The sequence below is a fragment of the Gemmatimonadota bacterium genome (assembly GCA_026706345.1).
GTDB lineage: Bacteria > JAAXHH01 > JAAXHH01 > JAAXHH01 > JAAXHH01 > JAAXHH01.
The window spans coordinates 1-97,672 of sequence record JAPOYX010000212.1 but is presented as its reverse complement, the minus strand read 5'-3'; the positions used below and the strand labels follow the sequence as shown (position 1 = coordinate 97,672).

Genomic DNA, 97,672 nt, shown 5'->3' with positions numbered 1-97,672 from the left:
GGCGGTTTCTACCTGCCGCCATTAGCCCGCCTTGCCCCGGAGGACCAGGCCTTCGTGCTCTGCTTCCTTAGGACCGGCGGCAATCTCAAGGACATGGCCAAACAGTATGGCGTCTCCTACCCTACGCTGCGGAACCGCCTCGATGCCCTCGTCGAGCGACTGGTTTCGCTGGCAGCGGCGGAGAGCGCGGAGGACGATCTCGGCGAAGCAAGCAGTTTCTGACGTTCGTTCCATGTTTTGGAAGGATGTTTCAATGGACGCTCCCCGCACCCGCACGACATCGGTCTGGCGCACGTGGCTGTTCAATCCCTTCCACTTCCAGGCCGGCGGCCAGGCGCTGGCCTGGGGACTGGCATGCATCGTCGGCGCCGCCTGGCTCGGCGGCGCGTTCGACTATCGTTACACAGGCGTGCTTTCGTTCCAGCTTTCGACGCCGACGCCTATCTGGCTCGCCATTGCGCAGGGTCTTACGGCGTGGGCTGTTCCCAGTGTCCTGCTTTACATGGGCGGCCGCCAGCTGAGCCGCAGCCAGGTGCGCGCCATCGACGTCTTTGGCACCCAGGCCCTGGCCCGGGCGCCCGGACTGCTCATGGCCCTGCTCGTCGTATCGCCACCCTTTCGCGATCTCACGAACTCATTGATTTACCAGGGCACGTCGCAATTCTCGATCGCACAGATTGCCGCGCTCATCGCGGCCGGCACGGTGACGGTACTGCTGCTGGTCTGGATCGTGCTGCTGATGTACCGTGGCTTTGCGGTCTCGTGCAATGTCGCCGGTGGATGGGCGATTGCTGTATTCGTCGTAGCCATCGCCCTGGGCGAGGTCGCCACGGGTGCGGCAGGACAGTTCTTACAGGGCATCTTCGCCTCCCGGACCGTTGCCAGCGTACCCGTCCAGTCCGATCAACGAATCCTGGCCGAGCAACTGGCCACGCGGATCCTCCAGGGTCACGAACAGGGCCGCTTTGAAGCGCTGGCACCCGAGGAGGCTACCGAGGATTTTCGCAGGGGTTTCACCGCGGAGGCACAACGCCAGAGCCACCAGACCATCCGGCAGCTCTTCGGTGTATTCGAGGGCCTGGACTACGTCGAAACCCGGTCCATGGAGGACCAGCCGCACTTGCTGATCCATCGCTTCAAAGGCCGGTACGGGGCCGCGTCCCGACCGCTCGAGGTGCGCGTCGTCCTCGATCGGGAAGGCAAGCTGACGGGCCTGTGGATCAAGCCCTGGGAGGATGAAATGCAATGAGCACCTATCGCCACACCCAGTTCGGCACGGTCAACGTCGTCATCATTATCGCCATCCTGCCGCTGGTCTTCCTTCCCGCGTGGCTGGCGGGAGCGGCACCCCTCGCGTGGATGATCCTGATTTTCCTGCTGGGGATCCTGGTGCTGTTCTACAACCTGACCGTCACGATCGATGCCGAGCACCTCCGGATCAGCTTCGGCATCGGCGTGATCCGCAAGCGCTTCCCCCTGGATCAGATCGACTCCTGCCAACCGGTCAGAAACTCCTGGCTTTATGGATGGGGTATACGGCTTACGCCCCGGGGCTGGCTCTACAACGTTTCGGGACTGAAGGCGGTGGAGCTGAAGATGAAAAGCGGCAAGACCTGCCGCATCGGCACGGACGAGCCCGAGGTCCTGGCCGCCGCGCTCCGGGAGGCGCTGAGCAGGTTGGGCGGCTCGAGTAAAGCGTCGGAGTGAGATGCTGAACGGGCGACCGTTGGTCTCAGGCAGATTAAGACTGTGGCGCCCGTGCGTCACCGGCCCGGACTTGTCATGCGGAAGGGAGAGGGTTTTTCCATGCGTACCAGACTTTATCCTGATATCCGTTCTTTAGTCTGATCTCGACTTCAATACTAAGCACCTCAATCTCTTCGTCGGTAAACAGATCCAGTATCTTGCTTTTCAGTATTTCGGCCTTTCGAGGGTCGATAAGCCGACCTTTCTCATCTACCATAGGAAGATGCCTTTCAACCCCGCCACAGTTGGAATATGATGGTAATCAACCCGCCGATGATTGCAGTCCCCAGTCCATAAACTACCCTCCGCAGGAATCGAAACTCGGCATCAAACTCCGACATCCTCTTGTCCGACATCCCCTTGCAGGGCTAACTCAGGTCAATTTCAAAACGGTCAGCAATACTCCAGCTCCTACCATATAAAGCCCTATAGTCCATCGAAATGTGGAATTGGTGTGAGCGATCAATTCCGTCTTCAATCCCATCATGTTCGCTTCCAAATCCTCCTTTGTAACCACGTTCTCCAGTTTCTCTTCAATCCTGGCCAGGCGAACCTTGATACTGTCAGAACTGAAATACATATCGTCTTCGATCCGCTTTACCGACTCATCGATTACCCGTGGATTCATCCCCGGTTCTTCGGTGGGGTGGCTTCTCTTTGGATCATTCATCTGTTGTGTTCCCTGAGATCGGCGGCACGAAATCCACAGGTTTGATCGCCTTATTAGAGTTCGGTCTTCGTGAGGCGGATTTTCTCGTTTCTTATTTCATTATAAAAAACGGAACAATGCAGGGTAAGCCTCACCAGCTTTTTGTCGAGAAACCTGCACATTTGCCGACTCTTAACCTATAGACTCGTGATCGACTCCATATGGGCGCTTCGTGAACGAAGCGATAAGGATAGCATTGATTCGCGGTCCAGGGAGACCGTTGACGCCAAACTGCGTTGCGTATCGACTAGAAATTGACTATTGCACGTCCGCCCGTTGTATTTGCCCTGAGGAACGACTTCAATGGAACTTGCGCAGCTTCTCATTACGCCTGGCACGCTGCTGACGGCCTTCATCTTCTTCTGGAAACAGGCAAAACTCAGTAGCGATGAGCTGAAGAGGGAGATAAAGGAAGACTTGAAGCAGGCTATGGCGAACAGCGATCAGCGGTATAGTGAGTTGAAAGCGGAGCTGAAACAGGCAGTGGCCAGCAACGACCTGCTTTACAGAGAGTTGAAAGTGGAATTGAAAGAAGAAATCATGTCCGTGCGCCAGGAGGTCTCATCCGTCCGGGTCGAAATGCACGATATGAACGGACGACTCGGCCGCCTCGAAGGCCTGCTAGTGAACCCGGATGGCGGAAGTTCGTAAAGCGCGAGCCGTCTCGTCAGTCGGACTTGGGATCTGCCATTTGCATCTATCCCGTCCCGAGGGGCACCACACCTGAGCCCGTACCAGGGTGTTTCGGGACTCAATCGGCGATCTGGCTGGGATAAGTGAGTTGAATGAGGTGTTGGCGGCGTAAGTCGAGCATTCTGCTACGTTTCTTTACATCTTGATTTTTACTTTATGTAAATTCCTCAGGTATTTTTTCCGTAAGTAAAGCGATTCAGTTGGAACTCTGACAATCGATCTACATCATTGGAGCGTATCGTGCCCAGAGTCAGCGCCAAGCGACAGATAACGCTTCCGGCTGATCAGTGCCGTTTAGTCGGTATCGAGCCGGGCGACGAATGCCAGAGCTTCGTGGCCGACGGGCGCATTACCGTAATCCGCCAGGAGCCCGGCAGCGCCTGGGGATGCCTGGCGCATCTCGAAGGGGATCAGACGGTTTCAGACGAGAAGTCGCGCGAGGACGCCATGGAAGGGAACCGTAACCAAACGTCTTGATTGCAATCGACACCAATGTCCTGCTGCGCTATCTCTTGAGAGACGACGAGGCGCAGGCCGAACGGGCGCGTCGCGTCATTGAAGGCGGCGAGCGCGTGCTAAATACGGACGTGGTTCTGGCGGAAACGGTGTGGACGTTAGCCGGCCGCAGGTATCATGCGACCCGGACCGACCTGATCGATCTGGTCAACAACCTGCTGCAAGATGCCAACGTGCGCTTTGAGGATGACGAGGTGGTCTGGAGCGCCCTCCAGGTATTTCGCAGGACGGAGGCGGACTTCGCCGCTGCCCTGGTCGTGTGCAAGGCCCAAAAGACGGTGTCCGACGGAGACGAGTTGACCTCTGTTTACACCTTCGATGACGTCGCCTTGCAGTTGCCCGGCACCGCAGAGCCGTAGCATGGGTACGGGCATATCGGCGTAAGGGAAGCATGCCGGCATCTTTGCGAGCAGATGGATCGCTTAACTATGGCCGCGGAAGATAGCCATAGATGTCCATGTCCACGCAGGTGGCTTTCACTTGCACGTAGTGACCGTATGAACGTTATTTAATTGGAGACGAACGCCAAACAACGCCAAAGGGGTATCCATGAGCAAAGGACTAGTGAGAACAGTAATCAACCTGGAAGACAAGCAGAAGGCGTGGCTGGACCGAGAGGCTGCACTGCGACGCGTCTCCAGAGCCTCGTTGATTCGTCAGGCAGTCAGAGAATATCAGGCCAAGGAAAGACGAGGCTCGGATGTTTCATTGCATGAGGCACTCGAACAGACGGCAGGCATCTGGCAGTCCGGCGACGGCCTCGAGTACCAGGTGCGAATCCGCAAGGAATGGCATTGAGTCATGGCGAGGTACCTGCTGGACTCGGTTATCGTCATCGACCACTTCAACGGCGTTGATGCAGCGACGGAGTTTCTGACCGCTCACGGTCGAGATTGCGTGATCTCCGTCATTACCCGCGCGGAGACGCTGGCTGGATTCCCTCCAGAATCGGAACCGTTGGCCCGCGAACTTCTTGATCAGTTTGCGGCGTTACCTGTTACCGCCGAAGTCGCCGATGCCGCCGCAAGATTGAGACAACACCACGGCATGAAACTTCCGGATGCGATACAGGCGGCCATAGCTATACAGGAAGGACTGTCCTTGGTCACTCGAAACACCCGAGACTTCAAGGCTGGCGGTCCGGTCGTGGTGACGATCCCCTATCGATTACCTCGATAAATCCACAAAGTAGATTGATTCCACAAGGACGCATACGCCATCGTCTCCGTTGTCTGGGTTTTACGACTGTGCGATGATGTAGAGACCCTTAGTTTTACTCGGCGAGGCTGCCATTCGCGGAGTTATCTTTGAAGTCGCTTTCACTTCTCCTACATATCTCCGAAAACCGCAAGTAAGGGGTTTCGAAGTATCATTTAGCCGTGAAACAGTCATGAGCTTGCCAGCTATTACGGATCACATTCGAAGTTTCCTACGGCGATATTCAGATAATTGCATTTAGACTGGGTAATGATGAAAAACAACGAGACTACATACAAGAAACCGCGGGTAAATGTGCCAAAAAACGAGGGCAAAGCGTGTGATGCCGTAATCAAGACCATGGAAAGACGTACCAGAGAGAAACGATCAGATATCCGTTTACCAGAGAGGGATAGAGTTGGAGTTCCAGTGGAATTACGGCTAAAGTTGGGCGACCAGGAATACGCAATTGAGCACACCATAATCGAGCCCTTCGAGAACAATATCCAAACCGAGCTAACTGTAGATGAGATTAGAAGGTACTTGATTAAATCTCTCGAAGGTCGGTTGCTAAGTCCCATGTACTACGTGCTTCAAGTGCCAATAGATGTTTGTCTACCGAAAAGGAAAAACAAGCGAGTTAGGGCGTTGAAGCACCTTGCCGAATGGGTCCGAAGCAGTGCGCAGATTATGTACGAAAGGATAACCGGACTTTCTTTGCCCATCGACTGTTATAACATCCCGATCAGCCCTTACTGTTTTCCGGAAGATAGCGTCAAAGACGAACTCTCGGATGTAAACTGCACTGTCGAATTGTTGAGGTGGCGGAATGGGCCTGTGGTAGGTCGAAAGTCAGGCTTTGTTCAAACGGTGCTTGATTATCCCGAAGACCTGGAGAATTTTCGAACAGAACGGATACGTCGAGCTCTCTCTACCAAGTTTCCAAAGTTGGCGAAGTGTGGTGCTGAAGGAGCACGAACAGTCCTGATTTTGGAAAGCCAGGACGCGGCTCACACCAGATTCGATCTCATCGGGAATCAGCTGCCAGCACTTCTGTCTGAGCACGCTTGCGTTCCTGATGAGATATTCTTGGTCGAACCATTTAATTCACTCTGGTGGGTGTATCCGATGAAGTACGACAAGGATCATTGGCCCGAAGAGGGGATGCCGCAGTGGAATAAAGGGCCGATTTACCATCCGGATAATCCGCCAACAGCTGGGTTACCCAAATGGTACCGTGATGCATTACAGTTGGACGAATTCGACAAGCCGTACCTGACTCGTGAATGGGTACCTGCCACCTACAAGGCGGAAGAACTGGAAGATCTTACGAATGCAAGTCAATTACACGATTAATGCCGTCGTATCCATGAACCGGGGACTGCGCAAGATCATCAATACTAGAGATGTTACCCAAGTAATTCATTTGCTAGGAAACTGCTCAATCCGTCCCGAAGGTGGACACGACTGTTTACAAACTGGACAACTGCCATCATCCAGTTCGTCATCATGCTCGTAGATAGAATGTCCATCAAATGAAACAGTCAGTTACACAAAATCCGCGACAGATCCCATAGCGATATTATTCCAATTGTCTTCCCTGGGTATATTCCCTTCATAAATGTGTTTTAAAATGGTTTGCCGTACTACTTTTTTAGCTTGATTGTATAGGTCTACACGGTCACGCATTGGTTTTTTTGCAATCCCTACTCTTTTTCTCTCCGTGGACGATACAGGACCTTAGTTTGTAGAATAGTTTGATTTTCTCGCGTATTTGATCCCGTTCTTTGTAGTCATTGCCTAAGTACCATCCTGCTCTTGTTGAAAGTTTGTGTGTTATTTCCCCGCCGTCGAGTCCATAAACAATCTCCAAAGCTATCGCAATATCCAATATGCAATCTTCCTGACGAAATCGACCACTTCGTGATAGAGCGTTGGTGTAACGTGTGATTGCCAATGAAGTTATATCCCTATCCTTGCTGTTTAGTTTGTCTATTACTTTGAAAGTCTGTACATACTCCTGCTTTTCGTTTCCTGTTAATACCTTCTCGATTTGTATATTTAGCTTATGTATCCCAGAAATGTCAAATTTGCATGTTGATACTCCCGGACTAACTAACTCCTCTGTCCATTTTGCAGGTGCCTTCGTCTCGCCGACGATCTGTAGTTCGCAATCCAAGATCATCTGCAATAACTCAATACTGAATCGAAGATCATCTTGATCTTTCGGATTTCCCTCAGACACTAGAGAATCCCATTGCAGATCTTTCATTAAAACAGCTACGGATTTTCTTTCAAAGAAATACCTATTGATTGTAGGTTGACCGGGTTGGTCAAATAAAACAAACTCGACCGAGTGTTTCAAAGACTCACCTAAATAACCCCATGTCTCTTCATATGGGATCACGAACAAGCCTGGGGCGATATTCCAACGATGCTCCAATTTCAGTCCAGCAATAAAACGATCCCATATCCAGGTGGCTTTTCCTCCTCTAAAGCCGACTTAGCGCTGTTGAATACTTCTATTGCTTCAGTTAGACCGGATCGTTTAACGATTGAATCAAAACGACCCCGCAACTCAGGCTTTAAGTGCTCGATTTCATTCAATGGGCCAGTTTCGATGAGTTTATCAAAAGCTCGTTGTGATTCTGATTCTGTAAAAGCCATTTCTACTACAACCTCTTCCTTCTCCGATCATAATCGTTGGGGTCAAGGTCAACACATTTTAAGACCGTATTTAGGCGAACTTTCGCTCACCCAACCCCCACCTCGATCCCGATCGGGCAGTGATCCGAACCCATGACGTCCGGCGCGATCCACGCATTCGAGATGGCGGGCATTAAGTCCTCGGTCACGTAGAAGTAATCGATCCGCCAGCCCACGTTCCGCGCTCTCGCTCCTGACATCAGGTGCCACCAGGTGTAGTTGTCCGGCCCTTCGTCGAATTGCCGGAATGTATCTACGTAGCCCATATCAACGATTTTGTCGATCCATTCGCGCTCCATGGGCAGGAAACCGGAAATCTTCTCGTTGTCCTTGGGGCGGGCCAGGTCGATGGCCTTGTGGGCTGTGTTCACGTCGCCGCAGATGACCAGCTTTTTGCCATCCGCGCGGAGCGATTGCCAGTGTGCAAGGATCGCGTCGTAGAAGTCCATCTTGTACTGCAGCCGCTGCGCGTTCTGCTTGCCGTTCGGGAAATACACGTTGAACAGGGTGAAGTCGGGATATTCCAGCACCAGGGTCCGCCCTTCCGAATCGAAGCGGTCCTCACCGAAACCCTCGGCGACGCTCAGCGGTTCGTGACGGGTGTAGACCCCCACGCCGCTGTAGCCCTTCTTCTCCGCGGACGACCAGTAGCTTTGATATCCCGCAACGTCGGTGATTTTTGCGTCCAGTTGCGACTCCTGGGACTTGGTTTCCTGCAGGCACAGGATGTCAGGGGCTTCCTCCTGAAACCAGTCCAGGAATCCCTTCTTCGCCACCGCCCGGACTCCGTTCACGTTCCAACTCATCAATCTCCATGAAGACATGTATGTCACCTTTCCTGGTTGATGCTGCTATTCAGCAATGGACCGCCGTCTAGTCTGCTTTAAACCTCCCTAACGAGTCAGCGGGTTAAAGGATGGCTAATCAGATTATGGTTAACTAAGAAAAAACCCGACGCTGACAGACACGCCGGGTTTATTTCAATGAGATTTCATCCACTCATTCTAAAGAGAGGTTGTCATTCAATTTGCTGCAATTGAGAAACACTGTCTCCGACTTGACAAATATGTGGCTTTTCGTCATTTACGGCTGTCAGCCGATTTAATGGAACTACCCTGATTGGGCGGCTTGGGCCTTGTCGGCCTATTCGCTACGGGCTTTGGCCGGTATCCCCTCGTCTCAATATCTCTACGATTAGGTCCGCTTTTGGGGGACTTGTTCATACTTGGTCCTCCTCGTCGTTTTAACTTGGCAAGAACTCAACAGAACTTATGTCTCGGCCTGTAAAGTAAACTCCGTGACCATTGGTAACCCAATTGTTTTCTTCATCTATTTCGAATATCTCTTCGATATACATATCTCGTTCATCTGGATCAGAAGAAATAAACGAATCTACTCCAAGGAAACCACCAAACATGGAACCATTGTTCAATTTAACCAGGATATACTGTTCATTCAAGTCTGAAAACGTCCAATCCCAAGCGCTCGGAGTTGGATGAATGGGATCAAGCCTGATTTTCTTTAACGTTTTATACAGTAACGTTCTGTTTGAAACAACTCCAGTAACAGCGCCTACAATGACTGGGATAAATACGAGAAAAACCAACCACTTTAACGTACCCAGGGTTGTCCCCTCCCACCATAAACGATTTACAATCAACACGCCCGCTACTAAGAACAACACGGCCCAGTAAATTGTTGAAACTGTTAAGTACAGCAAAAATCCTGCTGGATATGGAAGAATCCTTCCCGAAACCAGTTGCGACCTGATAAATACGATTATAAACCCTGGCGTGACAGCCAATATAAAAACCAGTGCTGTAGAGTTTACTTTTAGCGAATGCCAACCAGGAAACAACTCACCGATTAGGTTTTCCATTTTTAGTACTGTTCCCCTGATTTTCCGTAGGTTATGGAACGAAATCTGATTTTGTCTTTTAACTACTCATTAGAACGTGAGTTTTACGATTTCATACGACTTGGAATCTGATTCTCCTTTTTGCTTTCGAATGAAACTTCTGACGTATTGGTAGGCTTATTCTGGGTTAGTCTCCGGATCCATGTCGAATCTCGTTTACAAACTCGACTCCCGCGATATCCGTACGCTCGATCCGCTCACCCCTCGCGCGGTGGCTTCGGATGGCGAATTCATCGGCTTTTACGTACTCCCGGGTCTCCTCTCCAGTGCCCGCGTCCATAACTTTCAATACGACCTCCGGGTCGGCCTCCGGCGTGAACGCCAAGAGCGAGGAGTCGCCCGGCACCAGTTCATAGAGCTGGTTGATCCGGCACCGGTCCAGGCGGCAGCGCTTGATGCAAACGAAGCCTTCCAGGTCGCGGTAGGCGACCGTGAACACCCGGCCGGGCTCCTCCATGGCGCAGTACAGGATATCCAGGTCGACGTACATTTTGTCAAGGGTATTGTGGACGCCGGCGACGCCCCCGGCGCGGACGATGACGACCCGGTCGTACAGGGAGACGTTGAAGAGGGGATCGCCGCTTTCGATGGTGTAGCCCATGTACCCCGTTTCCGTGTCGTATCTCAGGACGAGATCCCGGGCCGCGGCGTCGCGTTCGACCACGGGCGTGAAGGGTTTGACTTCCGACCGTCGGGGGTATTCGTCCCGGTAGGTCCGGATGAGCTGCTCCAGGAAATCGATGGCGTAATCGGTCAGGTGGTGGAGGTGGTGCAGCACGTTCCGGAGTTGTCCCTCGATCTCGCGCATCTCCTCCTCGGCCCGGCCGATGCCGTAGCGCGAGATGCGGTGGATCGGGATGTCCAGGAGCTTGTCCATGTCCTCCCGCGTGAGGTTGTCGACGGTGATGATATCCTCCACCGCGGCCATGCGTCGCGGCGCGGTCAGTTCGTGGCGGATGGCGGCCAGCAGCGACCGGACCACCCGCCGGTGGGGCATGGGGCCGTGGCCGACCGCGTCCAGGTTCCGGGCGATCATCGCCCGGCTGGGACCGTAGTGTTCGAAGGCCAGGCTTCGATAAATAGTGGTCAGCAGGCTGTGCGCGGCGTCGCGGATTTCGGGCGCGGCCTGGTTCAGTTCGTTCATTCCCCGGTCCAGGGCGCGGGCCGTGGTCGATACGGGGCTGTACCTCGCAATGGCTTCCCGCACGGCGGCGTACACGCCATCGATGTCCTCGATGTCTTCGATTTCCTTGTACACCCGGTTCTCGATGAAGACCTGCTCAAGTCTTCGGGCCCGCAGGCGGCCGCGCAGTTCCCGCTCTTCGATCTTGAGCTCGGATTCGAGGATTTCCAGCAGGCGGGTCGTGCTGTGGCGGACCATTTCCGTGACGGTCATCTTCCGGGGATGGCCGTCGCTGATGACCAGCAGGTTCGCGTCGATGGCGACCTCGCAGGACGTGAAGGCGTACAGGCCCTTGAGGAAATCCTCCATCGCGCCGCCTTGGTCGGTCCGGATTTCGATCTCCACGTCGTCCGTGGTGTAATCGGTGAGTCCGGCCACCGGGATGCGCTTCGCCCGGGCCGCCTCCTCGACGGATTTCATCAGGCTTTCGGTCGTTTCCCCGTAGGGCAGCGCCCGGACCCGCACCAAACCTTCCTCCCCGGGTTCGAGCAGGGCGCGGGTATACACGCGCCCATTTCCGTCATCGTAGGCGCTGACGTCCATCAGCCCGCCGGTCGGGAAGTCGGGGTACAGATGGTACGGCTCCCCTTTCAGGCAGGACACCTGGGCCTCCATGACCTCGATGGGATTGTGGGGGAGGATGCGGGTGGACATGCCCACGGCGATGCCCTCGGCGCCCAGGATGAGCGCCACCGGGATCTTGGCGGGGAAGACCACGGGCTCGCGGGCGCGTCCGTCGTAGGAATCCACGTACTGCGTGATCTCCGGGCTGAGCAGCACTTCCCGGGCGAGCGGGGTGAGGCGGCATTCGATGTACCGCGCCGCCGAGGCCTGTCCCCCGGTGAGTACTGATCCAAAATTGCCCTGCTTGTCGATGAACAGGTCCTTGTTGGCCAGCGACACCAGGGCGCCGAAGATCGACTGGTCGCCGTGGGGATGGAACTGCATCGTCTGGCCCACGACGTTGGCCACCTTGTGGTACTTGCCGTCGTCTATCTCGAAGAGGGTGTGGAGGATGCGGCGCTGAACGGGCTTAAGGCCGTCGTCGACCTCGGGGATGGCCCGGTTCTTGACGACATAGGAGGCGTATTCGAGGAAGTACCGCTCGTATAGGGTTTCGACGTCGGCCAAGATCGGACCCCGGCAGTGGCAGGAACACGTATCGGTTTCCGTACGAATGCGAACCGGAAAACTGTACGATTGCGAGCCGGTTTCTGTGCGAATTCAGTCCGGTATCTCTACGAATGCATACCGGATTCTGCGTATGCGCGAATCAGATTCCGGGGGAATAAAGCAATCGCTGCATTGAACTTATACGTTTCAGGGGCGGATTACAATACATTTGTACCGGTGTCATGCGGTAAGGGTTGCCCGCGGGCCTGTTCGCATGCATAATATCCTGTTCCGGTCGACGTCCGCAAGATCACCGTTGACGGGCCTGCGTCCGCAAGATCACCGTTGACGGGCCTGCGTCCGCAAGATCACCGTTGACGGGCCTGCGTCCGCAAGATCACCGTTGACGGGCCTGCGTCCGCAAGATCACCGTTGACGGGCCTGCGTCTGCGCAATAACGGTTGGCCGATCTGAGTCCGCAAGATCATAGTTGGCCGGCCTGCGTCCACAAGATCACAAGGAACCAGGCTTGCGTCTGCTAGATCACAAGGAGCCTCCGATCCATGTCTTCCCCCTGGGAACGTATCGAAGAACATATCTACCGGTTTCAGGACAGCTGTCACGTGTACGCCGTCGAAGGGCCGGCGGGCGTCGTGCTCGTCAACGCCGGCACCGGCCTGGCCGCGGACCATCTCGACGAGATCGCGGGCGGCAGGCCAGTGACGGTCCTCCTCACCCACCACTTCCGCGACCACACGGACGGCGCCATCAGGTTGCACGAGAAAGGGGCCCGGATACTCGGCCCGTACTGGGATCAGGAGTATCTCGTCGACCCGGAACAGCACTTCCGGGAACGGCAGCAATGGAACTCCTACGACAACCGGTGGGACCGCTTCTCGCCCATCCGGCCCGTGCCGGTCGACGGCTGGATGATGGATTACGAGACGCGCGAGATCGCGGGGCTGTCCTGGGATGTCGTGCCCACGCCTGGCATGACCAACGGCGCGAGCAGCTACGTCGTGACCGTGGGCGGCCGGCGCATCGGGTTCGTCGGCGAGGTGATCTGCGGGACCGGGAAGACGACCCGCCTGGCGCCCCTGCAGTACAACTACAACGACTACACCGGCGCGTGGAACCTGTACCACGCTGTCAATCGGCTGCTTGCGACCGGGACGGACCGGCTGCTCCCGAGCCTGGGCGACCCGGTGGAGGACCCGGCCGGTGCCATCGCGACGTTCAAGGCGAACCTGAAGCGCCTCAATGAGATCCAGCCGGGCGTCGCCGAACCGTTGGAGGATCCGGACGAGGACGATATCGAAGAGGTCCTGCCCCACCTGTACCGCTCGAAGTACGCCGGGGCGGAGACCCATTTCGTACTCAGCGACTCCGGCAAGGTCATGTCCATCGACTACGGCTACAACCTGAAGTCCGGGTTCCAGCCGGCCAAATCCCACGTGTCCAACCGACGGCCGATCCTGCACGGAATCAGCGGGCTCAGGAAGCGCTTCGGGATCGATCGGATCGACGCGACGCTCGTCTCCCATTTCCACGACGATCACGTCAACGGCATCCCCATGCTCCAGCGTCTCTACGGGACGGAGGTCCTGGCGGGCGAACAGTTCAGCGACCTGCTCGAGAACCCGGTGAAGTACGACCGGCCCTGCCTCTGGCATGAGCCGATCAAGGTGGGCCGGCACATTCCCAACGGGACGACCGTCCACTGGGAGAACATCCCCATCACGCTGTACCCTATGTCGGGGCACACCCGCTTCGCCACGATGATCTGCATGGAGATCGACGGGACCCGCGTGGTCCACACGGGCGACCAGGCCTTCTTCGACACGGAGGGCGGGGTGGGCTACCAGGCCGGCGCGCGCATGTTTACGAATCACGTCTACAAAAACGGGCTCGACCTGGGATGCTACAAACGGTTCCTGGAAGATCTGAAACGCTTCGAGCCCGAACTGGTGATCACGGGCCATACCCGTCCCTACCGCACGTCACCCGAATGGTACGCCGAGATCGACCGGGCCGCGGAGGCCTTCGACGATGTCCACCACACCCTCATGCTGCTGGATGACGACGATGCCCACTTCGGCGCCGAATCCCAGGGCGGCAAGCTGGTGCCCTATCGCGCCCATGCTCCGGAATGCGGATCGATTGAATTCAGCGGATGGGTGCTCAATCCCTTCCCCACGGAGCAGCCGGCCCGCATCCGGCTGGTGGGACCGGAAGGCTGGCAGAGCGAGACGGTGACCCTGTCTCTGGGGCCGCGGGAACAGAAGGAGATCCGCCTGGTACTTCACGTTCCGGATGGCACGCAATGCCGGCGGCAGCCCGTGGCGCTGAACCTGACCGTGGGCGGGCGGCCCTTCGGACAGGTGGCGGAAGCGCTGGTGACGGTGGGGATGCCGAAGTGGTGAATGTAACCGACGATATTACAATATGTTACATCAGTTTCTGAACTATTAGAAAAGGTAAATCATAGAAAGGAAGGATCCATGATCGGTCAGACCAGCCTGGCGTCGCTGCCCTCGCTGCGTGCTTACGAGAGCCGCCGGATTTCCAGCTGGAATATCACGGGCGAGAACGCCGATTTCTGGCGCATTGAAGCCGGGGAGAAACGCGTCATCGGCGAGATCAATGGCCCGGGATGCATCAAGCACCTCTGGATGACGCTGGGACTCCCGTCCGAGGACTACTGTCGGCGCATCGTGTTGCGCATGTACTGGGACGGCTGCGCGGAACCGAGCGTGGAGTGCCCCATCGGCGATTTCTTCGGCCTGGGTCACGGCATACGCAAGGATTTCATCACCGCGCCGCTGCAGATGAGCCCGCAGGACGGCAAGGGATTCAATTCCTGGTGGCCCATGCCCTTCCGGGAAAAGGCCGTGATTGAAGTGGAGAATCAGGGCGCCGAGGGATTCAACCACTACTTCTACATCGACTACGAGACGTATCCCACGGTTGAAGCGGTGGCGGACCAGGCTTACTTTCACGTGCAGTGGCGCCGGGAAGCCAACACCCGGGGCTGGGCCTTCGAAGAAGGGCTGAAACCGGAAGCTTACCGGAATGATCCACGCTGGGAAAACCTGAGCGAGCAGGACAATTACGTCATCTGCGACGTGGAGGGCGACGGCATCTACTGCGGCGCTCACCTCGACATCGACTGCTTTCAGCGCAACCCGAACGACTGGTACGGCGAAGGCGACGACATGATGTTCATCGACGGCGAGGCCTGGCCGCCCTCGCTGCACGGGACCGGCACGGAGGACTGGTACCACTGCGCCTACTGCCCGACGGACGAGTACAACGCGCCTTATCACGGCATCATCCTATACAGCGGCACCGACGAGTGGCGGTGGAAGGGCAAGAACACGGTCTACCGCTACCATATCGAGGATCCGATCCGGTTTCGTAAAAGCTTCCAGATTTCCATCGAGCATGGCCACGCGAACAAGCTGAGCAACGACTACTCGAGCACGGCGTATTACTACCTGTCCGAACCGCGGCGCGGCGGACCGGCCCTGTTGCCGGCCGAAGCGCGGCTTCCGCGTCCGGACGAGCCGAAGTACGGCGGGTGACGGACGATTCGTAGCTATTTTCGGGGCGGAATGAAGCGCGATTCGGCGGATGACGGAACAACGTCGAGGGCGGCGCGTGATCCGCGAAGCACTATACTCACCGTATCTCGAAGTGCACCCGCACCATCCATCAAGAGGGAGGATCCATGATCGGTCAGACCAGCCTGGCGTCCCTGCCCACGCTGCGGTCGTACAGGAGTCTTCGGATTTCCAGCTGGGACGCCACCGGCGCCAACACCGACGCCTGGCGGATCGAAGCCGGTGAGAAACGCGTCATCGGCGAGATCAATGCGCCGGGTTGCATCAAGCACATCTGGATGACGCTCGGGCTCCCGTCCGAGGACTACTGCCGCCGGATCGTGTTGCGCATGTACTGGGACGGCAGTACGGAACCGAGTGTGGAGTGTCCCATCGGCGATTTCTTCGGGCTGGGTCACGGCATGCGCAAGGATTTCATCACCGCGCCACTTCAGATGAGCCCGCAGGACGGCAAGGGGTTCAACTCCTGGTGGCCCATGCCCTTCCGGAAAAAGGCTGTGCTGGAAGTGGAAAACCAGGGTGAGGAAGGCTACTTCCATTACTTTTATATCGACTACGAGACGTATCCCACCGTTGACGCGGTGGCGGATCAAGCGTATTTTCACGTACAGTGGCGCAGGGAAGCCGATACGAAGGGCTGGGCCTTCGAAGAAAGGCTCGATCCCGAAGCCTATCGAAACGACCCGCGCTGGCTGAATACGAGCGATAAGGACAACTATGTCATCTGCGACGTCGAGGGCGATGGTATCTACTGCGGCGCCCACCTGGACATCGACTGCTTTCAAAGGAACCCGAACGACTGGTACGGCGAAGGCGACGACATGATGTTCATCGACGGCGAGGCGTGGCCGCCCTCATTGCACGGCACAGGCACCGAGGACTGGTACCACGGCGCGTACGGTCCCACGACGGAGTTTCAGGCGCCTTATCACGGGATCATTCTCTACAGCGGGAACCCCGGCTGGAGATTCAAGGGCAAGAACACTGTCTACCGGTATCACATCGAAGATCCGATCCGGTTCAGGAAGAGTTTCCGCATGTCCATCGAGCATGGCCATGCAAACAAATTGAGCAACGACTACTCGAGTACCGCCTATTACTACCTGTCCGAGCCACGGCGAGGCGGACCGGTCCTGCCGCCGGTCGAAGCGCGTCTTCCGCGGCCGAACGAGGCGGGGTACAGTTGACGGCAAGTAGTCCCATAATTGGAGGTTTAGATGTTATCCCAGGCGCAGGTTGATTCCTACCACGAAAATGGTTATTTGACCGTCGACAAAGTGCTTTCGGATGCCGAAGTCGCGGATCTGCAGCGGGTGACGGACGAATTCGTCCAGAAAGCCGCCGCCTTTACCGAACACACGGATTTTTACGATCTCGAGCCGGGCCACACGTCGCACGATCCACAGGTGCGCCGCCTTAAGAGCCCGATCGATCACCACGACGTATACATGCGTACCATTAAGCACGACGGCATCCTGGACATCGTGGCGCAGCTGATCGGCGACGGCATCCGGACCAACGGCAACAAGCTCAACATGAAGTCCGCGGACTACGGCAGCCCGGTGGAATGGCACCAGGACTGGTCGTTCTATCCCCATACCAACGACGATATCCTGGCCGTCGGCGTCTGCATCGATGAGATGACCGAAGCCAACGGCGCCCTGCTGGTGGTACCCGGCTCCCACAAAGGGCCGACCTACGACCACCATCAGGACGGCCGGTTCTGCGGCGCGGTGACCGATCCCGACTTTACCCCGGAAAACGTCGTGGCGCTCGAAGTGCCCGCGGGCGGGATATCGATCCACCACGTCCGGACGCTGCACGGTTCGGCGCCGAACTATTCCGGCGCGCCGCGGCGCCTCCTCCTGTTCCAGTACGTCGCCGCCGACGCCTGGCCGTTGACCGGCGCGGGCGAATGGGACGACTTCAACGGAAACCTGCTGCGGGGCGAACCGACCAACGCGCCTCGCATGGCCGACCTGCCCGTCCGCATGCCCTATCCCGGTCCGGTAAGAGGCGGATCGATCTACGAAACCCAGTCGGTCCTTGAGAACAAGACCTGGGCGCGGTGAACGAATCCGCCCATAGCGGATCGGAAAACAGGCAGCCGATTCTGTTTTTCGACGGTGTGTGCGGCCTGTGCAACCGGTTCGTCGACCTGGTGCTGCGGGCAGATAAACAGGATCGATTCCGATACGCTCCGCTACAGGGTGAAACCGCGCATCGCTTGCTGGGGCTGAAGGACGAGGGCGAGGCCCACGAGACGGACGGTACCCCGGCGGGCAATTCCCAGGCCGGCGGTCCCCGATCCTTCGTTTTCCTCGAAACAGACAGGCGTTACGAGCAGTCAAACGCCGTCCTGCTGGCGCTGAGTCGACTGGGCGGTGCATGGCGATTGGTCGCCGTCCTATATGTTTTTCCCCGCCCCCTGCGCGATTTCGTCTACCGCATCGTGGCACGTAACCGGTACCGGTGGTTCGGCAAACGCGATGCGTGTCGCGTGCCCACGCCTGAAGAGCAAGATCGTTTTCTACCGTGAAATCCGCCTGGGGTGCCGTCCTCGTCCGCCAGCGCATAGCGCGATCCCACTATGGCCACCAGATTCACCTCCGATAATCATCCCCTTGTGACACCCGACGCGGTCAACGCGCTGCCGAGCAACCCCGCGGACGTCGTATCGGCCTACGGACCGGCCCCAGCACAGTTCGGCGAACTGAGGCTGCCGACCGGTCGTGGTCCTCATCCCGTTGCCGTGGTCATCCACGGAGGCTGCTGGCTATCGCTCTACGCAGATCTGCACAACGCGAACGCGCTGGCCGACGCCCTGCGGGATGAGGGTATCGCGACCTGGAACGTCGAATACCGGTGCGTGGACCAGGAAGGCGGCGGATGGCCGGGGACGTTTCTCGACGCCGGGAATGCGACGGATCATCTTCGCACGCTGGCCGGAGATCATGATCTCGATCTGGATCGCGTCATCACCATCGGTCACTCGGCAGGAGGCCATCTGGCGCTGTGGACGGCCGCGCGCCACCGGCTGTCCGGGAAAAGCCCGCTGTGGACGGCAGACCCGCTGCGGCTGCGCGGGACAGTCGTACTGGGTGGCCCGGGAGACCTGAAGGCATTCTCGCCCCACGCGGACGCCGAATGCCGCGAGGGGGTCGTGACGGAACTGCTTGGTGGGCCCAGCGTATCACTTGAAAGGATGGAGGAACGGTACCGATGCGGATCGCCTGCCGAATTGCTGCCCCTCGGTCTGCGACAGGTCGTGATTAGCGCGGAACACGACTGGGTCGTACCGCCGGCATTGGGGGAAGCTTACACGGAGGCGGCGCGGAATGCCGGAGATGAGATAGAGCACCTGGTCATTCCAGGCGCCGGGCATCACGAATTCATGGTGCCGGGTTCTGTGACATGGCCGGCCGTAATCACTTCGGTACGTTCGATGCTCAGTTAGAAAAGAGATAGCGCGTGCCTGTGTCTTTCTTTCCTGCACACGCCGTCAAACTGAGACACCGGCCAGGTTTGGTCTCTGGTCAGGCTGATTGGAGGAGCTATAATGACTGCCGGAGGAACTCGTCCCCTCATGCCCGCATTCGTAAAGGCCCTGCTCGCCTTGATGTTCGGCATACTTGCCGGCGGCGCGTTCAACTACGTTCTGGGCGATCAGGGCGCGGACACGCCGGCCTTCGCGATTTACGGAGGCGCGTTGGCGCTTGCCATATTCATTGTGGTGGCAAAGTGCAAGGCGCGGAAGGCCAGGAAGGCTGGCGGTCTTCGATCGGCCGAATAACCGGGTCGTCCGCTCCTTGTAACCGGGTCGTCCGCTCCTCGACATACGCCCCTACTCGTCCAGACTCAGCGTCCAGTTGTTCCACTTTAAGTCAGGATTTCCTCCCAGCCCTCTGTAGAACTTTTCGGCGGCGGCGTTCCCGGTCATGACCGTCCAGATGACTTCAGACGCGCCGATGGACCCGGCGTGTGAAGTCACCGACTCCATCAGGGCCTTCCCCGCTCCCATATTTCGAGCAGCCTCGACGACAAACAGTTCTTTAAGCACGAGCTTTGGCCGCAGAGTATAGGTCCAGTGGATCGGATAGGTAACCGCCATCCCGATCAGATCGTCGTCGTGCTCGGCAACGAACGCGGTGAACAAACGCTTATCGCCAAAACCGTGCTCGAGGATGCTCTCGCGCGTTACGGAGAACTGGTCGATATAGTCTTCATATCTCGCCAGTCCCTGCATGAGTTCGAGCAGGCGATCGGTGTCTTCCGGAACGGCTAATCTGACGTACATTCGGAAACGTCCAACCTCCGACCCTACGCGGCCAGCACTTCCTTCAGTGCGGCGAGAAAGGCGTCGTTCTCTTCCGGCAGGCCGATGGTGACCCGCATGCACCGCTCCAGCAAGGGATAGCGGCTGACGTCGCGGATGAGCACGCCGCGCTCGATCAATCCCTGGAAGATCTCCGATACCGGGCGTTCCGACTCAAAGAGAACGAAGTTGGCGTGCGAGGGAAAGGGCCGGATGCCCGGCAGGTCCCGGAGACCTTCGAAGACCCGTCGCCTTTCCGATCGGATCAACGCCGCCCGTTCCTCGATAAGTGCTTCCTGCCCAATCAGTCTTTTTGCCGCAATCAGGGAGATGGCGTTTACGTTGTAGGGAAGTTTGACCTTCTCGATTTCTCGCGCCAGCGACGGATCGGCGACGAGATAACCCAGCCGAAGTCCGGCCGCGCCGAGGGCCTTGGAAAAGGTCCGCGTGATCACCAGGTTGGGATGTCGGCCAAGCAGCTCAATGCACGACACGCCGCCAAACTCGAAATAGGCCTCGTCCACCACGACCAGTCCCCTGGTCGCTTCGACGATCCGCGCGGTATCCTCCATTGAAATCATCGAACCGGTCGGGTTGTTCGGCGAACACAGCACCACCAGCCTCACGCCGGGATGGGCGCTTTCCTCCACCAGCCGTTCCACGTCGAAAGTCAGATCGCGGTCGAGGTAAACGGTCCGAATCTCGGCGCCCGCGACCCGGCCCATGAGGGCGTACAGCGTGAAGGTCGGCGCGGGCAGAACCACCTGGCCACCCTGAACGACAGTAGCCTGGAAGAGTGCCTGGATCAGTTCGTTCGAGCCATTGCCGATCAGGATGTGTTCGGGACCCAACTCGTGCCGCTTGCCGATGGCCGTCCTGGTCTCCCGGGGAACGAAACCGGGATACCGGCCCCAGTTGTACGCCAGGGCTTCGTCCACGATCTCCCGCTTGAGGTCTTCGGGAACGTCGAAGGGACATTCGTTCTGGTTGAGCTTTACCGGACAGTCCGGCTGGACCAGGGTATATCCGGACATGGCGCGGACTGCCGCCTTTACGGTCCGGGCACTGGAGTCGTTGATGGGCGTACCACCGGAGTCGCCTGGGATGGCATCACCGGGGGCGCTGGCGGTGGAGCCGACTTTGGGCGAATCGCCGGCCGTGGGGTCACCGGTCCTATCGCGCGTCGAGGCAGCCATGCGTTAGTAGATCACCTTGTTCAGCGGGTACTCCACCAGGCCCTGGGCGCCGGCCCGCTTGAGCGCCGGGATCAGCTGCCGAATGGTGTGCTCCTCGATCATCACTTCGATGGCGACCCACTCTTCGTCGGCCAGAGGTGAAACGGTCGGGTTCTGCAGCGCGGGCAGCAGGGCGGTTACGGCAGCCAGGTCCGCGCGTTTTACGTTCATTTTCAGGCCGACCATTTCCTCGGCGAGCATGGCGCCTTTGAGCAGCAGGGCGATATTCTCGATCTTGCGCCGCTTGTCCGGATCTTCCCAGCTCTTCCTGTTCGCGATGAGCCGGTTGGTGGACACCATCAAGGTATCGAGGATGCGCAGTTTGTTTGCTCGGATCGAACCGCCCGTTTCGGTGATTTCCACGATCGCGTCCACCAGGTCGGGGGCCTTGGCCTCCGTGGCGCCCCAGGAGAATTCCACCTTCGCGGTCACGCCGTGCTTTTTCAAATAGCTCTCAGTGATGTTGACGACTTCGGTGGCGATACGCTTCCCTTCCAGGTCCTGGACGCTGCGAATGCCCGAAGCCTCGGGAGCGGCCAGCACCCACCGCAGGGGCCGCCGGGTGTGCTTGGCGTATACCAGTTCCGCCACCTCCACCACGTCCGCCCCGGTCTCCACGATCCAATCCTTGCCCGTAAGCCCCGCGTCGAAGACCTCGTCCTCCACGTAACGGCCGATCTCCTGGGCCCGGATCAGCATGATTTCCAGTTCCTCGTCATCCACCCAGGGGGAATAGGACCGGCTGCTGACCGTGCAATGAAAACCCGCCTTACGCATAAGTTCAAAGGTGGATTCCTGCAGGCTTCCCTTCGGCAGCGCCAGTTTGACTAACATCTCCGTATTCCTCCCTGAGGCGATTCTGTTGATCGTTTCCGTTTATCTTTTAAAAAGACTCCGCAAAATAACACGATTGGCCTGAATTGTCCAATCCTATCGACGACCACGCCTCAACGGTGTCGTCACATCGAAATATAGTTTAAACTGACTGCTGTCTGCGAGACTTGTTACATGCACTACATCAAAATAGAGACCATCGTGGACTTCCAGATCCTTCACGTTGTATACTAGACCGTGCAGCCCCAGAAAAGCCCACCTTTCTTGCAGGCTTGTACAAAAAAACGCTGTCTCCGGCGACCTGCCGTCACCACTTGCCCATATCGACTTGAGCAGGCCATCCAAAACGGATTCGTGGAAATCACCGGCTTCTGTGTCGTTGTTGTTTCTTGAACAAATCATGGCTCCATAGTGTGCATCCAGGCTGATGTAACTGTAGGACAGTATACGTGTCGCAGATTCGAGACATTTACCCCAGTCCTCCTCATTCATACCCTCGTTCATGTTAGCCGATCTTTTCTTTCCGAACTCGCATATGGCGCGTAGTGTTCAGTTTTAACGTATATTCTGCGAAGTTCATCAAAATCCACCGACGTTACGTCTGCTTTCAGTTTCTCCACGAGTTCTGCGTATCGGTCGTTTGCTGCCAGGAATTCGTTCTTATCTGTTTCCTGTTGATTGGCCTGGCTTGTACTGTTCATTAATACCAGCAGAGCTATAAAGACTGCAGACATCAATTTCCCCTTCCATAAATCGGCATGTGAGCGCTCGTATTGAATCAAGACTAATAACAGGACATACCACCGCTAAAGTTACTCCTGACATCACCTATTTGAAAGACCATTCATTATTGAAATGATGAAAATGAGGTCCGAAACAGAATATGCGGGATCACTTACCAGATTCGTCACATCTCCGTCCTCCGCTCGGTTTAGAACGGGGTGCCTTGAGTCTCTCTCCCTACCGCAACGAATGGCCGGTTCTTTACGAATCCGAGCAGGAGATCATCAAGTCAGCGATTGGAGATCACATCGTCGATATCCAGCACGTGGGCAGCACGGCGATCGTCGGTATGCCCGCCAAGCCGATCCTCGATATTGCGATTGCCGTCGACGACTTTGAAACAGCCAGGGTATGCATCGCGCCTCTCGCCAATCTGGGATACGCCTTCAAGGGAGAGAATGGCATACCCCGCAGGCATTACTTCCAGAAGGGCGAGCCGTGTACACATCACATCCACATGGTTGAAGAAACCAGCGAGGAGTGGACGAAGCTGATTCAGTTCAGGGATTACCTGAGATCAAACCAGCGCTTTGCCGAAGCATACAGGGACTTAAAAATCGATTTGTTGGAAAGAACTAATGGAGATCGAAAATCCTACCAGGCCGCCAAGGCTGTGTTTATCGAAGAGGTTATACAACAGGCTCGTGAAACGCGGAATTGATCCTTCCGACACGCTTACGCTGCATCATTGGAATAGCATGGAAACAACTACAAAGATCGCCGCGATATTCGATATCGATGGAACCCTGGTCGAAAGTTCCGGTTTCGAAGACGAATTGTACGTTGCCGCGGTAAGAGACGTGCTGGGAAATGTGTGCATCCGCGAAAGGTGGAGTACATACAGGCACGTAACCGACACCGGCATTTTGCGGCAGATCATGGAAGAGAACCGGATTCGGGGCGAGGAGCGGATCCGGTAACGGAGTTGCGTCTTGCTGAAACACTACTTCACGGTCAGTACGAGACATTTGCTCAGGCATAAGCCCTATGCCGCGCTCAATATCCTGAATCTGGCCGTGGGCATGGCCTGCGTGGTCCTCATCGGTCTGTATATACAAGATGAACGTGCCTATGACCGGTATCATGCGAACGCGGACCGGATCTACCGCGTCGTGAACGGGACCAACGCGAAGACGAGCTCCGCCCTCGGACCCGCCTTGCAACGTCTTCTGCCCGAGGTTCAGTCATCTGTCCGCCTCAGTCCGCCATTTGGCGGGTGGATCATACGTTATGAAGACCGGTCGTACTTTGAGGACCGTGTATTCTGGGCGGACCCCGGGCTCTTCGATGTTTTTTCTTTTCCCCTGGTGCGGGGCAATCCCGACGAGGCGCTGCAAGATCCGATGACGGTGGTCATCAGCGAATCCATGGCGCGCAAGTACTTCGGAAGCGCCGACCCCCTCGGTAAGACGGTAACGCTGGATACGTGGTCTTTCACGGTCACCGGCGTGACGCGCGACATGCCCGAACACTCGCATTTCCAGGCGGACTTCTTCCTGGGAATCAAGGGGTCGCTCGGTTTCTACGGAGAGGACTCTCTGGAGCAATGGGATTGGCCTGCTTTCTATACCTACCTGTTGCTGTCGCCGGACGTGGACCCGGTCGCCTTCCAGCAGAAAGTGACGGATGTTCTGAAAGACCGGTTCGGCGAACGGTGGGAAGCGGAGAATATCACGATGGTTCCCCGCGTGCAACCGCTGACCGATATATACCTGCACTCACATCTCGAGAACGAGGCCGGAGAGAACGGCAACGGCATGTACCTGCTGTTGCTTGCCGCGCTGGCGGTCGTGGTCATCCTGCTTGCCTGTTTCAACTTCATGAACATGGCGACCGCCCGTTCGCTCACGCGTATCCGGGAGGTCGCGCTGCGGAAGGCCTTCGGCGCGAACCGGGGCCAATTGGTCCGCCAGTACATGGGCGAATCCTTCGGTATCACCTGCGTCGCAATCGTGTCTGCGCTGGTCCTCGTCGCGCTCAGTCTGTCGCTCTTCCAGGATCTCACGGGAAAGACCATCGCCCTCGACATTTTTCGGTCCTGGCAGTTCTGGATTGGAATCGCCGCGATAACACTTCTGGTAGGGTTCATTTCCGGCAGCTATCCCGCGTTTTTCATGGCGGCCTTTACTCCGGCGCAACACTTGAAGGGCAAGGCAGCGATCAGCGTAACCCGCCACCTGGTGCGGCGTCTGCTGGTCATGGGCCAGTGCATGATGGTGATATTGCTGCTCGGCAGCACCTGGGTATTCACCGCTCAGTTGGACTACATTCAGGGCAAACGGCTGGGGCTGCGGCCGGAACGAGTGCTTGTGGGGGCGTCCAGTTTTCCGACCTTCGTGGATCAGTATCCTGTTTTCAAAGAATCTCTGGAGCAATTCCCGGAAATCGAACACATCGGTACCACCCTGATGCTTCCCGGCCGCACGGGGCGCAAGGGTCTGCTTCCCACAACGGGAACACGGCGGGCCGATTTGCCGCAGGCGGACATTCAAACCATGCTCGATTGGGCGATCACCGATGATTTTATCGGCGTATTCGGGATGGAACTGCTGGCGGGCCGGATTCCCTCGAGATCGCGTCGAACGGACTGGGATGAAGCCGTGATGATCAACGAAACCGCCATGCGGCAGTTGGGATGGGGCTCTCCCGATGAGGCCGTCGATCAGGCGATCATGATCCACATCGGACATCCCTGGGCGCACGATCGTCGCGTCATCGGCGTGATAGCGGATTTCCACATGCGGTCGCTTCATCATCGCATCGAACCGATGATCATCAGGCATTGGCCCAGAGACAACCTGCCCTTCTACGCGATTCGATTCAATACCGATGACGTAACAGGCACGATCTCCCGGATCGAAGAAACCTGGAAACAACTGATGCCGGACGTTCCGATGGTGTATTCTTTTCTCGATGAGGATTACGACCGGCTCTACGCGGCGGAGGCAACACTCCGCGAGGTATTCGGCGTTTTTTCGTCCGTTGCGGTCTTCATGGCCTGTGCCGGGCTGTTTGGACTGGCCTCATTCATGACGGCGCGGCGTACGAAGGAAATAGGGATGCGGAGGATTCTGGGCGCCACGGTGGTTCAGACGGCGGGCCTGCTCCTGAGGGAGTTCGTCTACCTGGTGCTGATCGCAACCGCGCTGGCCGGGCCGATCGCCTATCTCGCCATGCGGCAATGGCTTCAACTGTTCTCCTATCGGGCGGACGTCGGTCCTGCCGCTTTCATTGCCGCCGGCGCGGTCGTCCTGGTCATTGCGTTGATGACGGTGAGTTTCCGTGTCGTCAGCGTGGCCCGGGCAAACCCGGCGGATACCCTGCGGTATGAATGAAATAGCTGCGTAGATTGGAGACTTGGCCGCTTGGCGGGCGTTGCGGATTTGCTGTAACCCGGCGAACATTACAGATTAGCGCGTTTGAATCCGCATATTTATGCACAAGTCATAGCAGCCCAGCATGGCCGAGTCGTATCCGCAGTCCTTTAATTCCGTCCTCCACGAGATCCTCCCTTCCTTCCTCCAACCCGTATAATATCTCGTGGCAGGAAGCCATCCACGTGTAGAAACGAAGCCTCTGCTCGAATCGTTCGTCCAGCGTTCGCTGGACATCCAACGCGCGCTGATAGTAGTCACGAATCCGTTCAACGGCCTCCATGCCATAAGTGACGAAGATACCGACGAAATCGATCGCTGGATCGCCGATGGTCACGTCTTCAAAATCAATCAGTCCGGTCACAGTCTTTCCGTCATCGCCGATCAGGATATGCTCACAGCCCAGGTCGCAGTGCACCAGTGCGATGTCGTTCAGCGTAGCGAGTTCCTCGTCGAGAAACCGGTTGAAACCACATTCTACCGCTTCGAGAACGCGTGAGTCCAGTAGGGGCGATACCCTGGCACGGACAGTGTCCCTCAGCTCGTGGTAGCGCCGCCGCCACGCGTCGACCGTGGGTTCCACGGCACAGACTTCGGCGACCAGCGAGGTGCGAATGTCATGCAGTGAGGAGAGCGCCTCCGCTATGGATCCTGCCGCTTCATCGGCCAGTTTGCTGCCGGTAAGTGGATGGCCGGACAGGGGTCGACCCGGTATCCGTCGGTACCCCGCATAAGGCTGGTCATGCCAGGTACCCACGTGCTCGAATCGCGGTACGTCGAAGGCAACCCGTGAGGCAACAACGGGCAGTACCGCCTGCTCTTTTTGCAGGTTTCCGGCGACGACACTGTTCCTGGGAAAACGGAAGATCCATCCGGGTTCGAAGGACTCGTCCTGCCCACCCTGACCCCTCAGTTCGACTTCGAAGGTCCAGTAAGACCAGCCTCCTGAGATGAGATGAACCCGACCGTGATCCAGTCCGAGGCGGACAAGCAGGTTTTCAACATCACGGGTGGTCATAGTGAGGTACTGAATGATTGTCCGTCCTTTACTTGCCAGAAGGGTGCGGCTGCCAGAAGGATGTGGCATGCTATCTGGAAATCTATCTAGCTGGGACCAAGAACAGTCCTGAACTTCTCTACACAGAACTGGGCTTCACGCATGTCGCCGGTTTCCAGGCAGTAGCACAGCCCACCGAGTTCCCTGTAGGGGAGGTACAGCTCAATACGCGGGAGGGCGTCAGGGCCGAATTCACCTCCTTTCGCCTGGTATGCCTCAAGCATGTAGGTCACATATTCACGACCCAGGCTCATCTGCGGTATAAAATCAAAGATGGGATCGCCAAATCCCGCGTATTCCCAGTCGAGGACCCCTGCGACCCGTGGTTCATCGGTCGCATTGAACAGGATATGTTCATGCCACAGGTCACCGTGAGAAAACCGTTGGACCGGACAACCCAGTTCCCAGTTCTCGCAGTACTGTTCCCACCAGTCTTGTGCTTTGCACAGTTCGCGTGGCGTAAGGGTCGCTTTCAAGAAGGAGTATGCGTATGACCATGTTTCTTCCGGTTGGGGAGCTGAGGATGACGGCAGTTCCGGCAGGTCGTCCTGACTGATCTTCTGTATGGCGAGAACCAACTCTCCCATTAAATCCGCAATTGGCTTTACCCGCTGCGATCGCTTAAGTACCGAACCCAGGGACGGCCCCTCGATTTTCTGCTGCATCATGACTCCGAAAGGGAAGTCGTCCGATACCTCGCAGTAACCCAGGACCTCCGGTACCTCAACGGGAAGAAGGGACTTGAGCTTTGAAAGGACATGGCACTCCCTTCTGTGACCTGTCTTAGCCTTCTCGTTCCGCGCCACCCGGAAAACCAGGCCGGCGGGGCTTCCCAGGACAATGCTCTTGAAACCTGCACCAATCTTGTGAAGGGGAAACGCGGAACTGTCGAGTCCAAAGGTACGTCGGATGCATTCTGCTAATGCGCTGTCGTCTTTGAATAACTTTGAATGGGTCATCGGTACAAGTCTGGCCGAGTTTCGATTCTAGATTATCCAGCTTTTGTCTACTGTATACGTTAACTAAGAATATGCGATAGGAGGACAAATGTTACCGGAGAATATATGACAGGAGGACAAATGTTACCGGAGAACCGCATCCTAACCCATCCGGGTGAGGTGTTGCTGGAAGAGTTCCTGATTCCGATGAAGTCGTCGCAGCGCGAGTTGGCTGCCGCCCTTAACGTTCCTTATCAGCGGGTGAACGAACTGGTAAACGGCCGACGCGGTGTTACACCAGGCACGGCGCTGCGGCTGGCCAAGTACTTCGACGTATCGCCCTCGTTCTGGGTTAACCTGCAACTCCGTTGGGATCTTTATCATGCCATGCGGTCAGAGGCCCGGGAGTTGGAAGCGATCGAGCCTCGCGGCATAGGCATCGAAGTATAAACGACAGGTGGGAGTGCAGATGTATATCGGTGAGCGATTGCAGGAACGGTCTCATTTCCATTCACGGCCGGCGGCCGTTCGCCCCGGCTATAGCTTGTAGGTCCCCGCGTTTATCGTAAGCGTTCCGTCTTCGTGCTCTTCGTGTTCTCCCTGCTCCCCCTGCGCCTCTTCGTCTGCTTCCGCCTCTTCGGTCGCGTCGTGCATCGTGCCTTCATTGACGACCATTCTTGCTTCAAGCGCGCTCATCTGGTCCGGAAAGCAGGTTATCGTACCCCAGTTGTAAACTGCGGCCAGACGATCATAGAGGACCCCGGCGTCCACGCCTTCTTCAATAGTCACGTTTCCCGAATTGTACAACGTGGCGGTCCCGTCGATCAGATCCAGACGCGACTTGCGAAGCGTGAGATCGGTCTCCACGACCCAGAGGGTGCCCTCATAGAAGAAGACATCGGTGTTCAGTGTATCGCATACGCTCGAAAAGACTTCGCTCAGCGGTTCCGGGCACAGGACCTCGCCCGTGCAGACGAGACCGTCGAGCGCCCTGTCTAATGCGTTTGCGTCTATGTCTTCATGAATCGTGACGTTCCCGTTAGCATAGATCTTCCTCCCCTTCCACGACCGGATGCTTCCGGCGGTCAGGGACAGGTCGCGTTCGACCAGTTCATGGTCGTCGGGCACGACGGTCGTCTGCGGAGTACCGGCCCCGGGATCATACTTGGAGCGAAGCATGCGAACGTTTCCCGCGCGGCAGAGGACATCGCCCCTGACGTGTACGGTATTGAGCTTCCGATCGAGCGCGTCGTTCGGCACGGGCTCCGGAATCCTGAGATTTCCGGTGATGACCAGGTCCACGCCGTCGGACAGCGACGCCAGATAGACTTCATCCAGCACGACGTCTCCGTTAATGAGTTGCGCGGAGGCCCTGTACGACGTGAGGCCGCCCATATTGGACGTCAGTTTATTCGTAATCGGTCCGGCCACGTGCTCCGGATACAGGATGTTCCCCATGTTGATGATTTCACTCCATGATTCGTCCACTCCTTCGGCGGTGACATCCGGTTCCAGCGTGATGTTGCTCATGTTCAGAATAAGAAGTGGTTCTACTTCTCCGGAAAACGCATCCCGGCCCATGATCTCATCCGCCATGACCGTCTTCAGCCGGACTTCTTTGGAGACTTCGATCAGGGTTCCCATGTTATTGGAAAACATCGACAGAAAGTCTCTGGTTTCCGGCGTCACCAGTACGGTGCCGGCATTGACATGCAAAATCCTGGACGCCACCTGTTCCGTGGTTTCCCGCATGTCCAGGGTGCCACAATTGATTCGAACCGACCGGGGGGCGCGCTCTTCTAAGTTCATTGTCTTCCTCCTGTCCTTTGGTTTGGCATGCATCCGCAAACGGGAACCAGTAACCGGGGTGCCTCGGCATCGTACTCCCGCGTATTTGATGCCGACGTATCGTCAGGCGAATCGGGATTTTCGCGCACGCAGCTTCCTGATGGCCACGTGCAGGCGGAAACGGACCGTCGAAGCCGGAATCCCCGTCCGACTGGCGATTTCCTCGCTGGTCATTCCCGTTACGAAACGCATATGAAAGAGATCGTGATCTTTCTCCGGTATGTGCCTCATAATCTCCGGTATGCTGATCGTTTCGAAAATATGCGCATCCGTATCAGACCGCCATCCGGCGGTTTTTTGGATCGACTCCTCCTTTAGGATCTGGTGTAATGTCCCGAGGAATGCCCTTTCTCTCCGCCGGGCACGTTGCTTGTCCACGAACAGATTGCCCATGGTCCTGAACAGCCAGGCACGCCTCCGGTGGGGTGATAGCGATTTGAGCAGACGCAGGTTTCTCATGGCCCGAATGAACGTTTCCTGTAGCAGATCGTCCGCGTTGTCTTTGTCCGCGGTCAGCCGTCGAGCGTGCTTCGTAAGTTGAGCAGTGTATGTTTCATAAAGATCACCGACAGTCATGTGCGGATCCGATCATCAACCTGAGAGCAAATAAAATCGAAGCAGTTCTCATGCATATGGCGACCTGGCGTCCGGGGCGCTCCGCCGTGGGTAACGCTCCACCGCGGGTGACAGTCTCTCACGGGTGGCGCCCCGCCGCGGATGGCCGTCTGTAACGGGTGACGCTCTACTATTTACGACGAGCCACGATGAGGAACCGTTTGAAAAAAAGAATATGAATCTCCGTAGACGAAACCAAAACCCGGCCAGGCAAGTCAATACAGAGCGGGACGGGGCAATCATGCTGTCGTGACTGATCATTCATCGTACGAGATACCGGCGGGAGGGTATATGTGGCCAGCGTTGCGAGATTTCCTGAACGTACCCGAAGAGTTAACGGGAAAAGGCGTCCGTATCGCCATTGTCGACGGCGATTTCCCGAACCACCCCGATATAACCACGAACCCACACCGCACAACGTACAAAGTAATGGTGATGGATCCCAATCCGGGACCGAAGGTTTTCAACGCGGAACCCGGGCCATGGAAGGGCGGCGCGCACGGGCTCTGGGCCGCGGCCGCAGCCGCGGGTTCCGGCGCCGAATCCTGGGGCCTGTTCAAGGGCCTGGCTCCCGATGCCGATCTCTTCCTGATTGCCCAGTATTTCCGCGGCCAGGGCCAGCAGCCGGAAAAACGCGAAGAAGCACATCTCAGGTCCCTGGAATGGATCCGGGACAATTGGCGGAAGTATGAGATACGGGGGGTTCTATCGGCAAGAAGAAGCGTTATAGACGCAAGTCTCCTGCCCTGGCAGGCGGATCCGGTCAGGGTGTTGTGCGAAGAAATCGCGTCCGAGGGGGTTCTTGTCGTATCCGGTTCGGGGAACATACCTGACCGGACGGTCGTTATGGCGGAAGCGGCGGCTCCTTCCGTTCTTTCTGTCGGCGGGGTCGTGATTCCATCGAATGGAGATCCCGGGAGCGCGGGAGTTTTTCCCGGATGCCGGGGAACGACCTTCGAAGGGAAGTGGATACCCGAAATCCTGGCTCCGGCTGAAAACATCGTGCTGCCCCACGGAACCGACGAGGAGATTGAGCAACACTACTATGGAAAGATGGACGAACTGCCCCGCCGATATGCGCGGCTGCACGGCACCTCGTATGCCGGACCGATGGTCCTCGGCGCCGCGGCCTGTCTGTGGCAGGTGCGGCCCGAATGGACGAGCCAGGAAATGAAGTCGGCCCTCGTCGAATCGTCCATGCAACGGCCGGGATGGACCGATCTACGCGCCGGTCTCGTATCGGTTCGGGCCGCCTTGGGCTCAGAGCCATCGGCAACCCGGCGTGATCCCGTGATCTGGCCCCGCCAGATCCGGACCGTGTTACGCTCGCTATCCGTAGCGTCCAGACTGGGGATGCTGGGAGATAGTGAGCCGGACCACGTTATAGCGGCCATCCTCTCTTTCGTTGGGGTCGAGGACGCGCTGCCGGACGAAGTCCTGATACCTTTCCGGACGTGTTTGCGACATTCGGATCCCCGCGTCCGCGCCGCCGCGCTGTGTGCCCTTGCCATGGGTACTTCCCCGGTAAACGCTTCCGAAATTGCCGAAGCGTTCAGAGACGATTCTCCCTTCGTCCGCGCCGCCATCATATACCTGCTGTGCAATCATTCGGATCTGTGGTCCGAGTGCGCCAAGGCGTTGCCAGAACTCTTCGACGATACGAACCCGGACGTTCGCTACGCGGCCCTCCAACTCGCCTTACAGATGACGGACCCGCGAATGGCCGGTACAATCCTGGCCGGCCTGGAGGAGGACGCCAGGGCGAATCGGATTTCGAGCTTTGGAGCCCGGAGGGATGCTTTAGAGGCGATAACGGGACATCGACTGGATATAACGCCGCCTTACAGGCATGGGGAGCCGTTCTATTCCGACGAACGCCGCCTATCGAGGCTGGATCTCGCACGCCGATGGAACGAATGGATCCGGGAAGAGTGGCTGCCGGGGCGCGCGTAGGGTCTCAGCCATTCAGATGGACTATGCGCTCGATGTCGCCGAAGACGAACTTTCAGGCCGTCTGGAGATTGAGGTCCGGCCTCATCCAGGGACTGAGTTGGTGACGAAGGCCTGAGGACTTGATGTTTCAGCAACGGTCAATCACTACGGTTTACTGCTCAAAGATTCGTAGTCTCCTCGTCAATAAACAGATTTTCAATCGGCATGTTAAACAACCTGGAGATCTTGAAGGCCAGGGACAGGCTCGGGTCATACTTGCCTTTCTCAATGGCATTCACCGTCTGCCTCGAGACTTTCAATCGATCCGCCAACTCGGCCTGGGTCCAGTCTCTTTCGGCGCGCAATACCTTCAGACGGTTTCTCATCGGTACTTCCATTGAACGAGTAGCTGGGCAATTGCATAAAAGATAACCATGCCAAAGCCTACAAACATAGTATTGAACGGTGGGAAACCCACGTTTTCCAGAAAACCATAGGTGATGCAGAACATCATGGTGGCAAGAAAGGAGATGATTACCGCCTCTAAACAAATACGCCTGTGCAATTCATCCAGGCGCATGATGTAGCGGATCATGGCCAGCATCATGAACACGATGGGATCACAGGCGCCACCGTTACCGGGGTCTGCCACGTTGAATCGGGGTTCTCTCTAAGAAACGTCAGTGACATCACCAGTACGACTGAATAGGCCAGCATGGAGCCGCCGAATTCCAGCAGGTAGCGTAAAGTACTTTGTTGCATCGTCTGCTGCCCTCCTCACCCGAAGATAGATTATGAAATGTATTGCAGTGCGCGTTGTGTCGCCTTATTATGACATATTGTAAATAATATTATTCTTTATGTCAAGTTTTCTTTACATTGTTTATAGAGTGATCCCTACTTCCAAATACTGTACTTTAGGCTGAAGTGCGACTTTCCGATCTAAATCTGACTGTTTGGCTTTAATCGAAGCTACCCCGGGGTAAACTGTGAACATCGCCGCGATTTCCTTCGACGTAGACCAGACCCTGATCGACACGGACCGGGTCATCATGCGATCCATGGATTCCGTTCGCGATGAACTGATGCGGCGTATACCGGGCGAGCGAACCCGGAATCTAACGGTAGAACAGATGTGGTCTATTCGCGACCGGGAGGAAAAGGGGTTCACGGGTAATGTGAGAGATTTCGACGAGATCCGGCGGAGGTCCTTCCTCAGGATGCTTGATCATGTCGGATACACGGGACCCGATCTCTCGACGCGGCTCAACGAAGTGTACCTGGAACACCGGTACAACGACATCGAACCCTACGAGGACGTCGTGCCCATGCTCGATGTCCTTGGTCCGAGCTTCAAGCTGGGTCTGTTATCGAACGGCAACAACTACCCGGTGTACTTCGGACTTGAAGGACGCTTTGAGTTCGTCGTCTACGCGCAGGATATCGGGATCGAGAAACCGGATCCCAGGACTTTCCAGATCGCGGCGAAAAGGGCAGGCTGTGGGCTGGATCAGTTGCTGCACGTGGGAGATTCGCTCGAAACCGACGTCGAAGGTGCGCAGGCCGTCGGAATACGCGTGGTGTGGCTGAATCGTGACGAAATATTGAACGATACGGGCATCGTACCTGATCATGAAATCAAGTCGCTGGCGGAACTGCACGCGATACTGGACACAAGATGAATCAGCCGGAGCCGCTTGACCTGGCACTCGGGTAATCTACCCGTCCATAACGCGTCGATAAAATGTCAAAAGCAGGATTGGTACGACCCTGGCCTGTTCCCGATCTACTCCAACCGGCTGAACGTCAGCCGCTCTCCGGCGAATCCCTCGCGCCAGATGTTCGAACACGCCTCCACCATCTCCTCGAGATTTTCCGTGACCTCGCCGAAACGATTGCCGGGGACCAGGCCCATGTTGGGTGACAGGATCAGATTGTCCCGTCCGTAGAAGATCGCCAGATCGACCAGGCCCGTGCTGAAGGCGGCCTCGCGCAACGACGGTACGTTGACCGCGCCGGGCGGGAAGTAGAAGTAGAGCAGGTCGCCGGTGATCGGCGTAACCGTCGGGTTCTCCATGCCTGGCTCGCTCGGCGCGAATGGTGGGACCAGGGCGTAGACCTCGTTACTCGCGTACTTGGCGTGATAGGCATCGCCCTCCTGGGGCAGAGCGTTCCACACCGCCTCGCACGTCTTGGGCGCAAGGCCGTCGAGCAACCGCGCTACGCAACGCACGCCACGTTTCCTCAAGGTCACTTCGATAAATCGATCCATGCCGGTCTCCTTCTTTGTCTCTCAAACATCCAGGTTCCAGGTTAGATTGTTCTTTTTGAACATATCCGTTCCGCCAGAATCTGTCGAATTCAGCCTCAGGAATCGACTTCCATCAACCGTCCCAAATCAGACTGCGGCGTCAACCGGTTCGCGAGCCGCAATGCCTCCCACATCGTCACCTGGTTCGCCGTCAGCACCGTCTTGCCGACCGCCGCTTCGAGTTCGGGAATAAATCCTGCGGTGTGCAGCGCGGTGTCGGGGATCAGCAAGGCTTCCGCATCGGGATGATGGTTGGCCCGGGCAAAGCGCAGCACCTCGTCGCGATCGATAAGCGCGGATTCGTCCCCCGACCAAACCCCGAGACTTCCCATGCGAACCACCTCGAGGCCGCCAGTCTCGAGAAAATCGCGAAAGAGCGTGGACAGTTCTTCGGGGTATGTCGCGGCCACGGCAACGCGTTTCAGGCCGAGTGCTTTGCAGGCACGCAAGAACGCCAGCGACGTGCTCGATGACGGAACGCCGAGCGCATCGGCCAGATTCTGTGCCTGACGGCGCGCGCCTTCCACGCCGAAGGCAAAGCTCGCGCTGGTACAGGCCCACATGCAGACGGCAACGTGGTGAGGACGCAGTTCCTCCGCGCCCGCCAACATGTATTCCCGGCTGCCGGTGATCTGGGTCTCGTCGATACGATGCAGGTTCGGACTGTCGGTATGAACCACCCGGACGTCCACCGCGGGCTTCAACGCGGCGGCGAGGCGCGGGTAGTCGTCTTCCGCGGAAAATGCGGGGTAGAGGATGCCGATCTTCAGCCTTTTTTCCATGCGGTTATGAGTTTTTGCCCGAACCGTTGCGGTCCATCATAGGACCATCGTGTGGATCATCGGAAGAACCGTCACGTGGGTCATTACAGCTCCTCGCTCAGATAGTCATAGACGACCCGAGCAAATCCTTCGGAATAGCTGCTCTCCATGTGGAAGGCGTCGCCGTATTCCAGGGGCGCCAGCGAAGTGAGATCACACCGCGGAGCGGCACCGAGGCCGACAGTGCCCTTTCCCTTCGAGAAGGCGTGCACGTCGACGTCCTGGGCTGTTTCGGTGCAGTCGATCAGCTGTTTTATCGCCGGTCCCGGACCGTCGGCCCGGGGGATGATCTTCAGCCGCCAGGCCGGAGTGAGGGAAGGCATCGCATCGTGGGGAGCGTCGGTTTCCATCCTTGTACTGATATGCAACACCCGCGTACCGCCGTACGAGGTTTCCGTCACCATGCGCCGATCGGCTTGCATCACCTTTAAGTCCGCGTATACCTTCGGCGTCCCGTAAATCTCCCTGCCCGCGGCGATGCCTGCGGGCCCGTTGTGAAAAACATGGGAGCAGTAGAACCCGGTCTGATTCCCGAGATGGCATTTCATTACGATAAAGGACTCTTCGAAGGAGCCGTAGTTCTCACAACAGGGCACCTCCAGACCCGAGGCCACGCACAGCCCGTCCTCCGCTGCTTCCAGTGGCTCCGGGAGAAAGCCCTGAACGGCGTCAGGTGCCGCGTGGAAGAAGACGAACTGGAAACGAACGTTTCGATAGACCGCCGGCAGGGGCGGATAGAAGGGGTTGGACGCCGGTATGTTCCAGCCGTCCTCGTGTTTGAGTTGCAAATCCAGGCCCCCAGCGACACGATTCGTGACCATGTTCTTGTCATTAACTTATAGACCTGCCATATTAGGTACAGGATGAAATCGCCAACGTCTACTACGCCCAAATCAACCGCAACCGAAAGGTGCGGGGCCGTTATCCTGACCGCCGCAACTTAGCCATGCCCAATTCAACGCCCAATATCATCTACATCCTCGCCGACGACATGGGATACGGCGACATGGGGTGCAACAACCCTGATTCGAAGATACCTACGCCCCACCTGGACCTACTCGCGGGAGAAGGCATGCGTTTTACCGATGCCCATGCCCCTTCGAGCGTCTGCACGCCGAGCCGGTACGCCCTGCTGACCGGCCGTTACGCCTGGCGCACGCCCCTTAAGAACAGCGTCCTGTGGCCCTACGATCCGCCCCTGATCGAGGCCGGTTGCCTCACAGCCCCGGAGTTGCTTCGCCGACAGGGATACCGCACCGCATGTATCGGGAAATGGCACCTGGGATGGAAATGGTCCACCTTCGACGGCAAACCGGCCCACGAGGGCACGGCGGTGGGCAGGCTGGACCGGGAACTCCGGGAGGAGCGGGAACGGCAGGTCGATTTTGGCCAGCCCATGCGCGGGGGACCGGTCGACTGCGGTTTCGACACCTATTTCGGCGTGGACGTGCCGAATTTTCCGCCCTACACCTGGTTCGAGCAGGACCGCCTCGCCGGGGAGCCGTCGGTATCGAAGCCCGGCGAGATGTTCGGATGGCCCGGCGTCATGAAACCCGGCTGGACGCTTGAGGAGATGATCCCTGCTTTCGTGCGCCGCGTGGTCAACTACATCCAATCGTCCGGCCCCGAACCGTTCTTCCTCTACTTCCCGCTCACGTCGCCCCACACGCCCATCGTGCCCAACGCGCCGTTCATCGGCCGGAGCGGCTCAGGGCTCTACGGCGACTTCGTGTGCGAGGTGGACTGGGTGGTGGGTCAGGTGATGGCGGCCCTGGAGCGCCGCGGAATCGCCGACGACACCCTGCTGATCTTCACGAGCGACAACGGCCCGGAGTGCGCCCCGGCCGCGGACGGCGGAAGCTACGAACACGCGCGGACTCACGGCCACTACAGCATGGGGAACCTGCGCGGCGTCAAGCGCGACACCTGGGAGGGCGGACATCGCGTCCCCTTCCTCGCACGTTGGCCGGGCGTCACGCCCGCCGGCGCGGTATGCGACCAGCTTACCATCCTGGGCGATTTCATGGCGACCTGCGCCGAGCTGACCGGCGTCGATCTGCAGGAGGGCGAAGGGGAGGACAGCGTGAGCATGCTGCCGCTGTTGCAGGGAGAGACCGATGATCCGGTGCGGGACTTCGCCATACACCACAGTTGCCACGGCACCTTCGCCATACGCAAGGGCAACTGGGTCTTCATCGATGCGCCGGACGGAGACGACAACCGCGAACCCGACTGGTTCAAGGAGGAGCGGGGCTACACCGCCCACGATTTCCCCGGTGAACTCTTCGATCTCGGCGTCGACATTTCGGAGCGGGTAAACCGGTACTGCGACCATCCCGATCTCGTCCGGGAGATGTCGCAGATGCTGGAACGGGTGAAGTCGGAAGATATCGCGGGAAGGCCCTCGCCCACGGTGCGATAAAGTGTATTCTTTTCCCATTGGAGCCTGTCCACTTGAGTAAATCCGGATACCCCGAACCGACGGCCGGCGCGTTTATTCAGGACCCCGAGGGCAGGATACTGTTGATCAAGTCCCACAAGTTCAATGACCTGTACACCATACCCGGTGGCCATATCGAACTCGGGGAGACGGCGGAGGAGGCGCTGCGAAGAGAGATCCGGGAAGAAACCGGGCTCGAAATCCATGACGTGGAGTTTCTGCTCTACCAGGATTTCGTTTTCGACGACTCCTTCTGGAAGAAAAAGCATTTTATTTTCCTGGATTTTGCCTGCAGGACCGACTGTACTGATGTGCGGATTAATGAAGAAGCCCAGGACTACGTGTGGTCGACGCCGGAAGAAGCGCTGACACTTCCAATCGACCAGTACACGGTCAAGGCTATCGAAGCGCTTATGGAAAGGCGGAGTTCGAACGGGAAATGATTCGATGTGTGCTCTTCGATCTGGATGGTACGCTGATTGACTCGTTGGAGCTGTACATTCAGGCCGTGAAGCGTACCCTGAAAGACACCATTTTCGAGGAAGTGCCCACTGCGCGTCTTGCGACGCTTCGGCTGAACTCCGAACCGCGGCTTTTAGGGTATTTTGTCCCATCCGGCGCGGTGGAGGCCGCCCATCGCCGATTCCTGGCAAACTATTGCCTGCTTCACGAGGAATACTTCGACGGGGTCTATCCGGGAATCCAGGAACTGCTGGCATCACTTCGAAGAAGCAGCGTCAAGATGGGCATCGTTACCGGCAAAAGCCGGGGCGCCTGGGAGATCACCCGTTCACATGCCGGATTACAACTATAATTTCCATCGCGATGATCTCGAGGCGGCGATTGCCTGCCTGAATGAATACGGCTTCTGCGTCATTCAGCAGATGATCGACCAGGACATGGTGGCCGCACTGAAGGAGTCCATCGACCGGCACCTGGATCTGGAAAACGATCTGGGACCGGCTGCCAACCGGTATCACATGGCCTTCGCCGAAGACAGCGAGCCCGTCTGGGACCTTGTCGACAATCCGGCCTACATGCGTTTCATTCGGACCGTGCATGACACCGAAGACCTGTGTCTGCACCGGTCCGCGGCCATCCTCCGCACGCCGGGCGAGGGCATGGGCCGCTGGCACCAGGACCACCGGGGTCACATTGCCGAACCGCAGACCGCCAACGACGTCCTTAACCGGTTCCCTATCCCCAGCGGCGCCTGGTTCTATCTCAACGGAAGCCATCCGGATCGAAGCGGTATCGCGGTCATCGAGAAGTCCCACTATCCGGAATGGGATGGCCCCCAGGGTTACATCATGGCCCCGAGCCGCGGTGGATTATACCCGGAAGGCGGTACCCCGGAAACCCCGTACGACGGGATGTCCGTGCCCGGCTGCGTTCCGGTTGTGGCTGACCCAGGCGACCTGATCTGCTTCGCCGCACTCACCTGGCACGCCAATATGGCCACCCGGGAGCGCCGCTACTCCTGCGGCATCGGGTTCCGTCCAAAAACCTGGCGCATCGACGCGCCGTGGCCGTTGCCCGCTTCGGCGACGGCCCTGGCCGAGCGACTTCCCGACCGCCTCAAGCACTACGCCGAGGGTTACACGGGTTTCGACGGGGCGTGGAAGGCGGAGTAGCCGGGTCTGTTAGTCATGTGAGAGGAAACCTCCTGGTGGCTTCAAAGTTTTGGAATGCCGGAAAGTCATCTTGGAAGCTGAAGTAGTTCGTCGGGCTATACGAGATAATCGTTGGTTCTCATACATAAACAGAAAGAGGTGTTTGTTTTGGTATTTGTAATCGGGACTTGTATTGCTATTTTTAACATGAAGGCCTCCGGTAAGTGGAATTTGAATGGGATCCCGCGAAAGCAGAGGAAAACGAGCGGAAACACCACGTCACGTTTCATGAAGGTGCTACCGTATTTGGCGACCCTTTGGCTATTACGTTCCCCGATCCGGATCACTCGGAACATGAGGAACGGTTTCTCACTTTCGGGAGGTCAACGTTTGGTCGGTTGTTAGTTGTCTCACATACCCACCGATTTGAGAGGACAAGAATCATACACGTGCGTATTATGTCTCGCAAAGAAAGGTATATCTATGAAGAAGGCTGATTCCGATCAGATGCGTCCGGAATACTGCCGTGAAGATCTCGGTACGGGGGTCAGGGGCAAGTACCTCGAGACCTTCAAATCAGGCACCAATTTGATCTTGCTTCAACCCGATGTCGCCAGGGTGTTTTCGACCGACGATTCCGTAAACAGGGCTCTTCGGTCGTTAATGGAGGAGTCACCGCATAGGAACAAGGGATAGGAACAAACGGCCCCTACCTCATAGCCTCGATCGAGTCGTACATCGGACGCAGCCTTTCTGCAGATATCTACTTTCTTTACCTTGTGCATTCCTTTCCATTACCAGATTTACATCCATAGAACGCTGACTATCGGTGTCGGGATGTCCTAACACCGAATGTGCGCGGGTCGCGGTTCAGGGTTGGATCACGTTGATCACAACGCTCTTCTTCGACATCGGAGAGACCATCCTGAACGCGCAAGCGCAGCAGGACGCATTGGCGGAGGTGCACCGAAAGGTGCTGGGCGACTTCGGTTTTTCGTTGACGCGGAACGAATACAGGCGGCTGGACCGGGGGAAGATCCGGTCGTTCGTCCCCAGCACGATGCACGCTGTTAAGTAACCGAAGCACATTGAGGTGCATCCCATGGCAGGTTCCATAACAGGACAGCCAGTCAAGTCAAGCTGCAGGGCTGGAATGAGATCACATTTGTTTCGATCCCTTTCCGTAACATCCGTTCCCACTGGCGCGTATCAACTATGATCCGACACGCCTTTTTAGTCGCCTGGCGACATATCGTCAAATCCCGATCTCATACGGTCATCAATGTCATCGGGTTTTCTATCGGGATGGCATGCTGCCTGGTCATCCTGCTGTATGTCCGCGACGAACTGAGCTACGACCGACACCATGCCAGGGGAGATCGAATCTACCGGATCGTGACGGACCGGGCGGCCCGGACGCCCGGCCCACTGGCCCCCCTGATCAAATCGCAGCTTCCCGGAGTAGAAGAAGTACTCCGATTGCGCGGTACAGTCGGCACGTGGCTTTTTGAAGCAGGAAACAGGCGGTACTACGAACAACAGGTGTACTGGGCGGATGGTAATCTGTTCGATGTATTCGACGTTCCCCTTGTTCGCGGAAGCCCGTCCAACGCCCTCACCGCCCCGCACTCCATGGTGATCAGCGAATCCATGGCCCGTAAGTACTTCGGAGCATCGGATCCCATGGGACAGGTGATCACCGGAGACAGCATCTTTCCTTTTACTGTTACGGGCATTATGAAAGACCCGCCCGCCTATGCGCATTATCATGCGGATTTCTATGTTTCGCTCGCGACGGTACATGTCTTCGAAGACCCTACCCAGGTACTTTCCAGCTGGTCGATCAGCCAGGTACATACCTACCTGCTGCTTCCCGAAGAGCACTCCGCAGCCGAGGTAGACAGGGCGTTACAGGACATGCTCGGGGAGCATCTGGACGCGGAAACCCGTTCGCTGGCCTTCACCCGCACCTATTCATTGCAGCCTCTCTTCGATATCCATCTCTACTCCAATCTGGAGCATGAGTTGGAGTCGAATGGTGATGTATCGTTCATATGGATGCTGATGGCCATCGCGGTACTCATCCTGCTGATCGCCTGCATGAATTTCACGAACCTGGCCGTCGTCCAGTCCCTGATACGCGCCCGGGAAATCGGCGTTCGCAAAGTAGCCGGCGCCACACGGGGGCAGATTATCGCCCACTCCCTGGGGGAGACCTTGCTGTTCTGCGGGATCGCGTTTCTCGTCGCTCTCGGCGTGTCGGCGGCGGTTTTGCCCGTCTTCAGGGCCGTTACCGGTTACGCGTTGTCCATGCCCTCCCTGGAACCATGGTCGATCATCGGAGGGATCGGTATCGTGTTCGTCGTCAGCATCGTAGCGGGCGGTTACCCCGCCTGGGTGCTTTCCCGCACCAGGCCGGTGACCGTCTTCATGGGCGGTACGCCGAAAGCCGGCGTGGCCATGCTTCGCAAGACCCTGGTTATTGCCCAATTCGACATCGCCATCATCCTCATGATCTCAACCGGCGTCGTCTATCAGCAACTCGATTACATCAGCGGCAGGCATCTCGGATTCGAAAAAGAACATGTCGTGATCTTTCCCTTTGTCGATGGCATGGACAGGGGACTCATTTATGATCAGTTTCCCAACCAGGCGGGTGTGGTAAGCGTAACCTACGCGAATTACCTGCCGGGACGCGCCGCCGGGCGGGGAATCCTGCCTTTGCTGCCCGTCAGGCGCGACGACGCGCCGGGACACCCGGAGGCCACGATGCAGGTCGTGACGAACTGGGGCAACTACGTCCCCGCCCTTGGCCTGGAACTGGTCAATGGCCGTGATCTGACGTTCGAAAGAGACAGCAAAAGGGTGCCGCGACCGGACGGAGACTCGGATTTCGTTGCAACCGGGGGCCATCTCAACGAGGAAGCGGTCCGGCGCCTGGGTTGGGCGTCCGCGGATGAAGCGTTAAACCAGTTCGTCAGGATGGGTGATCAGCAGATTCGAGTGGCCGGCGTCATCAGGGACTTTCACATGAATACGCTGCACGATAAGATCGAACCCTTACTCGTAACGCTCGGCCGGGGAGCTATCTTCGCCATAAGGGTCTTACCGGGCGATCCCGCGGCTACGCTGCGTGACCTGGAGTCGTTGTGGAGCGCGTCGACCCCGAACATACCCTTCACCTATTCGTTTCTCGAAGACGACGTAGGCCGGATGTACCGGTCCGATCGGCTCCTGGGGCAGTTAGTTACTTTCTTCGCGGCGCTGGCCGTGTTCACGGCATGCCTGGGACTGTACGGGCTGTCTGTCTATACTGCCCGTCAGCGTACGAATGAGATCGGTGTGCGGAAGGTACTGGGCGCCTCGGTGAGTCAACTCGTGATGTTGCTTACAAAAGAGTTCGCTTTTCTGGTGTTGATCGCCAATGTAATCGCATGGCCGGTTGCCTACATGGCCATGAACCGGTGGTTGCAGAATTTCGCATACCATGCGGAAGTCGGCTTTAGCATATTTCTCGTTGCGGGTCTCGCCGGTGTGTTGATTGCCTGCCTTACCGTCAGTTCACAGACCTTTCGGGCAGCAAGCATGAACCCCGTAGTATCATTGCGGCCGGGACATTGACTATCACGGTGCGGCCGGGACATTGACCGTCGAACGCATGAGACACGCCGGTGCGTTGTCGGGCGTGGGAACGCCGAAGCCTTCGTGCAGCAGAAACCTGGTGTGGAATGTCGATGCTTGGTGTTCCTCCTGAATTCTCAGTCGCCGCAGGGATCCTCGTGGAGCGCGGAAACGAGGTACTTCTGGTTGAAACGCCGCGGCGAGGATGGGAGTTTCCAGGCGGCCGGATCGAGGAGGGCGAGACCATTGTCGATGGCGTTCTACGTGAACTGAGAGAAGAAGCAAACATCGCGGCCTCGCTCGACCGGCTGGTCGGCGTGTATACCAACCTCAGCGCGGGACGTGTGATCTTCGACTTCCAGGGCACCTGGTTGTCCGGCGAAGCGCGTAAGGGTTTTGAAACGACCGACGTTGCCTGGGTTGCGAAGTCCGAAGCCATGAGGATGGTCGAGCATCCCGCTTATCACCGGAGAATGCAGCAGTTATTGGAATTCGATGGACGCGTCCTGTTTCTTTCATATACGATGCCCCCGTTCACGGTATGCCAGGAGACATACGTGTGATTTTCGTGTTCCCGCTCGAAACCTCGCTGCCGAATCTCCCGATCATAAGCTCAGAAACCACCGGCTCACTCAGCGTGCGATTCCTCTTGTCGCACTTGTCGCCCCCGAATCTCGCGACTCGGGTTCAGGATACTGAAGGAACGATAGGATAGCGGACTCTCAGGAAATGAAGATTGCGATTTTGACTGATGTTCACGGCAACCTGCCGGCGCTTCAAGCAGCCCTGCGAGCCATCAGGCGAGAGGACTGCGATGCGATTTTCCATACCGGTGATTCCATCGGAATTGGTCCGTACCCTGCGGAGTGCCTGGATTTAATTCTGAATACGCCACGCATGGTTCCCATCATGGGCAACCATGACGCCTGGTTCGCCTATGGCCTTCCCGATCCTCAACCTCCGTGGATGAGTGATGGCGAAGTGAAACATCAGCAATGGACTCACTCCTGCATCGACCCCTCGCTACGAACCGTGGTCGGAGCATGGCCCTACCTTATTCAGGACATATTCGAAGGCGTTCGCGTGTCATTCCTCCACTACGGCCTCACTGAATCCCGACGAAACTTCGTGCAAATCATCAGGGATCCTGCACCCGCCGAACTGGATGACTTGTTCGGCAATCTGGATTCAGATATCGTGTTCTATGGCCATCATCATCCAAGTTCAGACATGGTGAGTAAGGCCAGATATATAAACCCGGGATCGCTGGGTTGCCATACCAGGCCAACGGCACGATTTGCAGTTCTCGAGTGTCGAGAGAAGCGGTATAACTTGGAAGTCCGTGGCGTTTCGTATGATGACGGCATTTTGTTTAGAGAATTCGAGAAACGCAATGTTCCCGAGCGGGAATTCATCTATCGCGCCTTCTTCGGTGGCAGGAATCCGTTGGTGAATGACCAGTGACAGTCGATGATCTTCCCGATCCAATCCGTACCCGCCTGAGGGGATACCGATCCGACGGCCGTAATCTGAGGACCGAGTCCTGCTCAGACGTGTCTCTCTTCACGCACCCCCTGAAGCGTGGCCTGATCCTGAAGACGCGGGACGTCCGGTTGCGCCCGCAGGAATCGGACCTGCTTGCGGAGACCATAGCCCTGACGTGGTTGCAGGGCAAGCTCCCGGTACCCGAATACCGGTGTTTCCACGTCGAAGGCGATACGCAGTACGTGCTGATGACGCGGATGGAAGGCGTCACGGGGATTCATCCGTCGGTGACTGACGATCCAGCGAATCTCGTGCGGGAGTTTGCACGCGGGCTGCGCGAAGTTCACGCCCTGGGCACCGAATCCTGCACCCTGGACTGGCGCATGTCGCGGTTCATCCCCTGGGCGGAGGGGTTGATCGAAAGCGGCGCGTTGGACGAGGCTATCCCCGAAGGCGGGAACCGAACCTTTCTTGTTGAAAAGCTATCTGATATAAAGGAGACCGTGCCCGGGGAGGAAGATCTGGTTTTTACCCACGGCGATTACTGCCTGCCCAACGTCATGTTCAGGGAAGGCAGGCTGAGCGGTTATATCGACCTGGGCTACGCCGGGGTCGGCGACCGGTACCTGGATCTCGTGGCGGCTCGCGGAACGATCCGCCGGAACCTGGGCGACGCATGGATTGCCCCGTTTTTCAAGGCATATGGCCTCGAGGAGCCGGACCCGGAAAAACTGCAAGCGTATCAAAAAGTGCATGACCTGGGGTTCTGGTAGCCTCGGCCGATTTGCCGACAGGTTTGCCGCTGAATTAGCCAGAAGCCTGTAACCACCACGGAGCCGGTATTGAACCGTAATCTGCCATGGAGCCGGTATTGAACCGCAACACGCCCAGACCGCCGCAATATCAGGATGAATACGCCGCTCGCTTCAAGCATCGAAACCTGGCGGAATCGTATGAACTCCGGCCTCCTTATCCGGATGAGACTTTCCGGATTCTGCTGGGTTTGCCCGGAGCGTCGAGCGGCCGGGTCCTGGACGCCGGGTGCGGTACGGGGAGAATAGCAAGATCACTCGTCGATCACGTGGCCGGCGTCGACGCGGTCGACTTCTCCCGCGAGATGATCCGCGTGGGCAAATCGCTGGACAAGGGCGGCCATCCGAACCTCAACTGGATCCTGGGCCGCGTCGAAGAAGTTGAACTGAACCCGGGTTACTCGTTGGTGACCGCCGGAGCGAGCATCCATTGGATGGACTGGAGCGTGGTGTTCCCGAAGTTTCATGAGATACTGAAGCCGGACGGGAACGTCGCGATCGTTGAAGGAGACCGTCCCTTCAATGCGCCCTGGGGTGAAGCGGAGCGCGAACTCATCCGACAGTATTCCACCAATCGCCACTACAAACAGATCGACCTGATCAAAGAGCTGGTGGATCGAGACCATCTGCTCCCTGTCGGAGACATGAGAACGGCCCCGGTTAGTTTCTCCCAGACGGTGGAAGCTTACGTTGAGTCCTTTCATTCGAGGGAGAGTATGTCCAGGGAGCACATGGGTGACAGCAACGTCAGGGCCTTCGACACCGAGCTGTCCCGGCTCCTGGCGGATTTCGCGGATGACGAAGGGTCGCTTCATTTCCAGCTGCAGACGAGAGTTGTCTGGGGAAGGCCGTTGGCATAGGAAGATGAAGGGCTCTCTATGAATATCCCCCACACCCAGGTCGAGGCCCTCCTTCGCGAGGCGGCCGAACGGATCATCGTGCCACTTTGGAGGAACCTCGGACAGGATGATGTTAAAGAGAAAAGCGACGGCGACCTGGCGACAACTGCGGATACCCGGTGCGAGAGGTTTCTGGCCTCTCACCTGCCCGGGTTGATCGACGGCTCAGTGGTACTCGGAGAAGAGAGCGTCCATGATGATCCAAGACTGTTATCAACCCTGCACTCAGAGGCGCCCGTCTGGGTTATCGATCCTTTGGATGGAACCAGGCACTTCGTATCGGGCGATCGGCATTTTGCCATTATGGTTTGTCTCCTGCACTCGGGCACTACCATTGGGGCATGGATATTCAACCCTCTGGAAGGCATATTGACAAGTGCGGAAAAGGGTTGCGGGGCCTTTGAGGGAAATGAGCGTCTGGTCGTGGAATCATCCAGCCTTCCCCTGGACCGAATTCGCGGCGTAGTGAGGACGACGTACCTGCCGGATTCCCTAAGGCCCACGGCTGAAGCGGCATCCGGTGCCTTCATGTCACTTGAAAGTGCCAGATGTGCCGGCTACAACTATCCTTCCTTTGCAAAAAACGAACTACAGTTTCTGTTCTTCTACCGCACCCTGGTCTGGGATCACGCGCCGGGTATCCTGATCGTGGAAGAGGCGGGAGGCTTCGTTCGAAGGCTGGATGGGACGGGATACTCTCCGGTGGATGACCGCAAGGGACTGCTGTGTGCTACGAACGGGGAAATGTGGATGTCGATTCAGAGGACGCTAGTTCCGTCTGTTGCCGTTATGAATACCTGATCTATTCGTTGCGTGCAATACCGACAGGTTGCGGCCCGATGTATTTCGCCCTGGGCCGGATCAACTGGTCCCTTTCGTATTGCTCTATCGCGTGTCCAATCCAACCGGCCGTGCGTCCCAGCGCGAACAGGGCCATGCCGCTTCCTTCGGGCATGTTCAGCACGCGCACGAGGGCCGTCAACGCCACGTCGATATTATACCGGTCCGATATGAGCCTATGGGTCGTGTCGATGATTTCCCGCGCGAGATGCAGGTCCTTCGAGCCCGGGAACCGGTCCTCCAGCATATCCAGCAACAGTCTCGCTCTCGGGTCCACGTCCCGGTATACGGCGTGCCCGAAACCCGGAATGCCTTCACCCCGCCGCAGGCGGCCGACGACGGTCCGTTCCACGTCACCGGTGGCCTCCGCCTCTTTGAAAAGCAGCTCGACGCGCTCATTGGCCGCGCCATGTTTGTAGCCGCGCAACGCCGCCAGACCCGCGCATACCGCGCTGTAAGGCGTCGCGCCGGCCGAGGCCGCGCAACGAGCCGTGAACGTCGACACGTTCAACTCGTGATCCGCGAACAATACCAGGGTCGTATTGATCAGTTCCACGGCGCCTTCGATGTCCGCCGCCCAGGCCCTGCGTACCGCCCTGGCGATCCCGCCGACCGGATCTTCTCCCGTGACTACTCCCGTCATGAACCATAGGATCCGCATTCCTGTCGCGGCCACGGCCGCCGGCCTCAGGTCCAGCGCGGCCGGATCTTCCGCCTCCGCCAGGGGCAGCAAGGCTTGAAACCTGTCCACGGGCCTGAGTGCCTGGAAATGCGCCCGGGCTTCCGGGTGATTCTCGAACCCATTGGTGAGGATCGGGAAGGAGAACTTCGGATCTCCCGTCCAGATCAGGGCCGCGACGCGCTCGAACGATTCGGTCGTGGCCAGCACCAGCGCGTCGCGCCCCCGGTAGAAGAGCCTTTCATCGGTAATCATGGTAATGGCCGATTCCAGCACCGGATCTCCGGTTTGCAGGGCGCGCCTGGCCGCCCATCCCGGATTCCGTCGGGCCTTCTTCCTAGCCTTCAGCCGCTCTATGTCCTCGCCATGGTACATCCGCCTTCTCTTGCCCGTGCCACTGGCCTCGGACCGGATCAGACCACGGCTTACGTAGGAATAGAGCGTGGACGGACTGACATTCAAGGCTCCGGCCGCCTCGCTGGATGTCATGTAGCGCCTGTAGTGCATATGCGTTTCTCCTCGGTTTGAATCCCGGTCACGACCACGATACGATCAGATCATCTGGTTGCGCGGTCTTAAGCGCCGCCGGTCCGCCTCGATCTGCGCAGACCCGTGTTGTGTCAATCCACGCCGATCCGTGTTGTATACACGCAAATATATTGATTTATTAATCAATATTGACGATATGTCAACCCTGTTTTTGATTTACATGTATAGATTTGGATTCTGCCGATGGAAAGTTCAAGCGGAACAGTGTGATGACGTCGTGGTCACGACGAGCGATCGCGACAGAAACGACGAACGACCTCGTCAGAAACGTCAGAAATGAGAAACGACCGCGACAGAAGCGACAAACGAACTGGACTGAAGGAGGAGACGCACCATGTATCACATCGCCGTACTGCCCGGAGACGGGATCGGACCCGAAATCACCCGTGAAGCCGTTAAGGTACTGGAGGCCGAGGGGGCGAAGCATCGACTGGATCTGGCCTTCTCTCACCATCTGGTCGGCGGAGCGCTGCTCGATGCGCAGGGCGTAGCGTTGTCCGATGAGGTCGTCGAAAACTGCAGGCGCAGCGACGCGGTCCTGTTCGGCGCGGTGGGTGGTCCGAAATGGGATCGCCTGGACATGCAAGACCGGGCGGACCATGCCCTGATTCGATTGCGGCAGGCACTGTCCGTATATGCGAATCTGCGGCAATTCAGGTTGTACGCTGGGCTGGAAGACGCGTCCGCCGTTAAAGCCGATCTCATAGCCGGGGGCGTTGATTTCATCATACTGCGCGAGCTCTCGAGCGGCGCGTATTATGGGCAGCCGAAATTCAGCGAAGACACGCCCCGGGGAAGAAGAGCCGTCGACACCATCGAGTACTATGACTTCCAGGTCGAACGGCTGGCGCGCTACGGATTCGAACTGGCGCGACAGAGGCGTGGCAAACTGACCTCGATGTCGAAGTGGAACGCCCTGGAATCCTCCAGGCTCTGGCGCGATGTCGTCGAGGAAGTAGCCCGGGATTACCCGGATGTCGAGACGCGGCATGAAATCGTCGACGCGGGCGCCATGAATCTGATCCAGCGGCCCGCTGAATACGACGTTATCGTCATGCCCAACATGTTCGGCGATATACTGGGTGATGAAGCGGCGGTCCTGGCCGGTTCTATCGGAATGATCCCCTCCGCGGAGATGTCCCTGGACAGCACGTCGCTGTACGAGCCCATCCACGGAAGCGCCAATGATATTGAAGGCAAAAACGTGGCCAATCCGTTGGCTATGATCCTGAGCGCCGCACTGCTTCTCAGGTACAGCCTGAACTGTCCGGCCGGCGCTGACGAAATCGACCGCGCTGTCGGCAAAGTCATCGAAGGCGGATACAGGACGGCGGACATCTGGACGTCCGAAGACAAACAGCGGGTTTCCACCACGGAAATGGGCGATCTGGTGGTTGAAATGTTGAGCCAATGATCACTACAATGATCCCTACCGGGATTACGCATATTTCCAAAGGGAGCACATCATGTCATACTCACCCGGACTCAAGGATGTCGTAGCGGCGGAAACCCGGCTGAGCCATGTAGACGGAGAGGCCGGCGAACTGGTCATCGGGGGATATCCCCTCGAAGAGATCGCGGAAAGAGCGACCTACGAAGAGATGGTACACCTCCTGTGGCACGGGAGGCTGCCCACGGCGGCTGCACTGGATCGATTCGCTGGTGAGCTGGGCGCGTGCCGCCCGCTATCCGGTGCCATAATCGATTCGCTTGGATCCGCCGCTGCGGAACGCCGTCCCGTCATTGACGCGGTTCGCATGGCAACTGCCTCCCTTCCCTCCAGGGACGACGCCTCGGTCGCCCGGTCCCTGGTGGCCGGCCTGCCGACCGTCGTGGCGGCCTACTGGCGTCTTCTTCACGGGGAAGAACCGGTAGAACCGGACCCCGGCCTCGGCCATGTGGCCAATCTGCTGTACATGCTGACCGGTGAAAGCCCCGAAGACGACCGTGTACGGGCACTTACGACCTATCTCAACACGGTAGTCGACCACGGCATGAACGCCTCCACGTTCACGGCGCGGGTCATCGTTTCCACGCGCTCCGACTTCGTTTCCGCCGTTACGGGAGCGATCGGCGCGCTCAAAGGCCCGTTGCACGGCGGGGCGCCGGGACCGGTTATTTCCATGCTCGAAGCGATCGGCGCCGCCGATAGCGCCGAATCCTACCTTCGCGAAAAACTCGGATCGGGGGAACGGCTCATGGGTTTCGGACACGCCGTATATCGCGTTCGCGACCCCAGAGCCGACGTTCTTGCACGCGCCGCACGTTCCTTCTTCGACCATGATCACGACCTGTACGCCCTGGCCCTGCATGTCGAGAAAGTTGCCCTCGAGCTCCTCGAAGAGTACAAGCCCGGCCGGCGCCTGCAGACCAACGTCGAATTCTACACCGCCCTGCTCCTCAAGGGGCTGGGCCTCCACCCGGACCTCTTCACCCCCATGTTCGCGGTGGGACGCGTCGCCGGCTGGACCGCCCATTGCATCGAGCAGCGGGCCGTAGACCGCATCTTCCGTCCCGAGTCCCTTTATTCGGGCGACAAGACCAGGCGGTGGACGCCCCGAGACGAACGGTAGCGCATGGGCACGGGTGGCGTATTACCGCGAGTAGCGCATTGCCACAGGTGTCGCATGGGCACAGGTAGCGCGTTTCCACAGGTCGCGCATTGTCGCGATTAGCTTTGTTACAGGTAACAATTGCCACGGGTACTCATCGACTTAACGCTGGCGTAACACGTCCGAATCCCGCATAATACCACCTTGAGACATCGATGCGATTATCGACATTATTTCGAAATGATCACCCGGGTCATACTGAGAAAGGAACAGTCTATGGCGATGGTCGACATGAAGCGGATCCACGCCCTGGAAGACGCGACGGAACTGCTGGCGCGTCCCCGCGAACTGCGGCAACGTGCCGCGGAGCACGGCTGCCTGTTCTTTCGGCGTCTGCTTGATCCGGCGCGCGTGGTGGAGGTCCGGCGCCAGGTACTCGGTGTGTGCCGGGAACATGGCTGGCTTGCCCCCGGCTCGAACCTTATCGACGGTTTCGCGAATTCCGGTACAAGCGTGTTCGAAGGCGACGATCCGCGCTGGCAGGCTTTCTACAACGATGTCCAGCGAATCCGCGACTTCCACGCATTGGCCCTCGACCCCGCAATAACCCACATGCTCGAAGTGCTGTTCGGAGAACCCGCCCTGGCCCACAGCCGGAACATCTGCCGGCTCGTATTCCCGGACACGAACACCCACTCGACCCCGCCTCACCAGGACAACTACTTCATCGGCGGTTCGGACGAGACGTGGACGGCCTGGATCCCGCTGGGCGACTGCCCTGAGGAACTCGGCGGACTCGCCGTCAACCGGGGATCCCACCGCAGCGGCATGCTGGAGACGACCGAAGGCGTGGGGCCGGGCGGACGACAGGTTCCCGTAGAGGACGATTCCGCCTGGGTCGGCGGCGACTATACCTGCGGGGACGTCATCATCCTCCACAGCCTGACGATTCACCAGGGCCGGGATAACCTGACGGCGGACCGTCTACGGCTGTCGTCCGACTACCGCTATCAGCCGAGAAGCCACCCGGTTCGCGAGGATTCCCTTCAGCCCCACATGAACTGGCTGACGTGGGACCAGATATACGAACATTGGGATGAGGACGATCCGGTGAAGTTCTACTGGAGGGATTGGGACCTGGACGTGGTCAAGCGGGAGCCGCGTTAGACGGCGCCTGAGCCTTTGTAGGCGAGGCCGAAACCGCGGTAGCGCCGCTCGCAGTGGGCATCGGCATCTTGGAAGCATCGCAGTAATCAAGCGGTAGCCGCACTTACCTACAAAGTAAACATGCCCAATTCCCTTTCTAAAACCGCCAGGCATCTGGTGCGATTGTTCCTCCCCAAGCCGAAGGCGGCCCCGGTTGATATGTCGGGGCGTCACGTGATTGTGACCGGGGCATCACCCGGTTCGCTCGGGTACGAAACCGCCAGGATCCTCGCCAGCTGGGGCGCGAGGGTCGTGGCGACCTGCGTGCGCAATGTGCCCCTGATGGAGTCGTCGCTGAAAGACGACCTGCGCAGGTGCGGCGTCGACGCGGACAACATCACGGCGCACAGACTGGATCTCAGCGAACCTGACAGCGTCAACGGCTTCGCCACGTGGTATCGTGACAGACACCAGGGACAACTCCATGTACTGGTCAACAACGCGGGCATACACACGAAGACCCTCGCTCCACGAGAGAAAGCGCCTCTGACCGAAGATGGCTTCGAGGTACACTGGCGGACCAACTACCTTGGTGCCTATCACCTGACCTGGGCGCTACTTCCCCTCCTGCAACGGACCGGGATCGAAAGCGGCGACGCGCGGGTCGTCAACGTGTCCTCCGGTCTGCATGAGCGGGTCGGGAACGAGGAGCTTTTTGATGAGGCGCCGCACCGCGATACGCCGCGCTACCACTCATGGGACGCATACGGAAAATCGAAGTTGGCGATGATTCACATGGCATTTGAAATCGAAAGACGATTCGCCGAATCACACAACCTGCACGCGGTGGCCGTACATCCGGGCGTCGTAATGACCAACCTGACCCTGCCGCAGGCATTTCGAGGCAGGATCGGCAGGATGGCGCATCGAATCAGCTCCGCGCTGACCTCGCTGGTCCTGCTGTCCCCGAATGCCGGGGCGCAGACCATCGTGATGTGCGCGAGCCAACGGCCGCTGCAAGGTGGGGAATACTACGAGCGTTGCGCCATCGCCGAACCGAGCGCGGACAGCCAGGACGACCACGCGGCAAAACGCCTGTGGGACCTGTCTGTACAGTGGGTCGGGACGCTCGCGAAACCGGGTGCACGCCCGGGACCTGCATAATACGACACGCCGCGCGCGCAGCACACCTCGCGGCATCCACCATAAACCGGCATCAATCTACAGGAAAACCAATTTGGACCACGAATTGCTTGACCGGGGATTCGAACCCCGGCCGCTGACGGACGCCCAACGCGGCGCGCTGGACACCGATGGTTTCATCGTGTTGGAGGAGATCATCCCGCCGGACTGGCTCGCCGAGTTGCGCCATGCATTTGATACGACATATGATCGCGAGGGTGAAAAAGCTGGCGTGGAAGTCGCTCAGATGGAAGGCGTGCGCCGGCTTGCCGACCTGGTCAACAAGGGATCGGCATTCGATGCGGTCTACCTGCAGCCCGAGCTCTTGACGGCAGTCTTCCATATCCTGCAGCGGCCGTTCAAGCTACACTCGCTCAACGGACACGACCCCCTGCCCGGAAGCGGGTTACAGATACTGCACGCCGATTGGGGCCAACCTGCCGAGCCCGGCGGGCCGTACCACGTCGTCAATTCCTTGTGGATGCTCGACGACTTCACCGAGGTGAACGGCGCGACGCGCTGCGTGCCCGGCAGCCACCTGATACCCGGCAGGATTACCGACCACGTGGCGGATCGCCTGGCGGACCACCCCGACCAGGCGCATCTGACGGGCCGCGCGGGTTCGGTGGCCGTATTCAACGGCAGCCTCTGGCACAGCTCGTACGTGAACCGCAGCGATGCCCCCCGGCGAGCCCTGCACTGTGCCTTTATAGCCCGTGAACACCCGCAACAGACCAATCAGCGGGAATGCCTGCAGTCCGCGACTGCCCAACGCCTGTCCCAGCTGGCGCGCTACATCCTGGACGTCGAGGACGTCCCACGGTAACTCATAGCGATCCAAACAGCGCCTGTTATCCAAACAGCTCCTGCACCAGTTCCCGCGCCCGCTCGATCACGGTTTCCATGCAGCCGGGGGCCAGCTTGGCCCAGTAGGTAACGTCTTCGTTGGCTTCGTGTCCACCACGGGGATAAGCCCCCCGCGTCGGCAGGTAACCGACATAGTGCGTCGTGAGGTGTGCCGGACATAGATAGGAGGCCGGCGAGTTTAGTTTGAGCGCCAGTTGCCCTTCCACGAAAGGTTCCCCGGGAAGGCCGACGATACAAAGATCGCCGATGCGAAAGGCCTGGATCTCATAGCTGAACTCGCCGTCCCGCTGCCTGCACAGTTCGACGCTGCGGGTCGACGCCGCCCGGAACCAGCGCGGGTCCACCTGGCCGGCCGCTTCGCGCGGCGGTTCTGGATGCTCGGCGAGAATCGCATCGACTTCGCGCAGGCGTGCTTCAGGTATCTCGCGAAAGGGCAGGCCGATCTTTATGATCCTGGTATCCAGCGTGGCTTCGTCTTCGAACGTCATGGCATGCACGATACGTTCGCTCAGGCTGGACAATCCGCGGCCCATCCGCTGGTGGTCCGGCCGGAAATCCGGGTCGTAGGGGTGCCAGGGGTTGATGTTGCCGCAACATCCGTTGACGACCAGCGGCACGGTATCGGGACCGAACTCCCGCTGCATCTCCCAGGCCCAGGCACCGGGCCAATCCGCCGACGCGGCCAGGAAGGTCTCGCTGTTTCCGTAAGCATTGACCGGATGGCAGGTGTAGTGCAGGAGAAAGGCCAGCGGTTTCCCATCCATATCCTGGACGCAGCACACGCCTACCTCCGGATCGATAGGACCTTCCAGGTAGCATACATCCGAGATCCCGAAGGGCTGCCGCTCCCGGCCCAGCGGCCTGGGCATGAATATGGTGCCGTCCCTGCGAATGCCGCGCCTGTTGAAAGCCAGGTCGCCCAGCACACCGCGGCCCAGGCCGACGCGCACGGGTTGCAGCCGACCCGCCGCTTCGACCGCCGCCTCTACCGCAGCGGCTGCGGCCCGGTCGCCATAGGCCCGCTCGGCCCCGCGCAGATACTCCGTTTCCTCGTTGGTCTCCAATGGAAAATCCGGATCCAGCATAAAGTAACCGAGGCTCGGAGCGGAATGCGTCTGAGTCGCCTGGACCATGATCGCGTCCCGTTCAATACCCGTTTGCTCGCTGATGGCTGCACGGATCCTGTCCGTGTATTCGCCGGTGACAATGGTGAGATCCAGGATCACCAGGCAGACGCGCCGCCCGCCTGCCTCGAAGACGATGGACTTGGCATAGAGCGGATCCAATACGGCCCGGGTCGGACGATGGTCACCTGCTCCGCTGCCCGCCAGGTGCGTCCCGAGCGGCGGGGATATGTCGATCGTCGCCGCACCGGCGCTTAGCTGGTTAGACGTGTTCATGGTTTGCCTTTCACTGTTTCCTTACGTCGTTTTCCTTTCGCAGCCGGATGATACAGACTAACATAAAGCATCCACACACCATTTGAGAAAGGGGAATTCGATCATGATAGAATGGCTGGGCATCGAACACCTTTTCGAACTGTCCCGGACGGAAGCGATATTGGGGTTCTTCACCCCGCTGGTGATCTACGCCGTGTTCTTCCTGGTCCAGCTATTGCTGCCCGGCAGGTGGGTCCCCGGCTACGTCGTCAACCTGGAGACCGGTGAGCATCGCAATTACCGGCTCAACGGCCTGCTCGTGTTCTTGATCGCGATCGTCGTGTGGGCGCTCGAACTCACCGGGCTTCCCCACGACTGGTTCTACCGGTCCTCGATCTATGCCGTGGCCGGCGGAACGGTCTTCAGCATAATCTTCACCCTGATTGCCGTGTTCAGCCAGCCGCAGGGCAAGGTGAAGAACCGTTTCCTGGCATGGTGGTTCGGCCGGGCGCAGGAGATTTCGTTCTTCAAGGAACGTATCGACGTGAAGATGTACATGTACGTCGTAGGCGGAACGATGCTGTCGCTCAACGCCCTGTCCGGGGCCGTGTACCATTACGAGCTTTTCGGCGAGAATACCAATCCGGGTGTTATCCTGTATGCGGCGTTCTTCACCTTCTACATCATGGACTACATGGTCTTCGAGCGCGTACAGCTCTATACCTACGACCTGATCCACGAGAATGTGGGCTTCAAGCTGATCTGGGGCTGTCTCGTGGTCTACGGATGGCTGTTCATCCTCCCACTGTGGGGTTTGGCCGCGTACCCGAACCCCGGATTCTCGCCGGTCTGGACGAATGTCTGGCTCATCGGCACGTCCGCGCTGTTCCTGTTCGGCTGGGGCATCTCCCGCGGCGCCAACCTGCAGAAGTACACGTTCAAGCGATGGCCCGAACGCAAGTTCCTCGGCCTCATCGAGCCGAAATACATTCAGGCCGGCGACCGCAGGATCCTGTGCAGCGGCCTCTGGGGCGTCGCCCGACACTTAAACTACATGGGCGAAGGGTTTCTTGCCCTGTCCATCGCCCTGGTATTCGGCTACTTCACGAATTTCTGGGCCTGGACCTATTTTCTCTTCATCGTCTCGCTGTTCACCTACCGTCAACGGGATGACGAAAGGCACTGCGCCGGGAAATACGGCGCCGAAAAATGGGCGGAGTACCAGGCACAGGTGAAGTACCGGATCGTCCCGTGGATTTACTAAAAGTTGGTCGCGGTCAACGATCCAGGTAGCTGATTCGACGAATCAGGTATGTTGGTCGTTTGAAATGCCGGACGGTTGAGATTGCGGACGGTCGAGATTGCGGACGGTTGAAATGTCAGAGCCCGAGATCTATCGCCTGCTCGTGTGGACCATATTCGGCCCTGAACATGGCCCCGCTGGTGTTCCTGGCGATGTGGCAGATACACTACGTCAACCGGACGCTCATCTACCCGTTTCGGATCCGCACCGGGCGAAGCATGCCGCTGATTGCCGCTGGAGCGGGGTTCTTCTTCAATGTGCTGAACGCTTACGTAAACGCTCGGTTCGTCTCGCACTTCGGGGAGTACGGCGTTTCATGGTTGACCGAACCGTGTTTCCTGATCGGACTGGCGGTTTTCGCCGCCGGCATGTTTCTGAACGTGCACAGCGACAACATTCTGCTGAGCCTGCGGAAACAGGGAAGGACGGGATACGCCATCCCCGGCCGCGGCGCCTTCCGGTACGTCTCCTGCCCGAACTACCTGGGCGAAATCATGGAATGGACGGGTTGGGCGATCGCGACCTGGTCGCTCGGCGGACTGGCGTTCTGTGCCTTTACGATCGCCAATCTGGTCCCCAGGGCCCGCAGCAACCACCAATGGTACCGAAAAGAGTTCCCGGACTACCCACCGAACCGCCGCGCCCTCATCCCGGGCGTGTTCTGATCGGGTAGGGGCTCAGATCCCTGGATGGCATACCGGCGCGCGGGGCGGGGCATTTGTATCCAGGCACTGCTCGTTACATCAAAAATCAAGGCGACACGACCAATGGCTGCCAATAGCGCACAGGAATCCCGGAGATTGCTGCACTCCGTAAAGGACAAGTACAATGGCCCTGAAGAACTCGATATCCGAAAAGAAGAGCTGAAAGACGGTATCCGGGAGGCGGAACAGGCGTTTGTAGGAAAGTACCCGCTAGACAGTCGCCTCTTAGACATTGGATGCGCGACAGGACGATTATGCTTCGCACTTGCACGGCAGGGATACGACGTCACCGGTATCGATGTTGCCAAAAAACAGATTGAGCAGGCAAAGCAAACCGCAGAAGCGGAACGCGTCAATGTGACGTTTCTACAGTACGAAATGCCGACTCTGCCTTTTCCCGACGCCTCATTTGCCGCTGCGTTTATGGGAAACGTCTATTGCTACGTCCCGCACCGCGCGTCCCGTATCGCTTTTCTGGAAGAGGTCGCGCGTGTGCTTGATCCCAATGGCGAGGTTTTTCTTTCGCAGACTGTCCTGGATTCCGTACTGGAAGGTTACGAAGACATCTACGATGCCAACCATCGTAAATTCGCTCCCGACTACGAGACCCTGGAAGAAGGAGACGGATTCGTCCTGGGAGCGCCACACTATTTGCACTTTTTCTTCGGTGAAGACCTCAAGGCGGAACTGGAGGCTTCTCCGTTTCAGATGGTCAGTTCAGTTTTGAAGAAGGGTGATTTTAAATGTGTTTTACGGAAGCAAAATACATAAGTTGTTGGCGGTTATACGCATCAGCGTGCTTCTCAAATCTTCCGCGCCACGTGCCGGTCTTCGTAAATTCCCTTTAGAAACTGCTTCGGATTGAGTTCTTCGGGCAAGTAATGCCATGCCGTGCTATAGCGTGTGCGATTGCTGTGGTTATCGTATGCGCCGTGCAGGAGATTGGCGGAAAATAGCACGACCGTCCCCGCGGGAATGACCAGGTCCACGGCCTGCGCTTCATCGACCTTCGTCCAACTGCCATGCCTGCTCAACTCCCTGCGGTGCTCAACAATCTCACCGATCCGGTGGCTGCCGGGCACCACCCGCAGACAGCCATTCTCCACGTCCGAATCTTCCAGATAAATCCCGCAACTGATAATGCGATCCGTATCGGTCCCGAAATAGAAATTGTCCTGGTGCCAGCCCGTTGACGTGCCGCCATCGGGCAACTTCGGGAAGAACTTGGTGCCGAATACATCGATGTTTTCGCCAATCAGTACGGCCACGCGGTCTACGATCGCCGGTTCACGCACGAGTTCCAACACACGGGCGTCGACCACGCAAACCCCCTGGACTTTGTGGAGCAAACCCGCCCGGGGTTCACCGTGCTCGTCCAGCTCGAGCGCCCAGTGTGGTTCCTGCTCGGTCAGTTTGCGCCCCTCCGCGACCAGTTCATCAAACACCTGTTTGTAACGGGCTAATCGCTCGCCTTGAATCAGGGCTTCAAAGAAGAGATAGCCGTCTTCCCGATACTGCCGTATCTGTTCGTCGGTCAACATATGAACCTCTTCGGATCGGCGGCGTTCAGCTACGCGCGCCTTCACCAACTCGCGTTTCGGCTATTGGCAGAAGCGGCGGGATCATTCGATTTGAAGCACGCTCGAGCGCTCCGGCATAATGTAATGAACCCCGGAATCATCCGCCCTGCGTTTCCTCAAGCGTCTCCAGCCAGCGATAACCGTAGTCCGGCACAACTGGTGACCCGGTCATGACGTCGTTTGATCCGGGCATCCCTTCGGGAAGCATGCTGAACTTTTCGACGCGCAGCCGATAGTTGTATTCGTGCTTGGGCTGGAAACCCACGATCTCGCCACGATAGGGGACGCCGTTGTAGACCTTGCAGTGCCCGGGATAGCCGTCGCCGCACTCGACTCTGCCCCAATCGACGGTGATCTCCTCTTCCGTTCCTTCCGCCCGGGTTTTCGAGACCACGTTTGTCAAAACGTACCGTCCATCGCCGTACCGGTTGGCCTCGATGGTCTAGTAATGGCCGGCCTCGTAATCGAAGCCATTGATTGTGTCGTCGTACGGCGCGCCGTCCACCACCGGACAGAAGTCGTCACTGCCAGCGCATACGACGCGCGCGGGACCTATTGACAGGGTTACCGCCGTGGACGGCGCCGCGGTCTTCTCCAGTTGCTCCAGCAGCCGGTACGCGTACCGGCTCGCATCCTGCGGCGGCTCATTCCCACCCCACGGATCGAATTTGCCGATCCGGAGGCGGTAGGTATAGCCGGCCTCGTACTCGAAACCTTCGATTGCATCATAGAACAAAAGACCGTCAACCACCATGCACGTCCGCAGGCCTACGCCATAGCACTTGGCCAGGGTGGGGCCGACGGTAACGACCCGTACTTCGATGTACTCCTGCCCGTCCGGTCCGGGCTCGATCGGGTCAGGCCCTACCGGATCCTCGGAGCCGTCACAGCCGGCAAATATCAGAACCCACAGCAGAAAGGGAACGATGGTCGGGCGGCGATATGTTGAATTGAGTTGAGATGGCATGCTAGTGTACCTCGGATGGGACAGCGTGAACCATATTTCATCTTGCAAAACTTCCATCTAAGCATCAAGACGATTTTAACGCGGGGTGGTTCTCCGAACGCGTGCAGATTCCCCATATTCCTCTTGCCTGGGCACGGGTAAGATCGGTATTTTTTATAGCCGAACGGTCATATGTCAGATATACACCGAGACTTTAAGTTTGTGTCATACTTCAGAACACATTAACGGAGGAAAGAAATGACTACTAACCAGACCTGGTGGCCGGATCAACTGGACCTGAAACCGCTTCGCCAGAACGCGCCCCAGTCCGACCCCATGGATGAGGATTTCGACTACGCCGAGGCGGTCAGGGACCTCGATGTCGACGCGCTGCGAAAAGACATCGAAGCGGTGATGACGACCTCGCAGGACTGGTGGCCCGCCGACTACGGCCACTACGGGCCCCTCTTCATCCGCATGACCTGGCACGCCGCGGGTACGTACCGCATCAGCGACGGACGGGGCGGCGGCGGTTCCGGCCATCAGCGCTTCGCGCCGCTCAACAGCTGGCCCGACAACGGGAACCTGGACAAGGCGCGCCGCCTGCTCTGGCCCATCAAGAAGAAATACGGCCGAAATCTCTCCTGGGCCGACCTGCTCATCTTCGCCGGCAACTGCGCGCTGGAGTCCATGGGATTCAAGACCTTCGGTTTCGCCTTCGGGCGTCCGGACGTCTGGGAGGCGGACGAGACGGACTGGGGCTCGGAGACCACATGGCTCGACGATGAGCGCCACGACGAAGACGGCACGCTGCAGGACCCGCTCGGTGCAGACCACATGGGCCTGATTTACGTGAACCCGGAGGGGCCGAACGGTAATCCGGACCCGGCCCTGGCGGCTAAGTATATCCGTCAGACGTTCAAGAACATGGCGATGAACGACGAGGAGACGGTTGCGCTGATCGCCGGAGGGCACACCTTCGGCAAGGCCCACGGCGCCGGTCCCGAGGATCACGTCGGTCCCGAACCGGAAGGCGCCTGTATTCATCAGCAGGGTCTCGGATGGAAAAGCAGCCACGGCAGCGGCAAGGCCGGCGATACGATCACGAGCGGCCTGGAAGGCGCCTGGACCAGCAACCCGGTGAAGTGGGACAACGAATTCGTCGAGAACCTGTATGCCCACGAGTGGGAGCTGACGAAGAGTCCGGCCGGCAAATGCCAGTATGCGCCGAAGAACGCCGCCGCGGTAGCCAACGTGCCGGACGCCCACGATCCTGCGAAGAAGCATGCCCCCATGATGCTCACCACGGACCTGTCGCTGAAGGTGGATCCGGACTATGCCGCGATTACGAAGCGCTTTCTCGAGAGCCCCGCGGACCTGGAAGACGCCTTCGCCCGGGCGTGGTTCAAGTTGCTCCATCGCGACATGGGACCCCGCAGCCGGTACATCGGGCCGCTGGTTCCCGACGAGGCGCTGCTGTGGCAAGACCCGGTCCCTGACGTGGATCACGAGGTGATCGGCGCGCAGGATATCGCCGGACTCAAGGCGAAGGTCCTGGCCTCCGGCCTGTCCGTTTCCCAACTGGTCTCGACCGCCTGGGCGGCCGCTTCATCCTACCGCGGTACCGACAAGCGCGGCGGAGCCAACGGAGCGCGCATCCGTCTCGCACCGCAGAAGGACTGGGAAGTGAACGATCCGTCCGCGCTCGGCGGGGTGCTGCAGACGCTGGAGCAGATCCAGGAGGATTTCAACGGTTCGCAGTCTGGCGGGAAGCGGGTCTCCCTCGCCGACCTGATCGTCCTGGCCGGATGTGCGGGCGTAGAGCAGGCCGCCCGGGACGCCGGTCATGACGTGCAGGTTCCTTTCGCACCGGGCCGTACGGACGCGACGGACGAATGGACCGACGCGGAGTCCTTCGCCGTGCTCGAACCCACCGCGGACGGGTTCCGCAACTACCTCCAGGCAGGGCAGGAAGGCAAAGCGGAAGACCTGCTGGTGGAGCGGGCCTACATGCTGACGCTCACCGCGCCCGAGATGACGGCGCTAATCGGCGGCCTGCGCGCCTTGAACGCGAACACCGGGCAGTCCCGGCACGGCGTGTTCACCGACCGGCCGGGGACGCTTTCCAACGACTTCTTCGTGAACCTGCTCGACATGGACACCGAGTGGAGCGTGTCGTCCGGTTCGGAGGACGTGTACGAGGGCCGCGACAGTCAGACCGGTGATCTCAAGTGGACGGCCACCCGGGTGGACCTCGTCTTCGGTTCAAACTCCGAGCTTCGCGCCTATGCGGAAGTCTATGGAAGCGACGACGCGCAGGAGGTTTTCGTGCGCGACTTCGTGGGAGCGTGGAGCAAGGTGATGAATCTCGACCGGTTCGATCTGGCGTAGTTCTTTATGGCGGTTGTATTGGAGCTGTTGGAACTACGAAGGATTTAGGTGTGAGCGTTTTCCACAAATCGTAGTGAGGGAGAATATTGCTCGGTTACAATGGTAAGCGAATGAGATCTGGACCAACCGACGTCATACAACAGATAGGAGTTGAGAGTGGCTTGTTGAGAATTCTATATGGCAACGAATAGGCATCATTTATTAAAACCTAAAGAGCACCAGGCTCACTCATTCGACATCCCACCAAGTAGAATTTGCTGCAATTGCGGTGGTGACTGCCATCTTCTTACTCCCCTTGATCAGGGAATGAGCCTCGTTTGGACCATGGGTAGGGTCCGCAATCGGATTGTATATCACTTCCTGCTTCCAGGCTGGCTCGATTTGTCCTTCTCGTTTAGGATTTCGAGGATTCTTGATTTCGTCACATACCGTGATTGCGATTATCCTAGTCTTGCCTTCCGTTACGTGACGGGAAGTAGTTGGATCAGGACGAAACTTCGCCCAATCGCAAGACAATTCTCTGTCATTAAATAGTGAGACCGGTATATCCACTTGGCCGTCAGGAAAGGCTTCTCTACGACACCACCTGAACAACACCTCTCCATTTTGAATTTCACTACCGGGAGATGGAGGCATATTGAGATGTTACCGTGCCAATCAACTCATTCTCCGATAAGTTGACATCGAAGTAGTAGCCGGCGTACTGCACCTCCACCTCTACTCGATCATCGTTTGGAATTGTTACATTGATTGCGTTATCATCATCCGCATGAAGTTCAACGATTATCCCTCCGCTAGGGATAGGACCCATTACAATTTTTGGAATAACATTGAGCTCTTTACGAACAACCTTTGTCCTTATGTAACGAAGCAACGCTTGGGAAAGGTAAATCGCAGACGTTGAAGGTTTGACAGAACCTCCAGAAACCCAATCTGGTTCAAGTTCAATCAATCCCTCGAGATAGTTACACCGGCTAGAAACCAGCGATGCGAAATTCTGAAGTCCGGTCGAATTCCAGTCGTCAGGCTGGCCGGAACTTTGGAAATTTACATTGCCAAAACTGGAAACAACCGAAGTACCAAGGATCGTTACACTGTCGCCGAAACCCGATACAGTAGTCGCCTCGAATACATCAAACACCTCTACTTTGTCATCGATGAATACTGAGGGTGAATCCATTGCGTTAGAATATTCAAGCGTTTTCAACTCCATCGCTTTAGGACCTCCGGTGTGAAAATCCTCTCAAAATGATCGTACTGAATCATGTGGGCGGCGTTGAACCAGTCTTCTCTGGACTGATTTGGGAGTATCCCACGAAGAGTGCTCTCGAGCTGAAGTACCTGTTTGCCCGTGGCAGCTGTGGCCGTATTCATGGCGAAAACACCATATCCGCCCAAAGGACCATAGCTATATGTATATCGTGAAAATGAGTTGTTGAGTCCTTCTGGCGTCTCGATCTCTGGAGGGTTGAACCGCATGATTTTGTGTGCATCACTTAGGCTATCGATGTAATCTTGCCACTCGAGACGATCATGATAGCCAAGATCGTAGTACTTGACCGGATTAGAAGTGATTTTTGGGAAACGCTGGCTTAGGGCTTGGAATGCCTCACAAAATCTCCGATAAATTGCTTCGTAGCCTGGGTAGCTACCGACCGGCTCAAGGTCTGGACGAATCCAGTTGAAGTAAAACTTGTTTGCCTGAATTTGACACATCCAATTACCATCATTGCTGCGCAAACGTACGAGGACAACTCCCATTCTGTCGGGATTCAAGTCTTGTGTTAGCTGAAATCCATCCATCCATTCGTCAGCAATAGGAGGAAGGATCTCCACTCGGGGGTATGCGTCCGATAAGGCTCGCTGGGCGTCAAACTGGTCCTCAATTGACAACCACTTCTCCGAAAAAGTTACGCCAAAGATAACCTCGGACACTGGAGCTTTTGGGAAGTTTTTCACTTTGCCTACACGAGATGAAGATCGTACCATGGTATGTATTTTGCGCTAGGTGGAGGACATAGCTAAAGATACTGATGGGATGCTCCAAGTCAAGATTACAGTATACAAAAAAACAAACGACAAAGCAGGTACCTAATGTTACATACGGTTTGTACGCTTGTGAGTCTAGGTGGCAGTGTCTGAATACATAAACGGGTGGTTTGTTGTCGTGCAAGGTTCGCAGTACTTAACGCGGGGACCCTTCATCCAAGCACAGAATCGCCAAAACCAATTGCTAATGAATTTTAACGTTTAAACTAAACCGCAGGTTCCTTAAATTGGGGCAATTTAGCCCTTTGGGGTTACACCATTCGACATTAATTGGTCGCTAGTACGTTTTATACTCTCGAGATAACTTGTTGTGATTCAGCAAAGATTCAATGGGGCCATTACCTTTCCTGCCTGTATAAACAACCTGTTACCGATACGGCTTTCAGATCGAATCCTATTCGGTTATCATCTAATAGGTAATTAAGAAAAGTGTTTAATTAAGTTAGGTTCCATATTCGACCTGACCTGATGAACTACCATGAAGTGTATCTGTCCGTCAGAAACCCAGAACGCCGTAGTCGCCGTCCAGGATCAGGCGTGCCGACACGTACAATCCCAGTAGCGCGAAGAGCACCCAGGGAGCGTTCAGGGCGCCAATGTACAGGTACATTTCGCCCCTGGTGATCAAGCGTTGCCTCCTGGCCACGAAGAAACTGACCCAATAGACAGACGTCATGTAGGTCCACTGCCAGGAAAGCATGAGACCGAGGATGCCGGCCAGGACCGCGGGCATGAACTCGACGGTAAAGGTCCCGTAGAGGATCACGGTCGGGATCGGGGTAAAGAACCCGTTGGCGACGTCGACATTGAAGCCCCATGTACGGCGGTCTGAGAAAGACCCATCGAAAAGGGAGTACGTCGCCCAGACATCGGCCCAGATCGTCGGGGACAGGATTCTTCTCAACGGCACCCTGGTGGTAAGAAACTCGACCGCCGGCGTTCGGCCGGTCTCCTGTTGCCGCCTTCGCCAGTACTCGGTGCGCGTCTCGATGTAGTCCCGTTTGAGGAACAGGCACACCTCCCAGTAGCAAACCAGCAGATTCGTCGAAAAGAACAGACTCATCAGGCAGTGGATGAGGTTGATATCCCCGACGAAGTGATAACGAGTACAAATGCCGAGCAGCGCCAGCAGCGTGACCACCAGCGCTGCGAATAATCCGGCCGCCATCCCCGATCTCCTTTCATGTGCATGCAGGCAAACAGTAGGGATATGTTGTAACTAAATCAGCAGTCCATCAAGGTGTTTGTAAAGTGGTACAGCGTAGCTGCGAAGCGGTGGTACAGCCGTAACTGAACTATTTGAAATTTCCTGTTTGAATTTGGGAGAACCCTCATGCTGATCGTCGATTCCCACCTGGATATCGCCTACAACGCCCTCGAATGGGATCGGGATCTGTTCCAGCCCATCGCCAAGATCCGCGAGGCCGAAGCCGGCATGGCGCAGAAGGGGCGCGGCCTGGGCGTGGTGAATTTCGAGGAGCTTCGGCGCGGCGGGATCGGCCTCTTTTTCGTCACGGTGAACTGCCGGATCGCTTCGATGGGAAAGCGTTTTTCCGGGGTGCGCACCCAGGACATCGCCTACGCCAGGTGCATGGGCGAGTTGGCCTACTACCGCCTGATGGAATCCAAAGGCGTCTTTCGACAGATACGCAACCGGACCGAGCTCGACGCCCACCTCGCCGAGTGGGACGCCGATCCCCAGGCAACCCCGCTGGGGTTCGTCCTCAGCATGGAAGGCGCGGACGGCATCGTAGGTCCCGAACAGGTGGCCGAGTGGTGGGATGAAGGCCTGCGGGTCGTGAGTCTGTGTCACTACGGGGTCAGCTCCTACGCCCACGGAACCCAGGCACCCGGCGGCCTTACGCCACGGGGAAGCCCGATGCTCGAAGCCCTGCAGGCGGCCGGGATCATCCTGGATGTGAGCCACCTGGCCGAGCAGGCATTCTGGGAAGCGCTTGACATATTTACTGGTCCCGTACTGGCCACCCACAACTGCTGCCGGGCCCTTTGCGACCACGACCGCCAGCTCGACGACCAACAGATCAAGGCCCTGGCCGAGCGTGGCGGTGTCATCGGCACGGCCCTGGACGTCTGGATGATCTCCCCTCTGTGGGACCCGGTCGCCATGGACAACTCGGGCATCACGCTGGAGACCGTGGTCGACCACATCGACCATGTCTGCCAGCTGACCGGGAGCGCGCGCCACGCCGCCATCGGCACCGACACGGACGGCGGCTACGGTAAAGAGCAGTGCCCGTCCGATCTCGAAACCATCGCCGACCTGCGGAAGATTCCCGCCATCCTCGAACGCCGCGGCTATTCGGAGACCGATATTGCCGATATCATGCACGGCAACTGGGTTCGGACGCTGCGCACGACGTGGAGTTGATGCAGGCGAGCGTCATCCTGGACAAAGGCCGGATTCATGCCCGATCTACCCATATTCCGCCGTCACACCATCTACGAAGGCGGTCCCGCCGAACGCATGGACTGCGTTGTAGGGGATCTCGATGGCGACGGCGTGCAGGAGTTCGTCATCGCCACCCGCAATCCGGACGGACTCCACTGGTTCGGCAGAACGGACGGCGGGGCCTGGAAACCCCACCTCATTGATGACTCGTTCCCAAGCATCAGTGTCGGCACCGCCCTTGTCGACCTCACCGGCAACGGCAAGCTCGACCTGATTTCAGGCACCAGCGATCGCGGCAACCACGTATTCTGGTGGGCCTGCCCCGACGATCCCTCCCAGCGATGGACGCGCCGCGTGGTGTTCGAGCTTCCCGATAGCCGGATCCACGACCTGCTGGTGGCGGATATCGACGGCGACGGCCGAGACGAATTGTACGTATGGAACCCCGACGCCGAAACGATATTCACGGTTCCGGTGCCCGATGATCCATTCGTGACCCCGTGGCCGAGGGTCAGTAAGGTAGCCACGGGTGTGAACGAACAGGACTTCGCGGCCGCCGACGTGGACGGCGACGGCCGATTGGAACTCATCGCCGGGACTTCGTGGTACAGGTTCCGGTCAAACGGTGAATGGGAACGGCATGTATTCGCCGAAGGCTATGGCGGCGTGCGGGTTCGTGCGGCGGATTTCGACGGGGACGGCCGCGTAGAAATCGCTGTCTGCGAGGTGGCCCTGGACATCGGCCAGACCTACGGACGCCTCGCGCTGTTCAGACCGGGCGCGGACGCCGGGGAACTCTGGGAAGCCGAAGTGCTCCACGACCGGCTGCTCGACGCGCATACCCTGCAGGTGGCCGACTTCGACGGCGACGGGCGACCCGACATTTACGTGGGAGAGATGGGCCGCGGGGACTGGACGAAACCTCACCCACCGCAGCAACTGCTCTTTTTGAGCCGCGACGACGGGATGGAACAGCACGTCATCGACACCGGCATCGGTACGCACGAAGCCCAGGTCATCGAATTGGACGAGAAGGTCGGGATCATCAGCAAACCCTACCGCTGGCTCCAGGACACCGCGCCACGGCCGCAACTGGTTGACAATCTGTATCTGTACATGCCGGAGTGAAGATAGCTATAGCTAGCACTCAATAACCACTAACAGGGCATGCTCACTTGCGACCAATTCTGTTGTTTGATCTTGGGGAAACTCTGGTCCGCTACTATAACCGGGACGAGTTCCCCGCGTTGCTTTGGGATGGGATTCAATCTGTCAGCGCGGAACTTGAGCGTTCCGGGCATAGGATTCCTTCAGATTCAACGATCAAACAACGCGTCGAACAAGAGAACTACGAAGCGAGAAACGGTCGGGTTCGACCGCTATACAGAAGGCTGGCACGGATTTTTAACGTCCCGGATTGTGTTTCAAAAACCGAGTGGCTTCCATTTTGCCGTACTTTCCTCAATCCTATCTTTTCAATTGCCAAGCTTTACAATGACACTCTTCCCGCTATTGATTCCCTCAAGGCCAACGGTTTCCGAATGGGGATACTTTCAAATTGCCCGTGGGGAGCTCCCCGTGAGCCTTGGATCGATGAACTCCGCCGGCACGGCCTTTTGAAGCGATGTGAAATAGCGATCTTCTGTTCTGATGTGGGTTGGCGAAAGCCCGCCCAACCGATGTTCCGCAAAGCCTTGAGTTTCTTCGGATGCAAACCGCGGGATTGTATTTTTATCGGAGACAACCCACGGTGGGACATTTATGGTGCGAGGCGTGCGAATATAGCACCGATACTCATTGACCGAAACAAGCACGCCGATGTGAGTTCCGTGCCCGTGATCCGAACATTATTCGATGTAATGCCCATCTTGGAACGACTCGAGTGGACACAGTCCCGGGATGTTTGATATGACTAGAAACCCGGACGACTTCATGGCATCGCCTCTTTCAAGAATGGGGCCTGATCTGGTAAGACGCTCTGACTACCTGACACATTGCCCGGTGCCGGATATCCGGCTCCTGTTGGTTATGCGATGAACAAGTCCCAGGATGCATTCGGACAGCTTCTGCTAAGCTGCTTTCAAGGCAACGATTCATTGGAGATCATCGAACGTGATGACGGTTTCATTGAAGCCGGCTACGGAAACCGGTACTTCATCTCATACGAAGATTGGCCGTCGCATCACGTGATGGCGATGAAGTATGTAAGCGGCCGGGTTCTTGACGTAGGCTGCGGTGCGGGTACACACTCGATATTCTGTCAGGAGCAAGGTTGCCGTGTCTTGGGAATAGACATCTCGCCAGGCGCGATCCAGGTCTCACGACACAGGGGGTTGCGACACGGTAAGGTAATGTCGGTTACACAGGTAGGTCCCTCATTTGGCGTTTTTGATACGATTATGATGCTGGGAGGCAATTTCGGCACTTTGGGAAACAGTAAACGAGCGAATAGGCTACTCAAACGATTCCACAGAATGACTACACCAACGGCACGAATCATTGCAGAGTCCAGGGATCCCTATCTAACGTCGGAGTCGGTTCACAGGGAGTATCATAAGGGAAACAGAAGAAGAGGAAGGATGTCCGGGCAGGTACGCATTCGAGTTCGTTTCAAGAATCTTAAGACACCATGGCTTGACTATCTCTTCGTGTCGAAGGAGGAGATGGCGCAGATGCTCAATGACACGGGTTGGCGCGTTGCGGAATTCCTGGACTCCGATGGTGCCAGTTACATTGGCGTGTTATCAAAATCTTGAATCCGACGGATTTGGAATGGAAAAGGGCTTTGACTCAAGTCAGACACGACAGACCGACCTGGGCGGGACGGATTCCGCGCCACAAGATCGCCGAGTTATACAAGAAAGACGCACTCGGGATCTGTGACGAAGTACTGATCGACGATGTGGGTATCGGCCTGCTGGTGAGGATAGAAAACATATTCCGCGCACGGGCTGCGAACAGCGGTCTTGCGAGTTGTGCCCTGTGCCACGGGGAGATCGCACACGACTTCGACCCGGCGTTTCTGCTTTGCTGCGAGTCCTGTAACTGGGAGCTATCGTGGGAGGAATACCATAAGTCGATACGGGGCAAGCACCTCATTGCGTCCGGCATGGATCCATATCTGAAGGAATACGTGGAGCAATACAGGGTCGCGAGGTCACCCCAGGAAAAGATGATCCTGATCGACACGCTGATTCACAGGTACCACTGGGAACTGGAAGGTGGTCTGACCGGACCGGGAGCACGCGATCTTATCGGCGGGAAGACCAGCGAAATCATCGATTTTCTGAACCATCTGAGCTATGGCGCCCAAAGCAGTTCGGAGATCCTCTCTACCCGCCAGGAGTGGTTGGACAAGGTGCGGAGGAGTCAGGCACAGTATGCGTCGGCGGTTACGGAGCGAGAACGGAAAGCGGAGGAGAAAAGACAAAAGGCGGAGGAGAAGAAAAGGCGGAGTATCTTGAAAACGAAAGCGCGCCGAGCGAGGGTCGCCGGGCAAAACGATGCGGGACAGATCCGTGACGCCACATGACATCGACTGCGTCTTTTGTCGCATCATACGAGGCGAGTTGGATTCCGCGACTGTATACGAGGATGAATCTACCCTGGCGTTCCTGGATCTTCGCCAGAGCAACGAAGGGCACGTCCTGGTCGTCCCTAGGAATCATATCGAACAGATCTACGACCTTGACGAGGACACGGCCTCCTCCCTCGCCGGCACGGTCTGTAGAGTCGCCCGGGCGGTTCGCCGGGTTTATGCGCCGGAAGGACTGTCGATCTGGCAGTCAAATGGTCCCGCGGCGTTTCAGGAAGTGCCGCATGTTCACTGGCATGTTTTCCCGCGATATACGGACGATGGCCATCTCGTCGTCTATCCCAGGGATCTGGTCGGCCGTGCGCGTCAAGAATACGCGTTGCAGTCTCTGAAGCGCATTTCAGGACCTTTGATAGAAGCGCTCGAGGAAGATGCAGAGTAGCAGGTCAAGTATCTGTCCGGCACCAACTTGAGTTGGATCTAGGACCACTAGGAAGTTACTATGCCGTACGCATCCATTAACGGCTTCAAATTGTTCTACGATGTTCAAGGAGAGGGTGAGGCCGTCGTCTTCATACACGGCGGATTCCCTTCCATTGACATGCATCTTCGTGCGCAATCGAGCGGCAAGTGGACCTGGGAGACGGATTTCACTTCGAGTTACCGTTTCATAGCGTACGATCGCCGGGGCTGTTGGCGGTCTTTCCGCCCGGAGACCGGGTATGACCTGGAGAATCAGGCACGGGATCTGTCGGAGTTGCTGGATCACCTTGGCATGGAAGAAGCCCATGTGATTGGTTCGTCCGCGGGAGGACCCATTGCCATACTCTTCACAACCATGTACCCGGAAAGAGTCAAGACACTCGTATTGGCCGGTACCGCCGCGAATCTCTGGCCCGCGGAAGACCCGATAACCCGGATTGTCAGAGGACAGTTGAAAACCCTTGAAGCACAGGGAGCAGCGGCGGCCTGGGACAGCCGGCCCGAGGGTGTCGAACTGAGTCTGGACATACTCTGGGAACGGGAGGAGATGAAGGAACGAGGTGTCCTGACAGAATACGAGGATCGCATAGCACAGTTCCTGACGAGGTGCGGCCTGCAGGATCGCGTACTCTGGTATGAGATCCAGTTACGAGCTATCGCCGCGTACCTGGACAGGGACCTGACGGAGGAATGCGCGCGAATACCGGTTCCCACACTCGTGGTTCACGGTTCCAAAGACCGGGAAGTGCCCGTAGATTGGGGCAGAGATCTTGCGGCGAAGATTCCAGATGCGACGTTCAGGATGTATTCGGATGAATCCCACAGCCTCGTCCACCGATGCGGCGTGGTTCGGAAGGATATCATCTCGTTTTACCAGCAGAATGGGACCACCCCATGAAGATCACCGAGATAGAAGTACACGAGATCAACCTCGAGTACGAGGATTGGATCGCATACCAGCTCAACCATTTCTACGGTCCGGTGAAGCGGACGGTTTACGTCGCGCACACCGACGATGGACTCGTCGGACTGGGTGAAGGACACGGCACGGAACCGGAAGAGGTGATCGGCCAATACATCGGAACGAGCCCCTTTGACTGGATCGGTGACGAGACCTCCCTGGCACTGGGCACGGCGATGTACGACCTGATGGGCAAGGCCGCGGGCGTGCCAGTCTACAAGCTGATTGGTCAGAAGCACCGGTCCTGGGTGCCGGTGGGAAGCTGGACGGTTTCGACCCATCCGGATCGCATGGCCGAAGCCGTGCGCGAGTACGCGGCGCGCGGCTATACTTGGATGAAATATCATCTATCGCCCTTCGAAAACGTCATGGATCAGACCGAGGCCATGCAGGCGGTGGCACCGAAAGGGTTCAGGATCCATTACGATTTCACCATGCACGGCACCGACGACCACATGCCCGAACTCCTGGACAAACTGGAGAAGTTCCGGATTGCCGGCTGTTTCGAGGATCCCCTCCCTCCGGGGGATGTCCAGGGCTATATCGAACTGCGCAAGCGCTCCACACTGCCCGTCGTGCTGCACCATTTCCCCACGGAAGCGACGTACGAAGTGTTCACGAAACCTGCTGATGCGTACATGCTGGGGCACTCAATGATCGGAACCGCCATCAGCCGCGCGGGGTTGTTCGCGGCGGACAACAGCCCTTTCATGCTTCAGAACGTGGGCGGGAACATCACCCGGGCCATGACCACCCACATGATGGCGGCCTTTCCCTCGGCGAACTTTCACTTCATCAGCGCGACCGAGACCTGGAAGAGCGACGTGACCGTGGAGCGCCTGGAACCGGTCAACGGGTTCGTGCGGGTTCCAGAATCGCCGGGGCTGGGCGTCACGCTGGACCGCGACGAACTCGGGCGCCTCAAACACCTGAAGCTCCCGCCGCAGGATAAGTGGATCATCCGTTCGCGCTTCGAGAACGGCACCCGGATGTACAACATCGCCGATCCGGAGGATTCAATTTTCATGGTGCGGCCCGACAGGCGGCGCGGCATGGTCCCCATGAGCTACGACGCACCGGTTACCACCGAATACTGGGATGACGACGGTTCCGCCGAATACCGGGAGATGTTCGTCCGGATAGAACGGGAAGGTGTTGTGCTCGAACAGTAACTGTACTCGGCCAGCGGTTCTGCCAGGCGGTGCCGACGCCTCAAGTAACTTCCAATAAATCGCACATGCGATCAAGACCTCGACACTGAAGAGCTAAACATGCAAAAACCAAAACTGATCCACTACAACGATGCACGCCACTACAGCATCTACCGCTACGAACCCCCGATGAGCCTGCACCAGTGGCGGCAGCCCGTGGACGAGATCCTGGGAACCGACGTGGATACCCTGGTCTATGGACTCGGATCGGGCGAAACCTTCCTCCACGGCACACAAGTTGGATTGAAGTGGGGAGAAGGCGTCGAAGAGCATAACATGAGCATGATGTGGTGGCGGGCGACGAAGAACCTGAACCTGGCGCTCGAGGCGGGTATCGATCCGCTTGCCGTGGCGGTGGAGCGGGCGCACGAGAAGGGACGGTGCATCCTTGGCAGCCTGCGGATGACCGAACCCACTTCGCCGGACGCCGACAACCCTTACATGCTGGGCCGCCTCAAGCGGGAACATCCGGAAGTCATGATCGGCGAGAGTCATCCCGACTATCCGCGGGCGGCCGGTTGCGCGGACTACACCCGCGAGGAGGTGCGCGCGGAGCGGCTGGGTGTCATCGAGGAGGTGTGCGGCCGGTACGGCATGGACGGGCTGGAGTTCGATCCGTACGTGGGCGTGTTCTTCAAGCCGTCGGAAGCGCGGGAGGAAACGCCTGTGCTTACAGATTTCGTCCGCGAGGTCAGGCGGCTGCTCGATCGCCTCGGCGAGGCGCGGGGGGAACCGTTATGCCTGGCAGTGCGGGTTCGCTGTACCGAGGAAGCAAACCTCGCCCTGGGCATGGACGTGCGGGGTTGGCTGTCGGAGGGCCTCCTGGATATCGTCATCCCCTGGACCGAGAGCTTCCTGTTCGACCAGGAGATGCCCATCGGGTGGCTGGTCGATGCGGCAGCAGGATCGAAGACACCGGTTTACCCCATGCTGGGCCGGTCGCCGTACGACGACCGGTACCACCTGCCGACGATCGAGATGTATCGGGCCGCGGCGGCCAACTACTGTAACATGGGAACGGACGGTCTGTACCTTTCGGACCTGCCCTGGCCGCATACGGAACGCGAATACCAGATCTTTCGTGAAATGGCCGATCCGGATATCCATCTCCGGAAGAAGAAGCACTATTTCCCCGCGCACAGGGAACCCAACGCGGAACCTCACACACCCGAGCGGTATCTCCCGGTGGACCTCGAAGAAGGCGTACCCGCACGGGTACCGTTCCTGGTGGGGGACAGGTTGGATGACGCCCGGAACGACGGCGAATTCAAAGGCGTGATGCTGGGCGTGCGAATCGGGCACTGTTGCCCGGAGGACGGAATTTCGTTTCGGTTCAACGGCGAGCGCGTTACGCCGGAGGAAAGTACCCATTACTACGGCGGTATTGTCTCGTACACGGCGGCCAGGAGCGGTCTCCCGGACCGCATCCTGACTCATTTCTGGTTCACGTTCAATCTCTCAGGCGATCAGGCTCACGAAGGACAGAACGAAGTAGAAGTCCTTCTGGAACGGCGATTTGCCGGGATGGGCGGGACCCGCGTATTGCACCAGGTCGAGCTGATCGTGGATTACGATGAACCCCGGGTGCCTGTGGGCGGGCAGATGTGATGGATTGATCGGTGTTGATACAAGGACAATACAAGACGCTGACTAGGATTTGTCCAAATGAGAAGACCTTCCCAACTTCGGCAATCTGTGGGACTACAACCGGTCAGGTCGAAGAAGCGCGCCCACTCTTCCTAGCGGCCTGGGAACTGGCCCGCAACGCCCGCGAGGACTATCACGCCGTCGACGCAGCCCATATGCCCGGCATCTGCAAGTCGGCAGATGCATCCGTCATGTGGAATAACAGGGCGATGGAAGTCGTGGAAGCGCCTGCCGGCTACGTTTTCGAAGAAATCGCCAGGTGCCTGCTGACGCTGGAAAGGCCGAACGAAGCCCGGCCATACTTTGATCGCGTCTACCAGGAACTGTCGAAAGGCCGCTGGCTGAAAGAGAACGAACGCGAACGTCTAGAACGACTCAGGCGGTTGGGGGAAGGACAGTCATGTTGACGATCGCGCAGAGATCCGAACTCGATGAACATGGCTGGCTGCGCCTTCCGTGCGCGATTCCAGAAGACGACGTTCAATCCGTTCTTGATCGCGTTTGGGACGACTTGGAGCATAGGTGCGGGATTCCTCGGGACGAGCCGGAGCGCTGGCCGGAAGTAAGGCCCAAGGGATTCAATACGTTGACCCGGTCCGGCGCCTTCGAACCGACTTGCAGTCAGGTGGTTCGCGACGTGATAAACGATTTCCTCGGGCCGAACAAGTGGGAGATACCGAATCCGTGGGGAGCGCTTCTCCTCACCTTCCCCTCGAAGGGACCATGGTTTCTGCCCGATAACTCATGGCACCTGGACCTGCAGGCCAGCGTACAACCCGAGGCTGACGAAAATCCCGGCGTACAGGTTTTCGCCGTGTTGGAACCGCTAGCCGCCCAGGGTGGTGCGACGATCGTCCTCGCAGGTTCTCACCGGATAGTCCGCCACCTGGCTCAACAACCGGAGATGATTGGCGAGGGCCGGTCCAAAGACGTCACTAAGGCGGTCAAGCGGGCTGCCCCGAGTCTCCGGGATCTGTGGTCTCGCGCCCCTGGTGTAGACCGCGAGAATCGCTACCTCGTGAATCCCGTCGATGTCTTCGGTATCCCGGTGCAGGCCGTCGAATTTACCGGTAATCCCGGCGATGATATTCATGCACCCCTGGATCATCCATGCAGCATCCCCAAACTGCGGCAACAGGCCTCGCATCGTGATTACGCAACGGGTCTACAGGCAGAATAAAGACGACGATCGCAACACCACCGGACCAGAAAAGGCATAATGTTCCAGAATTACCTCAGTGTAGCCATACGCAACCTCCGCAGGCATCCCGCCTACTCGCTCATCAACATCGCCGGGCTCGCCATCGGCATGGCCACCTGCATCCTGATACTCCTGTACATCCAGGATGAGCTCAGCTACGACCGGTATCATCCCCATGCCGATCGCGTGTACCGGATCGTTGACGACATCGAAAGCGGGGGCCAGACCGTTCGAACCGCAGGGACGCCTACCGCCTGGGGACCCGCCCTGAAGCGCGACTTCCCGGAGATCGAGCTCCTCGTTCGCATGCGAGGCACCGGTTCCGCCTGGCTGGTCGACCTCGGAAACACCATCTACTACGAACGCAAGGTCATCTGGGCCGAGCCGGACCTGTTTGAAATGTTCAGCATTCCGCTGGTCTCTGGGGACCAAAGCACCGCGCTGGTCGAGCCGTACTCGATGGTGATCTCGGAGGATCTGGCGTTCAAGTACTTCGGCGCTGAAGATCCCGTGGGGAGAGTCGTCAATCTCGACAATCGTTGGGACTTCACGGTGACGGGCGTCATGAAAAATATCCCGACCAACTCCCACATGCGGCCGGACATGTTCGTCTCCTATACCACGATGAATGTGATTCGGTCCTGGGACCTGGGCGACTGGGAGTATCACCGGAACCTGTATACCTACATCCGGCTACGTGAGAATGTATCACCGAGTGATTTCGAAGCGAAGCTGCCGGCCTTTCTGGAGCGCCACGCGGGAGATCAGTACCGGGAGGCGGGCATCAGCCTGCGGCCGTCGCTGCAGCCCCTCGCGGACATACATCTCTATTCGAACCGGGAGAGCGAGCACGAACCCAACGGTGATATCCGGTACGTGGCGCTCTTCATGGTCATCGCGTTCCTGATCCTGATCATCGCAGGCATCAACTTCATCAACCTGGCCACGGCCCGTTCCGAGATGCGCGCCAGGGAGGTGGGCGTGAGAAAGGTACTCGGGGCGAATCGGATTCAGTTGATCCGGCAGTTCCTGGGAGAATCGGTCCTCATGGCGGGCCTCGCCGCGATCGTGGCGGTTCTGCTGGTTCAACTGGCCCTGACCGCCGTGAACGAAATCGCCGGGAAGCAACTCGCGCTGCCACTTACCGACTGGATGGTGCTGGCCGTACTGGTCCTCGGTACGGCCCTGATCGGATTGGCCGCAGGTAGCTATCCGGCGGCGTATCTTTCAGGATTCCTTCCCGCCGTGGTAATGAAAGGCAATCCGGAAACGGGAAAGAAAGGCCTGGGGTTGCGGCAGGTACTGGTGGTGGCCCAGTTCTCCATGTCCATCTTCCTGCTGGTCAGCACGGCCGTCATCCATGATCAACTCGAATACATCCAGACCAAGCGGCTGGGTTTCAACAAAGAGCACGTCATGGTCGTCCCCATAACAGGCTCCCCGCAAATCCCAAATACTCCCGTGCTGAAGCAGCGGCTGTCGGGAATGCCCGGTGTGGTGGGTATCGCAACGACTACCGGCCTGCCGGGCATGCGGGTGCTGCCGATCTGGGACGTGCGGCCCGAAGGGATGCCGCCGGAGGACCACCTGATGATGGCCACGCTGCACGTGGACGAGAACTTCCTGGATGTCATGGATATTGGTGTTGTAGCGGGCCGGAACTTTTCGCCGGACTGGGGCACGGATACGACCAGAGGGGTCCTGCTGAACGAGACGGCCGTCCGGAACCTGGGATGGGGAGCGCCCGCCGACGCCATCGGCAGGCAGTTCGAGCGGTTGTCCTCTGAAAGGGTGGTTCCAGGGCGCGTAATTGGCGTGGTTCGGGATTTCCACCTGCGGACGATACACGAAGAGATCGAGCCCGCGGCGATCATGACCAGCACCTATCACACTTTTGTCTTGATTCGCATCGAGCCCGAGGGAATCTCCGAAACCATCGGCCGCATCGAGGAAGTGTGGAGGGACGTGGATCCCCGGTTCCCGCTCGACTATACGTTCCTGGACGAGGATTTCGACGCGCTGTATCGGACCGACCATCAGCTCGGCGAGATCTTCGCGGTTTTCGCGTTTCTCGCGATCTTTGTCGCCTGCCTGGGTCTGCTGGGTCTCGCCTCGTTTTCGATCCAGCAGCGAACCCGGGAGATCGGAATTCGTAAAGTCGTCGGCTCGTCGGTGTCCAGCATCGTGATTCTCCTGTCCAAGGATTTCATGAAGTACGTGCTCCTTGCGAACCTGATCGCCTGGCCGCTGGCATACTTCGTCATGGGCAACTGGCTGCAGAACTACGCCTACGCCGCGGCTCTTGATTTCACATGGTTTCTGGCCGCGGGCATACTCGCGCTGGTCATTGCCTGGCTGACGATAGGTGTACACGCGGTTGCGGCGTCGCGGCGAAATCCGGTGAATGCACTTAGGCAGGGGTGATGGATCTGCCAGTGCAAACTAACCTGGTATCGTTGTACCGGAACTTGCTCACAATCGTATAGAGGATAGATAACTACAGTCTTGAAGAGACACCAATGATCCGAAATTACCTCACGGTAGCCATTCGAAACCTCCTCAGGCAACCCGTCTATTCCCTCATCAATATCGTCGGACTTGCGATCGGCATGGCGGCGTGCATGCTGATCGTGCTGTACATCCAGGACGAGCTCAGTTACGACCGGCATCATCCGAACGCGGAGCGGATTTACCGGATCGTCGATGATATCGAAAGCGGCGGGCAGACCATCCAGACGGCGGGATCGCCCTTGAGTTGGGCGCCGGCTTTGAAGCGGGACTATCCCGAGGTCGAAAAATTTGTGCGAATGCGGGGCACGGGAACCACGTGGCTTTTCAAAGTGGGCGAGTCTCACTTCTATGAGAAAAAGGTCGTTTGGGCGGAAGACGGCCTGTTCGACCTGTTCGACATCCCCCTTATCGCCGGTGATCCGAAAACCGCGCTGGCCGACCCATTCACGATCGTCATTTCGGAAACGATGGCGGCCAAGTACTTTGGCCGGGAAGAGGCCATGGGACAAATCATGGGGGTGGACAATACACTCGAATTCAGGGTCACCGGGATAATGCGGGACCTACCCGCCAATACTCATGTGCGCCCTGACATGTTCACATCTTATTCCTCCCTGCCTTCCTTCGGCAGTTTCTACCGGGAAAACTGGGAGGTCCATGACAACTTGTATACCTACATCCTGTTGCGTGAAAACGCGAATCCGGACGATCTCGAAGCGCGGTTCCCGGACTTTCTCGAACTTTACGCCGGGGACAAGTACCGTGAATCGGGCATCGTGCTGAATCCTTCACTACAACCCCTCGTCGATATTCATCTGTATTCGCACCGGGAAAGCGAACTCGAGCCCAACGGCGACATCCGCTTCGTGGTCCTCTACACGCTCATCGCGTTTCTGATTCCGCTGATCGCTTGCATCAATTTCGTCAACCTGGCAACGGCCCGTTCGGCCATGCGCGCCCGTGAAGTGGGCGTTCGGAAGGTAATGGGCGCCAACCGGACCCAGCTGCTGGGGCAGTTCCTGGGAGAAGCCCTCGTCATGGCGGCGGTCGCCATGGTCATTTCAGTAATCATGGTGGAACTCGCTCTGCCCTTGGTAAACACGATAGCCGGCAAGCAACTTGCATTTCCCCTGTCGAGTGGACCGGTACTGGCGGCAATTGTTTCTGGTGCGATCGTAGTAGGGCTGGCGGCAGGCGGCTACCCGGCGGTCTATCTCTCCGGGGTTGTGCCCACCGAGGTAGTTAAGGGCAATCTGGAATCAGGTAGGCGAGGCCTGGGTCTGCGGAAGATCCTGGTCGTTGTACAGTTCGCCATGTCTATTTTCCTGTTGGTCAGTACGGCGGTGATTTACGACCAGCTCGAATACATCAGCACCAAGCGGCTGGGGTTCAACAAGGAACAGGTGATGGTACTTCCCATCACGGGATCCCTGCAGCGGCGGAATACGCCCGTACTAAAAGCGCGATTGTCCCAATTGCCCGGCGTGTTGGGCGTAGCCACGACAAACGGGGTGCCGGGCATGCGGGTGATTCCAATCATGGCTGTCCGGCCCGATGGCATGCCACCAGAAGACCACCTGATGATGGCCACGCTCGAGGTGGATGAACATTTCCTGGACGTGTTGGAAATCGAACTCGTCGCCGGCTGAAACTTCTCACCGGACTGGGGGACGGACTCGACTACGGGCTTTCTGCTCAACGAGACGGCCGTCCACTACCTGGGTTGGGGTACACCGCTCGACGCGATAGACCGGCAATTCGAGTGGATTCCCTTCGGTGGCGCAAAGGGCCGCGTGATCGGTGTCGTAAAGGACTTCCACCTGCGCACGATTCATGATGAGATCGAACCGGTCGTCATGTTGTCTCACCTTTATCACCAGTACGTACTTATCCGGCTCGAACCCGACGGGATTCCCGAGATCATTTCGCGTATCGGAGAGACATGGCGGGACGTCGATGCCAGCTTCCCCCTGGAATACACCTTCCTGGACGAGGATTTCGACCGGCTGTACCAGGATGACCGGCGGCTTGGCGAGGTCTTCGCTATCTTCGCGGTGCTGGGCGTCTTCGTGGCCTGCCTGGGACTCCTGGGACTGGCTTCCTTTTCGATTCAGCAACGCACCCGGGAGATCGGGATCCGCAAGGTACTCGGCTCATCGATCTCCAGCGTTGTCGTGCTGCTGTCGAAGGACTTCATGAAGTTTGTATTGCTGGGCAACCTGATCGCCTGGCCGCTGGCATACTTCGTCATGACGCGCTGGCTGCAGAATTACGCCTATGCGGCGTCACTGAATTACGCCTGGTTTGCGGTTGGCGGCGTCGTGGCCCTGGTTATTGCCTGGCTGACGATCGGGGCGCATGCGGTAGCGGCGTCGCGGAGGAATCCGGTGAACGCGCTGAGGCAGGGGTGAAAGCTCAGCACGAATCCATACCTTGAAAAGCCGGCAAAACAATGAAATCCGGCTAATATCTAACCTGGCGCAGATCGACAAACCAGAAAAACGCCTCCCCCCCGAAGGTGCACTCAATCCGAGGTACCCGTGATATACCATTGCCTCAGAATCGCGCTACGCAACTTGATCCGGCAGCCTGGCTACAGTGGCATAAACATCCTCGGACTGGCGATCGGTATCACCTGCTGCATGCTGATTCTGCTGTATATCCAGAACGAACTGAGCTACGACCGTTTCCATAAGCAAGCCGACAGGATATACCGCGTGGTTAACGGCAACTCCGCCCGCACGCCAACAGCTGTGGGACCGGCGCTCAAAGAACTGTTCCCGGAGGTAGAGGAATATGCCCGGATGCGGGGCACAATCAATATCTGGATGATGAACTACCAGGATAACACGTTTTATGAAAGCGATGTGTACAGGGTAAGTACAGACTTTTTCAAGGTCTTTTCTTTTCCGCTTGTACGGGGCAATCCGCAAACTGCACTGGACGACTATGCGTACACGGAACAAACGGTTGTCATCAGCGAATCCATGGCGTCTAAACTCTTCGGCAATGAAGATCCCATGGACAAGATGATCCGCGCCGATGATGAGGAAAACCTTCGTGTGACCGGTATTATGAAAGTCATACCGTCCAATTCCCACTTCGCTGCCGACTATCTTGTCTGTGAGAATCTTGATGTTGCAAACCGGCGTGAGCTCTTCGCAACGAACTGGTTTTATGCGCGGCATTTCACCTATGTTCTGCTGGCAGAGGGAACAGATCCCGTTGAATTGGAGGACAAGATCGCCAGGTGGGCAGATGCCTATCAACCGCTGATGTCGCTCAGTGCACAGGGCCTGATCTTCAATCTCCGGCTACAGCCGCTGACCGACATCCACCTGCGGTCGCATCTGGAACAGGATATGGCCAGCAACAGTGATATCAGCTATATCTATGTTTTCTCGATAGTGGCGTTTTCTATCGTGCTGATCGCCTGTATCAACTTCATGAATCTGGCCACGGCGCGGTCCACCATCCGGGCCAAAGAAGTGGCCATCCGGAAAACAGTCGGCGCCCTCCGGGGCCAACTGATGATGCAATACATAGGCGAATCCATGTTGTCGGCCGGGTTGGCCTTGGTGGTGGCCATGGGGTTCCTGATGACCATCCTGCCCTGGTTCAACACGCTGGTAGGAAAAACGATTCAGGTCAGCTACCTGGACAACCCGGAGGTGTTGCTCTGGCTGATAGGCATCACGTTGTTTGCGGGACTGCTGTCCGGCAGTTATCCCGCACTGAGTATGTCCAGATTACATCCGGCAGCAATCTTCAAGGGTGAACTGGCGTACGGCATTTCGGGTTCCAAACTTCGTAAGAGCCTTGTAGTAATGCAGTTTACCCTATCGATTCTGCTGATCATCAGTACCGCTATTGTATATCAACAGCTGGATTACACGCAAAGTAAACGACTGGGATTCGATAAGGACCTGGTCGTCGTTATTCCACTTATCGGAGGGGCGGACCGGGAGTTCGACACCTTCAAGGCACGGCTTTCCCAGAGCCCGCATATACGGCGTGTTACGCGATCCGTGCTGATGCCGGGGCGGTTGGCCAGCGCCAATGTAATGCCTGCCTTTCCGACGCGTTTGGCGGATCAGTCGGAAGATGACATGATCAGAATCCCAACCTTGTTTGTATCTGCCGACTTCGAAGAAACCCTTGGCCTCGATTTGATTGCCGGACGTCCATTTTCCAGTGTGCTGACCAATGACTCGCTCAACGCGGTAATCATGACCCGGTCCGCGGTTGAACGATTGGGCCTGACCACTCCGGAAGAAATCGTAGGACGTCGTATACATCCGGGACGTTACAAGGGCCCTCCTATCCGGATTATAGGCGTCGTAGAGGATTTCCACATGCAGAGCTTGCACAACACAGTGGGCCCCATTCAGTTGAGGTTATTGAGACGCGGCGGCGGTGGACAGGCGGCGATACGACTGCAGGCGCAGAACATACCGGATGGGATTGAAGCGGTTGAAGAAACATGGGCTTCCGTATTCCCTCATTACCCCTTGTCGTATTCGTTTCTGGATGAAGACTTCGACCGACTGTATCTGGCGGAACGACGCACCGGCAATCTGCTCGGCGCCTTCAGCTTTCTGGCCATCTTTATCGCGTGTCTTGGTCTGTTCGGTCTGGCTGCATTCACCACGCGCCAGCGAACAAAGGAGGTCGGGATTCACAAAGCAATGGGGGCTTCGGTGGCTCGAATCGTCCTTATGCTTTCAAAAGACTTCCTCAAGCTGGTGGCAATCGCTGTGCCGGTCGCCTGGGTCCTGGCCTACTGGACTATGAGCAACTGGTTGCAGAACTTCGCCTATCGGGTCGATATCGGCCCGGGGTGGTTCCTGGTCGCCGCTTTCCTGGCATTGGCCATCGCACTGGTTACCGTCAGTGCAAAAGCGGTTACAACTGCGTTAGTGAACCCGGTGGAGTCCCTGCGGTCAGAATGAGGTACTAGATCTTGCCTTCCTTTTCCCACCGGTCGTAGAGTTCCTGCTTGTAGCGCGCGGCCCTTTCCTCGTCTTTCTTGGCCCGTGCCGCGACAAATACCAGGCCCAGGGCGGCACGCCGGCGGTCAGAATGGTTCGGGTCCGCCCGGTGGATGATCATGCTGTGATGGGCGAAAACGTCCCCGGGCCGGGCGCGCATGGCTACTTCCAGTTCCGAGTCCTCGGCGGAGTAATCCGATACGCCCTGTGAAAACCCGAGTACGTTGGATGCGCGGTGGGGTCTCATGCCCCGCCTGTGCGACCCCCGCACGTAACGCATGCAGCCGTTTTCCTCGTCGATGTCATCCAGTGCGATCCACAAAGTCACGGCCTCGTTGGGTTCCAGCATGAAGTAGAATCCGTCCTGGTGCGGGGGCGTTACCGCGCCCACCCTGGCCGGTTTGTTGAACCACTGGGGGTTGCTGGGAACCACATCGTCCGCAAGCAGGTGTTTTGACAGTTCGGTAAAGCGGTCGGATTTAAAAAACGCCTCGAAGTACGGATCCAGGGTGGCCATGTTCTGCAGCCGCTTGATCGAAGCAGGATCGTCCCTGTCCTCGTAGAAGGCTGTCGTATCCGGCGCCTGCGGCAACACTTCGTCGATGAAGCGCTGGATCTCGCCGTTGATTTCGGCCGCTTCTTCCGATGACAGGAAGCCTTTCAAGTACACGAAACCGTCTCGGTCGAAATCTTCTTTGATATGTCCGTTTAATTCCATGAACGCGTACTCCTCTTTAGTAGCAATATCGGCACAGCGAACTATGGCTCAATATACAGCCAGCGCGCTCGTTTTCAAAGTATCGCAGGCGCTTTCGAAGTACCGCACGCGCTTTCGATGGGCTGCCAGCTACAGGGTTACTCCACTACGCAGGTGGAATGCGGGAAATATAGAAGCGCTCGATATATATTTCAACCTCGACCTAAAACGTAACGGCCAGACCGTTCTCCAGCACGGTATCCAGCCTGTTGACCCCTTCCGGCGGGCGGCTGTCGTAACGCATGACGTAGGTCAGGGCCAGCACGAGCGGTCCGGCCAGGTCGATCTCGATGTTGACTTCACCGAGTATGCGGGTGTCGCCGATCGCATTCCACAGGGGTTGGAAATAGACCGTGCACGTGGATACCATCCGGTCGTTGACGGTGATTCGGGATGAAAGGTAGTGGCTCCACCGGACAACGGTCGACCTGCCGGGGTGCGCATCGCCCTCCGACAGATCGCCCAGGCGTTCGTGCTCCAGGAACGCGGAAGCGCCTTTCCACAGCTGGAAAGCCTCGGACTCGACCAGGTGGAATCGCAGTCCTCCGCCGGCCAGTGCGCGGGCGTCGAGCCGATAGGTCGTATCATAGTTGTACTGCGTGAACGCTTCGAGGCCGATCCGTCCATGCAGCGGATAGTGCTGCCGCAGGTGAATCAGCCCTTCATCGGCAAACCGTTCTCCCTGCTCCCAGCCGAAGTCGTTTCGGGCCAGGATGAACGTGTTCACATTCGGGTGATTGAAGTCCAATCGCCCTTCCAATCCGATTTCCTTGAGATCCGTGTTGCCCGTATGCATCTCCAGGTTCAGGGCCAGGGCGCCGGAGAAACCCGTGGAGCCGGCGTCCCGGCGCAGTGCTTCGATGTTGACCTGGGCCGCTGCCTGTCCCGCTGTTAGAATCAGGGCCAGGGATACCAGCAGTCTGAAGCGGATCAATTCAAGTCTCCTGAAACGGATCGAAATACATAGTTCTTGCCATACCGATACGCGGCGGTTTTCATTGTCGTAATATACCTCAACCCTTACCGGCAATGAAATGTTATGTAGCCCGTGGAAAGGTGTATCATGTCCGGCATACGAGTTGGCCTGATCGGTTACGGCGGCTGGACCCGGCTGGCGTTCGTGCCCGCCCTCCGGCAGCACGACGGGGTGCGGATCGTATCCGCCGCGGCGTTCAGCAGGGATTCTCAGGATCGTATTCGCGAGGAACTGGGTCCGGATGTACAGGTTTACGGCGGCTTCGAGGCGTTGTTGGACGGTCCCGAGGTCGACGCCGTCATGATGGCCATACCCGACTCCATTCACGAAGCGGCCATGAACGCGGTCCTCGACGCCGGCGTCGCCGCCTATTACGAACCTCCGCTCGCCGGCAGTCCCGACGGCATCCGAAAGATGCTGAGACGGCTGGTCGAAGCCGACCAGGTCACCCATAGTGATCTCGAGATCGGCTTCGCCACCGTCGTGCACCGCGCCGCCGACCTGGTTCGGCAGGGTGTGATCGGAGCGCTGCAGGCGGTTCACCTGAAACTACGGAGCGACTGGGCCGGGTTCGGCGGCCCCGACCTGTGCCTTGTCCATCACCTTGGACCCTGGTACGTGGACGGCCTGAACAGCATTCTGGGCCGGTCGCCCGAACGCGTGCTCGTCATGGACGGTCATGGACAGGCCGGCCGGCGCCAGTTCCACAGCCTGGCTCATTTCGATTACGGGGAACTATGGGGTACGCTGCATCTGAACATCAACTCGGTCGACAAGCTGGAGACCACGATCGAGGTCACGGGCGACGAAGGCGACTTGACCGTTGACTACTTCCGGAATACGATACATCTGCGCAGGCAGTCCCATTCCGAAAGTGAAGTGATCCGCGTCGAGCCTGCGATGCCGGTGGTGGGCGGCTGGCCCGGCGAGGCGGAAAGCGTCGCCGAGTTCCTGAACGCGGTCGAGAAGGGCACGCCGAACCGTACCGACGGTCAGATGGCTGCACAGCTCTATCTCACGGGACTGGCTATTGAACGGTCGAGGGATTCCGGCGGCTGGGTGGAGATCGAAGACGCGGCCGGACTGGAGTTGTAATCTGGAATCGTAATCTAGAAACAGGAGGCAGGCATGAGGGGTGTGAGAATCGATCCGGAACGGCGAGAAACGCGGCTGTTCAAGCGATACGTACCGCTCGCGGGCGCCCGTGTCCTCGACATCGGCTGTGGAGACGGCCGGCTGTCGAGCAGGATCAGGGGATGGATACACTCGATCGTCGGGGTCGACCTTGCCGGGCAGGACGTGCGCCACGCCCATGCCCGGAAGCGGCTGAATGATATCGCCCGGTTCGCCGTTGCCGATGCGTCCCGCCTGCCGTTTCAGGACCGCAGTTTCGACCTCGCCCTGTTCTCATGTTCTTTGTGATGAGTGCAACAAGAGGGCATGGGGCATGCCCTTTACGAAGCCTGTCGCGTAGTGAAACCCGGTGGCTGTGTCGTCGATATACGTCCGTACTTCCCGGCAAGCCTGGGGAACCGGCGCCGAGCGAGACAGCAGGTGTACTGCCTGGTAGAGGGTGAAGTAACCCTGGCGGCTACGCTGGCCCGTGACTACGTCGATTTTCATTTCGCGGACCGGGTCGTGGCGGAGGCCGTCAGAGATGGCAACCTGGTCGCTGTCTTTCATACGGATTTCGTTTTCCGGTACTATATCGAAAGCCTGGAGTTGTTCGACGAGTGCAGGGCAATGTGGTGGGACAAGGCGCGCATTCCCGTCGCGGACAGGCGGCGGCTGGAGCGGATCATACGTCGCCATCCCGCGGCAACCATCAGGGTCGATACGCCGGTCCAACTCCGCGTACTGACAAGGCGTAGTCGATAAGGTCTAATCCAATTGAAGGGAGATTCCAGCCATGGTCCAGCCGACCTCGCTGAAAGAACGCATCCGCAACGGCGAAATCGTAAACGGCGTTGGCGTATCCATGGAGTCCGGCAGGGAGGACCTGGAGCGGGTTCTTCAGCAGGGCAGGGTCGATTTCTTCAATGTCGATTGCCAGCACGGCCCCCAGAGTGAGGATCGTATCGTTTCCTTCTGCGCATCCGCCGAAGCACTGGGCGTGCCGGTGGTCCTGCGCATAAAACACACCCGGCACACCTACCTGATTGGCAATTACCTGGATCTGGGCCCTGCGGGAATCCTCGTTCCCGAGGTCAAGGAGGAAGCTACCGTGCGGGAAGCGGTCCACTTCTTTTACTACCCGCAGTTCGGAGGAAGAAGCTGGGGCGGAAGCGCGCGCCACGGCATCGAGGACCGTTCCGATCGCCTCGAATACGCGGCCTGGTGGAATGCGACCGGCGTGCTGTGGCTTCAGCTCGAGTCGGTCGAAGCCGTCATCAACTGCCGGAAACTGGCCCTGGACGGCGTGGACGTCCTCACCTTCGGTCCCAACGACCTGATGTTCGACATTGAACGATACCACCGTCCGCCCTTCCGGACCGTGGAGGACTGCGTCCGCCACGTCGCCCGCGAAATGGAGGGCACGCCGGTCGCCGTCAGCCTGGCGCTCCTGGATCCATCGGAACGGGAGAAGTATGTCGACATGGGACTGACCGTGCTGCAGACGCCCATGGTGGTCTGATCCGGTGATAGACTGCCGCTAATCGCAACCACAACCACAATCGCCTCAGATTGAGCTCCGTAAGTAAAACCAAAGGAATACTCGATGAATCGACCGCCGGAAGCATACATCCATGTGGATGAAACGTCCCTGCTGACTTTTACGACGGCCTGTTTCGAAAAGGTCGGTCTGTCCAACCACCATGCCTCGATCATCAGCCGCCTGCTGGTGAACTCCGACCTTCGGGGCGTTCGCAGCCACGGCGTTCGGGCGGCTTCGGGCTATACGCGCGGTTTCGCGGAGGGACACTTCAACCCCCGTCCCGATGTGCGGATCATTGGCGAATCGCCCACTTCCGTCATCGTGGACGGTGACGGCACACTCGGTTACTGGCCCATGGTCGAAGCGACGGAAAAGGCCATCGCCAAAGCCCGTGAAACCGGGCTGGGAATGGGACTGGCCCGTCACATCGGGCATTACGGGTCGGCAGGCCATTACACCCGCATGTGCATGGAGTCGGGCTGCATCGGATTCTCGGTCCAGGGATACCGCAACATGGGCGACGCCTGCGGCCAGGACTCGAAACCCCAGATCGGCTATTTCGGCAATCCCCCGCTGTGTTTCGGAATACCGGCGGGCGGCGAACCGCCCATCGTGCAGGACGTGGCCACGCGTATCCTGGCCGACTACCAGCATTCGCCTGAATTCGACGATCTCCTGTCCCGCATACCGGCCGCCTTCTTCAAGAGCATAGGATACGGAGCGGTCGCCACGGTAATGGGATGCGCGCTGGCCGGCGCCGCGCTGCCGGAGGCCGATGAAGTGGAGGCGCGTTGGCAGGGCGCAAACCACGGCGGCATGGTCTTGGCCGTACACATCGAAACCGTGATTCCCGAAGGCGATTTTCAAAAGGAAGTCGATCGATTCGTACGGGACGTAAGAGAAACCTATGAGCCCATGCCTGGATACGACGAGGCGTTGTTGCCCGGGGCCATAGAAGAAAGACGCATGGCCCTGCACAGGGAGCAGGGTATCCGGTTCGGCGAGATCGAACAGCGTACCGTACGGGAAATGGGTGAGCGTCTGCAAGTGCCACTGCCGTTTTAGGGCGAGCGTCTGCAAGTGCCACTGCCGTTTTAGGGCGAGCGTCTGGATGTGCCGCTGCCGTTTTAACGCATCAGAAAAAGAAGGAATCAGAAAAAAGGAGAATCCCGTGGCAAAGTACCGGGCAGGCCTCATCGGACTGGGCTGGATGGGGATGCTTTATGATCTCGCGGAAAGGACGGGCGTGTGGGACGTGGATGACATCGATCGTCCTACGCCGGAACTGAATATCCACCGGCGTTTCCTTTACCACGAAAACCCCGGCACGGAGGGCCTGCCGTCCTCCTACGCGGAAGCTCTTACGGACCGTCCCGAGGTCGCGCTGATTGCCGCGGCGGACCGCGACGTGAAAAGGTTGCGCGCCTTCAGGGAACGGTACGGCGTTGCCGCCCTCTATGACGATGCCGGCGACATGCTCGCCATCGAACGGCCGGATATCGTATCCGTCGCGACGAACACCAAACATCGCGCCGATCTCACGCGTCTCGCCGTACATCATGGCGCAAAGGGGATTTTCACCGAAAAACCCATGGCCCATACCCTCGAGGAAGCGGACCGGATGGTACGGACCTGCGAGGAGGCCGGAGTGCCCCTGAGTTGCGGCGCGATCACCACCACCCACCCGTCCTTCGGTCGCGCCGCTCAACTCATACGCGATGGCGCGATCGGCGACCTGGTGTCCATCGAGGGCCATGGTCCCTTCGCGCAGCATCAGAACTGGTCCTATTTCCTGGACAGCCCGCCCGCCTGGGTGATCGGGACGGGAGACCAACCGCGCCGCGAGTCGGGCAGCGACGAGTTCACGGGGCAGGGCATGGTGGTAACCGAAAGCGGCCTGGTGGTGCATTTCCGCAAAGGCGCGCCGGGCGTGCGGCTCCAGGGAAACAAGGGCGAGATGGTCTTCGATTTTCTTTCGGCGTGGCAGCGATGGGAGGTCATGGAGGTGGAGGGGCGCCCCTACCGGGTCGAGTTGCCCTGGCCGGGTCCACAGTTCGTACCACCCTACGGTGGGGTGTATTCGCTGAACGACGTGATGGACTGTCTGGAGGGAAGGCTGGACGAACCCAAGAACTCGGGCCGCAGGGTCGCGATGGCTCTGGAGGTGGAAATCGCCCTGAAACTCTCCTCGGCAAAGGGCGGCGTGCGCGTCGACCTGCCCCTGGAAGACCGTTCGCTGGGTCTGAACTACGACTGGTTCAGATAGGAGGATTTCAGTCGGCCGGACCTATCGGATTAGACGTTCGACGAGTGCGGATCCGATTCGACGCGTCCAGGCCAAATATGGCGAGTCCACGCCTAGCTCGACGCGTCCAGGCTAAATATGGCGAGTCCACGCCTAGCTCGACGCGTCCAACCCTTCGCGCTGCACCCTGCGTATCCCCGACGTCAGGCGATCCAGGTCCTCGTCCGAATTGAATACGTGGGTAGAAACGCGGGTGCTTTCCGCCGCGAATTCGAGCGGGGAGACCAGCACTTTTTCATGCTGCTGCAGGCTCTCCGACAGGGGCCCCGCCTCCAGGCCGGGAACGTGGAAGGTGACGATTCCGGACGACTCGTCGTAGGACGGCGGCGTTTCCAGCACCAGTCCCGGAGTCTCGAGCAATGCGGCCTTCATCCGGTCCGTGTACGCCGCTATACCGCCGAATACAGCCTCCCACCCGAGCCCTTCCCATATATCCAGGGCCTTGCCGAAGCCGGCCTGGTCCGGCACGCTCCGCGTGGCGAACTCGAAACGCCGGGCTTCGTCATGCAGGTCCATATGGCCTTCCTGGTCGAAGGACTTCTGCGAATGGGACCCGATCCAGCTCGGCTTGAGCCACTCGATCCGGTCCTTTCGGACGAACAGTCCCCCGGTACCCTGCGGCGCCATGGTGTACTTGTGGCCGCAGAAGCTGTAGAAGTCGCAGTCCAGCGCCCGCACGTCGATTGGTATGGCCCCGAAGGACTGCGCGCCGTCGTAGAGGACGGGTGTGTCTTTCTCGTGGGCCAGGTCGCAGATTTCGCGGCCAGGCAGGCGCAGGCCGGTGCGTCTGGAGACGTGGCTGACGCTGACCAGCCGCGTGCGGTCGTCGATCAGATGGTCCATTTCCTCAAGCGTTCTGCCGAGGTCGTTGTACATCGGCGCGAACCGGAGTTCCACGTCGTACCGCCCGGTCAGATTGTACCAGGTCAGCCGGTTGCCCGGGTGCTCGTGGGTGGTGAGCAGTACGTTGTCGCCCAGTTTCCAGTCGATGCCGTTGGCCACGATGTTGATGCCGATCGTGGTGTTTTCCGTCATGACGATCTCTTCGGGCGTGGCGTTGATCGTACGGGCGACCCTGCCCCGGATATCCTGCTTCAATTCCTCGATGCGCTGTGCGACAAATGGGAGGGCCGGGCCGCGGCTCTGGAACTTCAGCCAGTGGACGACTTCATCGACGACGGGGTTCAGTTTGGGAGAAAAGCCGCTGGTCTGGAAATACGCGTATCCGTCCATATCGGGCAGCATGGCCCGTACGTCTGCGGTCAATGACATCGGACAGGGTTCCTTGTGGTGTCTGGTTTGAAGGTTGTGATGCGATCTTACCCTGGATTGGATGGTGAATGGACATCGTTGCGTCCATCCCCAACCGTCGTGAAATGGTATCGCGGCCCGAGGGGCCTGTCAATTGATTTGGACTTGACGTCGACGTCCGGGTCGTTAATTTGCTCGCACTTCCTCGTACCATGGCGATCCATGGCAGAACATTCCAAAAACCGGAGTACCCAACGTGTTCAGACTCGACGGTCACCGCATCGGCGATGCATGGTATTATGCCGACGACGAAACGGTCCACGCCTGGTTTCTCGCCATGCCCCTGGACCAGAAAACCGGATGGAGAATCGACCACTGCGTTTCGCACGACTTGGAGCATTGGGAATACGCGGGTATAGCACTTGAACCTGGACCGCCGGACGCGTGGGACGGCAAGTCGCTGGCGACCGGCAGCGTCATCCGGCGTGACGGGCGGTACTGGATGGCCTACACGGGCCACAAGAACGAAGCCGCCTTCGTCCAGCGCGCGGGCATGGCGGTGTCGGACGACCTGATCAATTGGCGTAAACTCCCCGAAAACCCCACGTCGGTGGCCGATCCCGCGTTCTACGAGATCGAATCGACCGGCCAGCGGCAGCTCACGCATTGGCGTGATCCTTTTCTCCTGGACAACGGCGACCGGGTGCTCCAGTACGTCTGCGCCCGGCGCACCGAGGGGGATGTGGCGGAACGGGGCAGCATCGGTATCGCCCAGTCGACCGATATGGTCCACTGGGAGGCTCTCCCGCCGCCGGAACACGACCGGATGACCGAAGAAATGGAGGTACCCCAGGTATACTTCATCGAAGGCCGCTGGTACCTCGTTTTCTGTACCCATGACTTCTGGCTGGCGCCTTCGTTCAGAGACCGGTTTCCCGGTCATCCGTTCAGAAGCACCGACTATGCCATGGTGGGCGATTCGCCGCTGGGTCCGTTCCGGATCCACGGCACGGGGGAGATCATGCCGGAAGCGCCGCCTGGCCGCTTTTACGCCAGCCAATTGGTCGAGCTGCACGGCCGGTGGTACCTGCTGGGCACCGTGGGGCTTGACGCGGAAAGCGGCATTTCGGACCCGCTTCCGTTCGAGGCGGACGAGACGGGTATGCACGCGGCAAGAGGATGATGCGAGGATTCACGCGCCAGGAGGACGAGACGGGTATTCACGTAAAGAGCGGTTGAAGCTGAAGAGCGGCTGATGCGGGGAGTCGGAAGATGGCCCATGATGTAGCCGGACTGGGATGCGCATGCCTGGATTTCCTGGGTATCGTGCCCCACCTGCCGGACCGGGACGACCAGGTCTGGATGAGTGACTCGACCCAGCAGGGGGGCGGGATGGTCTCCACCGGCCTGGTCACGCTTTCCAGGCTGGGTGTGCCCACCGTCTTTGCGGGCAAAATCGGCAACGACATGGCGGGCCGGGTCGTGAAAGAGGAATTCGACCTGTACGGGGTCGACTCGGCGCATCTGATCATGACACCGGGCGCCACAACCCCCGTCAGCATGATCCTCGTCGATGAGTCGACCGGCCAGCGGACCATCATGGCCGGCGGGTCGTCCGTCGAAATGTCTCCCGCGGAAGTGCCCGCTGGCGTGATCGCCTCAGCGAAGTACCTTCTGCTCGACACCACCACCCGCCAAGCCGCACTGGCCGCCGCGGGGATCGCGCGCGACGCGGGCGTGCCCGTGGTCCTGGACGCCGACAGCCTGTCCCGCCCGCAGGACATCGGGGAACTGCTGCGGTCGACGGACTACCTGATCGCCTCCAAGGTGTTCGCCGAAGCGTTGACCGGACTTGCCGAGCCATCGGCGGCCGCGGAGGCCCTTTCGGGTTACGGATCGTCCGTCGCAGTCGTAACTCTAGGAGAAGAAGGCAGTTACACGCTCGCGGCCGGCCGATCGTTCCACACGCCGGCTTTCCCCGTGGAAGTCGTCGATACCACGGGCGCGGGCGATGTATACCACGGCGCCTTCATCTTCGGCCTGCTGCAAAAATGGCCGCTGGAAAAGACCGCCGAATTCGCCTCGGCCGTCGCCGCCGTGAGCTGCACGCGGCTCGGCGGGCGGCAGGGCATCCCCACCCTCGATGAAGCGATATCCTTCCTGCAGGATCGTAAGACGGAACACTTCTGAGGAGTAGGCGAGCGAGCAGGACCGCTCGGTGTAGCCTCGATTATAATCCCGCTTACGGCTTTCGCAGTGCATACAGGATGAAATTCGGCACGCGGTATTCGTCGTCAAACGTGGGGTGCGCGGCGAGTTGCGCCGCAGAGGGCGTAGGCTCCTGCAACCCTTCCAGGACGAAACCGGATTCGAGGAAAGCAGTGATGTAGCTGGACAGGGTGCATGCTCGTGAAAGCCTTCCCCGTCCAGCTGATCTCTTCGAGGCGGGGTCCTTCGTCCGTATAGTCGTCCACCGCGTAGAAGAGTTTCCGGTTGCCCTGCCGGATCCAGCCATTGGTCTTCGCCATGCGCATCGGGTGAATGTTGCAGACGATGAATCGGCCGGCGGGTCGCAGCACGCGTAAAGCGGACCGTATGGCCTCCCGGTAATTGCACAGATCGACCATGACGATGTAAGAAACGGCAAGGTCGAAACACTCGTCTTCGACGCCGGCGAGGTCGTGGGCGTTGCCGACCAGATAGGTTCCCGCCCCCTCAGACACCGCCCGCGCTCGCTCCACCAGGCTTTCGGTCAGGTCTATGCCGGTGACCTCCGCGCCGAGACCGGCCAGCAGGCGGCAGAATCGTCCCTCGTCGCATCCAATGTCCAGTACGCGCCGCCCCTCGACATCGCCCAGGGCCCGGAGCATCCAGGCGTCCAGGCACCCCGTGCGGACCGACTGCTCTTTCTGAATCCACGTCTCGGTGTTTTCAATCCACTGATCACGAAGGAGCTTTTCTAGTTCGTGATCGTTTGCTGACTCGGATGCGGAGGAGCTTTCAGCCCGGTGATCGGACGGCATCGTCGGGTCACCTTTCGTCGGGTCGCCTTTGGGGATGCAGGACCGGGATTCCAATAGGTCTGGACTTCAGTACGTTTAGAGCGGACGAAGCGTTACTGCAGAATGTCCTTCAACACCTCGATCAAGCGATCGATTTCCGCCGGGGTGTTGTAGAAATGCGTGGATACCCGGACCAGATCATGATAGCGTCTGTAGTCCCGGCTCACGATGATTCCGGCCTTTCCACGGAGTATTCCCTGCAGGAGTCCGGTGTCCCATCCCTCCACCCCGAATGAGGTAATCCCGGGACTCGACAGCCCAGGGTCCGTGGAAGTTCCCAGGCTGATCCCGGGCATCTCCATGAGCTGTTCCTTCAGATAGTCGGACAACATGCGGTCGCGGGCGAAAATCGCGTCCATTCCAATGGTGGTCAGAAAGTCCAACGCGGGCTTTATCGCGGCCCGGATGGGTCTTTCGTACGTGCCGTGAGGGCCGATGTGCCAGAGCGCCTGTTCCCGGTCGTCCCACGGGCCGTTACCGTCCGACCTCGGCCAGAAGGTCTCCTGGAATCCTTCCCGGACGTACAGACATCCGGTGCCGGATGGGGTCAGCGCCCACTTGTGGAGGCTGGTGGCGAAGAGATCGCACCCCATCTCATGCAGGTCGACGGGGGTCATCCCGGGCGTCTGGGCGCCGTCTACCGCCGACACCAAGCCCTTCTCGCGGGCCATGTCGCACAGTTCTTTGACGGGGTAGAGCAGGCCGGGACCACGGGTGACATGGCAGAAGAAAACCACTTTCGTTTTTGGCGTAAGCGCCTGTTCGAACAGGTCCAACACTTCCTGTATGGTCCCCGGCGGACTGGGTATCTGGACCTGGTTGACCTGTATGCCGAACCGCCGGGCACGCCGCGTCCACGGCTGGACGCCCGCGATGTGCTCATCCGTGGTCATGAGCATTTCGTCCCCGGGCTCCATGCGGATCCCATTGGCGATGATGCTCAGCCCTTGCGTAGCGTTCCGGGTCAGCGCGATTCTTTCTCGTCCGCCCCCAGAAACCGGGCGGCCATCTTCCGGCTTTCCTCCACTTCGTCCCAGAGTTGATACCTTCCCTCGCTGCCGGTTTCCGCGAGATACACGTACCCGTCATAGACCGCCTGCGTGACCGGTTTAGGACACAGTCCGAGGGTTCCGTTGTTCAGATATATGGTATCGGGGTTCAGATGAAACTGCGCGCGGACCTTCTCCCAGTAGGATTCGTCGTCGATCCTGGCGGGCGGACCGGGCGGACCGGGAGGAGGCGCTTCTTTTTCCTGCGCGAACGCCGCCGTCGCGTCCCACATCGAGGTCGCCGCGACACCGGCCGCCGCCGCGAGACTCCCCTTGAGAAACCGGCGCCGGCTTCCTGGTTCAACCCGCGCTGCACCGTCCGATTCTGCGCGGTTCAAAGGCGCTTCGTCTGCAGGGCCTTTATCGCGATTCATGCGGTTACTCCTGTACTTCTTCGTAGAGGGATTCGATTTCCCGGTGGCTCAGCGGGCGGTTATACAGTCTGACGTCGTCCAGGTCCAGGCGCGTCAGGCCATACCCACTCCCATAGGAAGCGAACGTCAGCCACATAAGTTCCAGCTCAATGTATCGGTAGGGGGCCGGCGTCACCTGTTCCACGGAAAGTACACCGTTGACGTAGATTTTCTGATCCATGAGTCCGTCGGCCCGGGTATTCAGGGTCGCTGCCACGAACGTCCACGCGTCGGGTGCGGTCTTCGATTCGGTCATCACTTCCCATTGCGTCGCCACGTCGTCCACGCGGAATCCGATCCTGCCCTCCTGTATCGACACGGAATAGGGGTCCTGTCCCCAGGCGCCGTCGCCGTACCAGAGTACCTGGCGGTAGTCTCTTTCTGCGTCGAACCCCCTTATCCAGCACGTAATGGTCAGGTAGTGGAGGAGGCCGAGCGACGGGTCTTTGACCACCGCCCAGTCGTCGCTGCCATCGAATCGAAGCGCCCCGCCCCTTCGACCTTCTATAGCTTCCGGCTGTCCCATCACGATAGCCTTCAATCCGCTGCCCGACGTGTCGCGCATTTCGGCGGTCTCCATGGGCCAGTGGGCGACGAGGGCGTCTTCGAGCGATGACTCCGGCGGATCCGGCACTTCGAGTCCGGGCAGGGGCGGAGGCTGCCATCCGTTCTCCCGGGTCAGGGTCAGGATGGCCTCCGGAGAGAGCGTTTCCGTGTAGATACGCACGTCGTCGATCACGCCCTTGAAATAGAAACTCGGTTCGCCCGACCCCTTGCGTCCGACGTAAACGGGTTCTTCCGGGTGCGGCGGAAAGGGTGCTTCGACTTGATCATGAAGTTCACCGTCCATGTACAGCCGGTGCGCCTTCCCGTCGTGGGTAGCGGCCAGGTGCCGCCAGACGGAGGTCCCGGCAGGACGGGTAATCAGGGGGTCGCGGCCGCGGCCCATGATGTGCCACGTGGGCAGAGGGCCGAATGCGCTGAGCTGAAAGACCCGTCTTTCGCTGGCGCCGCCGTTGTCCTGCGTGATGACTCCGTTGGTCCAGTATCGGGAGAACGCGTCGTCGTCGTATTTTACCCAGACCGAGAGCGTAAACGCTTCGGCGGAAAGCTGCGGCGGAGGCGCGACGCGGATATAGTCGTTCTCGCCGTCGAAGGCAAAGGCCGCGTTCGGCCGCCCGAACCGGTCGTCCGCGGGTACCGGACCGAAGAGCTCACCGTGATGTCCGCCGCCGCTCGTATCCCGGGCGTCGCCGTCGAACAGCAGTTCGAGTACCAGGTTGGACCGGTCGACTGTCGGCGATTGGCCCGCGGTTACACCCGGATTCGCCAGGAAAAGGGAAAAAGCGGTCAGCAGAAACACAACGCGACTGGTCATTCGGTGGTTCCTTCCAGGCCGGCTCGACCGGCGAAATCCGATACGATGGCTCCGCTACAGACACACGGGCGGGGATGCACGGCACAGGGAAACGCAATTTGCAAGGTTGCGTCAAGGCGCCTTAGGAGCGGTCCATGATCCGCTTGACGGTGTGTGGGTTTGGGCATATCTTCCTGTCGATCCATTAAACAAAACGGGAGCGTAAATGCAGTCCGTTCAATAAAATAGCCTGCCGTTCGAGTCGACAGGTCTGGCTCCGGATCCAGGTCCGGAAGCGTACCACGAAGCCTGGTTATTGTCACTACTTTTACAAAAGTCCATCCCATAACATTCATTCTTAAACGGAATGACAGGATCCCATTCATGCCCAC

At 58.2% G+C, this 97,672-nt stretch carries 101 protein-coding genes; 65 read left to right on the top strand and 36 right to left on the bottom strand.

Features of this window, described 5'->3' with window-relative positions:
- The 3 genes from OXG98_14975 to OXG98_14965 all read left to right on the top strand — a co-directional run.
- On the top strand, positions 1–222 hold a 222-nt coding region (locus OXG98_14975), incomplete at its 5' end, for a DUF2089 family protein (GenBank protein ID MCY3773307.1).
- 31 nt (positions 223–253) lie between these two features.
- Positions 254–1,249, top strand: coding sequence for a hypothetical protein (locus OXG98_14970; GenBank protein MCY3773306.1), 996 nt, complete (start codon positions 254–256; stop codon positions 1,247–1,249).
- On the top strand, positions 1,246–1,707 hold the full coding sequence (locus OXG98_14965) for a hypothetical protein (protein MCY3773305.1): 462 nt from the start codon (positions 1,246–1,248) through the stop codon (positions 1,705–1,707). Before OXG98_14970 ends, OXG98_14965 begins: the two co-directional genes overlap by 4 nt.
- A gap of 412 nt (positions 1,708–2,119) precedes the next feature.
- Here OXG98_14965 and OXG98_14960 read toward each other — a convergent pair whose 3' ends face one another.
- On the bottom strand, positions 2,120–2,416 hold the full coding sequence (locus OXG98_14960) for a hypothetical protein (GenBank protein MCY3773304.1): 297 nt from the start codon (positions 2,414–2,416) through the stop codon (positions 2,120–2,122).
- Positions 2,417–2,758: 342 nt separating this feature from the next.
- Between OXG98_14960 and OXG98_14955 the strand changes: the two genes are divergently transcribed.
- From OXG98_14955 to OXG98_14930, 6 genes are all read left to right on the top strand, one after another.
- A complete protein-coding gene (locus OXG98_14955) occupies positions 2,759–3,106 on the top strand; it encodes a hypothetical protein (GenBank protein ID MCY3773303.1) in 348 nt (115 codons plus the stop codon).
- A 282-nt stretch (positions 3,107–3,388) separates the two neighbouring features.
- Positions 3,389–3,625: an AbrB/MazE/SpoVT family DNA-binding domain-containing protein gene (locus OXG98_14950; protein ID MCY3773302.1), complete on the top strand. Its 237-nt coding sequence runs from the start codon at positions 3,389–3,391 to the stop codon at positions 3,623–3,625.
- Positions 3,622–4,023 carry a type II toxin-antitoxin system VapC family toxin gene (locus OXG98_14945; GenBank protein ID MCY3773301.1) on the top strand — a complete coding sequence of 134 codons (402 nt, stop codon included), beginning with the start codon at positions 3,622–3,624 and terminating at the stop codon, positions 4,021–4,023. The genes OXG98_14950 and OXG98_14945 overlap by 4 nt, the downstream gene beginning before the upstream one ends.
- Before the next feature lie 190 nt (positions 4,024–4,213).
- Positions 4,214–4,462 carry a ribbon-helix-helix domain-containing protein gene (locus tag OXG98_14940; protein ID MCY3773300.1) on the top strand — a complete coding sequence of 83 codons (249 nt, stop codon included), beginning with the start codon at positions 4,214–4,216 and terminating at the stop codon, positions 4,460–4,462.
- A 3-nt stretch (positions 4,463–4,465) separates the two neighbouring features.
- Positions 4,466–4,843 (top strand): PIN domain-containing protein, encoded by a 378-nt coding sequence (locus tag OXG98_14935; GenBank protein MCY3773299.1) that lies wholly within the window; start codon positions 4,466–4,468, stop codon positions 4,841–4,843.
- Positions 4,844–5,131: 288 nt separating this feature from the next.
- Positions 5,132–6,217: a hypothetical protein gene (locus tag OXG98_14930; protein MCY3773298.1), complete on the top strand. Its 1,086-nt coding sequence runs from the start codon at positions 5,132–5,134 to the stop codon at positions 6,215–6,217.
- Between the two features lie 325 nt (positions 6,218–6,542).
- On the opposite strand, the gene OXG98_14925 is transcribed toward OXG98_14930, so the two are convergent.
- The 5 genes from OXG98_14925 to OXG98_14905 form a co-directional block, all read right to left on the bottom strand.
- A complete protein-coding gene (locus tag OXG98_14925) occupies positions 6,543–7,268 on the bottom strand; it encodes a HEPN domain-containing protein (protein ID MCY3773297.1) in 726 nt (241 codons plus the stop codon).
- A 38-nt stretch (positions 7,269–7,306) separates the two neighbouring features.
- Positions 7,307–7,528: a hypothetical protein gene (locus OXG98_14920; GenBank protein ID MCY3773296.1), complete on the bottom strand. Its 222-nt coding sequence runs from the start codon at positions 7,526–7,528 to the stop codon at positions 7,307–7,309.
- Between the two features lie 86 nt (positions 7,529–7,614).
- Complete coding sequence (locus tag OXG98_14915) at positions 7,615–8,391, bottom strand: exodeoxyribonuclease III (GenBank protein MCY3773295.1); 777 nt, start codon at positions 8,389–8,391, stop codon at positions 7,615–7,617.
- 419 nt (positions 8,392–8,810) lie between these two features.
- Positions 8,811–9,446, bottom strand: coding sequence for a DUF6338 family protein (locus OXG98_14910; GenBank protein MCY3773294.1), 636 nt, complete (start codon positions 9,444–9,446; stop codon positions 8,811–8,813).
- A gap of 166 nt (positions 9,447–9,612) precedes the next feature.
- The gene (locus OXG98_14905) at positions 9,613–11,799 is read right to left on the bottom strand and encodes a hypothetical protein (protein MCY3773293.1); all 2,187 of its coding nucleotides are present in this window, start codon (positions 11,797–11,799) and stop codon (positions 9,613–9,615) included.
- Between the two features lie 545 nt (positions 11,800–12,344).
- Between OXG98_14905 and OXG98_14900 the strand changes: the two genes are divergently transcribed.
- The 7 genes from OXG98_14900 to OXG98_14870 all read left to right on the top strand — a co-directional run bounded on the left by OXG98_14900 (position 12,345) and on the right by OXG98_14870 (position 19,197).
- Positions 12,345–14,204 carry an MBL fold metallo-hydrolase gene (locus OXG98_14900; GenBank protein ID MCY3773292.1) on the top strand — a complete coding sequence of 620 codons (1,860 nt, stop codon included), beginning with the start codon at positions 12,345–12,347 and terminating at the stop codon, positions 14,202–14,204.
- A gap of 78 nt (positions 14,205–14,282) precedes the next feature.
- Positions 14,283–15,365, top strand: a complete 1,083-nt coding sequence (locus tag OXG98_14895) for a DUF2961 domain-containing protein (GenBank protein ID MCY3773291.1) — start codon at positions 14,283–14,285, stop codon at positions 15,363–15,365.
- Positions 15,366–15,511: 146 nt separating this feature from the next.
- Positions 15,512–16,591 (top strand): DUF2961 domain-containing protein, encoded by a 1,080-nt coding sequence (locus tag OXG98_14890; GenBank protein MCY3773290.1) that lies wholly within the window; start codon positions 15,512–15,514, stop codon positions 16,589–16,591.
- Positions 16,592–16,621: 30 nt separating this feature from the next.
- A complete protein-coding gene (locus tag OXG98_14885; GenBank protein ID MCY3773289.1) occupies positions 16,622–17,476 on the top strand; it encodes a phytanoyl-CoA dioxygenase family protein in 855 nt (284 codons plus the stop codon).
- Positions 17,473–17,943 carry a thiol-disulfide oxidoreductase DCC family protein gene (locus OXG98_14880; GenBank protein ID MCY3773288.1) on the top strand — a complete coding sequence of 157 codons (471 nt, stop codon included), beginning with the start codon at positions 17,473–17,475 and terminating at the stop codon, positions 17,941–17,943. The genes OXG98_14885 and OXG98_14880 overlap by 4 nt, the downstream gene beginning before the upstream one ends.
- A 51-nt stretch (positions 17,944–17,994) precedes the next feature.
- Positions 17,995–18,861, top strand: coding sequence for an alpha/beta hydrolase (locus tag OXG98_14875; protein MCY3773287.1), 867 nt, complete (start codon positions 17,995–17,997; stop codon positions 18,859–18,861).
- A 129-nt stretch (positions 18,862–18,990) separates the two neighbouring features.
- Positions 18,991–19,197, top strand: a complete 207-nt coding sequence (locus tag OXG98_14870) for a hypothetical protein (GenBank protein MCY3773286.1) — start codon at positions 18,991–18,993, stop codon at positions 19,195–19,197.
- A gap of 51 nt (positions 19,198–19,248) precedes the next feature.
- On the opposite strand, the gene OXG98_14865 is transcribed toward OXG98_14870, so the two are convergent.
- The 5 genes from OXG98_14865 to OXG98_14845 form a co-directional block, all read right to left on the bottom strand.
- Positions 19,249–19,701, bottom strand: a complete 453-nt coding sequence (locus OXG98_14865) for a GNAT family N-acetyltransferase (GenBank protein ID MCY3773285.1) — start codon at positions 19,699–19,701, stop codon at positions 19,249–19,251.
- Between the two features lie 23 nt (positions 19,702–19,724).
- Positions 19,725–20,915, bottom strand: coding sequence for a histidinol-phosphate transaminase (hisC, locus tag OXG98_14860; protein MCY3773284.1), 1,191 nt, complete (start codon positions 20,913–20,915; stop codon positions 19,725–19,727).
- 3 nt (positions 20,916–20,918) lie between these two features.
- A complete protein-coding gene (gene hisG, locus OXG98_14855) occupies positions 20,919–21,788 on the bottom strand; it encodes an ATP phosphoribosyltransferase (protein MCY3773283.1) in 870 nt (289 codons plus the stop codon).
- Between the two features lie 96 nt (positions 21,789–21,884).
- The gene (locus tag OXG98_14850; protein ID MCY3773282.1) at positions 21,885–22,292 is read right to left on the bottom strand and encodes a DUF4919 domain-containing protein; all 408 of its coding nucleotides are present in this window, start codon (positions 22,290–22,292) and stop codon (positions 21,885–21,887) included.
- A complete protein-coding gene (locus tag OXG98_14845) occupies positions 22,289–22,522 on the bottom strand; it encodes a hypothetical protein (GenBank protein ID MCY3773281.1) in 234 nt (77 codons plus the stop codon). Before OXG98_14845 ends, OXG98_14850 begins: the two co-directional genes overlap by 4 nt.
- A 212-nt stretch (positions 22,523–22,734) precedes the next feature.
- On the opposite strand from OXG98_14845, the gene OXG98_14840 reads away from it, so the two are divergent.
- From OXG98_14840 to OXG98_14830, 3 genes are read left to right on the top strand one after another with little or no spacing between them, the layout of a single operon-like run.
- Positions 22,735–23,232, top strand: coding sequence for a GrpB family protein (locus OXG98_14840; protein MCY3773280.1), 498 nt, complete (start codon positions 22,735–22,737; stop codon positions 23,230–23,232).
- A 37-nt stretch (positions 23,233–23,269) separates the two neighbouring features.
- A complete protein-coding gene (locus OXG98_14835) occupies positions 23,270–23,491 on the top strand; it encodes a hypothetical protein (GenBank protein MCY3773279.1) in 222 nt (73 codons plus the stop codon).
- A gap of 12 nt (positions 23,492–23,503) precedes the next feature.
- The gene (locus tag OXG98_14830; protein MCY3773278.1) at positions 23,504–25,906 is read left to right on the top strand and encodes an ABC transporter permease; all 2,403 of its coding nucleotides are present in this window, start codon (positions 23,504–23,506) and stop codon (positions 25,904–25,906) included.
- 109 nt (positions 25,907–26,015) lie between these two features.
- Here OXG98_14830 and OXG98_14825 read toward each other — a convergent pair whose 3' ends face one another.
- Together OXG98_14825 and OXG98_14820 are read right to left on the bottom strand one after the other, a co-directional pair.
- Positions 26,016–26,963 carry a phosphotransferase gene (locus OXG98_14825; protein MCY3773277.1) on the bottom strand — a complete coding sequence of 316 codons (948 nt, stop codon included), beginning with the start codon at positions 26,961–26,963 and terminating at the stop codon, positions 26,016–26,018.
- Positions 26,964–27,049: 86 nt separating this feature from the next.
- Complete coding sequence (locus tag OXG98_14820) at positions 27,050–27,961, bottom strand: aminoglycoside phosphotransferase family protein (GenBank protein MCY3773276.1); 912 nt, start codon at positions 27,959–27,961, stop codon at positions 27,050–27,052.
- Positions 27,962–28,081: 120 nt separating this feature from the next.
- On the opposite strand from OXG98_14820, the gene OXG98_14815 reads away from it, so the two are divergent.
- A complete protein-coding gene (locus OXG98_14815) occupies positions 28,082–28,390 on the top strand; it encodes a HigA family addiction module antitoxin (protein MCY3773275.1) in 309 nt (102 codons plus the stop codon).
- Positions 28,391–28,477: 87 nt separating this feature from the next.
- On the opposite strand, the gene OXG98_14810 is transcribed toward OXG98_14815, so the two are convergent.
- Positions 28,478–29,749, bottom strand: coding sequence for a hypothetical protein (locus tag OXG98_14810; GenBank protein MCY3773274.1), 1,272 nt, complete (start codon positions 29,747–29,749; stop codon positions 28,478–28,480).
- Positions 29,750–29,851: 102 nt separating this feature from the next.
- The gene (locus OXG98_14805; GenBank protein ID MCY3773273.1) at positions 29,852–30,364 is read right to left on the bottom strand and encodes an RNA polymerase sigma factor; all 513 of its coding nucleotides are present in this window, start codon (positions 30,362–30,364) and stop codon (positions 29,852–29,854) included.
- 330 nt (positions 30,365–30,694) lie between these two features.
- On the opposite strand from OXG98_14805, the gene OXG98_14800 reads away from it, so the two are divergent.
- Positions 30,695–32,356, top strand: coding sequence for a S8 family serine peptidase (locus tag OXG98_14800; protein ID MCY3773272.1), 1,662 nt, complete (start codon positions 30,695–30,697; stop codon positions 32,354–32,356).
- Positions 32,357–32,514: 158 nt separating this feature from the next.
- Here OXG98_14800 and OXG98_14795 read toward each other — a convergent pair whose 3' ends face one another.
- Together OXG98_14795 and OXG98_14790 are read right to left on the bottom strand one after the other, a co-directional pair.
- Entirely contained in the window at positions 32,515–32,721 is a 207-nt protein-coding gene (locus tag OXG98_14795; GenBank protein ID MCY3773271.1) for a helix-turn-helix transcriptional regulator, read from the bottom strand.
- A complete protein-coding gene (locus OXG98_14790) occupies positions 32,718–32,987 on the bottom strand; it encodes a hypothetical protein (GenBank protein ID MCY3773270.1) in 270 nt (89 codons plus the stop codon). The genes OXG98_14795 and OXG98_14790 overlap by 4 nt, the downstream gene beginning before the upstream one ends.
- A 337-nt stretch (positions 32,988–33,324) precedes the next feature.
- On the opposite strand from OXG98_14790, the gene OXG98_14785 reads away from it, so the two are divergent.
- The gene (locus OXG98_14785) at positions 33,325–34,017 is read left to right on the top strand and encodes an HAD family hydrolase (protein ID MCY3773269.1); all 693 of its coding nucleotides are present in this window, start codon (positions 33,325–33,327) and stop codon (positions 34,015–34,017) included.
- Between the two features lie 104 nt (positions 34,018–34,121).
- On the opposite strand, the gene OXG98_14780 is transcribed toward OXG98_14785, so the two are convergent.
- The 3 genes from OXG98_14780 to OXG98_14770 all read right to left on the bottom strand — a co-directional run bounded on the left by OXG98_14780 (position 34,122) and on the right by OXG98_14770 (position 36,288).
- On the bottom strand, positions 34,122–34,607 hold the full coding sequence (locus OXG98_14780) for a DUF3830 family protein (protein ID MCY3773268.1): 486 nt from the start codon (positions 34,605–34,607) through the stop codon (positions 34,122–34,124).
- Between the two features lie 95 nt (positions 34,608–34,702).
- Positions 34,703–35,428 (bottom strand): decarboxylase, encoded by a 726-nt coding sequence (locus tag OXG98_14775; protein ID MCY3773267.1) that lies wholly within the window; start codon positions 35,426–35,428, stop codon positions 34,703–34,705.
- Positions 35,429–35,511: 83 nt separating this feature from the next.
- Positions 35,512–36,288, bottom strand: coding sequence for an acetoacetate decarboxylase family protein (locus tag OXG98_14770; protein ID MCY3773266.1), 777 nt, complete (start codon positions 36,286–36,288; stop codon positions 35,512–35,514).
- Positions 36,289–36,413: 125 nt separating this feature from the next.
- On the opposite strand from OXG98_14770, the gene OXG98_14765 reads away from it, so the two are divergent.
- From OXG98_14765 to OXG98_14705, 13 genes are all read left to right on the top strand, one after another.
- Positions 36,414–37,889 carry an arylsulfatase gene (locus OXG98_14765; protein MCY3773265.1) on the top strand — a complete coding sequence of 492 codons (1,476 nt, stop codon included), beginning with the start codon at positions 36,414–36,416 and terminating at the stop codon, positions 37,887–37,889.
- Positions 37,890–37,921: 32 nt separating this feature from the next.
- Positions 37,922–38,350: an NUDIX domain-containing protein gene (locus OXG98_14760; protein ID MCY3773264.1), complete on the top strand. Its 429-nt coding sequence runs from the start codon at positions 37,922–37,924 to the stop codon at positions 38,348–38,350.
- Positions 38,347–38,721 carry an HAD hydrolase-like protein gene (locus tag OXG98_14755; protein ID MCY3773263.1) on the top strand — a complete coding sequence of 125 codons (375 nt, stop codon included), beginning with the start codon at positions 38,347–38,349 and terminating at the stop codon, positions 38,719–38,721. The genes OXG98_14760 and OXG98_14755 overlap by 4 nt, the downstream gene beginning before the upstream one ends.
- Positions 38,702–39,541: a phytanoyl-CoA dioxygenase family protein gene (locus OXG98_14750; GenBank protein MCY3773262.1), complete on the top strand. Its 840-nt coding sequence runs from the start codon at positions 38,702–38,704 to the stop codon at positions 39,539–39,541. The genes OXG98_14755 and OXG98_14750 overlap by 20 nt, the downstream gene beginning before the upstream one ends.
- Before the next feature lie 203 nt (positions 39,542–39,744).
- The gene (locus OXG98_14745) at positions 39,745–40,017 is read left to right on the top strand and encodes a BrnT family toxin (GenBank protein MCY3773261.1); all 273 of its coding nucleotides are present in this window, start codon (positions 39,745–39,747) and stop codon (positions 40,015–40,017) included.
- A complete protein-coding gene (locus OXG98_14740; GenBank protein MCY3773260.1) occupies positions 40,004–40,216 on the top strand; it encodes a hypothetical protein in 213 nt (70 codons plus the stop codon). Before OXG98_14745 ends, OXG98_14740 begins: the two co-directional genes overlap by 14 nt.
- A gap of 190 nt (positions 40,217–40,406) precedes the next feature.
- Entirely contained in the window at positions 40,407–40,598 is a 192-nt protein-coding gene (locus OXG98_14735; GenBank protein MCY3773259.1) for a hypothetical protein, read from the top strand.
- A gap of 137 nt (positions 40,599–40,735) precedes the next feature.
- Entirely contained in the window at positions 40,736–43,141 is a 2,406-nt protein-coding gene (locus tag OXG98_14730; GenBank protein ID MCY3773258.1) for an ABC transporter permease, read from the top strand.
- Positions 43,142–43,254: 113 nt separating this feature from the next.
- Complete coding sequence (locus OXG98_14725) at positions 43,255–43,704, top strand: NUDIX domain-containing protein (GenBank protein MCY3773257.1); 450 nt, start codon at positions 43,255–43,257, stop codon at positions 43,702–43,704.
- Between the two features lie 166 nt (positions 43,705–43,870).
- On the top strand, positions 43,871–44,605 hold the full coding sequence (locus OXG98_14720; protein MCY3773256.1) for a metallophosphoesterase family protein: 735 nt from the start codon (positions 43,871–43,873) through the stop codon (positions 44,603–44,605).
- An 89-nt stretch (positions 44,606–44,694) separates the two neighbouring features.
- Complete coding sequence (locus tag OXG98_14715; protein MCY3773255.1) at positions 44,695–45,399, top strand: aminoglycoside 3'-phosphotransferase; 705 nt, start codon at positions 44,695–44,697, stop codon at positions 45,397–45,399.
- A 98-nt stretch (positions 45,400–45,497) separates the two neighbouring features.
- Positions 45,498–46,298, top strand: a complete 801-nt coding sequence (locus tag OXG98_14710; GenBank protein MCY3773254.1) for a class I SAM-dependent methyltransferase — start codon at positions 45,498–45,500, stop codon at positions 46,296–46,298.
- An 18-nt stretch (positions 46,299–46,316) separates the two neighbouring features.
- Positions 46,317–47,138 carry an inositol monophosphatase gene (locus tag OXG98_14705; protein ID MCY3773253.1) on the top strand — a complete coding sequence of 274 codons (822 nt, stop codon included), beginning with the start codon at positions 46,317–46,319 and terminating at the stop codon, positions 47,136–47,138.
- 1 nt (position 47,139) lies between these two features.
- On the opposite strand, the gene OXG98_14700 is transcribed toward OXG98_14705, so the two are convergent.
- Positions 47,140–48,363, bottom strand: a complete 1,224-nt coding sequence (locus tag OXG98_14700) for a MerR family transcriptional regulator (protein ID MCY3773252.1) — start codon at positions 48,361–48,363, stop codon at positions 47,140–47,142.
- Positions 48,364–48,739: 376 nt separating this feature from the next.
- Here OXG98_14700 and leuB point away from each other — a divergent pair, with 376 nt between their 5' ends.
- From leuB to OXG98_14675, 5 genes are all read left to right on the top strand, one after another.
- The gene (gene leuB / locus OXG98_14695) at positions 48,740–49,819 is read left to right on the top strand and encodes a 3-isopropylmalate dehydrogenase (GenBank protein ID MCY3773251.1); all 1,080 of its coding nucleotides are present in this window, start codon (positions 48,740–48,742) and stop codon (positions 49,817–49,819) included.
- A gap of 52 nt (positions 49,820–49,871) precedes the next feature.
- Positions 49,872–50,978 (top strand): citrate synthase/methylcitrate synthase, encoded by a 1,107-nt coding sequence (locus tag OXG98_14690; GenBank protein MCY3773250.1) that lies wholly within the window; start codon positions 49,872–49,874, stop codon positions 50,976–50,978.
- A gap of 255 nt (positions 50,979–51,233) precedes the next feature.
- Positions 51,234–52,124: a phytanoyl-CoA dioxygenase family protein gene (locus OXG98_14685; protein MCY3773249.1), complete on the top strand. Its 891-nt coding sequence runs from the start codon at positions 51,234–51,236 to the stop codon at positions 52,122–52,124.
- A 198-nt stretch (positions 52,125–52,322) separates the two neighbouring features.
- Entirely contained in the window at positions 52,323–53,267 is a 945-nt protein-coding gene (locus OXG98_14680) for an SDR family NAD(P)-dependent oxidoreductase (protein MCY3773248.1), read from the top strand.
- Between the two features lie 73 nt (positions 53,268–53,340).
- Positions 53,341–54,111 carry a phytanoyl-CoA dioxygenase family protein gene (locus OXG98_14675; GenBank protein ID MCY3773247.1) on the top strand — a complete coding sequence of 257 codons (771 nt, stop codon included), beginning with the start codon at positions 53,341–53,343 and terminating at the stop codon, positions 54,109–54,111.
- A gap of 25 nt (positions 54,112–54,136) precedes the next feature.
- Here the strand turns inward: OXG98_14675 and OXG98_14670 are convergent, their stop codons facing one another.
- Positions 54,137–55,552 (bottom strand): hypothetical protein, encoded by a 1,416-nt coding sequence (locus tag OXG98_14670; protein MCY3773246.1) that lies wholly within the window; start codon positions 55,550–55,552, stop codon positions 54,137–54,139.
- A 103-nt stretch (positions 55,553–55,655) separates the two neighbouring features.
- Here OXG98_14670 and OXG98_14665 point away from each other — a divergent pair, with 103 nt between their 5' ends.
- The 3 genes from OXG98_14665 to OXG98_14655 all read left to right on the top strand — a co-directional run bounded on the left by OXG98_14665 (position 55,656) and on the right by OXG98_14655 (position 58,309).
- Positions 55,656–56,795 carry a DUF1295 domain-containing protein gene (locus OXG98_14665; protein ID MCY3773245.1) on the top strand — a complete coding sequence of 380 codons (1,140 nt, stop codon included), beginning with the start codon at positions 55,656–55,658 and terminating at the stop codon, positions 56,793–56,795.
- A gap of 167 nt (positions 56,796–56,962) precedes the next feature.
- The gene (locus tag OXG98_14660; GenBank protein MCY3773244.1) at positions 56,963–57,499 is read left to right on the top strand and encodes a 3-oxo-5-alpha-steroid 4-dehydrogenase; all 537 of its coding nucleotides are present in this window, start codon (positions 56,963–56,965) and stop codon (positions 57,497–57,499) included.
- A gap of 102 nt (positions 57,500–57,601) precedes the next feature.
- A complete protein-coding gene (locus OXG98_14655; GenBank protein ID MCY3773243.1) occupies positions 57,602–58,309 on the top strand; it encodes a class I SAM-dependent methyltransferase in 708 nt (235 codons plus the stop codon).
- Positions 58,310–58,341: 32 nt separating this feature from the next.
- Here the strand turns inward: OXG98_14655 and OXG98_14650 are convergent, their stop codons facing one another.
- The 3 genes from OXG98_14650 to OXG98_14640 form a co-directional block, all read right to left on the bottom strand.
- Positions 58,342–59,079 (bottom strand): phytanoyl-CoA dioxygenase family protein, encoded by a 738-nt coding sequence (locus tag OXG98_14650; GenBank protein ID MCY3773242.1) that lies wholly within the window; start codon positions 59,077–59,079, stop codon positions 58,342–58,344.
- A gap of 136 nt (positions 59,080–59,215) precedes the next feature.
- Complete coding sequence (locus OXG98_14645) at positions 59,216–59,521, bottom strand: hypothetical protein (protein ID MCY3773241.1); 306 nt, start codon at positions 59,519–59,521, stop codon at positions 59,216–59,218.
- Between the two features lie 39 nt (positions 59,522–59,560).
- A complete protein-coding gene (locus tag OXG98_14640) occupies positions 59,561–60,085 on the bottom strand; it encodes a DUF4377 domain-containing protein (protein ID MCY3773240.1) in 525 nt (174 codons plus the stop codon).
- A gap of 237 nt (positions 60,086–60,322) precedes the next feature.
- Here OXG98_14640 and katG point away from each other — a divergent pair, with 237 nt between their 5' ends.
- Entirely contained in the window at positions 60,323–62,455 is a 2,133-nt protein-coding gene (katG, locus tag OXG98_14635; protein ID MCY3773239.1) for a catalase/peroxidase HPI, read from the top strand.
- A gap of 616 nt (positions 62,456–63,071) precedes the next feature.
- Here katG and OXG98_14630 read toward each other — a convergent pair.
- The 3 genes from OXG98_14630 to OXG98_14620 form a co-directional block, all read right to left on the bottom strand.
- Positions 63,072–63,668: a hypothetical protein gene (locus OXG98_14630; protein ID MCY3773238.1), complete on the bottom strand. Its 597-nt coding sequence runs from the start codon at positions 63,666–63,668 to the stop codon at positions 63,072–63,074.
- The gene (locus OXG98_14625) at positions 63,659–64,348 is read right to left on the bottom strand and encodes a TIGR04255 family protein (protein MCY3773237.1); all 690 of its coding nucleotides are present in this window, start codon (positions 64,346–64,348) and stop codon (positions 63,659–63,661) included. Before OXG98_14625 ends, OXG98_14630 begins: the two co-directional genes overlap by 10 nt.
- Positions 64,349–65,000: 652 nt before the next feature.
- Entirely contained in the window at positions 65,001–65,672 is a 672-nt protein-coding gene (locus OXG98_14620; protein MCY3773236.1) for a hypothetical protein, read from the bottom strand.
- A 165-nt stretch (positions 65,673–65,837) separates the two neighbouring features.
- On the opposite strand from OXG98_14620, the gene OXG98_14615 reads away from it, so the two are divergent.
- The 9 genes from OXG98_14615 (at position 65,838) to OXG98_14575 (ending at position 75,158) form a co-directional block, all read left to right on the top strand.
- Positions 65,838–66,893, top strand: coding sequence for a membrane dipeptidase (locus OXG98_14615; GenBank protein MCY3773235.1), 1,056 nt, complete (start codon positions 65,838–65,840; stop codon positions 66,891–66,893).
- A 36-nt stretch (positions 66,894–66,929) separates the two neighbouring features.
- On the top strand, positions 66,930–68,042 hold the full coding sequence (locus tag OXG98_14610) for a VCBS repeat-containing protein (GenBank protein MCY3773234.1): 1,113 nt from the start codon (positions 66,930–66,932) through the stop codon (positions 68,040–68,042).
- A 968-nt stretch (positions 68,043–69,010) separates the two neighbouring features.
- Positions 69,011–69,670, top strand: a complete 660-nt coding sequence (locus OXG98_14605; GenBank protein MCY3773233.1) for a class I SAM-dependent methyltransferase — start codon at positions 69,011–69,013, stop codon at positions 69,668–69,670.
- Positions 69,671–69,699: 29 nt separating this feature from the next.
- On the top strand, positions 69,700–70,446 hold the full coding sequence (locus OXG98_14600; GenBank protein ID MCY3773232.1) for a hypothetical protein: 747 nt from the start codon (positions 69,700–69,702) through the stop codon (positions 70,444–70,446).
- Positions 70,433–70,891 (top strand): HIT family protein, encoded by a 459-nt coding sequence (locus OXG98_14595; GenBank protein ID MCY3773231.1) that lies wholly within the window; start codon positions 70,433–70,435, stop codon positions 70,889–70,891. Before OXG98_14600 ends, OXG98_14595 begins: the two co-directional genes overlap by 14 nt.
- A gap of 60 nt (positions 70,892–70,951) precedes the next feature.
- Complete coding sequence (locus OXG98_14590) at positions 70,952–71,830, top strand: alpha/beta hydrolase (GenBank protein MCY3773230.1); 879 nt, start codon at positions 70,952–70,954, stop codon at positions 71,828–71,830.
- Positions 71,827–73,065: a mandelate racemase/muconate lactonizing enzyme family protein gene (locus OXG98_14585; GenBank protein MCY3773229.1), complete on the top strand. Its 1,239-nt coding sequence runs from the start codon at positions 71,827–71,829 to the stop codon at positions 73,063–73,065. The genes OXG98_14590 and OXG98_14585 overlap by 4 nt, the downstream gene beginning before the upstream one ends.
- 99 nt (positions 73,066–73,164) lie before the next feature.
- On the top strand, positions 73,165–74,712 hold the full coding sequence (locus tag OXG98_14580) for a hypothetical protein (protein ID MCY3773228.1): 1,548 nt from the start codon (positions 73,165–73,167) through the stop codon (positions 74,710–74,712).
- A gap of 14 nt (positions 74,713–74,726) precedes the next feature.
- Positions 74,727–75,158: a hypothetical protein gene (locus OXG98_14575; GenBank protein MCY3773227.1), complete on the top strand. Its 432-nt coding sequence runs from the start codon at positions 74,727–74,729 to the stop codon at positions 75,156–75,158.
- Between the two features lie 419 nt (positions 75,159–75,577).
- On the opposite strand, the gene OXG98_14570 is transcribed toward OXG98_14575, so the two are convergent.
- Complete coding sequence (locus OXG98_14570) at positions 75,578–75,844, bottom strand: hypothetical protein (GenBank protein ID MCY3773226.1); 267 nt, start codon at positions 75,842–75,844, stop codon at positions 75,578–75,580.
- Positions 75,845–75,970: 126 nt separating this feature from the next.
- Between OXG98_14570 and OXG98_14565 the strand changes: the two genes are divergently transcribed.
- The 4 genes from OXG98_14565 to OXG98_14550 all read left to right on the top strand — a co-directional run bounded on the left by OXG98_14565 (position 75,971) and on the right by OXG98_14550 (position 83,415).
- Positions 75,971–78,376 (top strand): ABC transporter permease, encoded by a 2,406-nt coding sequence (locus OXG98_14565; GenBank protein MCY3773225.1) that lies wholly within the window; start codon positions 75,971–75,973, stop codon positions 78,374–78,376.
- 95 nt (positions 78,377–78,471) lie between these two features.
- Positions 78,472–80,112, top strand: a complete 1,641-nt coding sequence (locus tag OXG98_14560; GenBank protein ID MCY3773224.1) for an ABC transporter permease — start codon at positions 78,472–78,474, stop codon at positions 80,110–80,112.
- Between the two features lie 144 nt (positions 80,113–80,256).
- Positions 80,257–80,874 (top strand): hypothetical protein, encoded by a 618-nt coding sequence (locus OXG98_14555; protein MCY3773223.1) that lies wholly within the window; start codon positions 80,257–80,259, stop codon positions 80,872–80,874.
- 129 nt (positions 80,875–81,003) lie between these two features.
- Entirely contained in the window at positions 81,004–83,415 is a 2,412-nt protein-coding gene (locus OXG98_14550) for an ABC transporter permease (GenBank protein ID MCY3773222.1), read from the top strand.
- 4 nt (positions 83,416–83,419) lie between these two features.
- On the opposite strand, the gene OXG98_14545 is transcribed toward OXG98_14550, so the two are convergent.
- Both OXG98_14545 and OXG98_14540 read right to left on the bottom strand, forming a co-directional pair.
- Positions 83,420–84,172 (bottom strand): phytanoyl-CoA dioxygenase family protein, encoded by a 753-nt coding sequence (locus OXG98_14545; GenBank protein MCY3773221.1) that lies wholly within the window; start codon positions 84,170–84,172, stop codon positions 83,420–83,422.
- A gap of 202 nt (positions 84,173–84,374) precedes the next feature.
- On the bottom strand, positions 84,375–85,145 hold the full coding sequence (locus OXG98_14540; protein ID MCY3773220.1) for a DUF481 domain-containing protein: 771 nt from the start codon (positions 85,143–85,145) through the stop codon (positions 84,375–84,377).
- 129 nt (positions 85,146–85,274) lie between these two features.
- Between OXG98_14540 and OXG98_14535 the strand changes: the two genes are divergently transcribed.
- The 6 genes from OXG98_14535 (at position 85,275) to OXG98_14510 (ending at position 90,109) form a co-directional block, all read left to right on the top strand.
- Positions 85,275–86,282 (top strand): Gfo/Idh/MocA family oxidoreductase, encoded by a 1,008-nt coding sequence (locus OXG98_14535; GenBank protein ID MCY3773219.1) that lies wholly within the window; start codon positions 85,275–85,277, stop codon positions 86,280–86,282.
- A gap of 33 nt (positions 86,283–86,315) precedes the next feature.
- Entirely contained in the window at positions 86,316–86,609 is a 294-nt protein-coding gene (locus OXG98_14530; GenBank protein MCY3773218.1) for a class I SAM-dependent methyltransferase, read from the top strand.
- 18 nt (positions 86,610–86,627) lie between these two features.
- A complete protein-coding gene (locus OXG98_14525; GenBank protein MCY3773217.1) occupies positions 86,628–87,065 on the top strand; it encodes a hypothetical protein in 438 nt (145 codons plus the stop codon).
- Between the two features lie 31 nt (positions 87,066–87,096).
- Entirely contained in the window at positions 87,097–87,822 is a 726-nt protein-coding gene (locus tag OXG98_14520) for an aldolase/citrate lyase family protein (GenBank protein MCY3773216.1), read from the top strand.
- A gap of 84 nt (positions 87,823–87,906) precedes the next feature.
- Complete coding sequence (locus OXG98_14515) at positions 87,907–88,908, top strand: Ldh family oxidoreductase (protein ID MCY3773215.1); 1,002 nt, start codon at positions 87,907–87,909, stop codon at positions 88,906–88,908.
- 106 nt (positions 88,909–89,014) lie between these two features.
- Entirely contained in the window at positions 89,015–90,109 is a 1,095-nt protein-coding gene (locus OXG98_14510) for a Gfo/Idh/MocA family oxidoreductase (protein ID MCY3773214.1), read from the top strand.
- Between the two features lie 132 nt (positions 90,110–90,241).
- Here OXG98_14510 and OXG98_14505 read toward each other — a convergent pair whose 3' ends face one another.
- Positions 90,242–91,420, bottom strand: a complete 1,179-nt coding sequence (locus OXG98_14505) for an aminotransferase class V-fold PLP-dependent enzyme (protein ID MCY3773213.1) — start codon at positions 91,418–91,420, stop codon at positions 90,242–90,244.
- 235 nt (positions 91,421–91,655) lie between these two features.
- Here OXG98_14505 and OXG98_14500 point away from each other — a divergent pair, with 235 nt between their 5' ends.
- Entirely contained in the window at positions 91,656–92,582 is a 927-nt protein-coding gene (locus OXG98_14500) for a hypothetical protein (protein ID MCY3773212.1), read from the top strand.
- 89 nt (positions 92,583–92,671) lie between these two features.
- Complete coding sequence (locus OXG98_14495; protein MCY3773211.1) at positions 92,672–93,589, top strand: PfkB family carbohydrate kinase; 918 nt, start codon at positions 92,672–92,674, stop codon at positions 93,587–93,589.
- A gap of 104 nt (positions 93,590–93,693) precedes the next feature.
- Here OXG98_14495 and OXG98_14490 read toward each other — a convergent pair whose 3' ends face one another.
- From OXG98_14490 to OXG98_14475, 4 genes are all read right to left on the bottom strand, one after another.
- Positions 93,694–94,422 carry a class I SAM-dependent methyltransferase gene (locus tag OXG98_14490; GenBank protein MCY3773210.1) on the bottom strand — a complete coding sequence of 243 codons (729 nt, stop codon included), beginning with the start codon at positions 94,420–94,422 and terminating at the stop codon, positions 93,694–93,696.
- Between the two features lie 92 nt (positions 94,423–94,514).
- A complete protein-coding gene (locus OXG98_14485; GenBank protein ID MCY3773209.1) occupies positions 94,515–95,429 on the bottom strand; it encodes an aminotransferase class V-fold PLP-dependent enzyme in 915 nt (304 codons plus the stop codon).
- The gene (locus OXG98_14480) at positions 95,426–95,884 is read right to left on the bottom strand and encodes a twin-arginine translocation signal domain-containing protein (GenBank protein ID MCY3773208.1); all 459 of its coding nucleotides are present in this window, start codon (positions 95,882–95,884) and stop codon (positions 95,426–95,428) included. Before OXG98_14480 ends, OXG98_14485 begins: the two co-directional genes overlap by 4 nt.
- 4 nt (positions 95,885–95,888) lie before the next feature.
- A complete protein-coding gene (locus tag OXG98_14475; GenBank protein MCY3773207.1) occupies positions 95,889–97,301 on the bottom strand; it encodes a LamG domain-containing protein in 1,413 nt (470 codons plus the stop codon).
- Positions 97,302–97,672: the final 371 nt, after the last annotated feature.

Bases quoted from the DNA above. Each gene is read 5' to 3' on its own strand.
- OXG98_14970 (MCY3773306.1), top strand. From the start codon at position 254: ATGGACGCTCCCCGCACCCGCACGACATCGGTCTGGCGCACGTGGCTG.
- OXG98_14965 (MCY3773305.1), top strand. From the start codon at position 1,246: ATGAGCACCTATCGCCACACCCAGTTCGGCACGGTCAACGTCGTCATC.
- OXG98_14960 (MCY3773304.1), bottom strand. From the start codon at position 2,416: ATGAATGATCCAAAGAGAAGCCACCCCACCGAAGAACCGGGGATGAAT.
- OXG98_14955 (MCY3773303.1), top strand. From the start codon at position 2,759: ATGGAACTTGCGCAGCTTCTCATTACGCCTGGCACGCTGCTGACGGCC.
- OXG98_14940 (MCY3773300.1), top strand. From the start codon at position 4,214: ATGAGCAAAGGACTAGTGAGAACAGTAATCAACCTGGAAGACAAGCAG.
- OXG98_14935 (MCY3773299.1), top strand. From the start codon at position 4,466: ATGGCGAGGTACCTGCTGGACTCGGTTATCGTCATCGACCACTTCAAC.
- OXG98_14930 (MCY3773298.1), top strand. From the start codon at position 5,132: ATGATGAAAAACAACGAGACTACATACAAGAAACCGCGGGTAAATGTG.
- OXG98_14920 (MCY3773296.1), bottom strand. From the start codon at position 7,528: ATGGCTTTTACAGAATCAGAATCACAACGAGCTTTTGATAAACTCATC.
- OXG98_14915 (MCY3773295.1), bottom strand. From the start codon at position 8,391: ATGTCTTCATGGAGATTGATGAGTTGGAACGTGAACGGAGTCCGGGCG.
- OXG98_14910 (MCY3773294.1), bottom strand. From the start codon at position 9,446: ATGGAAAACCTAATCGGTGAGTTGTTTCCTGGTTGGCATTCGCTAAAA.
- OXG98_14900 (MCY3773292.1), top strand. From the start codon at position 12,345: ATGTCTTCCCCCTGGGAACGTATCGAAGAACATATCTACCGGTTTCAG.
- OXG98_14895 (MCY3773291.1), top strand. From the start codon at position 14,283: ATGATCGGTCAGACCAGCCTGGCGTCGCTGCCCTCGCTGCGTGCTTAC.
- OXG98_14890 (MCY3773290.1), top strand. From the start codon at position 15,512: ATGATCGGTCAGACCAGCCTGGCGTCCCTGCCCACGCTGCGGTCGTAC.
- OXG98_14885 (MCY3773289.1), top strand. From the start codon at position 16,622: ATGTTATCCCAGGCGCAGGTTGATTCCTACCACGAAAATGGTTATTTG.
- OXG98_14875 (MCY3773287.1), top strand. From the start codon at position 17,995: ATGGCCACCAGATTCACCTCCGATAATCATCCCCTTGTGACACCCGAC.
- OXG98_14870 (MCY3773286.1), top strand. From the start codon at position 18,991: ATGCCCGCATTCGTAAAGGCCCTGCTCGCCTTGATGTTCGGCATACTT.
- OXG98_14865 (MCY3773285.1), bottom strand. From the start codon at position 19,701: ATGTACGTCAGATTAGCCGTTCCGGAAGACACCGATCGCCTGCTCGAA.
- hisC (MCY3773284.1), bottom strand. From the start codon at position 20,915: ATGGCTGCCTCGACGCGCGATAGGACCGGTGACCCCACGGCCGGCGAT.
- hisG (MCY3773283.1), bottom strand. From the start codon at position 21,788: ATGTTAGTCAAACTGGCGCTGCCGAAGGGAAGCCTGCAGGAATCCACC.
- OXG98_14850 (MCY3773282.1), bottom strand. From the start codon at position 22,292: ATGAACGAGGGTATGAATGAGGAGGACTGGGGTAAATGTCTCGAATCT.
- OXG98_14845 (MCY3773281.1), bottom strand. From the start codon at position 22,522: ATGTCTGCAGTCTTTATAGCTCTGCTGGTATTAATGAACAGTACAAGC.
- OXG98_14835 (MCY3773279.1), top strand. From the start codon at position 23,270: ATGGAAACAACTACAAAGATCGCCGCGATATTCGATATCGATGGAACC.
- OXG98_14825 (MCY3773277.1), bottom strand. From the start codon at position 26,963: ATGACCACCCGTGATGTTGAAAACCTGCTTGTCCGCCTCGGACTGGAT.
- OXG98_14820 (MCY3773276.1), bottom strand. From the start codon at position 27,961: ATGACCCATTCAAAGTTATTCAAAGACGACAGCGCATTAGCAGAATGC.
- OXG98_14815 (MCY3773275.1), top strand. From the start codon at position 28,082: ATGTTACCGGAGAACCGCATCCTAACCCATCCGGGTGAGGTGTTGCTG.
- OXG98_14810 (MCY3773274.1), bottom strand. From the start codon at position 29,749: ATGAACTTAGAAGAGCGCGCCCCCCGGTCGGTTCGAATCAATTGTGGC.
- OXG98_14805 (MCY3773273.1), bottom strand. From the start codon at position 30,364: ATGACTGTCGGTGATCTTTATGAAACATACACTGCTCAACTTACGAAG.
- OXG98_14800 (MCY3773272.1), top strand. From the start codon at position 30,695: ATGTGGCCAGCGTTGCGAGATTTCCTGAACGTACCCGAAGAGTTAACG.
- OXG98_14795 (MCY3773271.1), bottom strand. From the start codon at position 32,721: ATGAGAAACCGTCTGAAGGTATTGCGCGCCGAAAGAGACTGGACCCAG.
- OXG98_14780 (MCY3773268.1), bottom strand. From the start codon at position 34,607: ATGGATCGATTTATCGAAGTGACCTTGAGGAAACGTGGCGTGCGTTGC.
- OXG98_14775 (MCY3773267.1), bottom strand. From the start codon at position 35,428: ATGGAAAAAAGGCTGAAGATCGGCATCCTCTACCCCGCATTTTCCGCG.
- OXG98_14770 (MCY3773266.1), bottom strand. From the start codon at position 36,288: ATGGTCACGAATCGTGTCGCTGGGGGCCTGGATTTGCAACTCAAACAC.
- OXG98_14765 (MCY3773265.1), top strand. From the start codon at position 36,414: ATGCCCAATTCAACGCCCAATATCATCTACATCCTCGCCGACGACATG.
- OXG98_14755 (MCY3773263.1), top strand. From the start codon at position 38,347: ATGATTCGATGTGTGCTCTTCGATCTGGATGGTACGCTGATTGACTCG.
- OXG98_14750 (MCY3773262.1), top strand. From the start codon at position 38,702: ATGCCGGATTACAACTATAATTTCCATCGCGATGATCTCGAGGCGGCG.
- OXG98_14740 (MCY3773260.1), top strand. From the start codon at position 40,004: ATGAAGAAGGCTGATTCCGATCAGATGCGTCCGGAATACTGCCGTGAA.
- OXG98_14730 (MCY3773258.1), top strand. From the start codon at position 40,736: ATGATCCGACACGCCTTTTTAGTCGCCTGGCGACATATCGTCAAATCC.
- OXG98_14725 (MCY3773257.1), top strand. From the start codon at position 43,255: ATGCTTGGTGTTCCTCCTGAATTCTCAGTCGCCGCAGGGATCCTCGTG.
- OXG98_14720 (MCY3773256.1), top strand. From the start codon at position 43,871: ATGAAGATTGCGATTTTGACTGATGTTCACGGCAACCTGCCGGCGCTT.
- OXG98_14705 (MCY3773253.1), top strand. From the start codon at position 46,317: ATGAATATCCCCCACACCCAGGTCGAGGCCCTCCTTCGCGAGGCGGCC.
- OXG98_14700 (MCY3773252.1), bottom strand. From the start codon at position 48,363: ATGCACTACAGGCGCTACATGACATCCAGCGAGGCGGCCGGAGCCTTG.
- leuB (MCY3773251.1), top strand. From the start codon at position 48,740: ATGTATCACATCGCCGTACTGCCCGGAGACGGGATCGGACCCGAAATC.
- OXG98_14690 (MCY3773250.1), top strand. From the start codon at position 49,872: ATGTCATACTCACCCGGACTCAAGGATGTCGTAGCGGCGGAAACCCGG.
- OXG98_14685 (MCY3773249.1), top strand. From the start codon at position 51,234: ATGGCGATGGTCGACATGAAGCGGATCCACGCCCTGGAAGACGCGACG.
- OXG98_14680 (MCY3773248.1), top strand. From the start codon at position 52,323: ATGTCGGGGCGTCACGTGATTGTGACCGGGGCATCACCCGGTTCGCTC.
- OXG98_14670 (MCY3773246.1), bottom strand. From the start codon at position 55,552: ATGAACACGTCTAACCAGCTAAGCGCCGGTGCGGCGACGATCGACATA.
- OXG98_14665 (MCY3773245.1), top strand. From the start codon at position 55,656: ATGATAGAATGGCTGGGCATCGAACACCTTTTCGAACTGTCCCGGACG.
- OXG98_14660 (MCY3773244.1), top strand. From the start codon at position 56,963: ATGGCCCCGCTGGTGTTCCTGGCGATGTGGCAGATACACTACGTCAAC.
- OXG98_14655 (MCY3773243.1), top strand. From the start codon at position 57,602: ATGGCTGCCAATAGCGCACAGGAATCCCGGAGATTGCTGCACTCCGTA.
- OXG98_14650 (MCY3773242.1), bottom strand. From the start codon at position 59,079: ATGTTGACCGACGAACAGATACGGCAGTATCGGGAAGACGGCTATCTC.
- OXG98_14640 (MCY3773240.1), bottom strand. From the start codon at position 60,085: ATGCCATCTCAACTCAATTCAACATATCGCCGCCCGACCATCGTTCCC.
- katG (MCY3773239.1), top strand. From the start codon at position 60,323: ATGACTACTAACCAGACCTGGTGGCCGGATCAACTGGACCTGAAACCG.
- OXG98_14630 (MCY3773238.1), bottom strand. From the start codon at position 63,668: ATGGAGTTGAAAACGCTTGAATATTCTAACGCAATGGATTCACCCTCA.
- OXG98_14620 (MCY3773236.1), bottom strand. From the start codon at position 65,672: ATGGCGGCCGGATTATTCGCAGCGCTGGTGGTCACGCTGCTGGCGCTG.
- OXG98_14615 (MCY3773235.1), top strand. From the start codon at position 65,838: ATGCTGATCGTCGATTCCCACCTGGATATCGCCTACAACGCCCTCGAA.
- OXG98_14610 (MCY3773234.1), top strand. From the start codon at position 66,930: ATGCCCGATCTACCCATATTCCGCCGTCACACCATCTACGAAGGCGGT.
- OXG98_14590 (MCY3773230.1), top strand. From the start codon at position 70,952: ATGCCGTACGCATCCATTAACGGCTTCAAATTGTTCTACGATGTTCAA.
- OXG98_14585 (MCY3773229.1), top strand. From the start codon at position 71,827: ATGAAGATCACCGAGATAGAAGTACACGAGATCAACCTCGAGTACGAG.
- OXG98_14580 (MCY3773228.1), top strand. From the start codon at position 73,165: ATGCAAAAACCAAAACTGATCCACTACAACGATGCACGCCACTACAGC.
- OXG98_14570 (MCY3773226.1), bottom strand. From the start codon at position 75,844: ATGAATATCATCGCCGGGATTACCGGTAAATTCGACGGCCTGCACCGG.
- OXG98_14565 (MCY3773225.1), top strand. From the start codon at position 75,971: ATGTTCCAGAATTACCTCAGTGTAGCCATACGCAACCTCCGCAGGCAT.
- OXG98_14560 (MCY3773224.1), top strand. From the start codon at position 78,472: ATGATCCGAAATTACCTCACGGTAGCCATTCGAAACCTCCTCAGGCAA.
- OXG98_14545 (MCY3773221.1), bottom strand. From the start codon at position 84,172: ATGGAATTAAACGGACATATCAAAGAAGATTTCGACCGAGACGGTTTC.
- OXG98_14535 (MCY3773219.1), top strand. From the start codon at position 85,275: ATGTCCGGCATACGAGTTGGCCTGATCGGTTACGGCGGCTGGACCCGG.
- OXG98_14530 (MCY3773218.1), top strand. From the start codon at position 86,316: ATGAGGGGTGTGAGAATCGATCCGGAACGGCGAGAAACGCGGCTGTTC.
- OXG98_14525 (MCY3773217.1), top strand. From the start codon at position 86,628: ATGGGGCATGCCCTTTACGAAGCCTGTCGCGTAGTGAAACCCGGTGGC.
- OXG98_14520 (MCY3773216.1), top strand. From the start codon at position 87,097: ATGGTCCAGCCGACCTCGCTGAAAGAACGCATCCGCAACGGCGAAATC.
- OXG98_14515 (MCY3773215.1), top strand. From the start codon at position 87,907: ATGAATCGACCGCCGGAAGCATACATCCATGTGGATGAAACGTCCCTG.
- OXG98_14505 (MCY3773213.1), bottom strand. From the start codon at position 91,420: ATGTCATTGACCGCAGACGTACGGGCCATGCTGCCCGATATGGACGGA.
- OXG98_14495 (MCY3773211.1), top strand. From the start codon at position 92,672: ATGGCCCATGATGTAGCCGGACTGGGATGCGCATGCCTGGATTTCCTG.
- OXG98_14490 (MCY3773210.1), bottom strand. From the start codon at position 94,422: ATGCCGTCCGATCACCGGGCTGAAAGCTCCTCCGCATCCGAGTCAGCA.
- OXG98_14480 (MCY3773208.1), bottom strand. From the start codon at position 95,884: ATGAATCGCGATAAAGGCCCTGCAGACGAAGCGCCTTTGAACCGCGCA.
- OXG98_14475 (MCY3773207.1), bottom strand. From the start codon at position 97,301: ATGACCAGTCGCGTTGTGTTTCTGCTGACCGCTTTTTCCCTTTTCCTG.